Source organism: Anaerobacillus alkaliphilus, assembly GCF_004116265.1.
Lineage (GTDB): Bacteria > Bacillota > Bacilli > Bacillales > Anaerobacillaceae > Anaerobacillus > Anaerobacillus alkaliphilus.
The window spans coordinates 1-115,343 of record NZ_QOUX01000037.1 but is presented as its reverse complement, the minus strand read 5'-3'; the positions used below and the strand labels follow the sequence as shown (position 1 = coordinate 115,343).

General features: G+C 36.7%; 95 protein-coding genes, 16 tRNA genes, 2 rRNA genes and 1 pseudogene (1 of these 114 running past the window's edge). 24 read left to right on the top strand and 90 right to left on the bottom strand.

The window, feature by feature from the left end; genetic code table 11:
* From DS745_RS11550 to DS745_RS11530, 5 genes are all read right to left on the bottom strand, one after another.
* Positions 1–957, bottom strand: the 5' portion of a protein-coding gene (locus DS745_RS11550; RefSeq protein WP_129078391.1) for a HAMP domain-containing sensor histidine kinase. The gene continues 498 nt to the left of window position 1, outside the view; the window shows 957 of its 1,455 coding nt (coding positions 1–957); its start codon is at positions 955–957; its stop codon lies off the left edge, out of view.
* Positions 932–1,633: a response regulator transcription factor gene (locus DS745_RS11545; protein WP_129078390.1), complete on the bottom strand. Its 702-nt coding sequence runs from the start codon at positions 1,631–1,633 to the stop codon at positions 932–934. Before DS745_RS11545 ends, DS745_RS11550 begins: the two co-directional genes overlap by 26 nt.
* 143 nt (positions 1,634–1,776) lie before the next feature.
* Positions 1,777–2,433, bottom strand: coding sequence for a TetR/AcrR family transcriptional regulator (locus DS745_RS11540; protein ID WP_129078440.1), 657 nt, complete (start codon positions 2,431–2,433; stop codon positions 1,777–1,779).
* A gap of 77 nt (positions 2,434–2,510) precedes the next feature.
* Positions 2,511–3,518: an ABC transporter permease gene (locus DS745_RS11535; RefSeq protein WP_129078389.1), complete on the bottom strand. Its 1,008-nt coding sequence runs from the start codon at positions 3,516–3,518 to the stop codon at positions 2,511–2,513.
* Positions 3,515–4,240 carry an ABC transporter ATP-binding protein gene (locus DS745_RS11530; protein ID WP_129078388.1) on the bottom strand — a complete coding sequence of 242 codons (726 nt, stop codon included), beginning with the start codon at positions 4,238–4,240 and terminating at the stop codon, positions 3,515–3,517. The genes DS745_RS11535 and DS745_RS11530 overlap by 4 nt, the downstream gene beginning before the upstream one ends.
* A 231-nt stretch (positions 4,241–4,471) precedes the next feature.
* Here DS745_RS11530 and DS745_RS11525 point away from each other — a divergent pair, with 231 nt between their 5' ends.
* The 4 genes from DS745_RS11525 to DS745_RS11510 are packed head-to-tail and all read left to right on the top strand — an operon-like array spanning position 4,472 to position 7,940.
* Positions 4,472–5,284 carry an electron transfer flavoprotein subunit beta/FixA family protein gene (locus DS745_RS11525; protein WP_129078387.1) on the top strand — a complete coding sequence of 271 codons (813 nt, stop codon included), beginning with the start codon at positions 4,472–4,474 and terminating at the stop codon, positions 5,282–5,284.
* A 49-nt stretch (positions 5,285–5,333) separates the two neighbouring features.
* Positions 5,334–6,356: an electron transfer flavoprotein subunit alpha/FixB family protein gene (locus tag DS745_RS11520; RefSeq protein WP_129078386.1), complete on the top strand. Its 1,023-nt coding sequence runs from the start codon at positions 5,334–5,336 to the stop codon at positions 6,354–6,356.
* Positions 6,349–7,644 carry an FAD-dependent oxidoreductase gene (locus DS745_RS11515; protein ID WP_129078385.1) on the top strand — a complete coding sequence of 432 codons (1,296 nt, stop codon included), beginning with the start codon at positions 6,349–6,351 and terminating at the stop codon, positions 7,642–7,644. Before DS745_RS11520 ends, DS745_RS11515 begins: the two co-directional genes overlap by 8 nt.
* The gene (locus DS745_RS11510) at positions 7,644–7,940 is read left to right on the top strand and encodes a ferredoxin family protein (protein ID WP_129078384.1); all 297 of its coding nucleotides are present in this window, start codon (positions 7,644–7,646) and stop codon (positions 7,938–7,940) included. The genes DS745_RS11515 and DS745_RS11510 overlap by 1 nt, the downstream gene beginning before the upstream one ends.
* Positions 7,941–8,015: 75 nt before the next feature.
* On the opposite strand, the gene DS745_RS11505 is transcribed toward DS745_RS11510, so the two are convergent.
* The 17 genes from DS745_RS11505 to DS745_RS11425 form a co-directional block, all read right to left on the bottom strand.
* Positions 8,016–11,090 carry an efflux RND transporter permease subunit gene (locus DS745_RS11505; RefSeq protein WP_129078383.1) on the bottom strand — a complete coding sequence of 1,025 codons (3,075 nt, stop codon included), beginning with the start codon at positions 11,088–11,090 and terminating at the stop codon, positions 8,016–8,018.
* A 330-nt stretch (positions 11,091–11,420) separates the two neighbouring features.
* The gene (locus tag DS745_RS11500) at positions 11,421–12,698 is read right to left on the bottom strand and encodes a Gfo/Idh/MocA family protein (protein ID WP_129078382.1); all 1,278 of its coding nucleotides are present in this window, start codon (positions 12,696–12,698) and stop codon (positions 11,421–11,423) included.
* A 516-nt stretch (positions 12,699–13,214) separates the two neighbouring features.
* Entirely contained in the window at positions 13,215–13,676 is a 462-nt protein-coding gene (locus DS745_RS11495; protein WP_421721818.1) for a (2Fe-2S)-binding protein, read from the bottom strand.
* Positions 13,676–14,509, bottom strand: coding sequence for an FAD binding domain-containing protein (locus DS745_RS11490; RefSeq protein WP_129078381.1), 834 nt, complete (start codon positions 14,507–14,509; stop codon positions 13,676–13,678). The genes DS745_RS11495 and DS745_RS11490 overlap by 1 nt, the downstream gene beginning before the upstream one ends.
* Positions 14,496–16,829: a xanthine dehydrogenase family protein molybdopterin-binding subunit gene (locus DS745_RS11485; RefSeq protein ID WP_129078380.1), complete on the bottom strand. Its 2,334-nt coding sequence runs from the start codon at positions 16,827–16,829 to the stop codon at positions 14,496–14,498. The genes DS745_RS11490 and DS745_RS11485 overlap by 14 nt, the downstream gene beginning before the upstream one ends.
* A 107-nt stretch (positions 16,830–16,936) precedes the next feature.
* Positions 16,937–18,646: an LTA synthase family protein gene (locus DS745_RS11480; protein ID WP_129078379.1), complete on the bottom strand. Its 1,710-nt coding sequence runs from the start codon at positions 18,644–18,646 to the stop codon at positions 16,937–16,939.
* A 74-nt stretch (positions 18,647–18,720) separates the two neighbouring features.
* A complete protein-coding gene (locus DS745_RS11475) occupies positions 18,721–19,953 on the bottom strand; it encodes an MFS transporter (protein WP_129078378.1) in 1,233 nt (410 codons plus the stop codon).
* Positions 19,950–20,492 carry an NADPH-dependent FMN reductase gene (locus tag DS745_RS11470; RefSeq protein ID WP_129078438.1) on the bottom strand — a complete coding sequence of 181 codons (543 nt, stop codon included), beginning with the start codon at positions 20,490–20,492 and terminating at the stop codon, positions 19,950–19,952. Before DS745_RS11470 ends, DS745_RS11475 begins: the two co-directional genes overlap by 4 nt.
* A gap of 140 nt (positions 20,493–20,632) precedes the next feature.
* Positions 20,633–21,268: a response regulator gene (locus DS745_RS11465; protein ID WP_129078377.1), complete on the bottom strand. Its 636-nt coding sequence runs from the start codon at positions 21,266–21,268 to the stop codon at positions 20,633–20,635.
* Between the two features lie 6 nt (positions 21,269–21,274).
* Positions 21,275–22,399, bottom strand: a complete 1,125-nt coding sequence (locus DS745_RS11460) for a GAF domain-containing sensor histidine kinase (RefSeq protein WP_129078376.1) — start codon at positions 22,397–22,399, stop codon at positions 21,275–21,277.
* A gap of 125 nt (positions 22,400–22,524) precedes the next feature.
* A complete protein-coding gene (locus DS745_RS11455; RefSeq protein WP_129078375.1) occupies positions 22,525–23,175 on the bottom strand; it encodes a CoA transferase subunit B in 651 nt (216 codons plus the stop codon).
* A gap of 14 nt (positions 23,176–23,189) precedes the next feature.
* A complete protein-coding gene (locus DS745_RS11450) occupies positions 23,190–23,879 on the bottom strand; it encodes a CoA transferase subunit A (RefSeq protein WP_129078374.1) in 690 nt (229 codons plus the stop codon).
* A 60-nt stretch (positions 23,880–23,939) separates the two neighbouring features.
* A complete protein-coding gene (locus DS745_RS11445) occupies positions 23,940–25,256 on the bottom strand; it encodes a TRAP transporter large permease (protein ID WP_129078373.1) in 1,317 nt (438 codons plus the stop codon).
* On the bottom strand, positions 25,253–25,771 hold the full coding sequence (locus tag DS745_RS11440; protein WP_129078372.1) for a TRAP transporter small permease subunit: 519 nt from the start codon (positions 25,769–25,771) through the stop codon (positions 25,253–25,255). The genes DS745_RS11445 and DS745_RS11440 overlap by 4 nt, the downstream gene beginning before the upstream one ends.
* A 234-nt stretch (positions 25,772–26,005) precedes the next feature.
* Entirely contained in the window at positions 26,006–27,100 is a 1,095-nt protein-coding gene (gene dctP / locus DS745_RS11435) for a TRAP transporter substrate-binding protein DctP (RefSeq protein WP_129078371.1), read from the bottom strand.
* A 51-nt stretch (positions 27,101–27,151) separates the two neighbouring features.
* The gene (locus tag DS745_RS11430) at positions 27,152–27,931 is read right to left on the bottom strand and encodes a 3-hydroxybutyrate dehydrogenase (RefSeq protein WP_241657796.1); all 780 of its coding nucleotides are present in this window, start codon (positions 27,929–27,931) and stop codon (positions 27,152–27,154) included.
* Positions 27,932–28,259: 328 nt separating this feature from the next.
* Positions 28,260–29,984: a sigma 54-interacting transcriptional regulator gene (locus tag DS745_RS11425; protein ID WP_129078369.1), complete on the bottom strand. Its 1,725-nt coding sequence runs from the start codon at positions 29,982–29,984 to the stop codon at positions 28,260–28,262.
* Positions 29,985–30,137: 153 nt separating this feature from the next.
* Here DS745_RS11425 and DS745_RS11420 point away from each other — a divergent pair, with 153 nt between their 5' ends.
* From DS745_RS11420 to DS745_RS11405, 4 genes are all read left to right on the top strand, one after another.
* The gene (locus DS745_RS11420; RefSeq protein WP_161568240.1) at positions 30,138–31,106 is read left to right on the top strand and encodes a bile acid:sodium symporter family protein; all 969 of its coding nucleotides are present in this window, start codon (positions 30,138–30,140) and stop codon (positions 31,104–31,106) included.
* 12 nt (positions 31,107–31,118) lie between these two features.
* A complete protein-coding gene (locus DS745_RS11415) occupies positions 31,119–32,507 on the top strand; it encodes a sigma-54 interaction domain-containing protein (protein WP_129078367.1) in 1,389 nt (462 codons plus the stop codon).
* A gap of 201 nt (positions 32,508–32,708) precedes the next feature.
* The gene (locus DS745_RS11410) at positions 32,709–33,911 is read left to right on the top strand and encodes an iron-containing alcohol dehydrogenase (protein ID WP_277750918.1); all 1,203 of its coding nucleotides are present in this window, start codon (positions 32,709–32,711) and stop codon (positions 33,909–33,911) included.
* Positions 33,908–35,368 carry a CoA-acylating methylmalonate-semialdehyde dehydrogenase gene (locus tag DS745_RS11405; protein ID WP_129078366.1) on the top strand — a complete coding sequence of 487 codons (1,461 nt, stop codon included), beginning with the start codon at positions 33,908–33,910 and terminating at the stop codon, positions 35,366–35,368. Before DS745_RS11410 ends, DS745_RS11405 begins: the two co-directional genes overlap by 4 nt.
* 62 nt (positions 35,369–35,430) lie before the next feature.
* Here DS745_RS11405 and DS745_RS11400 read toward each other — a convergent pair whose 3' ends face one another.
* Together DS745_RS11400 and DS745_RS11395 are read right to left on the bottom strand one after the other, a co-directional pair.
* The gene (locus DS745_RS11400; RefSeq protein WP_129078365.1) at positions 35,431–37,638 is read right to left on the bottom strand and encodes a sensor histidine kinase; all 2,208 of its coding nucleotides are present in this window, start codon (positions 37,636–37,638) and stop codon (positions 35,431–35,433) included.
* Positions 37,616–38,308, bottom strand: a complete 693-nt coding sequence (locus tag DS745_RS11395; protein ID WP_129078364.1) for a response regulator transcription factor — start codon at positions 38,306–38,308, stop codon at positions 37,616–37,618. Before DS745_RS11395 ends, DS745_RS11400 begins: the two co-directional genes overlap by 23 nt.
* Before the next feature lie 315 nt (positions 38,309–38,623).
* Here DS745_RS11395 and DS745_RS11390 point away from each other — a divergent pair, with 315 nt between their 5' ends.
* Both DS745_RS11390 and DS745_RS11385 read left to right on the top strand, forming a co-directional pair.
* The gene (locus tag DS745_RS11390) at positions 38,624–39,448 is read left to right on the top strand and encodes a sensor histidine kinase (RefSeq protein WP_129078363.1); all 825 of its coding nucleotides are present in this window, start codon (positions 38,624–38,626) and stop codon (positions 39,446–39,448) included.
* Positions 39,449–40,084 (top strand): annotated as a pseudogene (locus DS745_RS11385) (response regulator); the annotation flags it as partial. It lies immediately after the preceding gene.
* A gap of 36 nt (positions 40,085–40,120) precedes the next feature.
* Here DS745_RS11385 and DS745_RS11380 read toward each other — a convergent pair.
* Together DS745_RS11380 and DS745_RS11375 are read right to left on the bottom strand one after the other, a co-directional pair.
* Complete coding sequence (locus tag DS745_RS11380) at positions 40,121–40,753, bottom strand: alpha/beta family hydrolase (protein ID WP_129078361.1); 633 nt, start codon at positions 40,751–40,753, stop codon at positions 40,121–40,123.
* Positions 40,753–41,220 carry an NUDIX domain-containing protein gene (locus tag DS745_RS11375; protein ID WP_129078360.1) on the bottom strand — a complete coding sequence of 156 codons (468 nt, stop codon included), beginning with the start codon at positions 41,218–41,220 and terminating at the stop codon, positions 40,753–40,755. The genes DS745_RS11380 and DS745_RS11375 overlap by 1 nt, the downstream gene beginning before the upstream one ends.
* Positions 41,221–41,361: 141 nt before the next feature.
* Here DS745_RS11375 and DS745_RS11370 point away from each other — a divergent pair, with 141 nt between their 5' ends.
* On the top strand, positions 41,362–41,994 hold the full coding sequence (locus DS745_RS11370; protein ID WP_129078359.1) for an S-layer homology domain-containing protein: 633 nt from the start codon (positions 41,362–41,364) through the stop codon (positions 41,992–41,994).
* A gap of 40 nt (positions 41,995–42,034) precedes the next feature.
* Here DS745_RS11370 and DS745_RS11360 read toward each other — a convergent pair whose 3' ends face one another.
* The 3 genes from DS745_RS11360 to DS745_RS11350 form a co-directional block, all read right to left on the bottom strand.
* Positions 42,035–43,501, bottom strand: a complete 1,467-nt coding sequence (locus tag DS745_RS11360; protein WP_129078358.1) for a phytoene desaturase family protein — start codon at positions 43,499–43,501, stop codon at positions 42,035–42,037.
* Positions 43,502–43,781: 280 nt separating this feature from the next.
* Entirely contained in the window at positions 43,782–45,500 is a 1,719-nt protein-coding gene (locus DS745_RS11355; RefSeq protein WP_129078357.1) for an aromatic amino acid hydroxylase, read from the bottom strand.
* A gap of 103 nt (positions 45,501–45,603) precedes the next feature.
* A complete protein-coding gene (locus DS745_RS11350; protein ID WP_129078356.1) occupies positions 45,604–45,894 on the bottom strand; it encodes a 4a-hydroxytetrahydrobiopterin dehydratase in 291 nt (96 codons plus the stop codon).
* Between the two features lie 439 nt (positions 45,895–46,333).
* Here DS745_RS11350 and DS745_RS11345 point away from each other — a divergent pair, with 439 nt between their 5' ends.
* On the top strand, positions 46,334–47,698 hold the full coding sequence (locus DS745_RS11345; RefSeq protein WP_129078355.1) for a copper resistance CopC/CopD family protein: 1,365 nt from the start codon (positions 46,334–46,336) through the stop codon (positions 47,696–47,698).
* A gap of 78 nt (positions 47,699–47,776) precedes the next feature.
* Here the strand turns inward: DS745_RS11345 and DS745_RS11340 are convergent, their stop codons facing one another.
* Positions 47,777–49,318 (bottom strand): glycine betaine uptake BCCT transporter, encoded by a 1,542-nt coding sequence (locus DS745_RS11340; RefSeq protein WP_129078354.1) that lies wholly within the window; start codon positions 49,316–49,318, stop codon positions 47,777–47,779.
* 288 nt (positions 49,319–49,606) lie between these two features.
* On the opposite strand from DS745_RS11340, the gene yfbR reads away from it, so the two are divergent.
* The 3 genes from yfbR to DS745_RS11325 all read left to right on the top strand — a co-directional run bounded on the left by yfbR (position 49,607) and on the right by DS745_RS11325 (position 52,186).
* Positions 49,607–50,188 (top strand): 5'-deoxynucleotidase, encoded by a 582-nt coding sequence (yfbR, locus tag DS745_RS11335; RefSeq protein WP_129078353.1) that lies wholly within the window; start codon positions 49,607–49,609, stop codon positions 50,186–50,188.
* Positions 50,189–50,306: 118 nt separating this feature from the next.
* Positions 50,307–51,356, top strand: coding sequence for a P-loop NTPase family protein (locus tag DS745_RS11330; protein WP_129078352.1), 1,050 nt, complete (start codon positions 50,307–50,309; stop codon positions 51,354–51,356).
* 23 nt (positions 51,357–51,379) lie between these two features.
* Positions 51,380–52,186, top strand: a complete 807-nt coding sequence (locus DS745_RS11325) for an alpha/beta fold hydrolase (RefSeq protein WP_129078351.1) — start codon at positions 51,380–51,382, stop codon at positions 52,184–52,186.
* 44 nt (positions 52,187–52,230) lie between these two features.
* Here DS745_RS11325 and DS745_RS11320 read toward each other — a convergent pair whose 3' ends face one another.
* From DS745_RS11320 to plsY, 4 genes are all read right to left on the bottom strand, one after another.
* Entirely contained in the window at positions 52,231–53,535 is a 1,305-nt protein-coding gene (locus DS745_RS11320) for a DUF2254 domain-containing protein (RefSeq protein ID WP_129078350.1), read from the bottom strand.
* A 103-nt stretch (positions 53,536–53,638) separates the two neighbouring features.
* Positions 53,639–54,736, bottom strand: a complete 1,098-nt coding sequence (locus DS745_RS11315; protein WP_161568238.1) for a GGDEF domain-containing protein — start codon at positions 54,734–54,736, stop codon at positions 53,639–53,641.
* Positions 54,737–54,918: 182 nt separating this feature from the next.
* Positions 54,919–56,166: a cytochrome P450 gene (locus DS745_RS11310; RefSeq protein ID WP_129078348.1), complete on the bottom strand. Its 1,248-nt coding sequence runs from the start codon at positions 56,164–56,166 to the stop codon at positions 54,919–54,921.
* Between the two features lie 22 nt (positions 56,167–56,188).
* Complete coding sequence (plsY, locus tag DS745_RS11305) at positions 56,189–56,770, bottom strand: glycerol-3-phosphate 1-O-acyltransferase PlsY (protein ID WP_129078347.1); 582 nt, start codon at positions 56,768–56,770, stop codon at positions 56,189–56,191.
* 131 nt (positions 56,771–56,901) lie between these two features.
* Between plsY and DS745_RS11300 the strand changes: the two genes are divergently transcribed.
* On the top strand, positions 56,902–57,741 hold the full coding sequence (locus DS745_RS11300) for a DegV family protein (RefSeq protein ID WP_129078346.1): 840 nt from the start codon (positions 56,902–56,904) through the stop codon (positions 57,739–57,741).
* 41 nt (positions 57,742–57,782) lie between these two features.
* Here DS745_RS11300 and DS745_RS11295 read toward each other — a convergent pair whose 3' ends face one another.
* The 12 genes from DS745_RS11295 to DS745_RS11240 all read right to left on the bottom strand — a co-directional run bounded on the left by DS745_RS11295 (position 57,783) and on the right by DS745_RS11240 (position 70,764).
* Positions 57,783–58,652: a PhnE/PtxC family ABC transporter permease gene (locus DS745_RS11295; RefSeq protein WP_421721817.1), complete on the bottom strand. Its 870-nt coding sequence runs from the start codon at positions 58,650–58,652 to the stop codon at positions 57,783–57,785.
* A complete protein-coding gene (locus tag DS745_RS11290; protein WP_129078345.1) occupies positions 58,652–59,437 on the bottom strand; it encodes a PhnE/PtxC family ABC transporter permease in 786 nt (261 codons plus the stop codon). The genes DS745_RS11295 and DS745_RS11290 overlap by 1 nt, the downstream gene beginning before the upstream one ends.
* Positions 59,427–60,215: a phosphonate ABC transporter ATP-binding protein gene (phnC, locus tag DS745_RS11285; RefSeq protein ID WP_129078344.1), complete on the bottom strand. Its 789-nt coding sequence runs from the start codon at positions 60,213–60,215 to the stop codon at positions 59,427–59,429. Before phnC ends, DS745_RS11290 begins: the two co-directional genes overlap by 11 nt.
* Positions 60,216–60,236: 21 nt before the next feature.
* The gene (locus tag DS745_RS11280) at positions 60,237–61,334 is read right to left on the bottom strand and encodes a phosphate/phosphite/phosphonate ABC transporter substrate-binding protein (RefSeq protein ID WP_129078343.1); all 1,098 of its coding nucleotides are present in this window, start codon (positions 61,332–61,334) and stop codon (positions 60,237–60,239) included.
* 531 nt (positions 61,335–61,865) lie between these two features.
* On the bottom strand, positions 61,866–63,143 hold the full coding sequence (locus tag DS745_RS11275; protein ID WP_129078342.1) for an AAA family ATPase: 1,278 nt from the start codon (positions 63,141–63,143) through the stop codon (positions 61,866–61,868).
* Between the two features lie 116 nt (positions 63,144–63,259).
* Positions 63,260–64,027, bottom strand: a complete 768-nt coding sequence (locus tag DS745_RS11270; protein ID WP_129078341.1) for an ABC transporter permease — start codon at positions 64,025–64,027, stop codon at positions 63,260–63,262.
* On the bottom strand, positions 64,024–64,947 hold the full coding sequence (locus DS745_RS11265) for an ABC transporter ATP-binding protein (RefSeq protein WP_161568237.1): 924 nt from the start codon (positions 64,945–64,947) through the stop codon (positions 64,024–64,026). The genes DS745_RS11270 and DS745_RS11265 overlap by 4 nt, the downstream gene beginning before the upstream one ends.
* A gap of 17 nt (positions 64,948–64,964) precedes the next feature.
* On the bottom strand, positions 64,965–66,947 hold the full coding sequence (locus DS745_RS11260; protein WP_161568236.1) for an FtsX-like permease family protein: 1,983 nt from the start codon (positions 66,945–66,947) through the stop codon (positions 64,965–64,967).
* Positions 66,937–67,704, bottom strand: coding sequence for an ABC transporter ATP-binding protein (locus tag DS745_RS11255; protein ID WP_129078338.1), 768 nt, complete (start codon positions 67,702–67,704; stop codon positions 66,937–66,939). Before DS745_RS11255 ends, DS745_RS11260 begins: the two co-directional genes overlap by 11 nt.
* A gap of 80 nt (positions 67,705–67,784) precedes the next feature.
* Positions 67,785–68,801 carry a sensor histidine kinase gene (locus tag DS745_RS11250; protein ID WP_161568235.1) on the bottom strand — a complete coding sequence of 339 codons (1,017 nt, stop codon included), beginning with the start codon at positions 68,799–68,801 and terminating at the stop codon, positions 67,785–67,787.
* Complete coding sequence (locus DS745_RS11245) at positions 68,794–69,492, bottom strand: response regulator transcription factor (protein ID WP_129078336.1); 699 nt, start codon at positions 69,490–69,492, stop codon at positions 68,794–68,796. Before DS745_RS11245 ends, DS745_RS11250 begins: the two co-directional genes overlap by 8 nt.
* Before the next feature lie 273 nt (positions 69,493–69,765).
* Positions 69,766–70,764, bottom strand: a complete 999-nt coding sequence (locus tag DS745_RS11240) for a copper amine oxidase N-terminal domain-containing protein (protein ID WP_129078335.1) — start codon at positions 70,762–70,764, stop codon at positions 69,766–69,768.
* Positions 70,765–70,906: 142 nt separating this feature from the next.
* On the opposite strand from DS745_RS11240, the gene DS745_RS11235 reads away from it, so the two are divergent.
* Positions 70,907–71,368, top strand: a complete 462-nt coding sequence (locus tag DS745_RS11235; RefSeq protein ID WP_129078334.1) for a staygreen family protein — start codon at positions 70,907–70,909, stop codon at positions 71,366–71,368.
* A 240-nt stretch (positions 71,369–71,608) separates the two neighbouring features.
* Here the strand turns inward: DS745_RS11235 and DS745_RS11230 are convergent, their stop codons facing one another.
* The 6 genes from DS745_RS11230 to DS745_RS11205 all read right to left on the bottom strand — a co-directional run bounded on the left by DS745_RS11230 (position 71,609) and on the right by DS745_RS11205 (position 78,129).
* Entirely contained in the window at positions 71,609–73,132 is a 1,524-nt protein-coding gene (locus DS745_RS11230) for a methyl-accepting chemotaxis protein (protein ID WP_129078333.1), read from the bottom strand.
* A 341-nt stretch (positions 73,133–73,473) separates the two neighbouring features.
* Complete coding sequence (locus tag DS745_RS11225) at positions 73,474–74,289, bottom strand: ABC transporter ATP-binding protein (protein ID WP_129078332.1); 816 nt, start codon at positions 74,287–74,289, stop codon at positions 73,474–73,476.
* Positions 74,289–75,320 (bottom strand): FecCD family ABC transporter permease, encoded by a 1,032-nt coding sequence (locus DS745_RS11220; RefSeq protein WP_129078331.1) that lies wholly within the window; start codon positions 75,318–75,320, stop codon positions 74,289–74,291. The genes DS745_RS11225 and DS745_RS11220 overlap by 1 nt, the downstream gene beginning before the upstream one ends.
* On the bottom strand, positions 75,317–76,351 hold the full coding sequence (locus DS745_RS11215; RefSeq protein WP_196121242.1) for a FecCD family ABC transporter permease: 1,035 nt from the start codon (positions 76,349–76,351) through the stop codon (positions 75,317–75,319). The genes DS745_RS11220 and DS745_RS11215 overlap by 4 nt, the downstream gene beginning before the upstream one ends.
* A 1-nt stretch (position 76,352) precedes the next feature.
* The gene (locus DS745_RS11210) at positions 76,353–77,420 is read right to left on the bottom strand and encodes an iron-siderophore ABC transporter substrate-binding protein (RefSeq protein WP_196121240.1); all 1,068 of its coding nucleotides are present in this window, start codon (positions 77,418–77,420) and stop codon (positions 76,353–76,355) included.
* 112 nt (positions 77,421–77,532) lie between these two features.
* Complete coding sequence (locus tag DS745_RS11205; protein WP_129078329.1) at positions 77,533–78,129, bottom strand: MSMEG_1061 family FMN-dependent PPOX-type flavoprotein; 597 nt, start codon at positions 78,127–78,129, stop codon at positions 77,533–77,535.
* A gap of 67 nt (positions 78,130–78,196) precedes the next feature.
* Between DS745_RS11205 and DS745_RS11200 the strand changes: the two genes are divergently transcribed.
* Complete coding sequence (locus DS745_RS11200) at positions 78,197–79,375, top strand: helix-turn-helix transcriptional regulator (protein WP_206662929.1); 1,179 nt, start codon at positions 78,197–78,199, stop codon at positions 79,373–79,375.
* Between the two features lie 63 nt (positions 79,376–79,438).
* Here DS745_RS11200 and yhbH read toward each other — a convergent pair whose 3' ends face one another.
* The 4 genes from yhbH to DS745_RS11180 all read right to left on the bottom strand — a co-directional run bounded on the left by yhbH (position 79,439) and on the right by DS745_RS11180 (position 84,980).
* Complete coding sequence (gene yhbH, locus DS745_RS11195; protein ID WP_129078328.1) at positions 79,439–80,605, bottom strand: sporulation protein YhbH; 1,167 nt, start codon at positions 80,603–80,605, stop codon at positions 79,439–79,441.
* A gap of 371 nt (positions 80,606–80,976) precedes the next feature.
* Positions 80,977–81,564 (bottom strand): signal peptidase I, encoded by a 588-nt coding sequence (gene lepB, locus DS745_RS11190; RefSeq protein WP_129078327.1) that lies wholly within the window; start codon positions 81,562–81,564, stop codon positions 80,977–80,979.
* Between the two features lie 173 nt (positions 81,565–81,737).
* Complete coding sequence (locus DS745_RS11185; RefSeq protein WP_129078326.1) at positions 81,738–82,973, bottom strand: TolB-like translocation protein; 1,236 nt, start codon at positions 82,971–82,973, stop codon at positions 81,738–81,740.
* A gap of 111 nt (positions 82,974–83,084) precedes the next feature.
* Positions 83,085–84,980 carry a PrkA family serine protein kinase gene (locus tag DS745_RS11180; RefSeq protein WP_129078325.1) on the bottom strand — a complete coding sequence of 632 codons (1,896 nt, stop codon included), beginning with the start codon at positions 84,978–84,980 and terminating at the stop codon, positions 83,085–83,087.
* A 231-nt stretch (positions 84,981–85,211) separates the two neighbouring features.
* On the opposite strand from DS745_RS11180, the gene DS745_RS11175 reads away from it, so the two are divergent.
* Positions 85,212–87,080: a transglycosylase domain-containing protein gene (locus tag DS745_RS11175; protein WP_241657799.1), complete on the top strand. Its 1,869-nt coding sequence runs from the start codon at positions 85,212–85,214 to the stop codon at positions 87,078–87,080.
* A gap of 21 nt (positions 87,081–87,101) precedes the next feature.
* Here DS745_RS11175 and DS745_RS11170 read toward each other — a convergent pair whose 3' ends face one another.
* The 5 genes from DS745_RS11170 to queG form a co-directional block, all read right to left on the bottom strand.
* The gene (locus tag DS745_RS11170) at positions 87,102–87,659 is read right to left on the bottom strand and encodes a DUF5366 family protein (protein ID WP_129078324.1); all 558 of its coding nucleotides are present in this window, start codon (positions 87,657–87,659) and stop codon (positions 87,102–87,104) included.
* A 416-nt stretch (positions 87,660–88,075) separates the two neighbouring features.
* The gene (trmL, locus tag DS745_RS11165; RefSeq protein WP_129078323.1) at positions 88,076–88,549 is read right to left on the bottom strand and encodes a tRNA (uridine(34)/cytosine(34)/5-carboxymethylaminomethyluridine(34)-2'-O)-methyltransferase TrmL; all 474 of its coding nucleotides are present in this window, start codon (positions 88,547–88,549) and stop codon (positions 88,076–88,078) included.
* 83 nt (positions 88,550–88,632) lie between these two features.
* Entirely contained in the window at positions 88,633–89,523 is an 891-nt protein-coding gene (locus tag DS745_RS11160; protein ID WP_241657795.1) for an amidase domain-containing protein, read from the bottom strand.
* Between the two features lie 312 nt (positions 89,524–89,835).
* Positions 89,836–90,366: a methylated-DNA--[protein]-cysteine S-methyltransferase gene (locus DS745_RS11155; protein WP_129078322.1), complete on the bottom strand. Its 531-nt coding sequence runs from the start codon at positions 90,364–90,366 to the stop codon at positions 89,836–89,838.
* Between the two features lie 62 nt (positions 90,367–90,428).
* A complete protein-coding gene (gene queG / locus DS745_RS11150; protein ID WP_129078321.1) occupies positions 90,429–91,571 on the bottom strand; it encodes a tRNA epoxyqueuosine(34) reductase QueG in 1,143 nt (380 codons plus the stop codon).
* A 136-nt stretch (positions 91,572–91,707) separates the two neighbouring features.
* Here queG and DS745_RS11145 point away from each other — a divergent pair, with 136 nt between their 5' ends.
* A complete protein-coding gene (locus DS745_RS11145; RefSeq protein ID WP_129078320.1) occupies positions 91,708–92,361 on the top strand; it encodes a B3/B4 domain-containing protein in 654 nt (217 codons plus the stop codon).
* Positions 92,362–92,410: 49 nt separating this feature from the next.
* On the opposite strand, the gene DS745_RS11140 is transcribed toward DS745_RS11145, so the two are convergent.
* From DS745_RS11140 to DS745_RS11130, 3 genes are all read right to left on the bottom strand, one after another.
* Positions 92,411–93,124, bottom strand: a complete 714-nt coding sequence (locus tag DS745_RS11140; protein ID WP_129078319.1) for a helix-turn-helix domain-containing protein — start codon at positions 93,122–93,124, stop codon at positions 92,411–92,413.
* A gap of 15 nt (positions 93,125–93,139) precedes the next feature.
* Positions 93,140–94,360: a PocR ligand-binding domain-containing protein gene (locus DS745_RS11135; protein ID WP_129078318.1), complete on the bottom strand. Its 1,221-nt coding sequence runs from the start codon at positions 94,358–94,360 to the stop codon at positions 93,140–93,142.
* 152 nt (positions 94,361–94,512) lie between these two features.
* On the bottom strand, positions 94,513–95,394 hold the full coding sequence (locus tag DS745_RS11130) for a hypothetical protein (protein ID WP_129078317.1): 882 nt from the start codon (positions 95,392–95,394) through the stop codon (positions 94,513–94,515).
* 458 nt (positions 95,395–95,852) lie between these two features.
* Between DS745_RS11130 and DS745_RS11125 the strand changes: the two genes are divergently transcribed.
* The 3 genes from DS745_RS11125 to DS745_RS11115 all read left to right on the top strand — a co-directional run bounded on the left by DS745_RS11125 (position 95,853) and on the right by DS745_RS11115 (position 98,238).
* Complete coding sequence (locus DS745_RS11125) at positions 95,853–96,698, top strand: hypothetical protein (RefSeq protein ID WP_129078316.1); 846 nt, start codon at positions 95,853–95,855, stop codon at positions 96,696–96,698.
* A gap of 159 nt (positions 96,699–96,857) precedes the next feature.
* On the top strand, positions 96,858–96,932 hold the full coding sequence (locus DS745_RS11120; RefSeq protein ID WP_129078430.1) for a YjcZ family sporulation protein: 75 nt from the start codon (positions 96,858–96,860) through the stop codon (positions 96,930–96,932).
* A 139-nt stretch (positions 96,933–97,071) separates the two neighbouring features.
* A complete protein-coding gene (locus DS745_RS11115) occupies positions 97,072–98,238 on the top strand; it encodes an MFS transporter (RefSeq protein WP_129078315.1) in 1,167 nt (388 codons plus the stop codon).
* A gap of 146 nt (positions 98,239–98,384) precedes the next feature.
* Here the strand turns inward: DS745_RS11115 and DS745_RS11110 are convergent, their stop codons facing one another.
* From DS745_RS11110 to DS745_RS11100, 3 genes are all read right to left on the bottom strand, one after another.
* A complete protein-coding gene (locus DS745_RS11110) occupies positions 98,385–99,935 on the bottom strand; it encodes a glycoside hydrolase family 43 protein (RefSeq protein WP_129078314.1) in 1,551 nt (516 codons plus the stop codon).
* Between the two features lie 703 nt (positions 99,936–100,638).
* Positions 100,639–101,613, bottom strand: coding sequence for a DUF6602 domain-containing protein (locus DS745_RS11105; protein ID WP_129078313.1), 975 nt, complete (start codon positions 101,611–101,613; stop codon positions 100,639–100,641).
* 20 nt (positions 101,614–101,633) lie between these two features.
* Positions 101,634–104,432, bottom strand: a complete 2,799-nt coding sequence (locus DS745_RS11100; protein WP_129078312.1) for a TrlF family AAA-like ATPase — start codon at positions 104,430–104,432, stop codon at positions 101,634–101,636.
* 134 nt (positions 104,433–104,566) lie between these two features.
* Between DS745_RS11100 and DS745_RS25015 the strand changes: the two genes are divergently transcribed.
* Complete coding sequence (locus DS745_RS25015; RefSeq protein WP_129078311.1) at positions 104,567–104,758, top strand: hypothetical protein; 192 nt, start codon at positions 104,567–104,569, stop codon at positions 104,756–104,758.
* A 36-nt stretch (positions 104,759–104,794) separates the two neighbouring features.
* Here DS745_RS25015 and DS745_RS11090 read toward each other — a convergent pair whose 3' ends face one another.
* The 23 genes from DS745_RS11090 to DS745_RS10980 all read right to left on the bottom strand — a co-directional run.
* Positions 104,795–105,526, bottom strand: coding sequence for a hypothetical protein (locus tag DS745_RS11090; RefSeq protein WP_129078310.1), 732 nt, complete (start codon positions 105,524–105,526; stop codon positions 104,795–104,797).
* Positions 105,527–106,596: 1,070 nt separating this feature from the next.
* Positions 106,597–106,893, bottom strand: coding sequence for a hypothetical protein (locus DS745_RS11085; protein WP_241657794.1), 297 nt, complete (start codon positions 106,891–106,893; stop codon positions 106,597–106,599).
* A gap of 134 nt (positions 106,894–107,027) precedes the next feature.
* On the bottom strand, positions 107,028–109,181 hold the full coding sequence (locus tag DS745_RS11080; protein ID WP_129078309.1) for a DEAD/DEAH box helicase: 2,154 nt from the start codon (positions 109,179–109,181) through the stop codon (positions 107,028–107,030).
* Between the two features lie 3 nt (positions 109,182–109,184).
* Complete coding sequence (locus DS745_RS11075; RefSeq protein ID WP_129078308.1) at positions 109,185–110,501, bottom strand: ATP-binding protein; 1,317 nt, start codon at positions 110,499–110,501, stop codon at positions 109,185–109,187.
* Positions 110,502–110,504: 3 nt separating this feature from the next.
* Positions 110,505–112,424 carry a TerB N-terminal domain-containing protein gene (locus tag DS745_RS11070; protein WP_129078307.1) on the bottom strand — a complete coding sequence of 640 codons (1,920 nt, stop codon included), beginning with the start codon at positions 112,422–112,424 and terminating at the stop codon, positions 110,505–110,507.
* Positions 112,425–113,284: 860 nt separating this feature from the next.
* Positions 113,285–113,367, bottom strand: a tRNA-Leu gene (locus DS745_RS11065).
* Between the two features lie 139 nt (positions 113,368–113,506).
* Positions 113,507–113,595: transfer RNA gene (locus tag DS745_RS11060), tRNA-Leu, on the bottom strand.
* A gap of 27 nt (positions 113,596–113,622) precedes the next feature.
* Positions 113,623–113,697 (bottom strand) — tRNA-Cys (locus tag DS745_RS11055).
* A gap of 12 nt (positions 113,698–113,709) precedes the next feature.
* Positions 113,710–113,784 (bottom strand) — tRNA-Gly (locus DS745_RS11050).
* Positions 113,785–113,793: 9 nt separating this feature from the next.
* Positions 113,794–113,868 (bottom strand) — tRNA-Gln (locus DS745_RS11045).
* A gap of 10 nt (positions 113,869–113,878) precedes the next feature.
* A tRNA-His gene (locus tag DS745_RS11040) sits at positions 113,879–113,954 on the bottom strand.
* A gap of 20 nt (positions 113,955–113,974) precedes the next feature.
* A tRNA-Trp gene (locus tag DS745_RS11035) sits at positions 113,975–114,048 on the bottom strand.
* 10 nt (positions 114,049–114,058) lie between these two features.
* Positions 114,059–114,142 (bottom strand) — tRNA-Tyr (locus DS745_RS11030).
* 105 nt (positions 114,143–114,247) lie between these two features.
* A tRNA-Thr gene (locus DS745_RS11025) sits at positions 114,248–114,323 on the bottom strand.
* A gap of 6 nt (positions 114,324–114,329) precedes the next feature.
* Positions 114,330–114,405, bottom strand: a tRNA-Phe gene (locus DS745_RS11020).
* A gap of 20 nt (positions 114,406–114,425) precedes the next feature.
* Positions 114,426–114,501, bottom strand: a tRNA-Asp gene (locus tag DS745_RS11015).
* Between the two features lie 24 nt (positions 114,502–114,525).
* A tRNA-Met gene (locus DS745_RS11010) sits at positions 114,526–114,602 on the bottom strand.
* 30 nt (positions 114,603–114,632) lie between these two features.
* Positions 114,633–114,708, bottom strand: a tRNA-Val gene (locus tag DS745_RS11005).
* 18 nt (positions 114,709–114,726) lie between these two features.
* Positions 114,727–114,801, bottom strand: a tRNA-Glu gene (locus tag DS745_RS11000).
* A gap of 14 nt (positions 114,802–114,815) precedes the next feature.
* Positions 114,816–114,909, bottom strand: a tRNA-Ser gene (locus DS745_RS10995).
* A 5-nt stretch (positions 114,910–114,914) separates the two neighbouring features.
* Positions 114,915–114,989: transfer RNA gene (locus DS745_RS10990), tRNA-Asn, on the bottom strand.
* Between the two features lie 11 nt (positions 114,990–115,000).
* Positions 115,001–115,116 (bottom strand): 5S ribosomal RNA (gene rrf / locus DS745_RS10985).
* Positions 115,117–115,197: 81 nt separating this feature from the next.
* Positions 115,198–115,343 (bottom strand): 23S ribosomal RNA (locus tag DS745_RS10980); the annotation flags it as partial.

Below are 115,343 nucleotides of genomic sequence, written 5' to 3'. Positions count from 1 at the left end.
ATCCAAAATCTCAAGAACTAACTTTTCCATTTCATTTAGGATTGAATATGATTGCCTTAAGTATTTATCTCGGTCCTTGTAGCTGCCTATTTCATAGATCATTCCCTCTAATTGTCCTGAAACGGCTGTTAACGGCGTCTTTAATTCATGAGAAATTGTCGCAATAAACTCACGGCGTTTTTGTTCTTGCTCTCTCTCTATTTGGATGTCATTCTTTAGTTTATTGTTCGCTTGCTTTAGATCATCCATATTAGTTTGTAAGTTTACTGACAACGTATTTAGACTTTTTGATAGTTCTCCTAATTCGTCATTTGTCGTAATTGGAGATTTAGAAGAAAAGTCTAAATGGGCCATCTTTTTAGCTATGTTATTTAATTTCAACAATGGTTTGGAAATTAAGTTAGAATAGAAGTAAGCACCTATGACAGAAATAATCGCAATAATAATTAACATATAAGGAAAAAACATCAGAATTACCTTTGAAGCCTCATCAATTGGTTGTAGAGGTGCGGCTACAGTTAGTACATATTGTTGGGGGTCTTCTTGTAGGTTAATTGGCTGAGACAGTGTAATCATGTTAGGATTTTGCCACATATCTTCTAATATCCTTCGATCTAGCTGACTTCTTCCTGGAAATTGGACTCTTCCTCGACTTGGATCTTCTCGAATAAAGCGATCCATAGGGAAATAAATCACATAACCAAATTGATTTTGAATAATCAAACGAACGTTATACGTTTCAACAAATTCATTTAAATGATATTCAACTTCTTCAAGGGGACTTTCCTCAATGACTTCAACTAAGCTAGTAACACCCTCAATTAATGTAGATTTTTTATAGCTATAATAAAAATTAGGAAGAAGAAAATAGAGTGTCAGATATATGATTAATGCTGAAACCACTAGCAAGGCACTTGTAATATAGAAAATCTTAAGCGTGATCCCTTTTTTCTTCATGATGATCCCTTTCTAGAGAATAACCTAATCCTTTAACCGTTTTAATGTAAGGTACCCCTAATTTTTTTCGAATGTTTTTGATATGTGCATCAACTATTCGATTATCGCCAAAATAATCATAGCCCCATATTTTTTCTAATAGGACATCCCTAGTGAGTACTCTACCTGTGTTTTCTATAAATAGATGAAGGATTTCAAATTCCTTGACAGTTAAATCTACAAGTTCATCATCGACATATACTTTATAACCTTTCACATCCACTCTTAATCTACCGAATTCTAAGTCACTTGTTGGGGTAGGCTGTGTTGCTGACCTTCTCAATACTGCTTCTACTCGTCTTACGAGAACATTAAAAGAAAATGGTTTTGTAATAAAATCATCAGCTTCTAACTCAAATGCCTTTAGCTGATCTTTCTCCTCACTTAAAGCTGTTAAGATAATTACCGGTAAAGCTGATTTCTGCCTGATCATCTTACATAACGAAAATCCATCCAGGTTAGGCAGCATCACATCTAATAGCACTAAGTCGTATTTTCTTTCGTTCGAAGCTAGTAATCTCCATGCCTCCAAGCCGTCATCTGTAACATCCACTTGATAATTTTGTGCTTGTAAAAATTCTTGAATTAATTCTTGAATATACACATCATCTTCAACAACAAGAATTCTATATGACATATCTACATCTCCATTCTGTCTTAAACAAAATTCAAAATTAGTATACAACAAGTATGTGAATTTAGTATGAATTTAAGAATTGGTCTAGAAGAAACAAAAGAACCTTACTATTTAATTAAAACAGTAAGGTTCCAATACAAAATCTACTTCAACTTTAGCCCGTTCACTAGAAAACTTATTGTAAGCTCCATCTCTTCTTCGTATCGCCAGTTCGCTTCTGGACGAAGTAAAAACATTGAAAGAAGCGTCCCCGCAATTGTATTGATAATCAAACGTATAATCGTCTCAGGAGGCCAATTGACAATTTCTTTAGCTTCTTGAAACTTAATAATCGTTGCTTTAAATTTTTCAAAGATATGTTCCTGAAAAAGTTTAATATAAGGTTCTTTTAATTCGTCATGGAATGAAATTTCTTGAATTAATATTTTCACAACAGAACTATGATTTTTTACAAATTCATAGCGGTTAAACGCTAAATTACGAATAAATTGCTCGAAATTATCATAGTTGACCTCAAAGATCTCCTTTGCAAAATCCTTTGCTACAAACGGCCCCAACAATTTTGTCATAAGAGGGGTGACAATTGAGAGTAGTAACTCTTTTTTTGTTTTGTAATGACGAAAAATAGTTCCCTCTGCTACGCCTGCTTTTTTAGCAATCTCATTTGTGGAAGATGCTGCATATCCTTTTTCAGAAAAAGTTTCGATTGCCGCTTCTAAAATTTTTAATTGTTTTTCACTATATTTTTCATCGTTTGTATTTAATCGCAACAATTCTTTTAACGAATTATTTTGAGTCATCATAATAGCTCCTTTATCGACAGAAGAGTACTATTATTATAAACCTTTACGAATTATCAGACAAACTTGGACTATAGCTAAATTTTACGGTGTTTTTTTAATGCTAGATTATTTAATATCATAAAAAGTATAGAAAAAGAGAGCAAGACTACTATATTCACAAAGATATCCTCAATTCCTTTACCACGAATCATAATATCACGCATAGCCTCTCCACCGTAACTTAGTGGCATAATCACACTTAAAGATTGTATCCACGTAGCTAGACCTTCTATTGAAAATAACCCCGAGAAGAAAACTTGTGGAATGATTACAATCGGAATAAACTGTATCATTTGAAGCTCATTTCTTGCAAAAGCTGATAGTAATGTTCCTAGTGTAAGAGCTGTAATTGATAACACTAGTGTCACTAACATAACAAGCCAAATAGATCCTGCCATTACCATACCTAGTAATTCAATTGAGACATATACAATGATAACTGTTTGAAGAGAGGTAAATAATCCGAACCCTAAAACATATCCTACGACAATCTCCCACCTTTTTAACGGTGTAGATAATAATTTCTCTAAGGTTCCACTGGTTCTTTCCCTAAGAAAAGATACACCAGCGATAATAAAGACAAAGAAAAAAACAAAAAATCCAATTAAAAATGGACCAATATTATCAAACACTGACATATGCTTGTTTCCATAATAATAATTTACCTCAAACTGATCTATACCTAGATTTGGCGAATGAAGTTTCTGAGCGATTTGTATAACGGCTTGATTTATAGTAGGATCGCTTCCTTCCACGATAATCTTTGGTGGAACTTCACCCAAGTTGACATATCCATGAATGTCCTTCCTCACAAGAGCACTGATAGCCTTTTCTTCGTCAGAAAAAAATTTTACATGATCAATCTTAGTAACTAGTATCTCATTTCCATCTACAATTCCAATGTTAGGTTCTATGTTTCCCCCTGAAAATACTAAAGAGGTCAACCATAGGATAAATATAGGCGCAACAATAATCATTGCCAATGTACGTTTATCTCTAAAAAACTGACGTATGATCCTACTAACGATTGCTTGAATTCTCATTGTTTACTCCCCCCTAGCACGAGAAATACCTCTTCAATTGTCTCTGAATTAGTCTCCTTTTTTAGTTCGGAAGTCGTTCCCGTTGCTATGACCGTTCCATCCCGAAGTAATGCCAGACGATCACATCTTTCTGCTTCGTCCATGACATGGGTAGTAACAATAATTGTTGTTCCGCTTTCACTTATTCTTCTAAGCTCCTCCCAGATTGCTTGACGCAACACAGGATCAATTCCAACAGTTGGTTCATCGAGAATTAACACATCTGGGTTGTGTAATAAAGAAACCGCTAACGATAGTCGTCGCTTCATTCCTCCCGAGAATTGGTTCACTGGCTTTGTTATGTCTTTGACTAAATTTACGAGTTTCATAACTTCGAAGATTTTTTCTTTCTTTTTAGTACCCTTTAATCCATAGATGGTTGCAAAAAAATCTAGATTCTCATAGGCTGTAAGTTCACTGTACAGAGCGTCTGATTGAGCCATATAGCCGACTTTCTTTAGGTTTTCGAGATTTGGCATGGCTACATTCAATACTTGAGTTTTTCCACAGCTAGCTGTATCAATACCAGCAATTATTTTCACTAGAGTTGTCTTGCCGGCACCGGATGGTCCAAGTAAACCAAATATTTCACCACTGTAGACTTTCAAATTGATCTTATCCAAAACCTTCTGTTTACCAAAATGTTTTGAAACACCCTCAACAGAAACTGTTAATAAAGACATGTATATATACCTCCATTATTCAAAATGAGTGATTACTCACTTTTATTTTACCTCAAATCAATCACTGAAACAAGTGAGTACTTACTCATTTTACGCATAATTATCTGACAATATAGCCACTCGTTATAAACACTTGTTTAATAGTAATAATATTCGCATTTTTTCACTTGTTCATTTATATACATAGAATAACGACTATCGTTAATTTGTCTTAGCAAAGGAGTGAAACAAATGCTACATATTGTAGCCTGTATTAAACAAGTACCAGATACAAAGATCATTAAGATGAATCCGAAAACGAACACAATGGACCGTGCTAGTGCTCCTGCAATATTAAACCCATACGATGCCCATGCAGTAGAAGAAGCCGTCCGTTTAAAGAAGCGATACGGGGGTTTAGTATCAGTTTTAACGATGGGCCCTCCTCCTGCGGTGAAAGCCATTAAAAAATGCATAGAAATTGGGGCTGATGAAGGCTACATGATTTCTGACAGAGCATTTGCTGGTGCAGATACGTTAGCGACTAGCTATGCATTAACAAAAGCCCTGGAAAAAATCTCAAAAATCCACCCTATTGATCTAATTATTTGTGGAAAGATGACAATAGACGGTGATACTGGTCAAGTCGGTCCAGGGATCGCACGGCGACTAGATATACCTCCATTAACCTCGGTGAAAAAAGTTGTTGAAGTGAATGAAAAAGAAAGGTATATGGTCATTCATCGGAAATTAGAAGATGGCTATGAAGTCATTAAATCACCACTTCCTTGCTTACTTGCTGTTGAAAAAGAGATTAATAAAGTTCCTTATTCACCATTACCAAATATGATGAAGGCTGCACGTTACAAGCCGATTATTTGGGCTGTAGCCGACCTAGAGGATATTGATCGAACCCAACTTGGCTTAAAAGGTTCACCTACAATCGTGTCAAAGGTATGGGCACCTCCTAAACCACAAGGAGGAACGATTTTAGATGGAACAAATGATCAACAAGTACAACAACTTTTAGACATCGTGTTAGAGAAGAAAGAACTATTTCAATAATTGACAAGAAGTAGCCTGGCATTTGAGTGAAAGAAGGGGGAAGAATGTTGTGAATTTTGAAGATTACCGTGGAATATGGGTGTTCATTGAAATAAAAGATGGAAAAGTTGCTCCAGTATCTTTGGAGTTATTAGGCGCCGGAAGAGAACTTGCTGATAAAAGAAAATCACAGTTAGCCGGCTTATTAATTGGTGATGGTGTTGAGGAGTATGTTCAGACTCTTTATGAATACGGAGCAGATACAGTCTACGTATATGATGACCCGTTATTTAATCACTATCGAACAGAATCGTTTATGCGCGCAGTGTTCGATTGTTGTGAGAAACACAAGCCTGAAGTTCTTTTATACGGTGCGACCGCTAATGGAAAAGACTTAGCAAGTGCCGTAGCTACGGACCTACCTACTGGATTAACAGCAGACACGACAATCCTCGATATAGAAGAAGATACTGGCCTCCTACTAGCAAGCCGGCCAGCCTTTGGCGGAAATATTATGGCAACAATTTTATGTAAAAAATATCGACCACAAATGGCCACTGTTCGACCGAAAGTAATGAAAGCCCTTACACCACAAGAAGGCCGTTCTGGTGAACTCGTTAGGGAGACAGTCGACCTCAAAGAAGACGACATACGAACAAAGGTTTTAGAGATTGTTAGAGAAACAACGAAAAAATCTAGCATTGATGAAGCAGATATTATTGTCGCAGGAGGTAAAGGCTTAGGCAGCAAAGCAGGCTTCGAATTAATTCATCAATTTGCTCAAGTAATAGGTGCCGCAGTTGGTGGCAGTCGTGATGTCGTGGAAGCTGGTTGGATCCCTCACCAAAACCAAGTTGGTCAAACAGGACTTACAGTGACACCAAAAATTTATTTTGCAATAGGAATTTCCGGGGCCATTCAGCATATTGTTGGCATGCAAAACTCCGGTTTAATCATAGCAATAAATAAAGATCCAGATGCTCCTATTTTTCAAACCTGTCACTACGGTATCGTCGGTGACGCTCATGAAGTAGTTCCATTATTAATTAAAGCATTTGAAAAAGCTTTGGACAGGAGGGTTAGTCATGTCTGAAAAATTTGATTGCATCGTTGTCGGTGCAGGTCCCGCAGGAATTTCTTGTGCATATGAAATGGCCAAATCTGGATTAAATGTAGTCTTAATTGAACGAGGCGAATACCCAGGGTCAAAAAACGTTATGGGTGGTGTTCTATACCGCAAGATGATGGAGGACATAATCCCGGAGTTTTATAAAGAAGCTCCTTTAGAACGACCTGTTGTTGAGCAACGTTTCATGATGTTGGATAAGCAATCAGCATCCACCTTTAGTTACAAAGGGTTAGAATGGGCAGAAGAACCTTATAACAACTTTACTGTCTTACGCGCAAAATTTGATCAATGGTTTGCGGATCAAGCCGTAAAACAAGGGGCACTCCTCATTAATGAGACGGTTGTATTAGAATGTATTGTTGAAAACGGCAAAGTAATCGGTGTAAAAACAGATCGTGAAGCCGGTGAAATTTTCGCCGATGTCGTTGTCTTAGCAGACGGTGTTAACTCGTTGCTAGCAAAGTCACTTGGATTTCACAAGGAATTTAGACCTGATGAAGTCGCCCTAGCAACGATGGAAATTTTAAAGCTTGATAAGAAGATCATTGAAGATCGTTTTAACTTAGAACCGAACCAAGGTTGTACATTTGAGATCTTCGGTGATGCAACAAAAGGGATCTTGGGTACAGGGTTTCTCTACACAAACAAAGACAGCTTAAGCATTGGCGTTGGTACCCTACTTTCAGGGATGATTAAGAAAAAGATCAAACCCTATGAGCTACTCGAGTACGTGAAAAACCATCCAATCATCAGGCCATATATCCAGGGTAGTGAGCCAATTGAGTATCTGGCTCACCTTATCCCAGAAGGTGGGTATCATTCAATGCCTAAGGTCTGTGATAATGGCGTTCTTGTCATTGGAGATGCTGCACAACTAGTTAACGCCATTCACCGCGAAGGTTCAAATATGGCCATGACTTCAGGAAAATACGCAGCTGAAACTGTTCTCCTTGCGAAAGAAAGGGGTGATTATTCAGTTAGAACTCTAGATACGTATCGAATGAAGTTAATGGGTAGCTTTGTTGGTCAAGATTTGAAAAAGTACAAAGACGCTACTCACCATTTTGATAAATACCCTCAGTATTTTGAGCAATACATTCCAATGCTTAACCGAGCTGCTAGTCAAATGTTTACCGTTGATGGAACATCTAAATGGGATAAACAAAAGAAAATTTGGAACGACCTTGGAAGCAACCGTGAAAAACTGAAAATGGCTAGAGATATATTACGAGCAATGAAGGTGGTGAAATAATGAGCGGAGTAACAAAAGCACAGACAATCGAAGAAAAACAATATCTTGTTCGATTTAATGCTGATACCGAGTCTCATCTTCACGTTTTAGATCATGACACTTGCTTATCAAAATGCCCCGACAAAATTTGTACGATTTTTTGCCCAGCGGAAGTCTATAAATGGGAAGATATTCGTATGCATGTCGGTTACGAAGGCTGTCACGAATGTGGTAGTTGTCGGATTGGTTGTCCACATGAGAATATTAAATGGGTGTATCCAAAAGGCGGTCATGGCATTGTATTTAGACTAGGATAAAAGGAACCCCTCACTATCAAAGCTGATAGTGAGGGTTCGTCTTTAATATCCTCTACATTACGCAAGACAAAACGACTATATTTGTTCTTTTATTGAATTAGTTGATGAAAGTGAACTTTCCTCGGCGCCTGACACCACAGGTTTTCGTTTAAATAAACGGTACATGCCTCTCTTTACATCTTCGAATAATAGGTAAACAGATGGAATGAGAACTAAGGTAATTAAGGTTGCAAATAGTAGACCGGAAATGATTACAATAGCAAGTGGTGACTGATAATTACTTGCAGCCCCTGATGAGATCGCTAGTGGTAGCATACCTCCTACTGTAGTTAAGGTTGTCATAAAGATCGGACGCATGCGATTTTTACCGGCTTCGACAATTGCCTCACCTATACCGTACCCTATTGTTCTAAGCTGCTTCGTACGATCAATTAGTAAAATTGCATTATTTAAGACAATTCCTATTAAAAACACCATTCCCATACCTGACATTATACTTAATTCTGATTGCGTTAGGAGTAAACCTAATAACGCTCCTGTTACTGTCATTGGAATAATGGACATAACAATAAGAGGATGAATAAAGCTATTAAACTGTACTGTCATTACTACGTAAACTAGAAAAATCGCAATACCTAAGATGACTAACATATCTTGCTGTGCTTCCTTTTGCTCAGCTAAGCTACCACTAGTTTTGACCGAATAACCGATTGGTTCTTGATAGTTATTTAACACCTGTTCAATGTCACGATTAATTGAACCTAAGTCACGTCCTTCAATATCTGCCATGACCGTTACGATTCTTTCACCATCTTTTCTAGTAACTTCTGTAGGGACCTCTATTTTATTTAACTCAATAAAAGTTGCTATTGGTTCTGACCCATTGATTGTCGAAATTTCCAAGTTTAATAACTGGTCCTTATTATTGATTGCAACATTTGTAGTTACAAAGATCGGTGAGTTACTATCATTCTTTAACTCTCCTACAGGAATACGAGCCGACCATTCTTGAAACTGCGAAAAAAGTTGTGAAGTGGTAACTCCATGTTCCTCCAACCCTGCTGCCTTAAAAGTAATTTGCTCTTCCATTATAGTATTATTGGCCGTTGAAGTAATACCTACTAACCCTTCTATACCTGATAACTCTTTTATTAAATCCTCAGAAATAGTACTAAGTGTCTCAAAATCCTCCCCTTTAATTTCAAGTGCCACTGGAAAACTTGGACCCGAAAAACCTGCTGCCCCAACACTTACAATTCGATAGTTCGTCTCTAGTTCACGAATTGCTCGGTACATAGCTTCATTAACTTCGCTTTGTTCCATTGTTGCATTTTCTTCTGGGGTCATATTGACTAGCAAATAAAACGCTCCAACATTATCCATAATTAAATTACTTTCAACATCTTCGATAACCGATATGTTTTCATGTATCTTCAATGCAATTTCTTCTCGCTCACTTGGCGTTAAACCTCTCTCAAGCTGAACCATCACTTCTGCATAACGGTTGAGTACGTCCGGCATAACCGTCATCGGTATCTTTGTAATTAATAGTAATGAGCCTATAAAAATTATACAAAACAATGCAATAATTCCGTAGCGATTACGCTTTTTCCTAGTAATCCAAGTAACTAAATTCCCATAAGAAGCGACAATTGCCCCTTCACGATTTCCTTTCTTTATTGCCAGCTTTAGGAAATTCTCACTTAACGTCGGAATTAACGTAAAAGCCACAATAACTGAACTAACTAATGTAATAACGACGATCATGGAAAGAATAATCATAAATTGACCCATCTCTCCACCTAAAAGCCCAATAGGTACAAAAACAACGATAGTTGTTAACATTGAAGCTAGAACTGCTGTAGCAACTTCTTTGACGCCAGTTAATACAGCTTCAAGGTTATTCAAACCGCCTTCTTCTTTCTTACGGTAAATAGACTCCAAGATAACAATAGACGAGTCTACCATCATCCCAATCCCAAGACCTAAACCAATTAACGTTAACATGTTGAAACTGTAGTCGAAGAAGTACATCGTGATAAACGTTAATAAGATTGATAGTGGGATTGATAAGCCAATAATCATTGTCGCTCTGACATTTCGTAGAAATAAAATAAGGATTAGTAAAGCAATTATTCCTCCAATCACCACATTTGTACTAACACCATCAATAGAGTTGGTTACATAATCTGCTTGAGCAACTAGCTCTTCAAACCTAAAACCATTCACTAAACCTTCATTTCTAATTTTCTCAATTTCCTTCCGAACACTAGCTGCCATTTCTACTTGTGTAACATCCTTCACTCTACCTATTTGAACAAAGATAAACTCATTTGTCCCATTATTCCAACCAATAGACGAGGCAATCGTTTTATCTTCGTAGATGTTGGCTAAATCTCTTATTTTGTTAACACCAGTTGGAGTTAGAATATCAATATTTTTAATATCTTCGATGTTTGTCATTGACGTTGTCCATCGAACAATTGGTTTGCCTACTTCTTTTTCTAGTGTTGCTACTGAAGTATCAACATTTAATTGTTGAATACTTTGGATTATTTGCTGAGGTGAAACCCCTACTTGTTCTAACTTAGCAACGTTAAGCTCAACAATAACATTCGTTTTTTCAATTCCTTCTAGGCCAACCTCACGAACCTCCGGTAATGCTTCCAAGCGAGGTTTAAGAACCTTCTGTGCAAAACTGGTCATAGCCTCCATCTCACCATCAGTAATTGTCATATAGAATTCATAGGGTTGATCCGTTGAAAACTGATGAGCTGAAATGTGGTTTACACCTGTCAGTTGATTTTCTAGACCTTTGATAGCCACTTCAATTTCTTTAAAAACTTCATCCCCTGAGCCCTCATCTACTTCTACCATAATCGAGCTAACACCAACTGAAGACGAACTAGAAATAGATTTAATACCCTTAATATTTTGTAACAATTGTTCGATTGGCTTTGTTACCTGTTGCTCCACATCTAATGTAGACATCTGCCCTGCGTTAGCATAGATAGTGGCTCCGTCAAAAGATATGGACGGAAACAACTCCCTGTCTAGCTTCCCAGCAACATACATACCAATCATAAAAATAAACAATACCATAAGGCTCACTAGCTTTTTCCGTTGAATAAGAAAACGTAAAAAATTCATTTTTTTTATTCCTCCTCTTTTCTCAAACAGCTATATTATAACCCGGTGTTAAATTTTGGATAATTAAGTTTTTGTAAAAGTTTCATCTATGACGTTCCTAATTTCTATCCACTGACTATCTTAATCATTATTAATAATTCCCATAATGATCCAGCGACTGATCTCTTACTAAGACCTGAGACTTAGTTGAGAGAAACACAACAAAAAAACTCACTACATTCTGCAAATGTAATGAGTTTTCAACCATTATTCTTTTAGCGCACCACTAGTAAAAACAAATTTTGAAAATCTCCGCGCTTGTTATTAATACTTCCTTAAGGAGATTTAGATTTATCGAGATAGGGAAGTAAGTTTACTAACCCTGTTACCTCCGTTTATCTGTGACAGAAAATCAGTTGCAACGATTGTCTCGCCTCTTAACCTTGATGCTTCGGCAATGTGCGCATATAGGTGGCTAAGAATTGTGTCTTCAGCATTTCTCATTTCTTTAGCTGTTAAACTGGTCCAAAATTGTTCCATTAAACCAAAATCTCCACCCGCATGCATGCCAAAAGTTGAAGGAGTCACTTCATAGATTTCCTCTCCCTTGGCAAAACGCTTTACGACCAATTTGTTTGACTTTAGCTCTCCATATATCTCACCGTGTGTCCCTAATACTTTGACGTGGCGCTCGAGTTTTTCAGTAAAACCACTCATCGTAAGAGTGGCTGTAGCATTATTGGCAAATTCCATCGTAACCACTTGATGGTCAACGACATCGTTGTCACAACGATAAACACAACGTCCGTAAGGTCCTTGTTCAAGTGCTTTACGTCTCCCTTCAAATGAAAGGTCAGTTGATATGGTATTAACTGGCCAGTCCGTGTTCTCCTGTAAATAGATTTTTTTTGCCGAGTATGGGCAATCATCTTCAACAAGACAGTCGATGCAACGTTCAGATGAACCGATAGGAGCATTTTCTTTTGAAAAGTGAAGCAGATCTCCAAAAGAAGAAATTTTTCTACAGGTACTATCAAGTAGATACTGAATAATATCAAAGTCATGGCATGATTTGGCTAAGATCATCGGAGAAGATGCCTTAGAGTTCCGCCAATTTCCTCTGACAAAGCTGTGAGCCTGGTGCCAATATGCAACATTCATATCTATTGAAATATGACGGGGAGTTCCGATTACACCATTAGCTAGTAACTGCTTCAATTTTTGAAAAAAAGGAGTATATCTAAGAACATAGCCAAGTAGAAGCAAGCGATTTTTCTCTTTAGCCTTAAGGACCATTTCATAGCACTCATTGAGATTGGGACTCATTGGTTTTTCAACTAGTACGTGATAACCCTTGTCTAAAGCTTTAATAACCGGCTGATAATGATCGTGATCTTGCGTTGTAACAATAACTGCATCACTTATTTTTTCTTTTTCTAAAAGTGTTTCGTAGCTTTCAAAGACTTTATTTCTATCAATCTTATGTTTCTTTACAAATTCTTCTCTTCGTTCTTGATTCGGTTCTGCAACAGCAACTACCTTAAATTTTTCTGGAAAAAGGGTGGCAAAATCACTATAGATGTTACCTCTATTCCCTGCCCCGATAACAGCCAGAGATATTGTTGTCAAATAATCACCCCTTATTATAACTTTTTTAAATGGCACTAATTACAATTAGTTATTATAACTTAATAGTCTGATTACGGCTAGGAAAAACAACATATTTATAAAAGTTTTACTACTCCGCCAAACCAAAAAAGCACATAGGATGTGCTTTTTTGGTTCACTTATTAGGTTAATTCCGCTTAATGCTCTCATTATTTTGACTGACCTTTACAATTATTAGGAGAATCCGGTTTAATCCTCACGTTATTTCGACTGTTTTTTACAATTACTAGGAGAATCCGGTTTAATCCTCTTGTTATTTTGACTGACTTTTACAATTACTAGGAGAATTCGGTTTAATTCTCACGTTATTTTGACTGACTTTTACAATTACTAGGAGAATCCTGTTTACTCCTCACGTTATTTTGACTAACTTTTACATTTACTAGGAGAATTCAGTTTAATCCTCATGTTACCCCGGCTTACGTTTACAGCTATCAGGCAAACGTCATTCGCTTTCTCCGCTACTTAACTAGAAAATTACCCTTCACTTCGGTTTAAAACTGATTTCACCGCTATCTTAATTTCTTCGTATCCTGTACACCTGCATAAATTTGAATGGAGCCAGTCTTCTACTTTATCATCTGTAGCATTAGGGCGGTGTTGAATTAAGGAATGACAATTCATAACAAAGCCTGGGGTGCAGTACCCACATTGAAAGGCAAAATGTTCAACAAAGGCTTTCTGTATATCCGTGTTACTGAGTCCCTCAATCGTCGTAATATTTTTACCTACTGCTTCAATTGCGAGCATTAAGCAGGATTTCATTGGCAGGTCATCAATGAGGACAGTACAAGCACCACAATCACCATTTAAACAGCCTGGCTTTGAACCAGTTAGACCTAGCTTTTCCCTTACTACATAAAGCAATGTTTCGGCGGGTCGGACAACCGTCGATCGTTCTGCACCATTAATTACTAGGGTAATAGAAACTAGCACCACTACTTCACCTCCAATGCAGTAATTACATCTAGCAGTACATTTTTCATCACAAAAAGTTTGTATTCAGCAGAAGCTTCTGTGTCACTAACAATCGGTTCAGTTAGGGTTGTGATAGCAGTTTCCACTCTTTGCTCAGCAGCAATCGAGTTGTCATTCAGAGCTATTTCTAATTCTTTAGATCTGAAAGGAAACGGGCTTAAACCGCTAAAAGCGACTCTAATCTCTTGACCAACTCTAATGGCTGCTACTGTGACAACAGGATAACCTGTATCCCATTGCTTTCGTCTTTTTATACTTACATAAGGTGTTGACAAATACTTTCTCTCCGTAACTAATTGGACCAAAAACTCACCACGGTTTAAATGTAGTTTCCCATCAAAGGCCTCTTGAATTTGGCAGCACCTTAGTCCGCTACTTCCACAAATGATTACTTCACTCTCCGTTAAAAGAAACGGTAGTACGGCTTCACGGTAGGGGATATTCCCACAAATATTTCCACCAATCGTTACTTTTCTTCTTGTCGTATGATCAGCTACTTCCTTTGACACGTCCGTTAATAATGGAAAGGGATTTTCTTGTTCGATATCTGCTAAGACAGAACCTGCCCCTAAATAAAGAAAATTATTATCGAAATGCCTTACCTGGCATTCCGGGATTCCTTTAATATCAATAACTGCATTTGTGTAAATTTGATTAACTCTACCTAACGTAATAATCTCAGTTCCACCTGAAAAATACATAGGTTGCTTACCTTCTAGATCTAACTGTTGAAATAAATCTACTGCTTCTCTCATCGATGTAGGTCTATAGAACTCAAAATCAAAAGGAATCAAGTTTACTCTCCTCCTTCGTTTGCCAGATTAACTCTGGTGTTAAAGGTAAATGGTTTAACTCAACACCTGCAGCCAATGAGAGACTGTTCGCAAGTGCAGCGGGAATGCCAATTAACCCTTGTTCACCAACACCCCTAGCACCAAAAGGGCCGTCAAGATGAGGGGTCTCAACAAAATCTACGATATATTCTATTGGCTCTTCCCCATAATATAAGGGGCGATTAGTTCTTATACGAGGATTAAGTATTTTCCCGAATTCATCAAAAATAAATCCCTCACGAGCTGCATAGCCTAAACCCATGCTTATAGAACCAGTCACTTGCCCTCGTGCCCCGTGATAGTTTAGAACTTTTCCAGCATCTAAAACGGTAATTGCACGTAGTACTCGATACGTAAAATCACGACAATCAAATTCTAGCTCAATGACTTGGGCTCCTACAGACCATTCTGGTCCAGGTTTTCCTGCGCCTGTCTCTTCGTCTAGATGGGTTAATTGACGCATGACATAGTTTCCTCTAGCAATAATTTGTCCGCCAATGGCATTTCCATTTGGATAGGTATAGCCGTAGACAACATCTTGAAAATCTAGCGAGACAGTTGGATCTGATCTGACAAATACTTTTTTATTAGCCACTTCAAGGTCATCCATTCTAGCACGTAAAACACAGGAGGCTATCTCTTTAATTTGACAGATAGCATCATCAGCTGCTGCAATTGCTGCTCTTCCTGCCATGAGTACTCCGCGACTAGCTACTGTTTTCCAATGCTCCGGTGTCGTTTGGGTATCAACTTCCATCCGCACGTGGATGTCCTCAACGCTCATTTTCATTCGTTCGGCAAGTATTTGAGCTAAGACGGTTTTTGTACCTGTACCAATTTCAATAACTCCAGATAGTAGATTAACCGTACCATCTTCATTAAAAGTCAGGATGACTCCTGAACTAGAGTTTGTTGGGATCGTCGAATTTTTCCATAAGCAGCTAATCGCTTTTGTTCGGACAGTCCTTTCATTAACCTCCAAGCACTGGCCTTGCTCCCAATTACTCAAAACCTTCACTCGATCAATGCATTCACGAAGATTACCGATATTACTGTGGTTTAATAGAGTTTGAGTAGGAGTTCGATCTCCAGGTTTAATCGCATTTTGATATCGAAATTCCAACGGATCCATTCCTATTTTTTTTGCTAATATATCCATAGCCCTTTCGAAAACAAAATGAACTTCCGTATGACTAAAGCCTCGAAACGGTGCTGGATAAGGGTGATTAGTGTAAACTGCGTACGAATCGCACCAGATATTCTCAATATGGTACGGTCCCGTACAATCTACCGAACTGGCTCGACTGAGGTGAATTCCTTTATCAGCATAAGCACCTGTATCTACCAAATACGTCAATTCAGCTACGGTTAACATTCCTGCTGCATTACACCCTATTTTGACTACCGCATCAAGTCCCATTCGCGATGGTGATGTAACCATATCTTCTTCACGAGTATTAACAATTTTCACCGGTCTTCCTCCAACTTCTTTAGAAGCCATGTAAGCTAATATTTCAAGTTGCACGGAAGCTTTTCCGCCAAATCCGCCTCCGACAAGAGGAGTGTGAACAACTATTTTTCCAACATTAATATCAAAATAGGTGCTAAGTAATTTTTTTACCATATGGGGGCCTTGTGAAGATGTTGTTATATGAATTTCTCCACTATCCTTAATCTCTGCAATTGAAGCTCTTGGTTCCATCGCGATATGGTCTGATGTAGGGATAGAAAAAAACTCTTCAACTGAATAAGTACTTTCGCTCCAACCTCTGCCTACATCTCCTTTTCGAATTTTTCGTTGGTTAACAATATTTGTATTGGGAAATGGGTGTACATGTGGTTCCCTTTCGTATTCAAGCATTTTTTCATGGATGAGAGCTGCCCCTTCTTTAACAGCATCACTAGGTGTTTGAACCACCGGTAAAGGCTCGTAGGTAACTTTGACTAAACTAGCTGCCTTACTTGCGATTGCTTCAGTATCCGCTACAACCATTGCGACTACTTCCCCATAATAACGAACCTTCCCAACCGCAATAGGTGGTCGATCTTTAATTTCTTCACCTGTTAATATACCAGGACTTCCGACGATGATTGCTCGCACACCTGGTATTGCCCATGCATCTTCAGTATTGATGGCAGATATTTTGGCATGGCCGTACTTACTAATCACTAATCTCCCATGGAGCATGGAAGGTGAATGAAAATCAGCTGTATATTTCGCTTTTCCAGTCACTTTATCATTTGCTTCTTTACGGATGACACTTTTTCCAATGTTCTTCACTATTTGCCCCTCCGTTCACTGCTTCACTTTCATAAAATTATATTCACGACAGCTGAGAAAAAAGACGAAAAAAAAATACCACACGGTTCAATGTGGTATTTACTATCCTATTCACCGAATAGCTGGTGATATTGAAATAATTCATATGTTTCTCGGTAAGGGTTACTTATCATACTAGCTTCGTTGTTCACTGAAAAAATTGGCTGATCTTCTCTTATAATGTCATTTAAGAACTTCATTAAACTTGTTTGCGGTAACCCATATCGTTCCAAAGTATAAGCCCCTAAAAATGAAGAGTTCATATACAGTCCTTGCTCTTTCGCCTCATGAAAGTTATCCCAAACAACAAAAGGTACAGTATACATCTTTACGTATTCTTCTTTGGACCAATGAGTAAGATTTTGATCATGTATATATTGAGTGTCTGAGTAAACCTCACCTAGCAACGGAAGATGATCACCGAAATACACGATCACTGTCGGTTCATCAACTTCATTAAAATATTCTACTAACATTTTCAAAGAATCGTCTGCATCCTTAACTCCAGTACTATAGGTGTTAACCTTTTGTTTCAGCGGGTCTGAAAGTGGTCCATTAACAGTAATTCGATCTTCATCATAGTGATTTAGGTTAAAGGGACTGTGATTTTGCATCGTAACAGCAAAAATGAACAATGGATTATCGGATTGCTGATGCTCAGCGATAATTCTCTGGGACATTTCATTATCTGCAATAAATCCTCGTCGAAGCTTAGGGTCTTCAAAATCCTTAGAGCTAATAAATTGATCGAAGCCAAACTGTTGATAAACAAAATCTCTTTGATAAAACCAGTCCAGGTAGGTATGGATCGCAATGGTTCGGTACCCTTGATCTTGGAGAATTGATGCAAGAGATGGGTGACTCTTCTTAATAAATTGGGCATAGGCTAACGATCCTTGTGGCAAGAAGTTCATACTGTTACCTGTCAAAACTTCAAATTCAGTATTAGCCGTACTTCCACCTAAGACAGGTACTAATAACTCTCCAGAAGTTTCTGTTTCATATAGTTGTCTGAAAAATGGAAGGGGATCTTCATTAAACATAAGATTTTCTAGCCTTGTCGGATCCCAGAAAGCTTCGTTCATCACAAATATAAGATTAGGTTTTACATCAGTTTTCATCTCTACAGGCTTGTACCTGTCATGTAGTTCATGTAATACCTCTGTAGAATAGTTTTCTGGGGGTTTTGGCTTCATTTCCTTTGCAGCAGAAATAACTCCTATAAGAACTCCATTTTTTTGATAGCTAATACTTTTGTGCCAATGAACGGTGTCACTCCCTTCCCACATAAATAAAAACAGACCAAAAACAATTGGAAACATGACTAATAATACTCGCCTTTTTAAAGCCTCTTTGTGGTTACTAAAGATAAGCGGGACAAAGAGACACAACATTCCCAATAAAACGAGCAGAAGTATTTCCGTACGAGAGGAAAAAATATCAAAATACTCTTTGATATTTGCTGCTTCATTTCCTAAGGTGAAATCCCAAGGATATAACGGCTCACCTTTCATATTCAGCTTTTGCCTACTTACGGTATAAAAAATTAGCCCGAGAATGGAAACTAGCCATAAAGCAATGCGTGTTCGTCCAAAGGTTCCTTTAAATAAGAAATACAATGTAAAAATGGTTGCGAAATTAAAAAGAAACGCGAACGGTTCCCTTAAAATCCAACTAAATACTTCAGTCATGCTAGAACGATGCCAGCCTTCAAAAAGAAGTAACATGACGAGTAAGTATAAAATGATCTTCAGAAATTTAACCGAAAAGTATGTCATTATCTTTCCTTTCTAATTACATTCAAATTTGTCACTACCTATTTAAGCCGTAGCAGATTGCTACGGCTAGGAGTTTAAAGAGCTTTTGCTTGGTACTCATTAATGACCCTTACTCTTACAACTTTATAAGTTAATAAAATCGTAATTAGTGACCCTACTAGCATGACACTCAAAATATGAAAAGATACCATAATATTTGCGTTAGCTATTATTTGGGTAAACGTAGCTAGCAAAACCATTCTAATACTTAAGCCTATGACACGAAACAGACTGTCTACTCGACCCATTTTATCGTTTGGAACGACTTCCATCATCAGTGAATTTCTCGCCACCCTCGTTCCTGCAGCGCCAAAGGCAAAGATAACTGTTAATAGATAAAAAATCAACACATGTTGGAAGAAGATATAGCCTACAACTGCAATCATAAAAACAAACATTAACCAAACAATTGCTCGTTCATTACCAATTCTTGTTAGCAAAATCGGCAAAATGAGTCCTGCAAGAGCTGCTCCAATCCCATATACCATACTCTTCATTCCGTAAACTGACACATCTGCAGCTAGAATTGTGTCAATATAGATCGGAAATACATAATTCGTCACCATGACCACGATAAATGGTATAAATGATGCTAGAAGAAAGAAAAACAATCTTGGCTGCTGTTTCATAAAGCGGTACCCTTCAGTTAATTTGAAAAAAAATGACTCTGTTACTCTTGCAAAGCTTACCTTTTTTTTGTAAGGAATAGTTAAAAATAACCCAATTGCTATCAAATACGTTGCTGCATCAAGCACCAGGATCCACTTAAAATTAATGAGTGGCAACAGGAAAGCGGCAATTCCCCCTGCTAGCACAGCCGCTAACTGACCTTGAACCTCCATAATTCCATTTAGAGCCTTATACTGTGATTTATCAAAAATCTCCTGATTAAAAGCAAAGATCGTTGGATAAAAGAGATTATAGTAAAAGCCACCTGAAATAAGTAGTACACTTAAATGCCATGTCTGATATTCCACCCCCATAAAACCAAGGATGATAAAAAAACTGATCACGCTAAAACCTAGTAATTCCCCAATTATTAATAGTTTTTTCCGTGAAAGTTGATCTATGATCACTCCGACATAAGGGGTGACCACAAACATAAGGATTGTTGAAAGTAACGTCATATAACCTAATAGAATACCTCCACCTTCTTTAGTCAAGAACAACCAAGGAATAGCTATCATGGTTATTCCTGATCCCATTGAAGAAAACGTATTGGCTAAAAGCAACTTATGCAGTCTAGTATCATGTCTCAAACTCTTCATGACACAGCTTCCTCTGCTTTCACGTGTTCCCAAGCTCTTACGTAAAGACTTACTTGTTTCACCAATTCATCGATAGATTGAGCAGCTGGATCTGTTACTTTTTTTCGTTCCATTTGAAAGTGATCTGGATCTAACACAAGCTGCTTAGGTAAGACGTTAGCATAAAGTCCACGCAACACAATTCTCATGTTATTTAAAGCGTTAATTCCACCTTTTCCTCCACCTGCCACCGCTACCAAGCTCACAGGTTTATTGGAAAATTGGTCACTCCCTAAAAAGTCGAGTGCATTTTTCAAAACACCACTCATCCCATTATGATACTCCGGACTAATCACTAGTACACCATTAGCTGCTTTAACTTTCTCCCGCCACAATTGAACGGCATCTAATTCATTTTGTTCGATAGTTCCATCATATAATGGGATCAGACTGTTACTTAAATCAATTAACTCTATACCATATTTATTTGCAATAAAATTTGCAACAATTTTTGAACGTCCGAAACTTCTAGGGCCTCCACTTATAACAAGTAGCTTCATCATAATCTCTCCTTTGGTTTGTTACTTCTAATGTTAGTATAGGAGATTATGAAGTTCCCTAAATCGGAGCTAAGTTTGAACTTACACTCAATAAATAGCCTTACATTTTTCCGTCCAAACTCAGACTTTAGATGTAGAGACTAGAGTCCATTCTTAACTGCGTAAAGGGCTGCTTGAGTCCGGTCATGCAAATCTAATTTTGCTAGTATGTTTGAAACATGGGTTTTGACGGTTTTTTCGGTGATAAACAAGCTAGCCGCTATTTCTTTATTGCTTTTGCCTTTAGCGATTTCGGCTAACACTTCTCTCTCACGCTTCGTTAATTCCGAGAGGGACGTTTCAGTTTCACTTTTTTCACCGCTTAGATAGGACATCATATGAGACGTAACTTTCGCGTTTAGTCTACTTTCTCCCTTTACTACACCATAAATAGAACATACTAACTCATCAGGTTCTACGTCTTTTAACTGATAGCCGTCTGCACCTGCTCTTATCGCTGGTATGACGTGCTCTTGATCTGACATGCTTGTAAGCATCAGTATTTTTATTAGCGGCCATCTCTGTTTAATAATCTTTGTTGCTTCAATACCATCCATTTCTGGCATTATTACATCCATTAAAACTAGATCGGGCTGTAACTCCTCCGCTAGCCTTATAGCCTCTAACCCATTTTTGGCTTCTCCCACGATCGTGATATTCTTCTGTGTTTTTAAAAAGAAGACCAAACCTTTTCGAACAACATTGTGGTCTTCGGCAATTAATACTTTTATAAACATCCATACTCACTCCTTTATCGGAATTTCTATTCGAACAGTTGAACCTTTCCCTACTTCACTTTCTAAGTGAAATGTACCACCTTGCATTTCAGCTCGTTCTTTCATATTCAACAATCCAAGAGATGGTAGAGCCACACCTGGCTCATAATGAAAGCCACACCCTTTATCTTTAATTTTCATAACAACTTGGTCATCTTTCACTTTCAAAGCGATAAAGGAGTCTTTCGTATTTGCATGCTTCCTACAATTATTAAGAGCTTCTTGTCCTATTCTCCAAAGAGTTTCTTCTATTTTAGCAGGTATATCTACATTTCCTTCAACTTCAATTGTGACATTTAAACCTAATACATTACTGTAATTTTTGAGTGCACTCACAATTCCATTTTCCAAGCCTTGAGGTCGTAATTGCCAAATAAGAGCTTTCATTTCATGTAAAGCTTCTTGGGATAATTCCTGTATGTAAGATAGCATTTCTTTTACTTCTTGATCTTTAGACATTTCTCTAGTTCCCCTAGCTGTTAGGATAATAGAAAAGAGAAGTTGGTTTACGGAATCATGCAGATCTCTTGCAAGACGATTTCGTTCTGTAATTAACGCCATGCTTTGTTCGTTCTCGGCTAATTTTATTCGCTTAATCGCAGCTCCAATTTGAAAAGCAACTGACTCTAGTAAAGCTAATTCTTCATCTGTAAAGTGCGTTTTATTGGTTGCAGCTACATTCAGTAAGCCAAATCTTTCATTTCCTACTTTTAACGGGACGGTAGCGTGATGAGTAATCCCATTGGTTTCTCCACAATTGTTTTCAATGGCCTCCTCTATCCTTTGGCACTCAATCATATTCACCGCACCTTCTAAACGCCCGTCCAAATACTTATTTAGACACCAACAGACCCCCTCACACATTGGTCTCTTCGTATCTCTTGCTAGGGCGGGAGGTAGATTTTTATCTGTTGCTAGCTCATATTGACCGTCCTTATCTACTAAAAAAATCCACCCTGTATCCATAGAGATTAGCGGAAGCAACTCACTCATGACCTCTTCAAGCATTGTTTTCATATCGTTGGCTTCATTAAGTTTTTCAGCAATCGTTTTTAATGTTTGAAGCTGTTTAATTTGTTCATTTGTAGGCATAATAATTTTCCCCTCGATAAAAATAAAATCCTTACCGTACAATTTAAAACTGTACAGTAAGGATTCACTTCATTAGCCAATTTATCCTGCTTATTGGCTATCTATAATTTAATTAAAAACTAGAATTATATTTTCTGAAGTTCTTCAGCAATCAGTAATTCTGGTTCTGTACAAGCCTGGATTTCTTCGACTGTAAAACCTTCAGCGACTTCGATTAGCTTTAGACCCTCAGGGGTTACGTCAAGGACAGCTCGATCTGTTATGATACGATTGACCACTTGTTTTCCTGTTAATGGCAGTGTACATTTGTTAAGGATTTTGGATTCACCGTGTTTATTCACATGGTCCATAATAACAACAATTCGTTTCGCACCATGAACCAAATCCATCGCTCCGCCCATTCCCTTTACGAGCTTCCCAGGGATCATCCAGTTTGCTAGATCACCATTCTTAGAAACTTCCATTGCTCCTAAAATCGCTAAATCAATGTGACCTCCACGGATCATTGCAAACGATTCCGCACTATCAAAATAAGAGGCTCCTTTGATTTCTGTTACCGTTTCTTTGCCTGCATTAATCAAATCTGGGTCTACCTTCTCGGCCGTTGGATAAGGCCCTATTCCCAATAAGCCATTTTCTGATTGTAAGATTACAGTTTTATTATCAGAGATATAGTTCGCAACTAATGTTGGCATACCAATTCCTAAATTCACATAAAAGCCGTCTTGAATTTCTTTTTCAGCTCTTTGAGCGATTTGTTCTCTTGTTAATTTCACGTTCCATCCCTCCCTTATGCTTGAACTGTTCGACGTTCAATTCTCTTTTCAAAACTGCCTTTTAAGACTCTTTGAACATAGATACTCGGTGTATGAATTTGGTCAGGAGGTAAGTCACCAACGTTATAAACCTCTTCTACTTCCGCAATGGTTATTTTACCGGCAGCTGCAATCATCGGATTAAAGTTACGTGCCGTTTTATGATAGATAATATTTCCATAATGATCTCCCTGCCAACCCTTAATTAAGCTAAAATCAGCAACTAACGACTCTTCAAGAATATATTCTTTACCATTAAAAGTACGAACTTCCTTTCCTTCTGCAACCGGCGTTCCAACCCCAGCCGCTGTAAAAAATGCTGGAATTCCAGCTCCACCAGCCCTAATTCTTTCTGCCAAAGTTCCTTGAGGAGTGAGCTCTACTTCGACCTCTCCAGCGAGATATTGTCTTTCAAACTCTTTATTTTCACCCACATAGGAGGCGATTATCTTCTTGATTTGACGTTTGTTTAACAAAATTCCTAAGCCCCAATCATCAACACCACAATTGTTCGAGATGATGGTTAAGTCCCTCACATTTTTTTCTGCCAAGGCTAAAATTAAATTTTCAGGAATTCCGCACAAACCGAATCCACCAACCATAACGACCGCACCATCATGGACATCAGCTACAGCCTCTTCGTATGATGTAAACAGCTTATTCATGATTTCATCCCCTTTCAAAATCATAGTCTAGTAAACTCAAAGATAAACTCGTAAAACCCACTACATTAGACTAGGTAACCAAGTGATTAAACCTGGGAAAATTGATAATAAAATAATGATGACAAACTGAATTAAGATAAATGGAATAACTCCCTTATAAATATGACTAGTTTTTACTTCTGGTGGGGCAATTCCCTTTAGGTAGAAGATTGCATAAGCAAATGGTGGTGTTAAAAAGCCTGTCTGCATGACAACAATTACCATCATTGCAAACCAAAGCGGATCATAGCCTAAAGCCATTGCAATCGGAGTAAATAGTGGAACTGCGATCATTATCGTTCCAATCCAGTCGATAAACATTCCCATTAAGAATACGATCAGAAACATAACAATTAATATTCCCCAATCAGGAAACGGTAGACCTGTCACAAAGTCTGTCACAACACGTCCTCCACCAACCCTGATAAAGATCGTTGTAAAGAAGCCAGCAGCAATCAGTACTAGGAAAATCATTGAGCTAATTTTCATCGTACTATAAACAGCTTCCTTTAAGTTTTTCAATGTTAAATTACGATACGCAGCTGCTAAGATCAAGGCTGCGAAAGCACCAATTCCAGCTGCTTCCGTTGGAGCTGCAATTCCTAAGAAGATTGCTCCAAGTACCGATAAAATTAAGAAGGAAACAGGAAGTACTGATGTTGTAAATAAATAGATCTTACGACCAGTTGAAACCTCTTTAACGGCCTCTTTTGGTAAAGCTGGGCCTAGTTCAGGATTAATATAACAACGAATGACCACGTAAATAACATAAGCAGCTGCTAATAAAAGTCCAGGAATGATTGCAGCCATAAATAATTGCCCAACAGAAATACCAGCCGTCGGTCCATATACTAGAATTAATACACTTGGCGGTATCAAAACTCCTAATGTCCCACCAGCACAGATTGAACCTGTAGCCATCGGGATATCGTATTTATATTTCATCATCGCAGGTAATGCTAATAATCCCATTGTTACGACTGATGCACCAATAACCCCTGTTGCTGCTGCAAAAATCGTACATGTGATGATAGTAGCTATTAACAATCCACCTCGTAGGCGTCCCATTAGAATATGCATAGCGTCATAAAGGCGCATTGCAAGACCAGACTTTTCAATAATTGCACCCATGAAGATAAACAGTGGGATCGCAATTAAGACGTAATCAGATAAGGTACTATACATTTTCAACATGAAAAAGTTAATGACATTAGGGCCGACAAAAATCAAACCGAAGAGGGTTGCAACGCCCCCTAAAACAAAAGCAATCGGATAGCCCAAAACGATTAGAGCGATCAAAGTTGCCAACATTAAAAATGTAATCAGTTCAGGACTCATGGACGTTCACCACCTTTAATTAACCAGATCAAATCTCTTGAAAATTCAACTATACCCTGTATAAATAACAAAATTAATCCAGTAAGAATCCATAGTTTATATGGCCAAATAATCGGGAACCAGCTTCCAAACGAACTTTTTTCATTCATATTAATGGAAAATTGTACGTGTGGAATCATTGTTGCAATGATTAAATACCACAACGGGAAAAACAATAACAACGCAAAACCCACATCGCAGGCAGCTTTAACCCTTGGTGAAAAATTCCCATAAAAGATATCAATATTCACATGTCCCTTTATACTCATCGTATAGGCCATTCCAAACATCAGGAAAAGACTTGATAAAAAATAACTAAGGTCATAACTCCAAACCGTAGGGTTATTAAATAGATAACGTGAGGCTACTTCATAAGTCATCGTAAAAATTAAGACAAGAATTAACCAAGCCGTAGTCTTCGCAACAAACTCATGAAATTTATCAACGTAGCTGAACACTCGCAACAAAGGCTTCAATAGATAACCCTCCTTTAATAAAAGTAAGGTGAAAGGCCCTGAGACTCCCAAAAGATGGTGGAGAATGAAGAGTTCACTTTCCTAGACCTCTCAGTCTCCATCAGCATTGAAGGTGTCTCCGGGCTTTCCCAGATAACAGTGATTTTTATAAGTTGCTAGTTTAATGAATTTCACAATTTAGTCAGATATGGCATCATTAAGGTAATTATGAAATTCATTCAGATTATGAAATAATTATTTAGTTGCACCACGAACTGGTACCATGATATCTTCGTATTCAATAAAGTCTGCTCGGTAATTTTTCATAGACTCCCAAATTTCAGCAAACACGCCGCCTTCTTCTTTAGATCTTTGATCAAGAAGGGCCCAAGTATCTGCTTGTAGCTTTAACTGAACAGACTCATCAACGACCACTCGCTCAATTCCTTTTTCACCAAAGAAGTCTAGAGCTTTCATACTTTGGTCAAAGTCATGCGTCCAGCTCCATAATGTTGTAGCTTTTGCTGCAACTTCTGCTAGTTTTTGAAGGTCAGCAGGTAACGCATTCCAAGCATCTTTATTTATTCCAATGTAGAATAATGTACTAGGTTGGTGCATCCCAGGACCTGTGAAGTAGCTAGTAACTTCATAGAAGCCTAAGCCTTTATCGTTGTAAGGAGAACTAAACTCTGCTGCATCGATAACTCCACGCTCAAGTGAAGGATAAATTTCTGCACCTGGAACTGATGTTACGTTAACATTGTTGTCACGTAGGATTTCAGCCCACCAACCTACACCACGGTACTTTAATCCTGCCCAGTCATTTAACGTTGGAAGAGGTTTATTCGACCAAGCCAATGTTTCTGGATGTTGAATTCCTAAAGGAATAATTTTTACATTATAGCCGGCTTCATCATACATTTTTTGCCAAAGCTCAAGTCCGCCACCTTCGTAAATCCACGTCATGTACATAAACGGTTCCATCGTCATTGGTACAGATGAGAAGAACGGTGAACCAGCCATTTTTCCAATCCAATATCCACTAAATGTATGATACGCTTCAACTGTTCCTGCTGTTGTCGCATCTAACACTTCTGCAGCTCCTACTAATGAACCCGCTGGATGAACATCAATCTCAAAACGGCCATTACTAATTTCCTTAACCATCTCTGCCCATTGAACTGGCATATCTTGAATCATAATTGAGTCAGGCCAAGAAGTTGCAAGCTGCCACTTTACTTTCTGTTGCGGAGCCCCTTCAGAGTTCGTTGTTGTGTTTGTCGCTGAACAACCCGTGATCAACGCTAATGCTAATCCTACTGTTGCTGCTAATTTAAAAGCCTTTTTCATTGTTATTTCTCCCCTTTTTAATAAAATTTAAATTTATGAAGACCACAACGTTTACTGTGTGGTATAACCACCATCCATAACGACCGCTTGCCCTGTCACCCCACCTCCTTTATCAGACGCTAAAAAGAGCGCATAATCTGATATTTCATTAGGCTTTAGTAACCGTTTCTGTGGTACTAATGGGTAAATAACTTCTTCGAGGACTTTCTCAATCGGAACATTTCTGGTCTTTGCTAAGTCGGCAAGCTGATTTTTTACTAATGGTGTATCAACATAACCTGGGCAGAGCGCATTGACTGTAATTCCATGTTCTGCTCCTTCTAATGCAGCGACCTTTGTGAGCCCAATGACACCATGCTTTGCACTGTTATAAGCGGCTTTTCCAGCAAAGCCAACAAGACCATTGATTGAGGCCATGTTAATAATTCGGCCAAAGCCTTGTGCTTTCATAATTGGAAATGCATATTTCATCGCTATAAATGGACCAGTCAACATGACTTTTATAAGTAACTCAAAACGGTCCGTCGGAAACTCTTCTAGAGGAGACACATATTGAAGACCTGCATTATTGATGACGATATCTAACCTTCCATACTTTTGAGTCGTAAAATCAATGGCTTTTTTGATATCATCCTCGTAGCAGACATTGCATTTATGACCAGTTGCCTCAAAGCCTTTTTCAATCAAACTCTCTACTTCAGTTTGAATTAGCTCTTCATGTAAATCGGTAATCACGACCTTTGCTCCACTTTTTGCAAAGGATTGGGCAATTTCTAATCCAATCCCACTTGCAGCTCCGGTAATGAATACGACTTTATCTCTTACATCCACCCTATGTACCCCCTTCACTGTGCTGTTCATCTTTATATTTGCAATAACCATGCCAACTTTTTAAAATTTTCAAATAAATTATAAGTATTTAGAAAATTTAAATAAAAAGACAGTCTGCTGTAGGGGTGAAAGGCACTATTTTTTTGTATAAAAAAATAGCATTGTGGGAATTACTAGTTTAATAGAGTGCTTTTATTTTTTCGTTGTCGCATATATGCGACATACAAACATTGTTTTGTTCACAAATTAGTCAAAAATCCGTTAGTTAAAGTAATCGCTTTCATATTGTCGCAAAAACGAAACATGTATCATTTTTGCGACATTGTATTTATTCGTATTCCATTAACTTATATTTTTCAAGCTTGCGATATAGGCTTGCGCGATGAATCCCTAACAGTTCTGCCGCTTTAACTCGGTGCCCCTCAGATGCTTTAATGGCTCGTTTAATAGCGGTTATTTCAGCTTGTTCAATTTCTTTTTCTAGTGAGAAGCCGCGGGAGACCTGTAACTCTTCCGTTAAATGTTGTAAATGAGGCGCAAGATGTTGCATTGATATATATGTACCTGCCTCTGTGAGATGAATAGCACGCTCGATGACATTTTCCATTTCGCGAACATTTCCAGGCCACTGATAACTAGTAAACAAGTCTTCCACCTGGGGATCAAAGCCCTTAACTGTCATTCCAAGTTCATCACAAAGTTTGCCTAATAAGAAATGAGCCGTATTCATAATATCCTGACCACGCTCTCGTAACGGGGGAATATGAATGTGAAAGACATTCAACCGGTAGAACAAGTCCTCACGGAATTCCCCTTTTTTCACCATTTCATCTAATGGGCGGTTCGTAGCGGCTACTACCCTGATATCAACTTGGCTTATTTCATTTCCGCCTAGGCGTTCCACTTCTTTCTCCTGTAAAACGCGAAGAAGCTTCACCTGCATATGTAGTGGCATATCTCCAATTTCATCTAGGAATAATGTTCCACCTTGAGCCTGTTCAATTTTCCCAAGCCTACCACCCTTTTTTGCACCAGTAAAAGCACCTTCCTCATAGCCAAACAACTCCGACTCAAGGATATTTGCTGGGATGGCTCCGCAATTAATCCGAACGAGTGGTCCTTCGGAACGATTACTTGCTTCATGAATGGCGTGAACGAAAAGTTCTTTCCCCGTTCCACTCTCTCCTCTGATCAGCACTGTCGAGCGGCTATTAGCAACTTTTTTCGCTAACCGTTTTGCCTCAACCATCTTCTCGTTATTACCAACAATCTGATCAAATGAATATTTTGCTCCTCTAATACGCTTTAACTCTTTTTTGTAATAGTTATATTTTTTTTCAACGATGTTTAATCGCTCGGTTAATGTCTTTAAATCTTCAACATTGGTAAACATGACTTTCCCAATCGCTCCGACGATTTCTCCGTTTTTTCGAATTGGATGACGCATGACAATAATATTTCTGCCATTCAGTGTCATAAATTCCCCATAATGTGACTGCCCCGTTTTTACGACAATATGCATTTGTGTATTAGGTAAGACTTCTGTGACATGCTTGCCAATCACCTCATCCATTGTAAGCCCCAACAAAGAGCAATAGGGCTGGTTCATCATCGTAATTATCCCTTCTTTATCAACGATAACTATCCCGTCGTAGAGCAGTTCAAGTACTTCCTTGATTGGTTGCGATCCCTTTTCAGCGTGTCCTTGGATTGTGCTATTCAGTTCAGATATATCTTGGAAGATATGAATGGCACCAATAATACGACCTTCATGATTGATTGGCGCTTGATTGACTAGTAAGGTACGCGCCCCCACCTTTCGAATAATATTAGGGCAAGAAATCCCGTGCAGGAATACCATCTCTAACGGTTCGTCAACAATGTCATTGATGTGCTTTCCTATCGTTTCTTCCTCCAAGAGGTTTAATGAGGTCAGACACGATTTGTTGCAATATACGATCGAGCCTTGATTGTTTATAATCACTATGCCATTGTGAACATGCTCTAAAATCTTTTTATAATTTTGGATAATTTCATCTGTAACAGTACTCAAGTTATCAACAACCTTTCCAGAGTAAGTAAACTCTATTATTATATTATTCTATTTTTTTAGAAAACTCACCAGTAAATAGGCCTAGTGTAATTTATTTGTAATTTTCAGAAATTGTTTTACAATGAGGTTATCTCTTATATGGGGGAATTGCCGTTGACAATTTTAAAAATGTTGAACTACTTGATAACGAAATTTATGCCTTTCTGGATTGTTTCTTGTGGAATAGTGGCTTACTTGTTTCCTTCCACCTTTCTTAGTTTAGAAAGGTGGCCTGGGCCAGCATTGGCATTAATTATTTTTTTAATGGGACTTTCCCTACCTACAACTCAATTCATCGCATTTCTAAAAAAACCAAAGCTTGCCTTTCTCGGAATACTATTGAAATGGCTACTGACAGTTAGTATCGCTGTTGTGTTAGCTCTAGTATTTTTCCGCAATTCACCAGAACTAGCTACGGGAATTATTTTAGCTGGTGCCGTACCGGGTGGGACGTCAGCTAATCTTTATACATTTATGGCCAACGGAACAACAGCTTTAAGTATTACGATGTCTGCAATTGACACTGTTATAGGACCTTTTCTAACTCCATTAGTTATCAAGGCCTTTGCCGGTCAACTCATCTATATCGCCTTTTGGCCGTTATTTTTTAAAATGGTTTATATTGTGTTTCTACCAATACTAGCTGGCTTACTCATTCAATGGAAGTGGGGAAAATCGGTTTACTTAGTGAAACCTCTAGTTGCTCCTACTTCAGCGGTCGCTTTATTTATTATCGTCCTAGCCACTGTCTCATCTGCTCAACAGGCAATTTCGTTACATATGTCATTAATGCCGCTATTAGTATTCGTCGTTTTATTACAAGTGATAGGTTCGATGGCTGCAGGATATTATGTTGCTAAATTGTTCCGTTTCCAAGAAGGAGAAGCTCGGGCAATGTTGTTTCAAACAGGGATTTGCAATACAGCCTTAGCCGCACTTCTTGCGATGAACTACATTAGCCCCCTCGCAGCAATACCAGCTGTTATCGCAGTCGTAATAAATCTAACTTTAGGATCCATCATGGCGATAATATTCATGAAACATGATATAAAACAAAAATCGACTGATTTTAATGTGGCTTAGGAGGTTTAGAAAATGAACAACAACTACTCCCTTGATATCTTAAGTACGGTGTTAGACAGTGCCTATGAAGGCATTGTTGTCATTAATCATGAAGGAAAAATCATTCATTTTAACGAAGCTTATTGTCGATTTACTGGGATTAAAATTGAAGATGCACTGGGTCAGCATGTCACGAAGATTATTGAAAACACAAGATTACATCATGTTCTAAAGTCAGGAATTCCAGAGCGAGGCTCTCTTCAAATCATCAATGGACAAGAAATGGTTGTGCACCGAATTCCAATCCGAAAAAATGATCAAGTTGTTGCTGTAATCGGCATGCTGATCTTTGAAGGCGTTTCTGAGCTTTATAAAATACTAGAAAAGCATCAACAAAAAGCGAAAACGAGACTTGCAAATACTGAAACAAAACCACTGATTACTTTAGAACAAATCATTGGCAAAAGTGAAAAAATTGCTGATACAAAGCAACTAGCTAGAAAAGCAGCAAAAACACTGGCAACTGTTCTGATTACTGGAGAAAGCGGCACCGGAAAGGAACTTTTTGCTCAAAGCATTCATCTCTTAAGTCCCTTTTCCACCGGACCTTTTGTAAGTGTAAATTGCGCTGCAATCCCAGATCATTTACTAGAGTCCGAGTTATTCGGATACGCCGACGGAGCCTTTACAGGTGCGCGGAAAGGTGGCAAGCCCGGAAAGTTTGAGCTTGCCAATGAAGGAACGTTATTCTTAGACGAAATTGGGGATATGCCCTTAGCGATGCAATCAAAAATTCTGAGGGTTCTTCAGGAAAAAGAGGGAACTCGTGTCGGTGGTGTCAAGCCTTATCGAACAAATACACGAATTGTAGCTGCAACAAATAAATCACTGGAGCAGATGGTAATGGCAGGTACGTTTCGTGAAGATCTTTATTACCGCTTAAATATAATTCGATTACATATTCCGCCGCTTCGAGAGAGAAAGGAAGATATTCCTCTTTTGCTCGCTCACTATATGGAGGAAGTTTGCCAGAAATACAACATTTCTATAAAACGACTTACTAATACCGCTCTTGTAGAGTTACTATCCTATGAATGGCCAGGCAATATCCGTGAACTCGTGAATATCGTTGAGAGAATGATTAGTTTAGTAGACAAAGAGGATATTTCTGCCTCTGATGTGTCACTACTTTTTAACCAATCAACTATTTCCCAATCATTAAGCATTGAAGCATCGGATTTAGCGAAAGCGCCTTTGACCATTTTCTCTGAACGAAAAAAGGAAATGAAACTCGAAGAACGAGATTTAATTATCAACGTGCTAATTGAAACTAACGGGAACAAAGCAAAAGCCGCTAGAAAGTTGGGGATCCACCGTTCAACCTTATACGATAAATTAAAGCTACACGATATCACCATGTGATGACTAACCAACTGTGTCGGGTAAATCCGACAGATAACCTACACTTTCCGACGCATCTTGTAATAGTGTCGGCCAAAACAGACACTTATTTAAGAGGTGTCTGTTTTTATTAGACATAAGAGTCATGTTTTAGTCCCAATCAAAAATTTTGGCACAAACATTGCAATACTTATTTTTGAAACTAGTTAGGGGGGAATTGTTTTGAAAACATTCGCGACGTTACGGATGCCTGAAATCATTTTATATGGAAGAGGGTCTTTTGAAGTAGTTGGAAAGGAAGCGGCTGCTCTTGGAAAGAAAGCTTTGATTATTAGTGATCGCATCATGAATGACCTAGGCTACGTAAGACAATGTAAGCAGTACTTAGAAGAGAATGATATTAACTATGCCGTTTATTTAGACATCAACAGTGAGCCAACAGATTTTTACGTGGATGAGTCGCTACAAATGTACCTACAGACTGGCTGTGACCTAATCATCTCCCTAGGTGGGGGTAGCTGTATTGATGTAGCAAAAGCTGTGGCGGTTATCGTAACAAATGGCGGATATATAGGTGATTATATGGGTGGAAACAAATTAGCTTCGAGCAAACCTGTTCCACATATTTCAATTCCAACCACCGCAGGTACTGGATCGGAAGTATCAGATGTTACTGTCATCACGAATACGAAAAATGATGTGAAAATGATGATTAAGCAACCTGCCTTTATTCCAACTGTGGCCATTGTTGATCCAATTCTTACCGTCTCTTCCCCTAAGGCAGTGACCGCTGCTACAGGTGTTGATGCACTTAGTCACGCAATTGAAGCATATCTTTCAAAAAAAGCTCATCCAATGACAGATGTATTAGCCTTATCGGCGATGGAATTAATCGTTAAAAACATCAGAAATGCTTACAATCATGGTGAAGATTTAGATGCTCGTGAAGCTATGGCATTAGGAGCAATGCAAGCGGGGATTGCCTTTTCAAATGCTTCAGTTTGCCTAGTCCATGGAATGTCTCGTCCAATCGGAGCCTTATTCCATGTTCCACACGGAGTCTCAAATGCGATGCTGTTACCGGCTGTTTTAGAGTTTAGCCAAGAAGAGTGTGTAGAACGACTAGCAAAATTGGGTGAGATTTTCTCGAGTGAACCATCTTTATCAAACACCGAGCTTGCTTTACTTGCAGTTAAAGAAGTAAAAAAGTTATGTTTAGATTTAGAAATTCCTAATCTACATATATGGGGAATCGACGAAGAAATTTTCAACCAAGTTATTGATAAAATGGCCAGTGATGCTTTGGCGAGTGGTAGTCCTGATAATAATCCGAAGGTGCCAACGAAAGAGGAAATCATTGAACTCTATAAAATTTGTTATAACTATAGCAATGAAACTTCTAATAGAAAAGGGGAAACAGTATGACGACTAAAATAGGGAAACTACTAAAAAATTATATTAACGGTGAGTGGGTTCCATCAAGTTCTACTACGAAAGAGAATGTCTATAATCCTGCAACAGGTGAAGTGCTAGCTGAAGTCCCACTTTCTACAAAAGAAGATGTCGACCTAGCCGTTCAGGCGGCCAACCAAGCTTTTATTACATGGGGGAAAACGCCGGTTCCAAAACGCGCACGGATTTTATTCAATTACCAACAACTGATCATTAAACACGCGGAAGAATTAGCCTCATTAATTACGCAAGAAAACGGTAAAAATTTAGAAGAAGCCCGTGGGGAAGTACAGCGTGGTCTCGAATGTGTTGAGTTTGCAGCAGGTGCCCCAACGTTAATGATGGGGTCAGTTCTACCTGATATCGCTACAGACATTGAATCCGCAATGTATCGATACCCGATTGGGGTAGTTGGTGGAATTACCCCATTCAATTTCCCGATGATGGTGCCATGTTGGATGTTTCCGTTAGCAATAAGCTGTGGTAACACCTTTGTTTTAAAACCATCAGAACGTACACCACTGCTTGCCGAACGTTTGGTTGAGCTTTTCACCGAAGCAGGCCTACCTAATGGTGTCTTAAATATCGTTCATGGAGCCCATGATGTTGTTAATGGCCTTTTAGAACACAAAGATATAAAGGCAATATCGTTTGTTGGCTCACAGCCGGTTGCCGAATATATTTATAAGACGGCAGCAGCAAATGGTAAACGAGTGCAGGCATTAGCCGGCGCGAAAAACCACTCAATCGTATTAGAAGATTGCCATATGGAAAAAGCAATTCAAGGAATTATCGGGGCAGCCTTTGGTAGTGCCGGAGAACGTTGTATGGCTTGCGCAGTTGTGACGGTCGTTGATGAAATCGCTGATGAGTTTGTGGCAAAACTTGTTCAAGCAGCAAATGATATAAAAATCGGAAACGGTATTGATCCTGATGTATTTCTTGGACCAGTTATACGCCAATCTCACCTAGATCGCGTAAAGAATTACATTGAATTAGGAGAAAAAGAACAAGCAAAACTCCTCCGTGATGGCCGAATGGATGTAAAAGAAACGGAGAATGGTTATTTCCTTGGTGCAACGATTTTTGACTATGTAACGAAGGATATGCAAATTTGGAAAGACGAAATCTTCGCTCCTGTTCTAAGTATCGTTCGAGTGAAAGATTTAGAAGAAGCCATTACAATTGCCAATGAATCAGAGTTTGCGAATGGAGCGGTGCTCTATACATCCAGCGGGAAAGCTGTCCGAGAGTTTCGAGAAACCATCGAAGCAGGTATGCTCGGTGTTAACGTGAATATCCCAGCACCAATGGCCTTCTTCCCATTCTCTGGATGGAAAAAATCGTTTTATGGTGACCTCCACGCAAACGGTAAGGACGGAGTTGAATTTTTCACACGTAAGAAAATGATGACAAGTCGATGGTTTTAATCGATAAAACCCAAAGAAAAGCTAGCGGAGATATCCATAGCTTTTCTTTGTTATTGTTCTGCTTACAGGTCAATTCTCCTTAATGATACCGTCACGGTAAATAAATCTCCATCTACCTTAATCGTTAAGTTACCTTCATGTAGATCAACTATTGATTTAGCAATAGCTAATCCAAGTCCTGATCCATCAGTATTTCTCGAGGCATCGCCTCTTTTAAACCGTTCAAACATCTCATCAACATTTCCACCAAGTTCATACTGACTAATATTCTTAAAGTTAATCTCTACTTGGTCATCCTTACACTCAAGTGAGATATAAACTCTCGTGTTTTCTAATGTGTAATTCAAAATGTTTCTAATTAAATTATCGAACACACGCCATACTTTTTGTCCGTCAACATTAGCATAAACGGATTTCTCTGGCATTGAGACTCTAAATTGAAGGTTTGACTCGTTAACCGTCTCGTTATGTTCGGCTAATGCTTGTTGTAATAGTTGTACTAAATCTACTCTAGCTTTTGAAAGCTCAATATTTCCACTTGCCATCTTTGATGCTTCAAATAAGTCATCAATTAATACCTTAAGTCGTTTAGACTTTCGATCAATGATCTCTACATAAGCCTCCCTGTCTGCAGCTACTAGATCTGGCGATTTTAATAATTCAGTATAAGTTATAATCGATGTTAATGGCGTACGTAAATCATGACTTACGTTGGTAATCAGTTCTGTTTTAAGTCGCTCACTTTTTTCTTGTTCTCGTTGAGATAATTTCACTCCGTGTTTTAACATATTTATATGGTTGGCATGCTGAGCCAATGCAGATCTACCTTTAATAGGTAAGTCTTGCTCATAGTTTCCTTTTGCTAGCTCACTGGCATTAGTAAAAATTTGATTAAGATAAGCGATACGTTTTAGCACCAAGATAACAGGAATTGCAATAATTACAGAGAGGGCTAAATAAGGAATAACCAATCGATTAATAGCGGCTACAAACAGCCCCGCCCCAAACAAAAAGAAGGTTACTAGTAAAAACAGAACCTGTATCCCAAATCGCCAGCTACGGAAAACATCCATGACCAGTTGATACGAACGGTTACTAACACTCTTCTCCCAATCTCTTTTTAAGGAAGGCCAGTTTTTCATATACGGCAACAATAACATGACTTGAATTACAGTTAAGATAATTAGAGGGGTAGTAATAACTAAGCTATTAATAATACCTTTAACAATCAAATACGAGTTGCCATACATATAATAACGTCCAGTATCCATGACCGTTGCAAAGCTACTAAAAGCAGTGATGAAAAGCATAATAAACCTTAAATCCACCGGAATTTTTTGATAATGTGTTTCAAATTTTTCATATGGTATTGTTCGTAATACTTTCTTTCTTCTAATCAGAAACACGCTAGCTACTAGTGCTAAAATAGAACATACGACGTAGATAATAAATGTCTTTCTTCGTTCTTTATAATCATAGTAATTGTTTAAGAGAAAACTTGCTTCAGGTGCAGATTTTGAGATAGCTAACTGCCCTTCAAAGCTTCTTGGTTTTAACTCAATATCTGTTACGAAAAGATCATTATCAAATGTATAAATATAATGTTGCCTTGGCATTAGATATCCAATATTGGCTGATGGATATTGTCGAAAAAATACCACATCCTCATTTTTCGTTAAACCTCGTTCAGCTTCGGCAACATTTGTATAGTAGTAACCTGTTTCTGTATCCTTAAAATAATACTGAAAAGCGGCGGTATATCGGCCAAATCTTGCCCTTTGTTCATTTAACTCTTGAAAATAGTTATCCAATGTTCGTTCTTTTTCAGCCAGTATCTTCGCGCGTACATGATCATCACTTATAAAATTGTTGGTGATGTCTGCTATTTTTGTATCACGCTCATCTGTTAGTAGTGCTAAAATTTCCGTATCATTATTACCGATCGCCTGTTGAATTCGAGGTTCGTATTGCTCTCTAATACTCAGGATTTGGTCAGATAAATCACCGTATCGGTAACGATGTTCGTTGATTTCTTCTTGAGTAACTGCAATTTTCGTCTCTAACTCTTCTTTTGTTAAATGGTTAAACTCGAACATATAAAGCAAATCAATGAATTCTACCACTTCATTTTCAAACTCCCAGGATTGAAAATAGCTACTGTCTGAATACATGGAGCCAAAGTTCATTCCTACAATTAATCCATTTAGTCCAAAAGTAAACAGCACCGCAGCAAAAAGAGCAATCATTCTACTTTTCCATTTTGTATCCAATTCCCCACACCACCTTTAAATATCTTGGATTTTTAGAGTCAATTTCAATTTTCTCACGAATTTTTCGAATATGTACCGCAACTGTGTTCTCTGCATTAAATCCAGGTTCTTTCCAGACACGTTCATAGATTTCATTAATAGAGAAAACTCGCCCTGCATTTGTCATCAGTAATTCAATGATTTTAAACTCAATTGGTGTTAGTTTTACTGTTTCTCCGTGGATCTTTACTTCTTTTGCTGCTTGATTTAGCATTAGTCCATGCAAATCAATTAGCTTTTCTCCACCTTCATACGTTCCGAGCTTAACGTAGCGTCGTAGCTGTGATTTTACTCGAGCGATGAGTTCTAATGGATTAAACGGTTTCGTCATGTAATCATCTGCCCCAACCTGAAGACCTAGGATCTTATCCATATCCTCACTTTTTGCACTTAAAATGATAATGGGGATGTTCTTGTTTTCCCTAATCTTAAAAGTGGTCGCAATCCCGTCTAGGCGAGGCATCATTACATCTAATAGAATTAAATGAACGTCGTGTTCGTTTAGCTTCTCAATCGCTTCAATCCCATCCTTCGCTTTAATTACCGTAATTCCCTCATTCTTTAAATAAATTTCAATCCCATCTCTTATTTCCTTTTCATCATCAACAACGAGAACAGAATAATTATCCAATCCACACTCACTCCTTTCTTCTTTTACTATAAATAGAGTTTATCCAATAAATCTTAATAAGCAGGAAGTATAAATCTTAAGATTCTCTTAAGTTTAGTAAACAGAACTATGTAATTCTAGTTTATTTAACCAGTTTATTCAATAGAGTAATTGCCATAGTAGTATGTATGTTCTTCCGGTCGCCTTTTATTGGATTTAAGAATTTCTACATATTTATTGAAGATACTAAAATTAAAGGAATAGCCCTTTCTAGCTATTTATGTACTATAACGATTATGGTTTGATAGGAGTAGCTTTAGTAAAGGAGCACTTTTTATGACCTATAAACAAATAAAATGGCTAATATTACTCATCCCAACCATCACCATTGGTTTATGGGAATATATACGCCATGAATTTTTATTACCTTATATATCGATGGAACTTGGTAACTTATTAGCTCCTGTGATTGTATTTTTGGTGACAATGATATTCGTACTCAAGTTATTTACTATATTTGAACAGATGAAGGAAGATCTTGAGAAGGAAAAGTCTCAAAAATCTATATTAGAGGAAAGAGAGAAATTGTCGCGGGAACTACATGATGGGATTGCCCAGTCTTTATTCCTTGTTTCCGTAAAATTTAATCAACTTGAGCAAAAAGAAAAACAATTAAACGAAAATGATACTTATCAAAAGCTTAAGAAAACCATCCAACACATTCATGAAGATGTCAGACAGGCGATCTTTAATTTACGAAACGCTAAAAACGAAGAGGCTTTTCACTGGACAAATTCCCTTACTTCTCTTATTAAAAATTTCAAAGAAGATACTAGGATACCTGTCGATCTCGATTGGAAGTTACACGAGAATAAATTAAGCACGAAAGAGAAAACAGAACTATATGCTTGTATCAAAGAAGCTCTCATGAATATTAGGAAACATGCAAAGTCTAAACATGTTTGGATACGATCGGAAGACACCTTAAATGGCTGGACCTGTTTCATTGAGGATGATGGGATAGGGTTTGACCCTAACATGTCAGACACGGGCTATGGATTACAGATCATGAAGGACCGAGCAAAAGCGATGAAATGGAACTTCGTAATTGAACGTAAAGAAGAGAAAACACAAGTAATGATTAGAAAGGTGGAGAAGTAGATGCAACCGTTTCGAGTCTTGATCGTAGATGATCATGAACATGCAAGAGAAGCGATCCGAGAAATTGTAGGTTCTTACGACAATTTTGTAATCGTTGGCGAAGCGACAGATGGAGAAGAAGCAATTACTCTCACAGTACAATTAATGCCTGACATAATCTTAATGGATATTAATATGCCTAAGATGGACGGACTTGCCGCTACAAAAATCATCAAAACCAAATACCCATATGTCAAAGTAATCATTATTACTGTCTCAGACGAGGTAACGAACCTATTTGAAGCGATAAAAAAAGGGGCACAAGGATATTTATTAAAAAACATCAATCCATCAGCTTGGTTTGAATATCTCCAAGCAATTGCAGATGACGAAGTTCCAATGTCAGAAGACTTAGCATTTAAATTACTACAAGAGTTTACTTCACAAAAAGAAAAACAAATGGCTAACAATCCCTTATCTAACCGCGAACAAGAAGTACTTGAGTTAGTAGCTAAAGGACAAACCAATAAGCAAATTTCTACAGAGTTATCCATTTCAGAATACACAGTAAAAAATCATTTAAAAAATATTATGCATAAACTTCACTTAGAAAACCGGGTCCAAATTACACGATATGCCTACGAAAAAGGTTGGGTGGAATAATGAAAAAACTCCTTTATTAGAAGGAGTTTTTTAACCGTTAATGAACGTTTCAATATTTCCAATTATTTCTTTTAGACTTTCTACTGACTCTAGTGACTTAAAAGGTTGTATATCTAATGAGTGGTTTGCTTTTGGAACAGTCACAACTATTAAATTTGCTTTATTACGGAGCTGCTCTACTTTTGTGGGAACAAAATGTGGATCCTCTTCACCAATCACAAGAAGTGCAGAGTGATCACTTGCCAACAGTGCTTCATGTATCTCATCAAGTTTTAAGAGTGGCGTTAGTAGGACGTGCTTGGACTTACCATTCATTAATTTCATAATGATAGGTATTGTCCCTAAAGACTTCCCTAAAAAAAATATCTCTTCATACATAAATTGTTTTTCTACATCAGCAATTACTTCTGACACGTCGCTGTAGATTAACTCGGATATATCAGCAAACGGTTGGTTAAACAATTCCTTCTCATAAGAATAATGAACATGAACAACGTCAAACTTCTTTTCTAAAAGTAACATCGTCGAATAATAGAGTAATGGCTTCTCATATGTATAACCAGCCCCAGATAACATATAACAGACTATATGACTATTATTTTCAATGTGAGTATAAGTTAGCTTTTTTTGATCAATAACTATCGTTTTCTCACTGACTCTCATTAGTTCACATCTCCTAGATAAACTGGATGCCTAACACCATTAAAATAATCAAGATAATATTGTCTAAGTGTTTGTGGATAAAACCTGTACTCTAGTAATGAGGACATTGGCAACCACTCAATTCCAATTTGCCCGTCATCTGGATTAGAACCAATTCCAATCTGTTCTCCCCCAGCTATTAAGTGACATACAAACATGTACTCTATTTGGTGAACATTATAATCAAACTCTGCATGCTCATGATTTCTGCCAATGTATTCACGGATGAATAACAGATCACCAATCTCAACCTCTGCTCCTATCTCTTCCCTACATTCTCTTGCTAAGGTTTCATGAAAATTTTCTCCATGCTCCTGACCACCACCAGGGAGTAAATAATAACTTTCACCATTTTCATCTTGTTTAACAATCGTAAGAATTTTTTGATCTTGTACAATAACTGCTTTTACCGAATTTCTTATTGGCACCTGCTTCACTCCAATCTTTTAGCTTACCTATTTGAATTATTATCCAATAGTAGCACAATTTTGAATACGGATAGATAAAAATTTGTAACTTCTAACTATTTTTTACGTCTAACAAGGTAAATAGAATAAAGGAGTGATCGTATGAACAGAAAGTGGATCATCAAACTACTTTTGGCAGTATCGTTAGTGTTTGTGTTTCAACAATCAATTTTTGCATTTTCTGACGTTTCGGGGGACCCAGCTGAGAAAGAAATCCTTAAGCTAAAAGAAAGAGGAATTGCGAAAGGGATGGCAAATGACATCTTTGATCCAAACGGAAAAATTACCTACGCAACTGGTGTAACCTTTATTGTTAGAGCATTAGATTTAAATATTGATCATATGCGCTTTATTAAAGAACCAAAAGCTAGTGATTACTACACCAATGTAAGAGATGACAAGTGGTATGCATCTTCCTTCATCAATGCTCAATTTAACGGCATTGAACTGGCTAATGATATTCTTCCAGAGGAAACTATTACAAAAGAGCAATTTGCTGATATGTTGTTTAAAGCTCTAACAGCTAAATACGACTTAGCCTTTATTACACTGTGGATGGAGATTGACGACGAAGCTGATATTTCTCCTCAGTACATGGAAAGCGTCCAAAAACTACTTATTTCAAATATCGCCGAGCTTGAAGACGGTCAGTTTAACCCTAAGAAAGAAATTAGCCGAAGTGAAGCTGCAGTCATGCTTTATCGGACAGTATTGTTTGTAGATAGTTTAAATTAATTGCAATAAATAACTCCGCTTTTCAAAAAGGCGGAGTTATTTATTGATGTTCTCTTATGATTGCTCTTGCCGCATAATAGCCACTCAAAGCAGACGACAATGTCCCTGGCCCCGGAAATACCTGCTCACCGACAATAAACAGGTTGGGTAACTTTGTGCGAAAGCTTTTTGGCCTCAGTATGGCGTTGGTTACTGTTAAAGGAAAGCCACCAACTTCCCCTTTACCAACAAATTTCTGATAAGTAACTGGTGTCCCAGCCTCCACGTAGAGTAAGTGTCGCTTGATCGGTATTACTCTTTCTATCTCAGATAGTAATTCTTCCATTACATCTTGTTTGATTTTCTTATACTCTTCCTTAGATAATTTTACCCACTTATCAGGGTAGGTGTGAATAGATGCTGTCATCACCAATTCCCCTGAAACTAGTGTACCTTCTTTGTTAAAGGATTTTTGGAACGTCACATACAAGGGACCATGGAGTAATTCCTTTAATAATGAACTTGTAGAGCTTACTACCATTTGATAAGCAAAAGGAAGTGGTTGAGTACATGCTGCTTCATTTACAATGGTATCTATCCGAAGCGCTCCCCATGAAAACTCCTCTTTCTCCATATAACTTGTTCCAGCTCCAAAAGAAACTCCTGTATTATTAATAAGGAACGTAAAAGACTTTTTACATTTTGCACTTTCAACATCCCATAGTTTATTCTCTTTGTTATAAATAACTGCTTTTACTCGAGAACTTGTAATAACTTCTCCACCCAATTCTTCAATCATGCATGCTAGTTTTTTGCTAATCGTACCAATTCCATTTTCTACATAGAAGCTCCCTCTCCGATAAATCGTTAAGGCTAAACTAGAAGGCAGTAGTGCTGCCTCACTAACATCGGTTTGTACAGCGTCTAACAGTTGAGCATCAAGGAATTGGCGAAGTGGAACGTAGTTTTCTAGGTTATATTTCTTCATTAAGTCTTCAACTGTCCAATAAAAATACCGAGTAAGCCGAACGAATGACCTTGGATTTTTCATCAACCACATAGGCAAACCTCCTAGGTCATAAAAACGATGGATAGGGAGAGACACACCTGTCCTAGTAACCTCTAGAACAACTTGACTAATCTCATTTAGTTTTCGCCAAAATTCTAGAACTTCGTGTTTTCGGTCAGAAAATTTACTACGTAGTTCCTGCTCCCATTTATATGAGTCCAAAAAAATTGAAACTTCTCGATCTGGTAAAACGATATCCATTGGATATGATAACTCTAGGACGTCTACTTGAATTCCAAGATTATCTAAATGTTTCCTAAAAAGACCGCCATCTTCCAACCCAAATGCTATCGTTGCACCCGTAGGAAAAATTCGATCTTTCCGAACATACCAGCCTGCTGACCCTCCGACAGTTCTTGCCTTTTCAATTACGGTGACATGAAAGCCAGCTTTCGCTAAATAAGCTCCTGCCATTAATCCACCTATTCCTGCACCCAATACACAAACTGAATTCGTCAAAGTCTCACCTTCTTCCGATAGCTACCTTTTTTTACTATTACACCAAAAATGCTACTTTTATGTACGGCTAGCTTAAAATAAGGCTGTTTTCGCAAAGTTTGTTGCTTTCGTAAAAATCCCAAAAACCGGATTTTTACACAAAACACTAAGAATTCACCACTAATTTAGTAAGCATTGCTCTTTTCTTACTTAATTTATTGGATGATATCTTCATGTTTACGAAAAGAGCTTAAAATAAAGAAAAACCACATGTGAGCATGTGATTTTTCTTATTCCTACTTTAGATGATTTCTAAACCTCTTTTAATTAACGTATGGTACTCCTGATTGAGACCTTGTAGTCTTTCGAGTTCTTTTGTTACTTCCGTTTGTAATTCAGGTAACCAACCGTTACTATTTAGAATTTCAACGATTTCTAATTTTAATAGCCAATCATTTGGATACTCAGCTTTCACTTGCTCCCATACTTCTTGAAGCATTCCTAAAGAGTTTTCTTGTGGCAACTCTCTGATCTCTCTGACCTTCTGATATAAACCATCTAGTACCGAACGCTCTACAGGACTAGCTACCACTGTGGCAACCGTTTCATCAATTGTATAATACGCTTCTCCGTCTGCGGCACCAGCGTAAACAGATGGAATCCTTGCCCCTACAGCCATATCATACAGACCCCACTCAGGCTCAAATAATACTTGACCCTGGTAAGTAACCTGACAGTTTTCAAAGGTAATAACCTGAATTAGATTATCGTGTTTTAAGATCGTTTTGACTTGTCCTTTTACTTCGACACCACTTTCAAAAATTAGAGTGCACTCGTTTCCTACTACAACTCCTAATCTATTTAACTCTTCTTCAGGCAAACTTTCTAATGGTGTAGAAACTCCTTTTACTAGTCCAATAGGAGCTCCAAAGCCATCTTTATGGGTCTCTGTTCCATGTCCAGGAAGTTCACTATCTTTATAAGCTAGAGCAGTAGGCCCAATCATTTTCAAGTATACCGCTTCATCTTGATCATTATAGAGTAGTTCATGAACAACTCCTGTTACTTGGAGCCCTGAGCTATATTCGACGGTTGCAATATTAGCGGATTGCTTCGCTTTCTCTAGACTCTCAGTTCCACCTTTCATGAAACTCATTTCCTTTGCAAAATGCAATACACCTTCAGTCAGTTGCTCGAAATTTTCACAAACAAATAGTTGTGGTTGAGGTTTCGTAATATCAAAGCTAGTGTTAATAATCGTTTCTAAGTCAAACGGTAGTTTCTTCACCTCAGGGTTTAAAGCATTACCCCCTTCTGAAACAGAAGATAGTAATCCTGCACCATATATTTTCGGATTTTCTAGCTCACCAATCAAACCATATTCAACTGTCCACCAGTAAAGTCGAGATATTTTCTCTGCCTCGGACAGACCAGTAATTGTTGCTGCAACTTCGTCGATCTTCTTTTTTGCAGCTTCAATTTCTTCTTCCGTCGACTCCCCTTTTTCCAATAAATTTGAATAGTGACGAACAGCTTCAAAATGATCGTGTTCCTCTTTTGTCGCTATCGCTTTCTTGCCGATGTTCCCAAAAAGCTTTACATATTCAGAGTATTTTTCATCACAAAGAATGGGTGCGTGACCAGCAGCTTCATGGATGATATCTGGAGCTGGTGTATATTGAATATTGTCTAATTTTCGGATTTCAGCTACAACAGGCAATATCCCATTTGCTTGGAATTCAAAAAATGCGACTCCTGGAATAAAACCATCAATGGTTGCAGCACCCCAACCAAACGGTGCTAAACATTCGTTCATCTCTTCTACGTTTGGCAGACGCTCAATAAAGATACCTGAAGACTTAAGGCCATCCGTATAAGCTTCATGTGCCGTATCTTTTAAGGTATGGTGATTTTGACGCATCACATACCTCCAAACCGCATGATTAATTGCTGTATAGTTCTCATATTCTTGACTTACCGTATATTTCCTTAAATGTTTCGGTACTTTGCGTGTTAACATCAAAAATCACTCCTCTATTTATCTCTTAAAACTTTATCACTTTAACGCTTTTATATAATGAAGTAATTGACTCTTTAAAGATTACATAAAATAATTTTTAAAGTCAAATAGAATCATAGAAATGATCAAACTCACTAGCTAACCTAAAATCTAAGTCCGTCAACCCTTTAGCTGCCCAAGATGAAAGCTTTAATCGAACAATTTTATAATCAATTGCAATAAATGGATGATGGTTTTCCTGCTCAGACAGTTGAGCTACTTTCTGAACAAATTCAATGCCAGTTAAGTATTCTTTAAAGGTGTATTTTTTCTCAATCCATTTCTCATCTACTAGTTTCCAGCCATCTCTCTCTAATAGTAGGTTTGTGACCTCTTCATTTGTAAGCCTTTTCATTTTCTCTCATTCCCTCCAAATGTTTTTGTACCATACTCATATTGTTATTTTATACACTGACAGTATGTTCAATAACCATATGAACAGAGCATTCTTTAGATGATTTCAAATCGCGAGCTATTAACGCTTTTACCTTTTAAAGCACCTATGTATTATTCTGGTAGTAGATACTTATAATAAAATTTAATACTATTTATAAAATTCTGTCAATATAACTTATTCTCTATTCTTAAACAAACTTATCTCCACATTATTTTCAACGATAATAAATTGTAACGTTTTCGCCATATTTTGTTGCGGTGTATAGCTCTTTCGAGTGATTGTTAGCCTTTATAATTATTACTATAGTTATGGTAGGAATATTAAATATCCTAAACATGATAATAAGTACATGTAAAAGTTGCTTCACTTAGCGACTGTACTTTAGAGAGGTGAATATTTGTTGAAGAAAATAGTTGTTTTACCACTTTTTTTATTAATACTTTTACTACCTATGTATGTATATGCTCACGCGTATCTTAAAGAGTCATATCCAACAAATGAATCTGTGTTAGATTACTCACCTGAAGAAATTATTGCTCAGTTTTCTGAACCAATTAATTTAAGCTTAAGTAAACTAACGCTTAAGGACGAAGCAGGAAAAACTATTGCTTCAGAACAAGTCAGTGACAACAATCAAGAACTTATATTACGTCCTCCGAATCTAGAGAATGGGGTTTATATCGTCGATTGGCAAATATTAGCCAAAGATACACACGTGACAAGTGGATCGTTTCATTTTACTGTGAATGCTCCCGTACAAGAAATTGAAATTATAGAAACGCCCTCAAGTGAAGAAAATATTGAGCCAGTTCCTAGCGACGACTTAGTTGACGAAAGTGAAGATGAGATCGATGAACAACAATCAGCAGTTCCTTCAGTAAATAATCACAATGACCACGATAAACACAATGAATACCATGCAGGTACTTATGTACGTATCTTGGAATTACTACTTTTAATAAGTATTGCAGGTATGTTCTTTTTTAGGGCTGTCCTACTAAAAAGTCAAAACATGCTGTTTATTGAGAGAGTTTTATTCATTGTAGCAAGTTTAATTTTTATACTTACAGGGTTTACTCAAGTATTGATACGAGCTTTACAACTTAGTAATCAACCAATTGTTGATACATTTTTAGTAATACTAACTACAACAAACATTGGATTTGCGAGCATTGTAAAACCAATTTTATTCTTAGTCTTATTTTTCGCTAGTTTTTATCAAAAAAAAGGCCAAATTATTCTAAACTCACTTATTTTCCTTGGGCTCTTTTTTAGCTTTGCGTGGAGTGGTCATGCTTCTGGAAGTTTCTTGAACATACTTTCACATACCCTCCATTTAGCTGCAGCAAGTATATGGTTCGGAGGTATTATAGGATTTACTATTTACTCTATGCTAGGTAAAAAACAGTTATCTAGACTAAATGATTTTCATAAAAAGCTTTTGAAGTTTTCAAAGATCGCTCTCTGGTCAATTGTAGTTATTATCGCTTCTGGTTTTATTCTAAGTGTTGGTTACTTACATTCTTGGGATCAGCTTCTTACCTCTAATTATGGTATAACGTTACTTTGGAAGCTACTTGCTTTTACTCCGATACTAATCATTGCTGCCTACCATCGTTTCATCTGGTTACCGAAATTAAAACAGGGCGATGTACAAAGTCTTAGCCGCTTATTTTGGAGCTTAAGAATAGAATTAATTCTCATTATCATAGTTGTTATCATTGCTGGATTTCTATCGAGTACCTCACCACCCTTCGCTTAAGCGAAGGGTTTTTGAAGTAGTGTTATAAAAATAAATAAACCACCACTCTTTGTTTAAAGAATGGTGGTTTATTATTTTCTAACTAGCGGGCTTAGATTTTGCCGCTAGCTTTTTCTCTTTATGCATTGTAATATCCGTCTTTTGCTCTTTCAAATCTTTATTAAGTGCTTTTACCAACCCATAACACATGACCAGAACAATAAATGTTAACGGCAAAGCACTAACAATAATCGCAGTTTGTAAACCTGCCAAGCCCCCTGAGGCCATCAAGACGATAGTTGATGCAACAAGGATGATGCCCCACGTGATTTTTACCCGATTACTAGGATTTAAGTTACCGCCCGTTGTTAACATCCCTAATACGAAAGTAGCTGAGTCAGCTGATGTAACAAAGAAGGTTGTAATTAAGGCTACTGTCAAAATCGAAAGTAGAACGCCTAGTGGTAAGTGTTGATAGACATAGAAAAGTGCTGTTTCTAGTCCCTGGCCTGATACATTTAACCCTTGGATTAACTCTAAATACATTCCTGTTCCTCCAAAAACGGTAAACCAAAGACCACAGACTAATGTAGGAACGAGCAAGACGGCTACAGTAAACTCGCGGATTGTTCTTCCCTTGGAAACTCGTGCAATAAACATTCCGACAAATGGTGTCCAAGAAATCCACCATGCCCAATAAAATACTGTCCACCCTTGTGTAAAGGCAGCTTCATTGCCATCAAAAGGTGATAAACGTAAGCCCATTAATGCTACATTTTGAATATAACTTCCTAGACTTGTTGTAAACATGTTAAGAAGAAATAATGTTGGCCCAAGGATTAGCATTGTAACTAATAGTAACGTTGCGATTGACATGTTTACATTACTTAAATACTTAATTCCTTTGGATATTCCTGTGTTTGCTGAGATGATGAAAAGAACTGTAATGATACCCATGATCATCATTTGTACCATAAAGTTATTTGGAATACCGATTAGATATTCTAAGCCAGCATTTATTTGTTGAGATCCTAAGCCCAAAGAGGCAGCAACTCCAAATAATGTGGCAAATACGGCTATAACATCAACTGTTTTACCGATTGGACCTTTCACCTTTTCACCAAGCACCGGATAGAGCGTTGCGCTCATTAAACCTGGGGCACCTTTTCTAAACTTCTGATATGCTAAAGCTAATGCAACCATTGCGTAAATCGCCCACGCATGCAATCCCCAGTGAAGCCAAGTATAACGCATCCCTACAATAGCAGATTGTTCTGTTCCTCCTTCTCCGATTGGTGGCGAAACAAAGTGAGATATCGGCTCAGACACTCCATAAAAGAGTAAACCAATACCCATTCCGGCGGAAAATAACATCGCAAACCATGTGGGACGACTATATTCTGGTTTCGAATCTTCCTTACCTAATTTGATCTTTCCATACTTACTAAATATCATAAAGATAGCAAAGCCCAGAAAAAATGTCGCAACCAATTGATAAAACCAACCAAATGATTCAAGCATAAAGCTTTGGGCTACTACCATTGCTTCACCTAATTGATTTGGAATAAGAATTCCAATACCTACAAACATGATCGCAATTGCGACAGATATTTTAAAAACTGTCCTGTCACTATTATCCATACAATGACACTTCCTTTCATTTTTTCTGTACAGTTAATTCTGTACATATCGTTTGTTATTTTATTAAAACATAAAAAAGAGAGATTGTGAAAAGTGATACAAAGCGATATTGCCCGAAATTTCGTGATACGAAAGACTGAGATTAATTTATCTAGAAATCCTGTATTATTGCTCCCGTATCTGGTCTATTCCTTCCGTTTTCACATCAACATTCTGATTACTTGCTTGTTGAAAGGCTGTGGTATAGTATTTTAGGTGTTTATTTTAATTTTGTAAGGAAGTGAAACCGTGGAAAGTCATTTAATGGCAAACCTCTTTCGGTTAAGATATATCGAAAGATGGAGTCTCATGAGAAATGTTATGAAAGAAAATGTTGCAGAACATACCTTTCATGTATCTCTTATCACTCATTGTCTCTGTTCGATTGCAAACGAGATATTTCATAAGGAAGTAAATACTGAAAAAGCTGTCACACTCTCACTTTTTCATGATGTTACAGAAGTCTATACAGGAGATATCCCTACTCCAGTAAAACATCATAATAAAAATATCCTGAAGAACTTTCGCGATATTGAAGATTTAGCTGCTGAACGGTTAGTTCAACAAGCTCCAGACCCTCTAAAAAACATTTATAGGCAAGTAATTAGTGAGAAGCATGACCATGAGTTAACTAGCTTTATAAAAGCAGCCGACTTGTTAGATGCCTATTTAAAATGTGTATCAGAGTTATCAGCTGGAAACAAAGAGTTTGTTGTTGCAAAAAGCCAAATTGAAGAAAAAATTCTGGAATTACATATGCCAGAAGTAAATTACTTTCTCACCCATTTTGTTCCAAGCTTTGAGAAAACGTTAGATGAAATATCAGAGTAAGTCGAAGGTCCTTCCAACCAAGTTTATGGCTGGAAGGATTTTTTTGCTTTCCGAAGAAAAAAATATTGCTTTATAACGTAATTTTAATTACTATAAAAAGAAAAAGGAGAAATATGGAATGAATGATGACTTAAAGTTAAATGTTCCATTGTTAAAAAGACTTGTTCCTAATCTAACCGTAGCTGCTAAATTAGCTGGTTTACGTCCAGCTACCGTTTCAAACCTTTGTACTGGAAAAATCCCTATCGGCCGGGCGGAGGTAAAAACTTTAGTAGCTTTAGCGACAATAGCAGATTGCACACTTGATGAGCTTATCATTCGTGAAACTGGTACTGAAATGATTGAAACAGGCATTAAAGTAGTAGACCTCTTTGCTCCAATTGTTCGTGGCGGCACTGTTGGCTTAGTTGCTAGACCTGGCATGGGGCAACTCGTATTAATGGGAGAACTATTTTTCCGAATGAAAAAACTAAATTACACAACACTCTTTTTGTTGGGAAATGATGAAACTCAAGGTATAGATGATGTCGTAGAACATTCAGATTTCTGTACATCGAGCTTAGAAGAATTATTAAGTAAATTAAAAGGCTTACAAGCTGAGCAAGAAATAATCCTTGGTTTAGACCGTAAAATGCTGCTTTCTGGAGACTTCTTTGATATCAGTGATCAGTTAAGAAAAGTTACAGCATTACCAATTACCTTTATCTTAGTCGACACACTCGGAAACGCAGTAGATGAAAATTCTCCATATGGTCCACTTGAAACAATATTGCGTTTTGATATGGATTTAGTTTCACGAAGAATGTATCCTGCGATTGATCCAACCCTATCAACCTCAACTATTATTGAAGGAGCACATATTGACTCACCACATTTCACTATTCAACAACGTGCTCGAAAACTATTACGACGTTATCGTGAATTACGATTTATTGTACTTGAATGGGGCATAGAAAAATTAACAGAGTCGGATTTAAATGTCTACCATCGAGGCCAACGACTTGAGGCATTCTTCACACAACCTTTTTATGTGGCTGAATCGATCACGAAAAAGCAAGGAGAGTGGATTAGTATGCAAGAGACTTTTGACTCAATCACCCGGATACTAGACGGCGCATACGATGACGTTTTGGTAGATAACTTAAAATACATCGGTAGTTTACATTGATAATAGAGAGAGGGGTTTATAAAATGACCATTACAAAAGAATTTGCTGAGGTAAATGACGGTAAGCTTTATTATGAATTGTCTGGAGAAGGAGAAGCGATTTTATTCATTCACGGACTTTTTCTAGACTCAAAACTATGGGATAAACAATTTTATGAGTTCTCAAAAACAAACAAAGTCATTCGTTTGGATTTACGAGGGTTTGGTCATACAGAAATAACAGAAAAATCATTTTCAAACTTTGATGATCTGAAAGCTTTGCTTGAGTACTTAAATATAGATAAAGTTCATATTGTTGGCCTATCTCTTGGCTCCCTCATTGCGTTAGAATTTGCATTGGTATATCCAGAATTCGTAGAAAGCCTTGTCCTTTGTTCAATGAAACTTAGTCGTGATGAATCTCCAGCGTTACAAAATGCACGGCGGGATTTTTGGAGTGCTTATCAATCAGGTGATATGTATACTTGTGTTAATTTATCAGAACAATTGTGGTTACAAGGGCAAGGCCCGGCTGGAATAACTAGCGCGGAAAATAGAATTCTTTATCGTGAAATGATTGAGTCTAATCTAAGTAAACCTAAAATTAAGAGCAAACCAATATTCTTAGAAAATATAGAAAAGAAGCTAGATGATATTAAGGTGCGAACACTCATTGTAAGTGGTGAGCTAGATTTTGAAGATTATAGACTTGCAGCCGGTGAATTGTGCGAAAAAATAAAGGGTAGTGAAAAGATTAGTTTTGAAAAATCGGCTCATTTGATGAATTTAAACGAACCCGTGCTGTTTAATAGGACTATTGCAGAATTCATTTCAAAAACCCAAAATTCATAGGTATGGTTTTGAGGCAGAGAGAGTAAGTGGAATTAAACTTTTACTCACCCCTCTCCTGCCTTCCCTCCTAAAACCTTCTCTATCGCTGCCTGCATACTTTTTACTTTTTTCAGATCTAAGTCGTCTAAAAGGCTATAGTCAAATTTTCCAATAATGTATTCTGTAAATTTCTTCATCTCAATCTTAATCTTATGGTCACTATTCCTACCAACATGAAGCAGAGTGTCTAGTATAGCTATCAAGATGGAGATATCCTGCCTACCATAATGACTGATTTGGTAGAAGGTTGTATAAAGTAGTTGTTCGGTACTCTCCTGTTTTTTGATTAGCCGACATTTATCATTCTCATCATAAAAGACAATGTATTCTGCCCTATTCCGAACTGCCTCCGTGAGGGGCGTTCTTAAAAATCGAATGCAATCAATAGCTGTGTTTGGGTCATTAATACCTGGGGATATTGCTCTTAATGCAATTTCAACCATTTTAATTAATCCGAACTCTACATCTTGAACAGCCGTTCTTTCATCCCCTATTGTAATATAATCATCGATAACTAACTCAATGTCATCACTATTATGAAAAATCGTTACTAATTTACTTTCTTTCGTTACATAATGACCGATGTACTGGTTTAGCTCAATTACACAATCCTTTTTGAGAGCCAAATTATACAGGCTAGGATAATCAATTAATTGGATGTAACCAAACTTTTTCCCGGTAACTTCTAGAACCTTTGAATAACCTTTTGGAGAAGTAAATTCCTTATCATATGTACGATTTTTATAGTCTTTAAGGGCATCACTTTCTCTTTGAACAGTCTTTAACGTATCATGAGCAAGCTCATTAATTAAATTGCTTACTTGGATAGACGTTGCTACATTATGAATAAAATAGGCAAAAAACCCTAAACAAATAAACGCTACTAGTACACCTACTGTAGCTGAAATCACGTCATTATCTATGGTCGAGTTTCTCATAAATAATAGAGATAGGATTGAATAAATAAATCCTCCTAAAAAAACTCCTAACACTCTCATTGTTGAAGCCTTTGTAAGGAATCCTTTCAAAATTCTTGGTGAAAACTGTGATGTGTAGGTAGTCAGAACAACCATAATTGTTGAAAAAGTAATGGTTGTCATCGTTACAAGGGCTGCAGAAATTGTACCAAGAATAATGTGTGCCAGATCAACACTAGTTAATAAATAACTTGGAATATGTTTATTAAGATAGTCATTAAATCTAACATCTATATAAATTACGATTATGGCAGCAAAGAGTGAAAACATACAATAAAAAAACGGGCGCACCCAGATCGTATCTTTCATTTGCAAAGCAATCCTTTTTAACAACCAGTTGTCCTCCTAACAAATTTGTCACGTATCTATCCTTACCATTTACTTCCGTTTATAGCCCTCCTAAAAAAGTAAAGACCCCCACTATTACAGTAGGAGTCTATCTTTTCATTACCACTTTATTTTTTCCGCTTCGTTTTGCTTCATATAGTAACTCATCTGTCTGTTCAAAAAAATCGTACTTAGACATCTGACTATGGTAATCACTAAGTCCGACACTAATTGTCACTACTCGCTCTTGAATTTCCTTGTGAGTAATAGAGGATATCGCTCTTCGAATATTCTCTATTATTTGTTCAGTTTCCTGAAGACTTTTCTCAGTAAACAATATCGCAAATTCCTCGCCTCCATATCTTGCAACAATATCATTTTCAGTCGCTAGCTCACGGATTGTAGCAGCAATTCTTTTTAAAACGACATCGCCTGCACTATGGCCATACGTATCATTAATACATTTAAAGTTATCAATATCGATGATGGCTAATTGGAGTGGCACTTCGTAATTTTTACTTTGTTCAACCAGATAATCCATATATTCATGGAAGGTTTTATGATTATACAATTCAGTTAAAGCATCGGTTTTTGAAAGCCGCTCTATGACTGCATTTTTTATAATGAGTTCTTTTTCTTTTTCATTCGATTGATAGAGAAATTCTAATACTTCGTTCCCTCTTTGAAGAATTGCAAGATAGATGATATATCCCGCACATAACGATGTATAATAAGCTAGGTACTCGTATTCTGAGGTTGCCATTCTTAACGGTAGGAAGAAGATATGTACGCACGTCAGTCCAATAAGATTAATAGAAAAGCTGAATAACAATTTACTTTTTTCAAGATAGATTAACGCAACTGCCATAGGTAATAACAGAATTACTTGCAGGCCAGGTATTGCCGGGTTAACAATAATTATTATCAGAGTCAATAGAGTACCCGTAGTAATTAATACCCACGAATGATAGACCTTTTTTACCTTTACTAAATATTCACACAATAACAGAATAACTAAATGCCCTATGATTAAAACAAGAACTTTCTCTTGAATAAAAGTACGGACAGTCTCGGGATAATAATAAAGCGCCATAATAAGTCCAACCAGTTGCCCTAAGATAGCGATGATTGCTAATAACCAATAAAAATACAATATTTTATATGACCATAGCTGGTAATTCATCTCTGCTGTATTTTGTTGCTTCATAGCTCGCCTCCTTGTCCACATCCTCTTTATTATACATATAACAAGACAAAATTTGTTAAACTTTATTTTGAACAATAAGAGGCTGTCCCAAAACAAAGTGTTGACACTGCCAGGCACCGAATACTTTTGAGACAACCTCTTTTTTATTTAATACTATATAACACAATTTTTGTCTTCATCAATTAACGTCGAACTTGCACAGGTAACGATTTAAGTGACCTCATTAATGGCGATGGCTTCCACTGAATATCTTCGCTTACTAGTTCAATATGAGAAAATTTCTCTAGGAAAGATTGAATGGCTGTCGTTCCCTCTTCTCTAGCTAAAGGTGCTCCTAAACAGAAGTGATTTCCTAAACCAAATGCTAGATGAGGATTTTCTTTTCTCGTGATATCAAACATTTCCGGATCTCCAAATTGTGATGGATCTCGATTTGCCGCACTAAGCCAAACGGTAACTGAATCCCCCTTTTTGAATTCCCGCCCCTGAAACACCATATCTTCTGAAACAAATCTACTGGTTGCCTGCACTGGTGGTTCAAAACGGAGAACTTCCTCAATTGCTAAATCTAATAGCTCAGGATTTTCCCTTAGTAATACTTGTTGATTTTTGTGTAAAAGCAGTAATAGCATACTATTTGCAATTAAGTTAACAGTTGTTTCATGGCCTGCAACTAGGAGTAATATGCACATATCAAGTAGTTCATCTTCACTTAGTTTTCCAGCCGTATCCTTGGCTTGAATAAGACCTGATATTAAATCATCTTGGGGAGTTTCCGCTCTTTGTTGGACAATTTGACGAAAGTAATCTCGAAACTCTATTGTAACCCTATTACCGGTTACTAAATCTTCCATAGTAGGTGCTATATCAATCGTCTTAATAAAACCATCTGACCATTCTTTGAATATTGAGTGATCCTCCCGAGGAACTCCGAGTAGGTCGGCAATAACAATAACAGGTAAAGGATACGCATAATCTTTGACAATATCAATTTCCGACTTCCCTTCCATTTCATCTAATAGCCTTGTAGAAATGCGTTGAATAGTAGGTTTGAGTCGTTGAACAATCTTAGGCGTAAAAGCCTGATTTACTAGTCGCCTTAATCTTGTATGATCTGGCGGATCACGAAATAACATTTGGTTTCGTTGTGTTTTAACTAAATCTTCTAAAGGTGGAGGAACTGGAACCTGTTGGTCTTGTGAGATTATTTTCCTTATTTCCTTTACAAAGCGAGCATCTTTTAAAACAGTCAATACATCTGCATATCTTGTTACTGTCCATTGAGTAAATGGGCGACCACCTAATGCCTGAACTGCTTCTGGATGTACAGGTGATATCTCCTGATACTTTTTTAACTCTGCATAACGATTTTTTTGAAATTCTGCACCCATTGTATTTAATGGCCCCAACTCATTGGTATGATTTACCATTCTATTTCCTCCAATATCTGTTTTATAGCCAACTAATTTTAGGCTCAGTTTTCCCTACAATCCTTGCAATATTTTCACGATGACGATACACAATTAATACCAATAGAATAAACGTTGCTATCGCATCTGATTTATCTCCAATCCAAATAACAATTCCATGAAACATGACAGCTGACAGCATGGAGGTTAACGATACAATTTTTGTTAGTTTTAAAAAGACAATAAAGGATATAAACATAATCAAAAAAAGGATGGGACTTGCAACTAATAAAACCCCTCCAGAGGTAGCCATTGCTTTTCCTCCTCTGAAGTTTGCAAAGCAAGGATAACAATGTCCGATTACGGCTGGAATACCTACGAGTAAAGGGTTAACCTCTAGTCCAAGTAAGAAAGGGAGGCTAGCAGCAAGTGTACCTTTTAATACATCTCCGAGTGCAACCAGAATACCTGCTTTCTTCCCTAATATTCGAAACGTATTTGTACCTCCTAAGTTCCCGCTTCCATGTCCTCGAATATCGGTTTTATAGATACCTTTCCCAATTATTAAGGCAAAAGGTATCGATCCTATTAAGTAACTAACTACTAACAATACGAAGAGCTCCATAGCAACCTCCTCTACTAAATTTATAATTTTAAAAATATTTTCAATCTTCTTTTATAAATATATCGAAAAATATTCATTGAAGCTATAATATTGTAATAGATTAATAATAAAAGGTTTTAGGAGGATGACAAATGAAAAAAATTGCTTGGGTAACAGATAGCTCCGCTTATATTCCAGATCATATGCTAGGTAACGAAGATATATATGTTGTTCCGCTCGTATTAATTTTAGATGGAGAAGAGTATCGTGATGGGATAGACCTTACTGAAGAAGAGTTATACTCTAAATTGAAAGCGTTTACCACACCACCTAAAACATCTCAGCCAGCAATTGGAGACTTTGTTACTTTATATAATGAGTTAAAAGAAAGGTATGACGCAGTTATCGGTGTTCACATCTCTCGTGCCTTAAGTGGGACAATCTCAGCTAGTGAACAAGCAGCAGAGGTCGCTGATCTTGATATGAAAATTATAGACTCGAAAATATTATCTTACCCACTCACTGGCTTAATTGAACGAGGAATGGCTCTTAATAGTGAAGGAAGAGAAATAGATGAAATCGCTAAAGAATTACAGGAAATCGCTGATAGTGGAGAGACATATGTGTTAGTAGGAAGTCTTGAACAATTACAGAGAAGTGGACGGTTAAATGGGCTTCAGTATTTACTTGGAAGTCTTCTAAATATACGACCAATTATTAAAATCGAAGATGGAAAACTTGGTATTTTTGAGAAAAAGAGATCCGATGTTAAAGCAGCAAATCGCATTTTCGAATTGCTAGATCAAGCAATGACATTACCCAAAAACGAGGTTTATATTTTACATGCAAATGCCATAGAAAAAGCTAATGATTGGAAAGAGATCATTAGCGAAAAATATCCTAACTTAAACATCGTTATTGGACCTTTATCGTCTGCAGTTACCCTTCACGCAGGAGAAGGAACGATTGCATTATCATGGTTTAATAAATAGGCAAAGGTGGGCTAGGACTACTAGCCCACCTTTTGTTTCTTCTAATGAGTCGTTCTTAATTTTGATTTAATCTTCGTAGCAATTACCTCAAGCATGATCGCAATAAATAAAACAAAATAAGTAATCGTACCAAGTTCCCTTATATCATAATAAAAAGCACTTGCCATAAATAATTCAAAACCGATTCCACCTGCTGCAGCAGCTGCACCCATAGCTATAGCCACACCAAAGTTAATCTCAAAGCGTAAGAAAGTCCAAGAAATGAGATATGACATTGTCGATGGAATTACCGCCTGGAAGACGATCTGCCACCAACTCGCTCCACTAGCTCTTAATGCTTCTATTACTCCTTCATCTAACTCCTCAAAAGATTCGGAATAAGCTTTCACTAAGTAACTAACAGAATGAAAGGTCATACCCACAACAGCTGCCACACTACCTAAACCTGCAGCTATCGCAAAAATAAGTACCCATAAAACTGTCGGTACTGCCCTAACAACGGCTACCACACTTTTAACAGCATTTGCTACGGCTGGTGTTGATAAATTCTGTGCTGCTAGTAACCCTAAAAACAGGGCAATTATCGCTCCGAATAATGTAGTTAAAACCGCAAGACTTAACGTAACAGTCGCTACATATACCCCTTCGGTAAACGTAAAATGGTTAAAATGAGCTTCTGTAAACATGATTTTAAAGTTTGCCAGAGTTGCCAAACCTGCTTCTATAATGTTTATCCCTTTGTAATCATAAAAGTAAAAACCATAAATGGTTATCAGTAACAATGAAAGAAGGGTCGCTCTGATGACTAGTGTCGCCTTAGTGAGTTTCTTTACTTTAATCGGTTTTGATAAATATTGCTCTATTAAAACACTCGAGTTCGGCTGTGTTCTATTTAATCGTTCAAGTCCCACTACAAGATCACCCTTCTAACATAGTTTGAAATATATTCGATTAGGAGAATTGTTAAGACGATGACAATTACTACTAAACTAGCTGCATTGTAGTTCATACTCTTATAATACAAGTCAAAAGCAAATCCGATCCCTGTACCAGTCAGAATTCCAATCAGAGTGGCACTACGAATGTTCGTTTCAGCAACAAACAGAACCCAACTGAGCATCATAGGCAGACTTGCTGGTATCACAGATTGAAAGATTGTTGTTAGATATGGGGCACCTGTCGCCTGCAATGCTTCAACAGAACTGCCGCTCGCTTCATCAATTACTTCAATAAATGCCCTAGTTAAAAACCCAAAGGAAACAAAGAATAAAGCAAAGAAACCCGTTAATGCACTTTGTCCAAAGGTAAATAATAAAATCATTGACCAAACAGCGATATCTATATTACGGAATAATGTTGCAAATCCCCTCGCCATACCACTCAAAAAGCTGTTCACCCTTGTGGTAGCCGATCCCATAATGGCAAAGGCAAGGGCAAAAATAGCTGCTACAGTCGTAGCGCCAATCGATACGAGAATTGTTTCAAACAACTTATTTAAGATATTTGGCAATCTCTCAAGTGATTTTGTAGTAGGAAAGAAATTTGTTACACCCCACTCAAATGCTTTTGGAATTGAGGCAAGCCCTTTAATAAGACTAAATTCAGTCATAATGATTGCACCATAGGTCACAAGTAAAACGACGAAAAGAATGATCGAAGATTTAAGTCTTTTTTTCAGAAAGAATTTATCCTGCATTTCTTCCTCCAAGGTCTATCATCAGATCTCCTGCTTCTGACCCATAAATACTATGAATTTGATTTGTAGTAATATCTTTCGGATACCCGTCATAAACAATCTGGCCTTTACTAACACCAATAATTCGATCTGAATAGTTTAAGGCAACATCTACTTGATGTAAGTTAACGATGACTGTTATTCCCATAGTTTTTGAAACCGTTTGTAAGTAGTCCATAATTATTTTTGAAGCATTAGGATCAAGTGATGCAATCGGTTCATCACACAGTAATATTTTTGGATCTTGAATAAGCGCTCTTGCAATACCTACACGCTGCTTCTGCCCACCACTTAATTGATCACAACGCTTATACACCTGTTCCTCTAGTCCAAGTAATCCTAATAGTTTAATCGCTTGTCTTTTTTCTTCCTCACTATATAACCCTAAAATCCCAGCAATTGTAGATTTATAGCCAAGTCGGCCATGAAGGACGTTTTCAATAACACTTAGACGATTTACTAGATTATAATGCTGAAATATCATCCCAACTTTTGTACGTAATCGTCGCATTTCTCGCTTGTTATATTTTAAAATATCTTCGTTTTCAAAATGAATTTCTCCGTCTGTTGCATCAATCATTCGATTAATACAGCGAAGGAGAGTTGATTTTCCCGCGCCTGATGGGCCAATAATGGAAACAAACTCTCCTTCGTTAACAGAGAAGTTAACATTTGATAACGCTAATGTTTCTTGGCCATATCGCTTTGAGACATTTTTAACATCCAGTAACGTTTTCATCGTTAACTCCTTTATTGTGTATTATTGTAGATCTCTTAATGGATTAAACCATGCGTCTTCTACACGGACAAAGCGTTCGTCAGCTCGTTTGCTAAATAATCCTTTGAATTCAGAGTCTTTTGGGACGAAAACTGATGGGTTATTGGCAACTTCGTCCGAAGTAAAGCCGACAATGATTTTTTCAATCATATCCGCATTTAAGTTGTTTGTATTCACAACAAATGGAGCATTCAGAACTGGCGTTACAGAGATAATTGTAAACTCTTCCCCTGGAAAGCCATTTAATGGCTCATCAGCATCGTCCCTTATTCTATAAACAGCACCTGGTCGGTTTTCTTCTCCATCAACATGTTCAATATAGTTGTTGACGCAAGAGTCACAAAACGCCGCAATATCAGATCTGTTCATAAGAAGATTAACTAGTGAACCTTGGTGTGAGTTTCCATAAGCTACCTCACTAAAGAACATGTTACTTCCACCTTCTAATAGATCTTCAGCGATAAGATCTTTCCATTGTTCCTTTTGGCTAAAGTAACCAACGATACTATTCCCTGGTACAACAAAGCCAGAAGCTGAGCTTGTAGAAACGAAAGACATTTTCTTTCCTTGAATGTTTTCAATTGAAAAATCTGAACCATTCTTATAAGACTCCGCGTTTTCTTTTTTCACACCTAACCATGCGTGATAGAGAGCATCATCTACTGTTCCAGATTGACCACTTGGTACAACCATTGGTAAAACTGCGCTATTCTTTTTATTTGCTTCGATATATCCTATAGGACCCATAAATGCTAGGTCTGCGTTCCCGCTAGCAATTGTTTCAATCGCAATATTATAATCTGTTGTCGTACGATGAACCACTTCTAATCCAGTTGCATTCGTTACAATTTCACCTAAAGCATCACGAGCATCCGCTAAATCAGAACCAGATTCGTTCGGATACCATACGATTGTAATTGGACCCGCTGGTTTCGAAGTTTCTGTCTTGCTTTTGGTTTCAGTTGTACCGCTAGAAGCAGAAGATTCCTTTGAAGTAGATGTAGCATTGGAATTAGAACTGTTGCACCCTACTAGGAACACAAATAATAACGCTAAAGAGATAAATAAATATTTTTTCATGAATAATTTCTCCTCTCAAAATTAACTACCAGTAGATTAGTAAGTAACATTAGTAAAATATAACCTGTATATTTTCCCTCCCAATTCCTCTGTCTTACAAACCTTATTCTATCTACTAATTATTAAGGGAGTTTGGATGTACAATAGAGTTAGAGTAAATATTGTAAAAATTGTTAACTAAAGAAAAGAATAGATCTATGTAAATCGTTAAGTGTTAAAGAAAACAGGGTAAGTGCTAGAAAAAAACTGTAACCAAATTAACAATAGGTATACAAAATTAACCTAAAACCAAAAAAGATGTAGTAAGTTATTCACTCACTACATCTTTTTGTTAGGCTCTTTTCGTAAACATTGTTGCTTTTGCACCCTAAAATAACTAGAAGCATACCCTAGATGAAGTTATGACCACATTGATTAAGTAAGAAAAGAGCAATACCAACTAAATTAGGTGCGATTCCTTAGTATTTTGTGTAAAAATCCGGCTTTTGGGATTTTTACGAAAGCAACAAACTTTGTGAAAACAGCCTTTTGTTAAAAACCAAATCCCATTTTAGCCTGTTCAGTAGTAGCCCAGTTGGCTGTCTGGCTTTTTTTGTTATCTGCTTGCAGGTTTTCACAGATCATATCAACGTTGACCTCATGTTCATAATGCCATTGAAGTGCTACAGATGTGTAAAGCTCATTTAATTGAGCAAACGAAAATCCTTTTGTGTTTTGTACAATTCGTTCCACATCTTCTAGAGACATGAATTGATCAAATTGTTTCATAAGTAAATATTTGTAGCGTAATTCATCTGTTGGTAGCTTTAACTCATAGGCTCTATCGAAGCGACCAGAACGGTTGATGAGTGCTGGATCTATTTTTTCTGGATAGTTTGTTGTACCAATGAGGAAAATTCCTTCTTTTGAAGTAGACCCATCTAATATGTTTAAGAACACTGAACGTACTTCTTCTGGCATCGAATCCATGTCTTCTATGACTAATACCATTGGTGTCATTTTGGCAATGGATGTAAAAACCTCTTTAACCGTATAGCTCGACGTATGCTCAGTAATTTGCCAGTAAACCACCGGAGCTTGAATGCTATTGGCAATCGATTTTACTAACGTTGTTTTACCATTCCCCGGACTCCCGTATAAGAGGATGCCCCTTTTATATGGAATATTGTATTGTCTGAAGAACTTCCCATCTTCAGTAAAGAATTGATCGATTGAACGGTAAATCTCCTTCTTGAGATTTTCTTCTAGAAATACTTGATCCCGGTCGACTAAGGTAGTAATTCTCTCTTTCTTGTTATCCACCCCATCTTCTGTGTCGGTAAAAACAGTCACGTAGTTTTTATGATAATCTTTCTTCCTCTTTAAGACATAAGCAAGGAACTCTAGTATACTCTCATGATCACTAGCTAATACAAAATCATGGTTCATATCGTTATGCATTTGAAAAACCGTAGCTCTTGCCAATGCTACCTTTAATCTTGGATAATAGTAAACAGCATTATTCAAACGCGGTTTTACAATAAACTCTAACTTTTCATTAGTGTGGTTGGAAGAGATCGTATACGTTTCAATTCCATCATATATATATGAAATTAACTGAACCTCTTCTTTATTTTCCTGAAGGTCTTCTTCTAGGACATCCCAAATCTCATTTGATGTTTCTTCATCAGCATACATATGAAAATCTATACCTATTTCATTTTTTAATTTTGCTTTTATTCCTTCTATAACAATGGCATAGTCATAGTAGTTTGGTGTAGTCTGGCGATCAATGTTTTGAAAATGAAAAATAAACTCGTTCTTATGCATGTGCTACTCCTTTACTTATAAATTCACTTATAAGTAGATATTACTAGCTTTTTAAATTCTATAGTATCGTTAACTTTTTCCAATAAAAAACCCTCATGGAGAGAGACCATGGGGGTTTACACTTTCACATCTCTTTTTGAAAACAGCAGAGCTGAAAGAGCAAAAAAGAAAATCATATGAACACCTATGTTAAGTAGTGAAAAGTTCATCGTCATCCCTTCAAATAACGGCCTTCCAACAACATGCTGTGAAAGATTTGTATTAGCAAATACCAAATACTTTCCATGGTGTATATTGTAATGACTCATCACTTCTAACAGTAACGTAACTGACATTAATAAAAAAATTGGTACTGACACTGAGAACACGCTACTCCTTGTTACAACTGACAACATCATCGCGAAAGAAGCAATAATAATAAGCTCGATAAAACCAAAGAAGTAATTCGCAGTTATTTTCCCTAAAAACTCCACATCAAGTTCTAGTATACTTGAATAAAAGAGTATTGAACCAAACATGATCGTTGTCAGCAAATGAACAAAAATTACTAGTAAAACGAATAAAATAACCGCTACATATTTCGCTACTAGTATTTTTAGGCGGTTGGCCGGACGTATTAACAACAGTTTAATTGTTCCTTGGGAATATTCACTTGAGACGATATCACCTGCAATGATAATACAGACAAAGTTTAAGACAAAGATGAGAAATGTACTCACATTTAGATGGTCCCAAAAGGTAAAATTTGTATCTGTAAAGATAAACTTCATGACAATTGCAACCGCAAAGTTCATCAGAATTAATAAAGTTAGTAACACAAGCCCTCTTGGTCGTTTATAAAGCTTTACATTTTCATTGATAACTAGATCAGCAAAATACCTCATTGGTCACCCCTCACTCTCGCGAGAAATGCATCTTCTAGTGTTGTTCGAACCTGTTCAATACCAACGACGTCAAATCCGTTCTCTACCAAAAACTTGTTTACAATAGCTATCTCAAACTCAGCTGCCTGTATCATAAAACCGTTTGGAACAATTTTTTCCACCTGTTGATAAAGATGATGCTTAGAAAGAAGTGTTTCAAGTTTTTCTATATTTAACAGTTTGAAAAAATAAGTACTTTCCTCGACACTTCTTACGTCGTCTAGTTCACTATCACTAACAATTTGGCCATTATTAATAATGAGGACGCTATCGCAGATCATTTCTATCTCAGCGAGTAAATGACTCGAGATAATAATTGATACGCCCTCATTTGATAGCTTTTTGATATGTTTACGAAGGTCTTGAATCCCTGCTGGATCAAGTCCGTTCGTAGGTTCATCTAATAAAAGAATGCTAGGTTGATGTATAAGTGCTTGGGCCAATCCAAGCCTTTGTAACATTCCAAGAGAATAGGTTTCAACCTTATCATGGACATAAGACTGCATACCTAACAACTCAATAACCTCATCTACTCGATGCTCCGAGGCATTTGGAGCCATACGTAAATACTGCCAGAGGTTATCATAACCAGTTAAATATTCATACATCTCAGGGTTTTCAATAATTGCCCCTACCTTTGAGATAGCTTTTTCAAAATCAGTTTGTACGTTAATTCCTTCTATAAGAATACTTCCCTTTGTCGGCTTCAGTAGTCCTACTAACATCTTCAAAATCGTTGTTTTACCAGAACCATTGGGTCCTAGGAGCCCCTTAATCTCACCTTTTTTCAGGTTAAACGATACATCATTTATGACAGTTGTTTTTCCAAACTTCTTTGAGAGATTGGTAACCTCTACTATTACTTCACGATTTAGTGCCATAGCTCCCTCCATTCCGACTATTCAACAGCCCGACGATAGTTACTGCTTAACCATACGTAGTAAACACTTATAAAAAGAAAGTAGACTGTCACTACTAGCAAACCGTTGTAGAAGATTATCGTGTTGGTAATCTCCATTTCCGTTACATTGTAGAGATTAATTGCTACACTTATTACTACACCCAGGAAGCCACCTAAAACAACAGGAAGTGCGATTACCATGAGTAACTTTTGGTTTAGATAGAGTCCTACTTCTTTTGAGGTAATACCAATCGTCCTTAATAATTTCAACTTTTGCCGATCATCGTCTTGGTCTGCAAAGATCTTAAAATGGAGGACAACACAAACTGTTACGAAAAATAAGATACTAATGAATGACATAATAAACAACGCAAAACCAGCAACCTGCTTCGTATGTAGATAGCGATTGTGTTTTGAATGAACAACAAATGGCAGGGTATTTTTGGCTTTAATTGTTTCAAAGGCCTCTAACTCACTAATTTCCTGCAACGCGATTTCCATTTGCTCCCTTAGTCTCTGAACAAAATCACCACTTTCACGCCAGTCCCTAAATGTAAACATGGAAATAAGACCTACGTCGTGATTTTCTGTATGGCTACGTATTTGTTCAAAGTCTATCTTATTTAAAACCAAGAGAACGGGCTGCGAAAATACATAGCGATCGAACAACTTCATTTGAACCATCCCCATATTCCGTAGGGAAAAAAGCTGTTCTTCACTTTTTATAAGAACTGCTTCTCCAAAATAGTCAATGCTTTCTGTACCCGATTGGTTAAAGTCAATGACTAGAGTAGAACCCTGCTGAACTTCGTAGTGGCTTGAGTAGATCCTATTAAACTCTTCTACAGAGGCAACCATAATTCTTTTATTTGTTCGCCAAGGTGTATGTCTCATTTCTGGCGCTTCCAAATAAACCACTTCTAAATTCTGATGTATGATACCTAAATGCGAGTAATCTACTACTAACTCATCAACCTCAAGTTGTTCGGTAAGAGCAATTGCTTGATAATCTTTCATAATGACATCGTATAATTGCTCTTTATCGGCAATTGCATAGCTTTGTTGATAGAGTGTGTAAGTAAGCGTTGAGAAAAACACAATTCCCATGCTCAATAAACAAACGATAAAAATAATTGCTCGATGTTGTGAGTATTTGCTGGAAAACTCAGTTATAGGTAATAGATATTTGTAAAACAATTGATCATGTTTTTTCCATAATTCGTGCAGAAGGCTGCTAAAATGGCTAATTACTAGAAACATCCCTACGACACAGCTTAGGATCGTGATCAGAATGACTTGCCTCATTGAACCCACATTTGAAAAATCACTTGTATAGATGTACATAAGGGAAATCGCTGAAATGATGATAACTATTCCTAAAAACACAATTAGCTTCTTTCCAGTATGCTTCATTTCTCTCATTCGATTAACCTTAATTAAATTCGTAACGCTATATTTTTTCAGCTTAAGCATTGTTAAAAAAATAATGATTACATAGATTGGCACAAAAACTACGAATGTCAGCCAATAGCTAGGTAGCGTTAATTCAAAGTGAAGATCATTAATGCCTAATATCGTTGTCGTGATCATAAATGTTAGCCTTGAAAAAACGCTGCCACTTATAAAGGATGTGAATATAGCTGTAAGGAAGATTAGACTATTTTCAAGGAAAATCATTCGTCTCATATCGCGATATAACAGCCCATATGACAAGAGGATTCCAAACTCCCTTGTTCGACTTTTTAAGAATTGCTGGTAGGAATATGTAATAATGAAAATGGAAAAAGCACTCGCAATAACTCCTGCAATTTGAACGATTTGTCTTGTTCCTCTTGAGGTCTCTTCAGCAAAATCCGGCGCAAACCATATCGCTGTAAAAAGGAAGAAGACAGTCATCGAAAACGTAATGCAGAAAAAATACGCAAGATATTTTCGATAGTTAAACAAAATCGTCTTGAGGATGAACTGATTATATGTCATAGTCATCTTCCTCCAAGAAAGCAAGGTGATCTAGGATTTCCTTTGTAAATTGCTCTTGTGTGCCTTTTTTGTAGAGTTGTGTCCGAATTGAACCATCCTTTAAAAACAAAACTTTCTCACTGTAACTAGCCGCAAAAGGATCGTGTGTTACTAACAAAATAGTAGTACCATAAGTTTCATTGGTTTTCCGTAAACATTCTAAAACAATTTTAGAAGCTTTTGAGTCTAGATTTCCGGTAGGTTCATCGGCAAAAATAACCGAAGTATCATTAATGAGAGCCCGACAAACCGCCGTCCGCTGTTGCTGACCACCTGAAACCTGGTAAGGATATTTGTTCTTAATGATGCTGATCCCTAAAAGCTCCATTAACCCCAAGGCTTTTTTATTCATATGTGCCGTTGTTTCCTTATTCAAAATCATAGGTAGCATAACGTTTTCCTGAATTGTTAAACTATCAAGCAAATTAAATTCTTGGAAAATGTAACCGATGTGCGATCGCCTAAACAATGCTAACTCATCACCTGTCATCGTATGAATGTTTTGACCCTGAATTACTACTTCTCCTGATGTCGGTTGATCAAAGCCGCTTAGAATATTAAGCAAAGAGGATTTCCCGCTCCCCGATGGTCCCATGATTGCTGTAAATTCACCCTGTTTCAACTCAATTGTTAAGTTGTTAATTGCCAGTGTTTCGGCAAAGTCCTTACCACCGCCGTAAACCTTCTTTACATTCGTCGCCTTAATCATACAAATCATCAAGCCCCTTCTTAAGTTCATTCTAGTGTCATTATAGTAAGGCTAGTCCTAGGAAACAATTACGCTAGCTTACACTAAAATTACAGTTTCGTAAGATAAGACACGATGACCTTCGTTCCTTCGCCCACTTTGGAAGATAGCGTAATCTGATGATTGAGGCGATCAGCGATGTTCTGACAAATAAAAAGGCCAATCCCTGTAGCATTTCTCACCTTTCTTCCATTATCGCCAGTAAAGAACGGTTCAAATACCCGTTTTAAATCATATTCTGAGATACCAATCCCTGTATCTTCTATCGTTAGGTAGACACGATTATTCTCTTGGATAATAGAGAGGGTTATCGTTTTTTCCCCTTCTTTTATTGAAGTGTACTTAATGGCATTTGATAAAAGCTGATCTAAAAGCATTCGATTCCACTTTTTATCTGTTAGCACTAGATTTGCTTGTTCTGTTGTAACAAAACGAGGAAACACATGATTGAAAATAAATTGTTCTTTTTTCTGATTAATTATTTCCCTTAACTGCTCGTTGAGGTTGATTTCTTCGATCGAAAAATCATGATGAAAGTAATCTAATCGAAGATAACTTAACACTTGGTCAAGGTTTTCATTAATAGAGCGATTTTCTTTATGTATTTTGTCAATTACTTCAAGGGCCGAATCCATCTTATCTACTTTACTGTTCTGTACAAGTAAATCAATAACGGCAGTTGGTGTTTTTATATTGTGAACAATTTGTGAGATGACTTTATGTTTAGATTTATTCTGAGCTTCAAGGTTATTAATCGTTCTTAAAGATTGGCTTTTGAATTGATTTAGCATAGCTAGAACTACTTTCTGTTCTTCTGAAAGATGGTTTTCTTCTGTATCTCTTGGACTTTCTAGCTCTAATATTTTTCGAAACCGAACATACTGGACCAAACGAAAGATCATGAAAATAATATAAATAAACGTAACTAATAAAAATGGATAAATGAACTCCATTTGTTGATCTGTTTGTAGCCAGACAAAGAGAAGAATAAGTGCAGCACTACTATAAAGAGCTATCGTAAAAGACAAATGGTCTTTGATAAAAGCTATTAAAATAACCTTATTCATTTTCTTTCTCCAACCAATACGGAACAAATTTATAACCGAAGCCTCTCTTTGTTTGAATGACATCCGTCAGCCCTAAATCCTGTAGTTTCGTTTTTATCCTAGAGATATTTACGTTCAATGTATTATTATCTACAAACGCCACATCATCCCAAAGCTCATGTAACAAGTCTTCACGAGACACAATTGTATTCGATTTATCAACTAATATCTTTAAAATTTTAAACTCATTTTTGGTTAATTCAGTTTCATTATGGATGAATGACACAGTAAAGGTACGGTAATCTAATCTGAAATCACCATAAACAGTGCTTGTTTTTTCAGCTATATAGCCGTAAGCTCGTCTTATACTCGCTTTAATTTTTGAATGCAACACCTCAACACTAAACGGTTTTAACACATAATCATCTGCGCCTAGCTCAACTCCCAAGATTTGGTCAGCATCAGTATTGCGTGCAGAAATCATAATGATTGGCACATTACTGTTGTTTCTTAGATTTTTACAAATATGAAAGCCATCCACAAACGGTAAATTTACATCTAGTAAAACGACATCTGGCTTTAGTTCAATGAGTCGCTCTAGTACATTTTTGAAGTCTTCGACGTTCATCACTTCGTACTCATATCTTTCTAACATTTTTGCAATCATAGATCTAAGCTCAGTATCATCTTCCACTAGGGCAATTTTGTACATCCTTATCTCTCCTGTTTTCTTACTTTAGGCTATTATATCAAACTCAATCATAATAAAAACCCTCAGAACCAAGTGGTAATAAGGGTTTTAATGATTACTTATAATGACGATGCTAAGCCTTTCTTAACTGCCAGTACATCGTACATATTTACAGAGAAACAATTAATATTAATCTAAATAAATAAGGTGAAATTCTCCTATATTATTAAGATATGTTGTCATAACAAATAAAAATCTCCTACCATCAATTCAGACGGTAGGAGATTTTTGTTGTTATTCCATTTTCTCTAGGTCATCTATAACGATTTGCCCTTCAAATACATAGGCATTTGTTAACCTCATCACATCTGTAAAAAAGTGAAGAGGAACATATGTGACTCCATTTATTAGTTCGGGTGCAGCTCCTAAGTAGATTGGCGCTGTTCTCATGTAGGTATAATAATCTTTTCCAATTGTAAGGGTAATACCCATGCCTATTCTGACACTTTGTGTTTTACCTTCCCATGTGGCAGGAAATCCTAATGCTTCAGCTATCGCCCGAACAGGTATCATGATAACCCCATCTTCGTTTTGGTAAGGAGAAGGAGCTTCAATTTTTTGATTGTCGACAACGATATCCATGGACGCTACATCTTGATAGAACTCTTGTTTCTTATTTAAGACAATAATTTTCGAAGGTGAAGTTTGTGCAGGAATACTTCTTGTAGTTATGCCATATAGAACAGCTAAGTGTCGATTGCTTACATCCCCTTCAAAATTTTCTCCATTTTGAGAAATAATCTCTGTTTCCTCAGAAACGTTCAGTTTTAGAAAAAAATCTGCACTTACTAAATTTTGATCAAACAGATCTACCTTGATGTTATCACCGAGTTCTCCCACGACAACAACTTCTGTATTATATTGAGGGGGATATATCATTAGCATAGGTGCGTGGGCATCATAGAACCCAGTAATAACTGTACCAACCTCTAGAGGATTTTCACCAAGTAGATACGTGTCTTTACTAATAATTATATTCGCGATTTGTTTTTGATCATTTTTAACTGTCACGATCATTGAGCCCTCTACACCATCCGATTCTCTCATTTCAGTAACACTTCCCGTGAAAGAATGATAATGAGATTGGTTGATTTGATCAATCTCTGCACTAATTGGTATAATTTCATGCCCCCCTTCAACTTGACTAATATCTTTAGAAGCAAAAATGGTGCCCGCTGATAAAGTTAAAACAGAGGTCGATAGTACTAATGCAATCATTTTTTTTGAATTCATATGAAACATTCCCTTCATTTTTATTTCCCTTTAGACGAGGCTCAGGAAGTTGAGGTTTCATTTTAATTTCATCTAGGCATAGATATAGTCAATCAGGTATTCACCTACATAAATTATTGAAAGTAAATCCTTGGAGGCGTTTATGTCTAATTTTGATTTAGAAAAACTATCCGTAACTGTCTATCCCCCAGTTACTTCACTTCAACCGGTCGTCGGCCGAAAATACACCCTTACCCACTCTGATGATACAGGAATGTTGTTTTTAGATATTGGGTCAGACTACAATTACCAGGCGATTAATACAAAAATGAGAGATGAGGTACTGGCTGAATGGCAAGTAAACAAGATGATGGAAATTTCCCTAGTAGGCTTTGCCTATGTCGACAGTGGTGAATACAGTAAGGAAGAGGCTGAATTTAGGTTAACTATCTTTCATAAGGAAATGGAAACGGCATTAAAAGGAATTATTAACGGAGATCATTTCTTCCTTCTAAATTACCCAATGTTACTAGATGCTCCCATCTTTATCTATTTTCAATCTGTTTATCCAGGGTATCACGGAAAAAAGTACTTTGGCACGCCTAGAGATTACTTATTTCAATAGGCTCTTTTCGTAAACATTGTGGCTTTTTTATCCTAAAATAAACGGAAAAATACCCTAGATGAAGATATCAGCCAATAAATTATGTAAGAAAAGAGCATTACTTACTAAATTGGTAGTAAATTCTTAGTAATTTGTGTAAAAATCCGGCTTTTGGGATTTTTACGAAAGCAACAAACTTTGCGAAAACAGCCTTTCAATAAGAGAAAAACCTCTCATGATTATGAGAGGTCTTGTTTGTTATTAAATTTTTATATTCTTCACAAGTCTACTAAGTTTCTCGGAAGTCACATTAAGTTTCTCAGAGCTATAAACGAGTTCATTATTCAAATTATCTTGTTTTTGAGCAATAGCTGCTGCATTACCTAACTTTTCATAGGAGTTATGAGCTGTATTACTTACTGCTTCTACTGAAGTTGTTAAGCTATCAGTTCCTGCTGCCATTTCACCCGAAATGACGGAGATTTCTTTTATCTTCTCCGATGTACTTAAAGCATCATCAATAATTCCTTTAAAGACTCCTCCAACGTCTGTAATTAATGAGAGACCCTCTTTCGTCTCTACTAACGTCTGCTTCATAGAATTACCTGCTAGAGTAGCCTTATGTTGAATTTGGCTAATGAGAGCTCCAATTTCGTCTGCAGAACTATTTGATTTCTCTGCTAACTTTCTAACTTCAGATGCTACTACCGCAAAGCCTCTCCCCTGCTCACCAGCCCTTGCAGCTTCAATAGAGGCATTTAAAGCAAGTAAATTGGTTTGTTCGGAAATGTCCGATATCGTTTTAATGATTTCTCCAATATTTTTAGAACGAGTTTCTAAGTCTTCAATGACTGTTGCTAATTCATTAACTGAATTTGATACATTCTCCATTTGATTAATTGCATTCGATACAGATTGGTTCCCCTTCTGTGCGGCGTTTCCTGTCCCAGAAGAAAACTTCGATACTTGTGAAATATTTAGAGAGATGTTTTGTATAGCTGCCGCAGTCTGTTCAATAGCTGCACTACTAGTTTCTGAACTCTCTAATTGATCCCTGCTATCCTCATGCGCTTTCATTAACACATTATTCACTTCAGAGCTGTACTCTTTTGAACGATTAGCTATCGTATATAATTCCGTTGAAGTACCCACTAGTGTACTGGATGTCTCATTAATTTCTCGAATTAAATTGGTCAACAACTGATTTTTCTCTGCTCTTTCTTGAAAAATTTGTGAGTCATACTTTTGCTTATTCACGATTAACCAAATGATTGCGCTAGAAGTTAGCACTAAGAACAAGGCATGTATAACTAACATTGTAAAAGAATAGTTTTCTACCCCGAATACGATTGGTGTTAAGAACGGGATAAAAAATCCTAAAACATGTTGGATAGCAAATATGACGGTCGCTATAATTAGTAGTTTTATATCTTCAAAATAATATAGTAATGCTACTACTGTAAAAATTGAAAAGTGATATGCTTCCATCCCTTGTCCACCACCTACAATCGAGACACTTGTCAAAACTAGTGTAAGCATAATAAGTAATGATATATTTTTAGAATTTCTTTTGTATCCAATAAAGGCTGTGATAAGGAATATGAATGGCAAAATCAACAGAAAATTTAAGAACATTGTTTGATTATTACTATAGACGATATGACTCATTGAACTATGTCCATGGTCATTGGTTAAGTTAAATAGCCTATGAAAAACATGGGTAATTACAGAGATCAAATAAAAACCAAAACCTATAATCAACATATTTTCGATTTGTTTTTTCATATTGAAACAACTCCTACTTAGAATAATTTGTACAGCGTTTTAGAAGTTGGATCCCCCCATGTATATTATTTTTGTATTTTGAACAAAATTTTTTTTTACTATCAGTTATTACCCAATAATCAATTTTATCAAACTAGTATTTTCGACTAGATTAAACAATTTTTTTGAAACAACAAAAAACCTTACTGCTACAAAAATAAATAGCAGTAAGGTTTTCTTTTCTTAATTAAACCAACGTTCCCTTTTCCACCTTTAAGAAGCTCACCAAAGTCTAGGTATACAAAAGCGATGGGAGCTGACTAAGACCTAGACTTTGAGGAAGACCGTTGTAAAGTCTTGATTTAGGAGTACATTTTCAATTTATTATGATGCCTTCCAATTGGTACGACAGAAGGAGAGTCAGAAACAGGATCTTTGATTACTGTGCAATGAAGACCAAAAATGTCTTCAATCAATTTGCTTGTAATAATCTTTGACGGCTCTCCTTCTGCAACAAGCTTTCCTTTATGAAGAGCAAATATATAGTCTGCATAACGAGCGGATAAGTTGATATCATGAAGAACCATCACAATCGTTTTCCCATGTTTTCGATTAAGGTCAGTCAACAGATCGAGAATTTCGACTTGATAGGTGATATCTAAATAGGTAGTCGGTTCATCCAAAAATAAGATATCTGTTTGCTGTGCCAGTGCCATCGCAATCCATACACGCTGTCTTTGGCCACCTGATAGCTCGTCAATATTGTGATCGGCAAATTCAGTAATATTCATAATTTCCATTGCCTCAGCAACAGCTTCATAATCCTTTTTTGTCCAACCTTTTAGAAACGTTTGGTGAGGATATCTTCCTCTCCCAACTAAATCTGCAACTGTAATTCCCTCAGGTACAATCGGTGATTGAGGTAAAAGTCCTAGCACACGGGCCAACTGTTTCGGTGGAATTTTATTGATTGGTTTTCCATCCAAGGTAACTTGCCCGGAAGTAGGTTTAATAAGTCTGGCCATCGTTTTAAGAAGTGTAGATTTACCACAACCATTGGCTCCAATAATAATACTTATTCTATTACTTGGAATTGAAATGCTAACATCGTGCAGAATTGTTTTATGATCGTATCCAGCAGTAACTTTTTCAGATTGAAAAATATGTGTTGGTTTCATTATAAGTCTCCCCTTCGATTAATTCGAATTAGCAAGTAGATCAAGTATGGCGCACCAAGGATGCCTGTGATGACACCTACAGGGTATCTAGTCACAAATGCGAATTGTCCAATAAGATCTGATGCTAAAACTAAAATGATCCCAACAAGACCTGCAGGAATAATGTTTGAAAAACCTACACCAACTAGTCTTTTGGCAATAGGTCCAGCAAGGAAAGCAACAAATGCGATAGGTCCTGTTGTAGCGGTAGCTAAGGCAATGATAAGGACCGAACTGATAACAAGGACAAGTCTTGTCTTATTAGTATCAACTCCAAGTGATGTTGCTGCTTGTTCGCCTAGTTCTAACATATCTAATCGTTTTCCAAGTATGATGACGACAGGTGCGAAGATAAGAACTGTTATGATCAGCGGATATAGATTTTCCATGTTAGCTCCATTTAGACTACCAGTTAGCCATCTCATCGCAGTAGGAATATCGTGATGCTGACCAATCAGTAACAAATAGGAAATTACAGCGTTTAGCATCGCTTGAATTCCAATTCCTATTAAGATCAGTCTTCCGATAGAAAAAGAAGTTCCTTTTGATAATAGGAAAATAGCTAACACCGTAGTAAGTCCACCAACAACAGAAGCAATAGAAATAACCATATTACTCGCCTGAAGAACAATTATACAAAATACTGCGGCTGCACTTGAACCAGCTGTTATACCGATGACATTTGGGTTTGCTAAAGGGTTTCGTAACATGGTCTGGAATACGTATCCACCGACTCCGAAAGCAAATCCAGCAAAAACACCTACAAGCATTCTCGGTAGACGTATTGTTCCTACTGCAAATGATGCACCTTTAACATCCTCCCCTAGAAGAACTAGGATTACATCCTGTACAGGGTAAATCGTATTTCCTAGCATAAGCATCGTGCAACAAAGTACGAAAGCAATACTTGAAAGCAAGGAAGTCACGAGTATAAAACGACGACGTCTCTTTGTTCTACCTACCATAATAAAATTCATAGATTTATTTATCATAACGCACGCATTTTCGCTTTCATAGTTATTAAGATTAAAATAGGTGCCCCAATAAATGCGGTAACTATACCAACTTCTAGCTCACCAGGACTTCCAATAAGCCTACCGAATATATCAGATATAGTTAAGATAATGGCGCCTGAAAGGGCTGACATCGGGATAACATAACGTAAATCAGGACCAATGACGAGGCGGATTACGTGTGTCGCTATTAAACCAATAAAGCCAATAGGACCTGCTAATGCAGTCGCAGCACCACACAGTAGAACACCACCAAAAGCAGCAATGAGTCTAAGTGTCCCAGTACGGACTCCCAACCCAGTAGCAGCTTCATCCCCTAATGCTAGTGCATTTAATGCCGGAGCCGCAAATAGTGCTATTACTATTCCTACAATAAGAAAAGGAATAAAAGTGGAAATAGTACTCCAATTTCCTGCTCCAACACTACCTACCTGCCAAAATCTAAATTGATCCATCACGTTTGAGCGAGGGATCATAATTGCAATCACAAGAGAAGATAATGCTGCACTTGTAGCGGCACCTGCTAAAACTAGTTTAAGGGGGGTGGCACCGCCACTCCCCATAGAACCAATTCCGAATACAAAAATGGCAGTTATGACCGCTCCTGCTAGTGCAAGCCAAATATATTGATTAGGAGTATTAATATTTAAAAAGGAGATTCCACATACTACAAAAAGAGCTGCCCCTGTGTTTACTCCTAATATACTAGGATCTGCAATAGGATTACGAGTGACTGATTGCATAAGAGACCCAGAAACCCCTAATGCAGCACCACACAGTAAACTAAAAACAGTTCTAGCAATTCTTTGGCGAACAACAATTGCTTCATGGGACTGTACATCAGGGCGGAACAAACCATCCATTAGTTCATTCCATCCAATTGTACGAGCGCCAAAGGCAAGAGAAGCCACTACACTTATACCTAGTAAAATAATAAGGAATAAAAGAACTCTTATGAAATTGTTCGGAATAAGTAACTGCTTATTTTCTGAAACGGATGGATGTATCATTTTATTTTACTTTGCTAACTGCTTCTGAGATTAAACTTAAATACTCATCGATCGAATACTTTATTGAAAGCGGGTTTGGATTTCCAGCAGCCGCAAGTGGTGTGCTATCGCCAATAATTACAACAGAACCGCTTTCAATTGCTGGAACCTTCCCGAGGATTGGATCCGCTTGTAGCGTTTTTAACGTATTCTCATCACCATAAGCTATTAAAACTTCAGCATCTTTAAGAGCATCTGCATTTTCAGCACTTAATTCAATATAAAAGCTATTTGGATCCGTCATTTGACTCTTTAGGCTTTCAGGAAATTCCATTCCTAGTTCACCAAGGAATGCACCGCGTGGATCTCCTGGTGTGTAAATGTAAAATTTAGATAAATCTGCAACCATAAACATACCAAATGCAGCTTTTTTTCCTTTAATTTCAGCATGTTCATTTGCTTTATCTTGGATTAATTTCTCTGTATCAGCAATAAGCTTTTCTCCTTCTGCAGCCATGCCCATTCCCAAAGAGTTGAATGTAATTTGCTCTCTCCATGAAGCAATCCAAGGGCTAGTTTGATAAGCAACAACTGGAGCAATTTTACTTAAAGTGTCATAGTCTTCTTGAGTAATTCCTGAGTATGCCGAAAGAATGACATCTGGGTTAGCATCAGCAATTGCTTCAAAATCTAAACCGTCAGTGTCTTGAAAAATATTAGGTGTTTCTTCACCAAGTTCTTTTAATTTCTCTTTTGTCCAAGGTAACATTCCGCTATCATCTTGAACACCATAATTTGAAGCTGAAAAGCCCACAGGTACAACATTAAGAGCAAGAACTACATCGTGGTTAGCCCATGAAATTGTAACAACGCGTTCAGGTTTCTCTTCAATTACAGTTTCCCCAAATGCATGCTTGATCACAATTGGATATTCAGATGTTGAGGCTTCAGCGTTAGCTGTTTCCGTCTTAGGCGCTTCACTCGATGCTGGTTGATTACTAGCTTGCTGACCCGAGCAACCAACTAGTGCGAATATAAATATAGCGATTAGTAGTGTTGTGATTAATGAAATTTTTCGTTTTGTGTTCATTTGTATTCCCATCCTTGTTATTGTTTTATTTGAAAACGATTATCATTATCAGTAGTATATTTTTAAAAAAATATGTTGTCAATGGAAATTTTTTATTTCAAAGCTTTAAAAACTATTCTTTAACTTCAACCCCATTAAGTTTTAAATGATCAGTGAAAATTTTCATAATTGATGGGACGTTTCCGATATCCTGCCATGAAGTTGGTTTCCAGATATTCGATTCCTTTAATGCTCTTGGACAATGAATAAAACATTCCTCTACATCTATTCCTATTCCCAATAATGGTGCTTTCCCTTTTAAACTCATCTTTTCTAGTACTTCTTTATCGTTAAAAACCGTAGCTCGGCCGTTAATACGTAGTACCTCTTCTAAACCCGGAATCAAAAACACAAGGCCCACGTTAGGATTAGATATTATATTTAAAATTGAATCTAGCCTTTTATTACCAGGACGATCCGGTATGACTAATTGATTTTTATTTAAAATGTTGATTGTGCCCGGCAAATCACCTCGTGGCGAAACATCGCAGTTTCCTTCAGCATTAGCTGTGGAAAGAAACAGTAGTGGTGACATAGATATTAACTTTTTGCAATGCTCATCTAAAAAAGAAATACTCTTCTTAACTACTAATTCATGCGGCTCCCCAATTATTTCTCTTAGTTCCTCCTCTGTTGTAATTGCATTACGAGAAAAGTTTATTTTCTCCATTCAATCAACTCTTTTCTAGGTTTTTAACAATTAAGTTCACCTTGTAGCATACGATGTTTCATCCATTGTGTCTGCTAGTAATACTAACCAGCAAAATCATATAAGAAGTATGCTAGTGCAAAGCTTATTGTATATGATAATCATTCTCAAAAGAATATCTGCATCTAATTTCATTATTTTCGCAACACATTTAATTGTTTTTGAAAAAGTTTTAGTATATATTCTTAAAAAGGAGAATGCAAAGATGATCATAACATCCTACCAACAATCTAAAGCTACGTTTTTAGACAAACTTACGTTCAAAAAAATTAAAGGTGAAAATTTTAACCTATACACGAATAAAACGAGACCTGAGCTCGGGCACCTTATTAACTATTCAAGAGAAAACTATTATGACTTACTTATTGCTGACTATACAATACCAGAGGATTTTTCGCTGAAGTTTGATAATCCGGAGCTATTAATGCGGTTCGGGATAGTGTCTGAAGGTGTCACACACTTTAAGATTGAAAACAATCCTGTTTATTCTTTTACTCCTTCTTCCTTTTTTGTACTTGAAAAAGATCTTAGAGGGACAACTTCGTATAATAAAGGCCAACATTTTCATGGTACTGAAATAACTATATTTGAAAATTATTTTAACGAAATTTTAAAACCCAACTTTCCCAATACCATTGACTTTCAATCATTACTTAAAAACTATACCTATACTTATTTACCCTTGGAAATTATTGAAATCATTGGCCAATTACAAAGTTTACATCATGAAAATTCTTTAACTAACATTTATTTAGAAAGTAAGATTTTAGAGTGTATCGCTATTTTAATAAATGAAGTAACAAGGTCTAAGGAAAATGCATTTACAAATCAAATTGACTATGGAAATATTCATATTGGTACTAACAGGATAATAAAACTAACCTTTTCTGACATCCAAGCGATTAAAAGAGCTCATGATATCCTGCAAAAAGATTATTATAATCCCCCTACGATAAAGGCCTTAAGTAAAACGGTATACTTAAATGAGCAAAAGTTAAAGGCAGGTTTCTTAAAGATATATCACACATCTATCGGAGAATATATAAATAGCCTAAGAATGTCGGTTGCCGCCAATCTTTTATCTACCACCGATTTTAGTATTGAAGAAATTGCCCAAAAAGTCGGCTATAATTACTCCGCAAACTTTTCTAAAATGTTTAAAAAGACATATGGAAAAACACCTTTAAATTTTAGAAAGACCAAATAAAAGTCGTATACAAAAAAAATCCTTACTCCCAGCAATCAACTGTTAGTAAGGATTTATCTTTTTTTAAACCAACGTTCCCTCTTCCTTCTTAAAGAAGCTCTTCAATGCTCGGTACACATCGCCTTTTTCTTTTAAAATATAATGGCGGAAGCGTTCGTCAGAGATATTTTTGTAGGCATTCATAAGTGTACTATGACGGTTGTATTGGTTCACCTCTCCATACCCAAACATACTGGATACTTCCATTAGCTCGTTTACGAGCTTTAGGCAACGCGCATTGTCAGAGGTTAAGTTATCTCCATCAGAGAAATGGAATGGATAAATATTATAACGAGTAGGATTATATTTACCATCAATTAGTTCTAATGCTTTTCGGTAGGCGCTTGAGCATATCGTTCCACCGCTTTCTCCTTTTGAGAAGAAGTCTTCTTCGGTTACTACTTTAGCTTCTGTATGGTGTGCAATGAATTCAATGTCAACCGTCTCATATCTTGTTCTTAGAAAGCGGGTCATCCAGAAGAAAAATGAGCGTGCCATATATTTCTCCCATTTGCCCATGGAACCGGACGTATCCATCATCGCTAATACGACTGCTTTTGATTCAGGTTTGACGATTTCGTTCCATGTTTTAAATCGCAAGTCGTCATTATGGATAGGAGCTATTCTAGGCTTTCCATCCATCGCATTTCGTTTAAGGGCTGTTAAGATTGTACGCTTTTTGTCGACGTTCCCCATTAAACCTTTTTTACGAATATCATTAAATTCAATATCTTCAACGATGATATTATCTTGTTCTTTTTGTTTTAAATTTGGTAGCTCTAATTCTTTGAAAAGTAAGTTTTCAAGCTCTAAAATTGATACCTGAGCTTCATAATAATCTTCACCAGCTTGATCTCCTGCGCCTTGGCCTTTACCAGGACCTTGCTGTTCAGCATTACCATCTCTTGCTACAACATCTCCTACTTCACTTTCTCCAGTTCCTTGGCCAACGTGTTTATTCTTATCATAATTATATTTAATTTTGTATTCATCTAGAGATCTAATTGGGATTTTAATGACGTCTCGACCGTTGGACATGATAATATTTTCTTCACTCACTAGGTCAGGCAAATTGCTTTTAATCGCATCCTGAACTTTTTCTTGGTGTCTCTGCTGATCCTGATAGCCCTTACGGTGGAGGGTCCAATTCTCTTGAGAGACAACATAATTTTTGTCATTACTGCCTTTCATCCGTAATCCCCTCCTCAATATTGTTTTATTATTTTTTTGATAAAACAACAACACGATGGTACTCACATTTCTTGTCAAAAAATATTTTCTTTTTTTTAATCACTTTTTTTCAATTACTCGCATATAAATAATTCGACGAATGTGTGACGTATGATTATCTATCACGACTTCAAAGGAAAATATATTATTTACTCTATCCTATGCAGAGACTAACTAGAGTTGACAAAAAATTCTAATATTTATTCAATCGTGTGTTTGGACATGCAACATATTATGAGAAAATCAAAGATTTTTAAAAACAAGAAAATTAGGACAAGTTTGGTTACATACCAAATATAAAACATAAAAAAGTAGACCGCACATTGTGCGGTCTACTTCAATAACCGTAAGTCTTTAATTGGCCAGTATGCAATATCTGCTTTTCCAACTATTTTATCAAAGGGGATAAAACCAATATGACGGCTGTCAATACTATTCGGACGATTGTCTCCTAATACAAATATATGATTATCAGGTACTGTTTGCTCACCAGTCAACCATTCTAAAGTAAAGTCATCGGTATATGGTCTGGTCCGAAAATTTGTTTTAATCTCACTTAAATAAGTCTCTTCGATCATTTCACCATTTACATATAGAGTGTCATCCCTAAATTCAATTGTATCACCTGGGAGACCAATAATTCTCTTAATGTAATCAGTGGTTTCCGTGGCATGAAAGACAATCATGTCAAATCTCTTAGGTGAACCTACATCATAACCAATCTTATTAATAATCACTCTTTCTCTGTCTTGAATCGTAGGCATCATCGATGACCCATAAACAATGTAGTTAGTAAACAAGAAAGCTCTAATTGCTACAACGATTACTAACACAACTGCGAGGGTCTTCACCCAACTTACTATTTCTCTTTTAATCCTTTTCTTTCTTTCTTCATTTTCAAGTTCTTGATTTAGCTCCATCTAGGTCCACCCCCCACTTTGTAATAATTCTAATTAAAATTTATCACCATTTGGATGTTAAAAACAAATCATATGCTCATTTTTTCCAGTTAATATTATTTTAAACTATCTTCAATGGAAAGATGACTAAATTTTCTAAAAATATTTATATGTTTTACACAATTCAAACAAATTTACTGATAAAAGCTAATTACCTTACTCCAGCCAAAAGAATCCTCGTATAAGTTGCCATCTCCCACTCTCTCAACGTATAGTTCTTGGTTCGTTCCATCTATATCACTCAAATAAATGTTTCCGAAATATGTTTCATCGGACTGTACCCAAGCTAACTTACCTAGGTCAGTTAAATAAAGTGGCATGTAGTCGCCTTTTTGTTTCCCAGGAGAAGTCAACTCAACCTGCTGATGGGTAAGAAGATTTACATGATATAAACTTGGCTTCGGTCTTTCTGTAGGATCATTGGACCATTCAGACTCCTTTGCACGGGAAACGACAATTTGAACTCCGTCAATCCAAGTGAACCCTTTTTCTACAAATCCTTCTGGTGTTAAAGATATTCCTTGGTGAACCGGAAATTCATTCATCATTAAGTGCTTATTCTTTACCGCAAACCTTCCTTCCCCCTCAATAAAGGCAAGACGATTTGATCGCGGTGACCACTTAAACCAATCATCAAAATATAACATCTTCCCTAATTGCTGAAATGCTTTTCCATCTGCTGCAATGACACAAAGAGTATTCATATCCATCGACAGAGATGCTGTCGGCATTCCAATAAACGAAATCCAACTACCATCGTTTGACCACTTAAAAGGGCTTGTCGTTACCGCGAAAAATTCATCAGACTCATTAGGTAGTGTATAAAAATGTTTAATTCGTTTTGGATCTAGCTTCGCATCCACAGGAACAGTAAACAATTCAACACCTGTCCAGCCAGTTGGTAATAAGTTGGCTACCGAAGATATGAGAAAACCTCGCCCGTGAGGTTGCCATGAAAAATTCCCGACACCTTTTGCAACATTTTCAATTTTTGTTTCATCCTTTTTATTCACGTCTGAAACACTTAAGACTCCATTTGTAAGAAATGCAAGCTTATGTTCTTTGGGAGACCATTGAAACGCTTGAGTATTATCTATAATTTGAAACATTTCTTCATTTTCAAGTTGGTAGACCCAGAGCTCGTCCTCTTCCTTCCCTTTTGAAAATGCAAGCCAGCCACCATCATAAGACCATTTGAGATTACGGATAAACTCACCGTTCGTGATCTGTTTTTCATGTTGTCCAACTTTCAACCATAGATCATTCTCACGTACAAACGCTACATTTATAGATGAAGTAGCTTCGACAATTGGATGTATCGGGATTGTTAATAAAATCGATAATAAAAATATGAAAACAAGCTTTTTCATACCGCTACCTTCCTTCATTCAAAGTTACAACCTTTTATACTTTCCCATCTGAAGGTAAAACCATACAAAAAACGGCTATTTCCCCTAGTGAGGAAAAGCCGTTTTTTTTATTTATCGATTTAGTAAACTTCCTACATAGCGCAGTAATTCATTTGCTGAAACAGAGTTATAGCCATGCTCATCAATCAATCTCGCAATTACTTCGTTAACCTTTTTCAATTGATTTTCATCTGGAGTGGTAGATGACGTTGTAATTTTAACAATATCTTTAAGGTCAGCAAATAGTTTTTTCTGAATTGCTTCACGTAATCTCTCGTGAGAGTTATAATCAAAGCGTTTTCCTTTACGAGCATAAGCAGAAATACGGATAAGAATTTCTTCACGGAAAGCTTTCTTCGCATTTTCTGAAATTCCAATCTGCTCCTCGATCGAACGCATTAACTTTTCGTCTGGATTTAACTCTTCACCAGTTAGTGGATCGCGAAGTTTATTTTTATTGCAGTATGCTTCAACATTATCTAAATAGTTATCCATAAGTGTCTTCGCAGACTCTTCGTACGAATAAACAAAGGCTTTTTGAACTTCTTTCTTGGCAATTTCATCGTATTCCTTACGTGCAACTGAAATGAAATTGATATAGCGTTCACGATCCTCTTTAGATATCGAAGCATGTTGATCTAAACCTTCTTTTATCGAACGTAATACGTCAAGAGCATTGATTGATGTCAGTTCTTTACGAATTATTGCCGAGGAAATACGATTTATGACATAACGTGGGTCGATTCCTGTCATGCCTTCATCCTGATATTCCTTCTTCATTTCTTCAACATCTTGAGAATTGAACCCTTCGACAGTTTCTCCATCATACAACTTCATCTTCTTCAAAATATCGACGCCTTGTTTCTTAGAGTCTTTTAATCTAGTTAGGATTGTAAAAATAGCTGCAACCCTTAATGCATGTGGTGCTATATGAACATCGGCAATATCACTATCTTTAATCATCTTGCGGTATATTTTTTCTTCCTCAGAGACTCTAAGATTGTAAGGAATTGGCATAACAATCATTCTCGAATGTAGCGCCTCGTTTTTCTTGTTAGAAATAAATGACTTATATTCTGCTTCATTTGTATGAGCAACAATCATTTCATCTGCTGAGATAAGTGCAAACCTACCAGCCTTAAAGTTCCCTTCTTGGGTTAACGATAGTAAATGCCATAAAAACTTCTCATCACATTTTAACATTTCTTGGAATTCCATTAGTCCACGGTTCGCCTTATTTAATTCACCATCGAAGCGGTAAGCTCTTGGATCCGACTCTGAACCAAACTCTGCAATCGTCGAAAAGTCAATGCTTCCTGTTAGATCGGCAATATCCTGGGATTTAGGGTCAGATGGACTAAATGTTCCAATCCCTACCCTTTTATCTTCAGACAACAGAATTCGTTCAACCACAACATCTTCAATACATCCATCGTATTCCTTCTCTAAGCGCATCACATTTAAAGGTGATAAGTTTCCTTCAATTTTTATACCATACTCTTGATAAAATTCGTCCCGTAAATGGAGAGGGATTAAATGAAGAGGATCCTCATGCATTGGGCAACCTTTAATAGCGTATATCGCACCACTATCTGTTCTTGAATACTTTTCCAACCCACGTTTTAACATTGATACAATTGTTGACTTACCCCCACTTACAGGTCCCATGAGCAATAAGATACGTTTCCTTACATCTAATCTCTTGGCTGCTGAATGAAAGTACTCTTCAACTAACTTTTCAACCGATTCTTCAAGACCGTATATTTGGTCACTAAAAAACTTATACTGCCTTTTACCGTCAATTTCTTCAACACCAGCATCTTTAATCATGTTATAAACACGTGAATGTGCAGTCTGAGCAACCTCTGGTCTCGCCTTAAGAATTTCTAAATATTCACCGAAAGTACCTTCCCACAATAAACGTTTCTCTTCTTCTCGAAACTCTTTCAGTCTATTTAAGATACTCATCATATCCCTCCCAATTCTAGATGCCTTAAATGTAAGTTCTTGATACATACTATGCCGAAGTTGACTTGTTCATGCGTTTGACAGTAGTTTCCTCTGAAAAAAATGACCCATTACACGTACTAGGTGCTACAATTAAAGAGATTTCATAATTAAATAACAATAAATAAATACTCGTACTAGCAGGTTGTCTTGTGCGACTGCCCAGTAGTGAGATTATTATATGATGAAAGAGTGAGATTGTTGCGGAAGAGCACTGGTTTTTTTCTCATAATTATGTTCATAACTTTGTTTTCATTCACCCTAATTGGTCTAATAAATGAATTCAATGCATTTCAAAGTATAACCTCGATTGTAAAAGAAAGTGTTTACGAGGAAGATTTCGTATTTCATTCAAATAGCTATATATATGATGAGGACGGAGAGATTATCTCCGATGTTTATAGTAATGAAAATCGAATTTATGTACCTTACAATGACATTCCCCAAATGTTTCTTTATGCTATGATTGCTACGGAAGATCGTAATTTCTTTTCACATAAGGGATTTGATATGGCTGGTATAACAAGAGCTCTCTTTATTAATGCCGAAAAACAAGGAATTGAACAAGGTGGAAGTACGATTACACAGCAGTTAGTGAAAAATATCTATCTTAGCAATGAACGTTCGTACAATCGTAAACTAACGGAAGTACTCTACGCTTACCATCTAGAAAATCTATTCTCTAAAGAGGATATTCTGGAATTTTACGCAAACACAATTTATTTTCAAAATGGTGTATATGGAATAGAGGCTGCTAGTCGCTTCTACTTCTCAAAATCAGCGAAACAATTATCCGTTTCTGAACTTGCTTTCTTAGCAGCAATTCCAAACAATCCGACACTTTATAATCCAATGATTAGTCCAGAGAATACCCATCGTCGAAAAGAATGGATTCTAACAAAAATGTTTGAGATGAACTATCTCACTGAAGAACAATTTAAAACCGCCAAGTCTGAGAAGATTGCTCTAACGCCTACGAAAAAGGTTGATCGTTTTCCGGATTATATTACTTACATCCATTTTGAGCTTGAACAGTTAGTCGGAGAACAAGATGGATTTAATACGGAAATTGCATTAGCTACTACCACTGAAGAAAAAAGTGTTCTATTAGAAAAAAGGCGTCTTCGTGTAGATCAGTTATTAAAAAGCGGTATCCACATCTATACGGGATTTCAATCCGAAAAACAAAATCAGGTCATTCAGACCATTAAGAAACATCTGCCGGAAAATGATATTCAAGGTGTTGCGGTTATGATTAATCATTATACTCACGAGATTGTTGCAATTACCGGAGGCAAAGACTTTAATAAGTTTGATTTCCACCGAGGTTTTCAAGCATACCGTCAGCCAGGGTCATCCATTAAACCTTTACTTGTCTTTGCTCCCTATTTCGCAGAAACTAACTCACCGATTAACAAATCAATTAGTGCTGCACCATTCTGTAAAGATAGCTATTGTCCACAGAACTATGGTGGCTCCGTTTATGGAAATGTTCGAATCGATGTAGCCCTAAAGCATTCTTATAATACTGCAGCCGTTAGAATGTTGGATGAAATAACTGTAGAAAAAGGGTTCTCGTATTTAGAGAAGTTTAATTTTGCTAAGACTGTTGACGAGGACTATCGTTTACCTGCTGCTCTAGGTGGCCTTACGTTTGGGGTAAGTCCATTAGAGCTTACAAAAGCTTACACCACTTTTGCTAATGATGGAATATTTCAAGACGCACGAGGAATTCAAAAAGTTGTTGATCAAAACGGAAAACTATTATATCAATGGGAAGATAAACCGAAACAAGTGTGGAGCAGTGAGGTAAACGAAAAGATGCTAAATCTGCTAACGAAAGTTGTTACTGAAGGTACAGGAAGAAAAGCAAATTTTACTAGTTCCTATATTGGAGGTAAAACAGGTACAACCAATGAGTTTTTTGACCTTTGGTTCGTTGGCTTGACTGAAAATTACACGACCGGAGTATGGGTTGGACAAGACCAACCGCAAAGTTTAGCTTCAATCAACTCCCGAAGCCCTCATTTACTTATTTGGCGAGACATAATGAAAGAGTAAGTAGTTCTCTTTCTACTTACTCTAAACAGGTAAACTAGCAACAAAACTATTGTATAGCTTAATCGTTGCATAAAAAACAGTCAGTGTGAAAGAAAACCAAAAAAAGACATGAAAGAAAATTAAACCAACAAGTCCAATAGACGATAATGAAGAACTTACCTTATACACGAAATAGATGAAGTAACTAAATGTTACAGCTACTAATATCAACAAAATCACGATAATCTTTTGAAAAAATAAGAGCGATAGTAGACTACCAATTAAATAAAGCCAAGAGCCGGAGCGTATTTTTGTTAGTTCTGTCCCTTCTTGGTCTCTCGAAAAAAACAATAGCGAAAGTTCAACAATCGTATCTGCAATGAGTTTTAATGCAGCAAATACCATAAAGAAGAGTAATAAAAGTAAAAATAATAACGTTAACTTAATGCCGCTATCAGAAAACACCTCGGTCATCCCGTCGTAAACTCCGAAATCATGTAGCTTTTGTATAATAATTCCTTCAGAGTAAAGGGAAAAGGTTATACTAAAAATTAGGATCGAGATAAGGGGAAAATGACTTGTTAAATAAGTGTTCTTCAAGGAGACCCTTCCTTCTTTAAAAATGGTTTCTTCCATCATACTATATATTTAGACCCGAGTTTAGAGTACAAAATGAGAGACTTTTGGAAATACTAGGATAAAAGCGAGTAACTCTTTAGTCGCAAGTTAAACAACATCTTTAAAGAAATAAAAACTTATCACAATATACAATCACAGTAAAAATAGTTAAACATTTTTCATTCACATTGTTTGCTTTATCACTTATAATGAAAGAATAATACTAGGACAATATTTTTCTAAGGGGGCTTCCATTATGACAACATTTTTAATTTTCGGTGTTTGTGTGGCATTCCTAGCTGCTATTTTCACTGCAGGATATAACGAAAAACCAAAACGTCACTAATAGTACATACAAAGGAGCTGACAAGTCAGCTCCTTTGTTATTTTCAAAAGCATTATGTTAATGATGGAAAGTTCTGTTGGCGTAATGCCTCATAGACTAGTATAGCTGCTGTGTTACTTAAATTCAGAGACCTAATCTTATCTGTTTGTGGTATTCGTAAACAGCGTTCGATATTCTCTGCTAGTAACTCTTTTGGTAAGCCAGTTGTTTCTCTTCCAAAAACAAAAAAGTGATCTTCTTCTACATTGCTATAGTCAAAATCAGCATAGTTTTTCTTTCCTACTGTTTCAATAAAATAAAAATTGCCGTTAGAGTACTTTTCAAATAATTCTTGAATTGAATCGTAGTAACTAATTTTAACACTTGGCCAATAATCACAGCCTGCTCGTTTTAGCATCTTATCGTCAGTAGAAAAACCTAATGGACGTATTAAGTGTAGCGAAGTATTTGTGCCAGCACAAGTACGTGCAATATTTCCCGTATTAGCAGGAATTTCTGGCTGATATAAAACAATATGTAACCCCATTTTTTCACCTCTATTTTTATCGTCTTTTCGACTAACCTATATTATAGCATTACCAAATAGAGTGAAAAAAGGGGCTGCTCTAATTATCCATCAATTATATGAAAAAACTTGTACTTAATTTTTGACGTATACGCAGTTGAGTCTTTGTAATCCCAATATCTCATTCGACTATTGGTCGTTTGCGCATTGACTAATGGCATATTACTTCCATCCTTTGCAACGACAATTGTGGTATGTTGCCATCTACCATCACCATTGAAATCATAGCAAATGACATCACCCTTCATTAATTCCTCTGGCCTAGTAACTTCTTTAGCTCTTAGTCCTGAGTTTGCTCCACTTAAATACCATCGTAATGAATGAGCTACAGACCAACTAAGGCTCCAATTCTTATTTCGATACCACCAGCCTTTGTTTTTGTTTGGATAACCTGTCATTGGTGCCCCACCAGCATGTAAGCATTGAGAGATAAAGTTAGTACAATTGTTCTCAAACTTTTTAAATTGAGGATTATAGTCATTCCACCATCGCTCAGCATAACGGACGGCCTCAAGTCTTGAGTATTGAAACCTTGCTGTCTCTATATCCATACTCTCTCTTTCCAAACTAGTAGATTCCTCTAAGAGCATCTCTCTTTCAGAGTTGGTACTATAGTCATCAATTAACTCTTCTCCTGAAAAAATAGCACGTCTCTCCTCAATCTGTTCTTCGATGTGAAACTTATTATTTTGCTTAATTAAATACTGAAAATGAACAGCGTAATCTACCAGTCGTTGATCCTCTAATTTCTGTACGCTCAATACTGTTCCATCGACAACTGATTTTACAATTTTACCTTCTCGTTCATTTAAACTTCGGAGCTTCCTACTTTTACAATCTTGTTCATTATCTCGAATGTAACAAAAACGATCATCCGAGATATACGAGTTGTTCATCAAGTTGATATGATTTCCCAAAGAATTTAGCCACCCCAACCTATACTCCTCCTCCATTGTATTACGTCCTAAATTAAATGTATGAGGATTATGTGGGTTACATGATGAGTACAATCTTTACCAAAGGCTCTTTTCGTAAACATTGTGGCTTTTCTATCCTAAAATTATTGGAAAAATACCTTAGATGAAGATATCAGCCAATAAATTATGTAAGAAAAGAGCATTACTTACTAAATTAGTGGTGAATTCTTAGTAATTTGTGTAAAAATCCGGCTTTTGGGATTTTTACGAAAGCAACCAACTTTGCAAAAAAAGCCTTACCAAAAGAAAAAACTACGCACTGCGTAGTTTTTAAGATATTTTTTTAATTGCACCCTCAATTTCTAACAATATCTCTTTCTTATCTACTCCACCACCATAACCAACGAGAGCACCATTGCTTCCAATCACCCGGTGACATGGAATGATAATCGGAATTGGGTTTTTATTATTGGCACCCCCAATTGCTCGAACAGCTTTTGGAGCACCAATTTCCTGAGCGATTTGCTTATAACTCTTAGTTTCACCATACTCAATTTTTTTTAGCGCTTCCCAAACTAAACATTGAAACTTTGTTCCGATAAGATCTATTGGAAGATCGAATTTAAGGCGTTTTCCAGTGAAATACTCGTTTAATTGAGTAACAACTGGTTCAGTATCTTCTGGACTAATAGACAGGTTTGCTCGAATATAGTTCTTTTTCATCCACACTTTTATCGTTGCTAACGTTTGATCTATGGATCCGAATTCAATTAAACAAACTCCTAAATCGCTACATACGACGGTTAACGGACCAAGTGGGCTATCCATTTCGTTATAGTAAATGGCTGATCTTTTTTCCATACTATCCCCTCTTTCAATCCTCTTGTCTTAATAGTACTTGACTCTATTATTGTTGACCACAGCTAAATTTTCTGATTTTTGAGCAAATTCAGCCCTTTTTCAATCTCAGCTACCACATCTGCGTCTTTTTCTCTCTCTTTCGCCGCATTTAGGATGATCTTGGACTGATCTGTGCCTATTTTCCCAATTGCCCATGCTGCTGTACCTCTAATGACTGGCCTTGTATCTTCCTTTAATAGTTTTTCAAGGTCACCTATAGCTGTCTGATCTTTATAATGTGCAATTCCAATTATTGCATTCCTTTGAAGAGGTTTTTTTCCTCGCCAAGCCCCAGACAGAGAACCGAATTTTTCTTTAAAGTCTCGATTACTTATGAATAAAAGTTCCTTTAGTAACGGTTTCACAACCTCAGGATCTGGTTCCATTTCTTCATGCAAGTGAAAATCCTTTCCTTTGTTTTCAGGACAAACCTGTTGGCAAGTGTCACATCCATATATTCGATTACCTAGCTTCTCTCTATATTCATCTGCTAAAAAAGTTTTTGTTTGTGTTAGAAATGCGATACATTTATTTGAGTCTAATTGACCACCTTGAACAATTGCCCCCGTTGGACAAGCATCAATACATTTTGTACAACTACCACATTGATCAGCAATTGGCGTATCAGGCGGAAGTGGGATTGTAGTGATCATCTCCCCTAAATATACGTAAGAGCCAAATTCCTTTGTAATAATGGAACAGTTCTTCCCGCTCCACCCAATTCCGGCTCGCTCTGCGACTGCTCGATCACTTAGTTCTCCTGTATCAACCATTGAGACAACCTTTGCAGTTGGAACCTTTTCTAGAATAAAACTTTGGAGTAGAACTAACTTTTGTTTTAGTATCGTATGATAATCTTCCCCCCAAGATGCCCGGCAAAATAGACCTCGCCGTTCATCTCTTTTACTTAATGGCGCATTTTTCATTTTTGAGGGATATGCTAAAGCAATTGCAATAATTGATTTAGCTTCTGGTAGAACTAAGTCTGGATAAACTCTTTTATCAATATTCTTTTCCTCAAAACCTGACTGGTATCCTAAGTTTTGTTGCGTAATAAGTCTTTCTTTTAACTCGACAAAGGGATCAGCAGAAGCAAAGCCAATTTTATCTATTCCGATACTGCTACTATATGCAATGATTTCTTCTTTTAATTGGGCAAGTGTCACTGAAGTCCCTCCTTTATTTTATTATCAGGTATTTTATGGTAAAATATCGGTGTCAGGCACCACTTATGGACATTCTGGGCAATTTGTCCTTACCCAGTGGATGTTCTAGAAAATATAAAATGTGTAGGTGACTATTTTGATTATAACAATTCATGAAGAATTGAAAACTTTAGCGCCTAATTTTAAAGTCGGCGTAATTTCTTATTCTAATATAAATGTACATCATTCTTCAAGTGAAATACAGTTGGATGTAAAGGCAATATGTGACAGGCAACAATTGTACCAAAATGTTACTGACATTGTTGGCATCAAAGAGGGGCGTCAGTTATTTAAGATGATTGGCACTGATCCATCAAAATACCGTCCTTCCTCAGAAGCACTTCTGCGTAGAGTTTTAAAAGGAGACCCTGTACCTAGCATTCATTCTGCCGCTGATGTGAACAATTTATTTTCTATAAAATACGCTATCCCAATTGGGATCTATGATTTTGATAAACTTTCACTTCCAATTGAAATTCGTGTAGGAGATGAAAACGATTTATATGAAGCCATAAATAATCGAGAAACAAATATGAAGAGTAAACTTTTATCAGCTGATAAAATAGGACCTTTCGGTAGTCCAATTGTTGACTCGAAACGGACTATGGTAACACCAGAAACAAAGAACGCTCTGCAAATTATCTATTTTCATCCTGAACTTCCGCAGGAAAGCCTCAATTCAATTACAGAAGAAATCAAAGACTACTTTCTTCTGCACCATGGTGGAACGGGTACATCGACGATTATCTGATAATCAGCTACAGAAAAGAAGTAGTGCATCCACTACTTCTTTTCTATGACTAACGATAAAATTGATTGCGATACTGACTAGGAGTCATATTTTCAACCCGTTTAAAAACCTTCGTAAAATAACTAGGTTCTGCATACCCTATCGCAAATGCGATGTTAATAATAGGAACATCAAAATTCTTCAAGAGTTCTTTTGCCTTCTCCATTTTCCGATCCGTTACATATTTAACAAAGTTAACCCCTAGCTCTTTCTTAAACATCTTACTTAAATAGTAAGAACTAAGGTTCATTTTTTCTGCTACATAGGTTAACGTTAAGTCTCGGTTCAAATTCCCCTCAATAAATTGAACGATTTCGCTTATCTTCAACGTGACTTTACGTGCGGGGAGTTGTGGCGTCTCAGAAAGTCCCTTACTGATTAAGTCAATTAATATTCGAGGTCTTGATGGTTTCTTTATATATTGCTTAACCCCTAGCTTGTTGAATGATTTTTTTAGTTGTGGATCTTCTTCCATTGTAAATACCATTAGTTTCTGAAGGGGATTATGTCTTCTCATCTCAACAGCTGATGTTAGACCGTTCATACCAGTTAAACGATGATCCATAATTACTAAATCAATGTTGTCTTTTTCTACGTACTCACATGCCTCTTGACCATTATCAGTTTCAAGAACAACGACTTGCCTTCGATATCTTTCTTGAAGAAGCGCTTTAATACACTTTCTCTGAATTGGTTCTAAGTCAGCAATAACTACCTTTAACATTGACTTCACCCTTTCTTAATCACCATCAAAAACAGGTATCCTAACAGTCACATCTGTGCCAAGCTTTTCTTCACTATCTATAGTTATCTGCGCGCGAATACCGTATCTATCTATTAATCTCTGCTTCAATACCTTCAAATTCATTTCCTTAACTATCTCTCTACCACTCAGCTCTAAAATACCTTCAATCTGATGTTCATGCATCCCAACTCCATTATCTTTCACTCTAATTTCTATTGTTTTATTGATTAATTTGATAGATACTAGGACGTTTACTTTGCCTGACTTCATTTCAACACCATGTACGATTGCATTCTCAACAATAGGCTGAATGATCATGGATGGGATAATCAAATTTTTAGCACTTTCATCAACTACCAATTCATAAGAGAAGCGCTCACCTAACCGAATTTGTTGTAAAAATAAATAATTATGTAAATACTCAAATTCTTCTATTATTGATACATCTTTACCAATATTCGAAACAAAATATTTTACAAGGTCTAAGAGTGTGAATGTTGCCTCTTCTGTCTTCGGAGCCTTTTCAAGGTAGGATAAGCTACCAACAGTATTTAGTGTTTGAATTAAAAATTGTCGATTTACTTGTGACTGTAGTGTCTTTCGTTCAGATGTCCTTAAGGCCATTTCTAGATTGGCCTTCGTTATTTTAGACTGAACTAGCTGAAGCGATTGCTCATGTAATTCCTTTTGCATAACATTGACGTAACCTTTTTGAGCGATCTTATTTGCGATCGTAAACATAAGATGTGCTGCAGCTTTAATCTTTTTCATTGGTACAATCGGAATTTGGGTGTAGGCTTCAATCAACTCATCGTCTTCTTCAATATCAAGCGTTTCATCAATAATATATTCTAGATTAGATGTTTGATCCGCACTTACTACCTGGCCACCCATAATGGAACCTAAATACTGGCCATTAACGATGATAGGTGCTGCAAAATCAACGAAGCCAGAATGACACATATAGATATATGGTTCTCCGGTACGGGCCGCTTCTAAACCTGCTCTTGAATCACATTTTCCGCATAAATCTTTTGTATCCTTACGATACCTGATAATTGAACAGTATTTCGAACAACCACTATGCCTCGTAAAAGGTTTTCCACGATAATCAACGGTAATTGCAGCAAATCCTGTAGCTTCTGAAAAGTCATCTTGAATTTTTTGCAAGGTCTCTACTTCAACGACATTTGTAAGCTCTAATAATTTTCTCATAGGGCAAATCCTTTCTAAAAAAGGAGTTATTATTTTTAACACTACAACGTTTAGATAGGGAAGTAAACCTACCTTTCCCCCGAAATTCCGACTATTTTATGATAATAATGAACAAAAAAAAGAAGAGGCAACGATTCTTTGCCTCAACCCTATTATTTCAATGTGATAGACGGTAAATCTAACACTTTAAAGGTTCCATCAATTGCCTTCACATGAAATGCCAAAGGACCTTCATCTCCAAATGAAACATAAGGCTTTCCATCGTCAGTTACAAGACTGACGAGGAACTGATACCAATCATGTTCATCTATATATTTTATCTCATGTACTTCAGAAATGTACGTTACTTCTCCACCAAGCTCTTCAATAAATCCACGCAAAATTCCGGGGCTGTCTTCTAAAGAAACCTCTCGATATTGCTTTACTTTCTCGTAGATCCACTCGTATTCGCCACCATAGAACTGCGCTGCTAACTCATAATTTTCAGTTTGAAACCCACGAAAAAATAAATCTAGTGCTACCATTGGACTACCACTAATTTTAGCATCTCTTAATTGAAATGTGCTCATTGCTGTGCGAGCTTCAACAACCATTTGACTATACTCTTTAATCTCATTCTCGTTCGAGTATGGAACGTCAAGTGGAAGCACAAAATAATAGACAGAACCATTACTCGTTGCAAGATATCTTAGTTGGCCATATTCATCTTGCTCCCATTCCGTTTCATCTACTACATAAATGGTGACTAGTTCTGCTCGTCCGTCTACTTGTGACTTGTAAAAGAACTTCGTTGCTTCTTCACTTTCTTCAACCTCATACTTACCATCCCAGGTATTTGGAAATGAAACCGTAAATCCGTATATTTCATTTTCATACAATGTTGTGGCTTCGAGGCGATCTTCTAAATATGCAACCTCACTCTTAACGACCGTTTCATTATTTTCTTTCGTTACTTCACCTGAGGTTTTTTCACTATTAGCACATCCAAATAGTGGAAGTAATACGAATAGAAATAAAAATAGTAATCTTCTCATACCAATTTCTCCTTTTTCTCATTATTTACAAACCATAAGTCGCCAAATAATGGAAAAAGGTTTCATTATTTTTTTATATTAATTTATTATTGAAAAAGCTATAACCGACACTACGACTATTACAAATAGTCCAACTAAAACATTAACACTCTTCTTGGATTTATTCCAAAAAAACAAGATTGAAAAGTAAAAGGGAAAAACGATAATTCCAATCACCCCAGCATAGAGAACGAGAAAAATTTCCATTTCCACAAATGTTAAAAAACCGTAAACACAATAACCTATCCATACTATGAAAAGAAAAACGCCAAAATAGTAAAATTCTTTCATAAACATTCACCTCTAAGTATTGGACGTTTAATTGAAGAAGAGGTTTCATTCAAAATAAAGTATGAAATAGTTGTGCCAATGGGAAACTTAAGTTACTAAACTTTATCTATTCTACTAGGAGTCATGAAATGAGTAATTTATGGTGGTTTATCATCTTAGCTATATTAGGGTTGTTATTGTTCCTTTTTACTATCTATAAAACAAAAGAACCACGTAGAAAAATGTTGATGATTTTCTTAGTGGTTGCGGGACTTTCCTATCTACTTGAGTATGTTATTCTGGCCTTATTTCATTCTTATAACTATTATCCGGGAGTAATTAATGATCTGTGGTACGATACACTCCTTGGAGCTATTATCTCTCAAGGAATTACGATACCTACAGTTGCCATGTGTATTGTAGCTTTTCACCTGAATTTTTATTGGATCATTGGTTTTTCGGTAATGTTTATGGCAATTGAAGAATTCTTTCTATATGTCGGGGCATATGAACAGAACTGGTGGCAAACTCCTTACACAGGGATACTACTTATTATTGGTTTCCTAATCGGAAAATGGTGGAGTAAACAACTAGATAACCCACCTAAATGGCTTCAGTGGATGAACATATATTTAACAATTAACATCATTAATCATACAATCATTTATTTAGTTATTGTATTGAATGGTAGCCACCAATTTACCGTCAATTGGTTCACAGATAAGATACAAAGTCATGTTGCTTTTGATGCCCTATATTGGTTTATAAGTGCAATAATTAGTACGTTTATTATCGGCTATTTCTATCGACCATTGCTAATTTTCGTTCTTTATGTTGTACAGTGGTTGTCATTTTTTCATTTAGAACAAATCGGTGTTCTAACACTTAATAACTATTGGACTCCACCTATCTTTGCATTACTTCCCGTTCTTTTTTTAATTATTTCAGCGGAGCTGGTGAAAAGGTTAAGACCATACTCTAAGATACTAAATTGAAAGAATATTGATTCAAGTAAGAAAAGCTAAATAAAAATTTTCACATCTTTGAAACGAAACGGCAATTTCATTAATTAGCCCAAAAATGGGTAGTCGCCCACTCAATTTTCGCTTCCCTACATAAGGTATTATTGTAACACAAAAGGGAGGTGTTATAGAATGCATAACAGCTTTACTTTAATCGTCGTGCTGTTCATTCTTTTAGTGATCGTTGGATCAGCATATATTGCCTAAATCAATGTAGTAATGACCACTCATTTTGAGTGGTCTTTTTTAACTCACTGAGGGATTTACCTTGTCTCTAATGTGCTATTCCATATTCTCTTATGGTATAATTTCTTTGATTTATCTTTATCAAGAAGGTGGAATTATATTGAAACAAACAAAAGCATTACCCGTACTTTTTGCCGTAATGTTCCTTGTGATGGTTGGCTTCGGAATTATTATTCCAGTCCTTCCATTTTATGCAGAAGAACTTGGGGCTTCGCCTACCCAGCTTGGACTACTTATGGCTACCTATTCCCTAATGCAGTTTATCTTTGCTCCTATGTGGGGCAGACTTTCTGACCGAATTGGTCGAAAGCCAGTAATCATGATTGGTATTTTAGGTCTCTCTATCTCTTTCTTTATGCTGGCAGTTTCTACTCAGCTATGGATGTTGTTTGCTGCGAGAATTGTTGGTGGGATATTGTCATCTGCTAACATGCCAACCGTAATGGCTTATGTTGCAGATATTACATCAGAAGAAGATCGTGGAAAGGGAATGGGAATTATCGGAGCTGCTACTGGCCTTGGTTTTATCTTTGGACCTGCAATCGGTGGTGTTTTTACAAACATTAATATACATACTCCGTTTTATATTTCCGGTGTTTTGTCGCTACTCACTTTATTTTTTGTTTTCTTTGTCTTAAAGGAATCATTAGAGCCTTCACAGAGTAAGGACGCGAAAAAAGAGAAAGCACCATGGACAACAGCTATTCGTGGGCCATTGTCTATGCTATATTTTTTACAATTGTTTGTTTCTCTTTCGTTATCCGGCTTAGAGGCAACCTTTGCCTATTATGCAGCCAAAAGGGCAGGCCTAGATTCAGTCACTCTTGGATATATCTTTATGATCATGGGACTAGCTAGCGCAGTTGTACAAGGGTTAATGGGGAAATTGACTAAGAGATTTGGAGAAGCTCGGATCATTCAAGCTGGTATACTTATATCCGCTACTGGCTTCGGACTGATCCTACTAATTCAGGACTTCACTACCGCAGCTATTTTCCTAGCTATTTTTGGGATAGGTAATGGTGTTATCCGACCTAGTGTTTCCTCTTTATTAACAAAGAAATCTAAAGCAGGATACGGAATGGCTACTGGATATTTATCCTCATTTGACTCTTTAGGAAGAATATTTGGACCAGTACTTGGTGGCTTACTATATTCGATTGCAGTTGGTTTACCGTATATTTCGGGTATCTTATTATCATTGTTTGCCTTTATCATCTTTAGAGTCTATATAACAAGATCCAGAAGCGAATTGTCTTCCAATTAAATTTCAAACGTTACAAAAGCGCTATGATACATTTGTCATAGCGCTTTTGTGTTAAGCAATAACTTCAATTATTTATGGATCAGGAAAACTAGACCGTCTCGTGTGAATGCTTTACCATAACTGCGGTCAGGCACTCTAAACGAAAGTTAATCTAATCCTAAGTATTCAAACCAGTCAAAGTCTGCTGTAGTTGTACTACTTTTACCATTAGCACTCGCGTATAAGCCAAGCTCTGTGCCAACAAATCCACCAGCAACATCTGTGCTTAATATTCTTCCGTCTACATTTCCGATAAAAAGTTGGTAGTCTTTAGAAGTTACCCCATAGTAGAAGCTATAATCTTGGCCATATGCTTCCACTTTTAAATATAGTGCAGAGGCATTTACAGATACCTCCTTTAGAACCTCTTCTTTTCCATCTTCATATTTAACCAGGCGAATGACGTTACTATCTCCGTTATTTGTATATATAAACTGAAAATTATATTGATCATTTTGTAATAGAACAATACCAGCAGCCTCACCAACATTCGTTGGGATAAATTCCATATATGTAGAAGCCGCAAAATTAATATGCTGTTGCCTTCTCCCTACAAAACTTGGTACAGCAAGATCTGTGATGGCTTCTGGGCGAAGTTTTAATCGTAAATACCCCGGACGTTCTGATAAGCTAAAAAACTCTTCCCTAGGAGTGCGTAGAAAGTTCCAACTGAAATCTAGTTTATCCTCATCAAAATGCTCACACGCTGGCCTAATAGAAGACTTTGTTTCAGGTAACTGAGGAATCGGGTACGACATATCTAATTTCCCTGTTCCTGGACTCATGATTGGCCAACCATCTTCCCATTTTACCGGAAGCAGGAACGTCTCTCTACCGAGATTACGATAATAGCCACCATAAATACGCGAGGCTAGCCCAATTGCCCACCATTCACCATTTTGTGTTTCCACTAAATCAAAATGACCAACATTTACAATTGGATAATCTTTGCCTAAATGTCGATGAGTCATAATTGGGTTACCTGGATTCCCAACGTAAGGACCAGTGATCGCTTCACTACGGGCAATGGAAACAGCATGGTGATGACCTGTCCCGGCCTCAGAAATCATAAGATAATAATAGCCATCTATCTTGTAGATATGTGGACCTTCAGGCCAGATCACATCCCTTAATGCACCTCGCCACAATCCTATTGCTTCTCCCACCAATGTCATAGTTTCCAGATCAAACTCTTGCAGCCAAACTTCCCAGTTACCGCTATATTTTTCCCCTTCTGGTGCAGGACGTGTCCCGTGGTAATAAGCTTTTCCATCATCATCAAAAAATAAAGATGGATCAATTCCCGGTGCATCCAAATAATACGGATCAGACCAAGGCCCCGCAGGATTCGTTGCGGTAACAACAAAATTTCCTCCCTCACCTACATTCGTCGTTATCATATAATAAACTCCATTGTGAAAACGAATGGTAGGTGCAAAAATACCTCTTGATACGCCTTGCCCATCTAAAGGAAGTTGTGAAGGTCTATCTAAAACGTGGCCAATCTGTTGCCAATTCACCAAATCACGGCTGTGAAAAATAGGTACACCTGGAAAATAAGCAAAAGAAGAAGTCACTAAGTAATAGTCTTCAGCTACTCTACAAATAGATGGATCTGGATAAAACCCAGGTAAAATCGGATTTTGAAATGTTTTCATTGCTTTCACCTCTAAGTAAGATTTTTCGGTTAAATAGCTATTTTTATTAAAATCTGGGTTACTATTGGGGGCTCATCGCTAAATTAAGAATTTTCTGTACCTTGCTAAAAGTATCACTACTCTTTCTATAGGTTAGATATAAGTAAAGTAAAGTAACCGCGTCCAGACATAATTTATTTTACCATTTGAGCTCACTACCAATCAGTCTAGTATAGAAAATTAAAGCTATCAATAGCGTAAACTATAGGATTTCTCGTATGTATACGATCAACCTAGGTACTGTATTTTTCTCAAAATTTAAAGCAATGGTAATTTGAGAAATACCTTGTATAACATTTTGGTTAAACAAATTCATATCTTAACTTTTTCAATCCATTTTTCTAATATAAAAAACTCAGAAACGTTGGTTTAACAACTTTTCTGAGTTCTAACCTTTATAAGTTAATCAAATTATGTAGATGGTACCGGTGGTCGGGGTCGAAACGACACTCCAGAGGAACACGATTTTGAGTCGCATTTTTAGGAGTTAGGGAAAGAAAGCCAATAGGAACAAGGGGAAGAGTCGATTTTTTCACTCTTTCTCTTTTACCCCCGCACACGATTCGATACCTCTGCGTGCTTAATAAGTATATTCGCTATTTTTTCTCATTTTCCTTCTTATTAGATCCTTGCTTTTAATCCTGCTTATTTTAGCCATGTATATCTAACTTTTTGTGACTTTATTTTTCATTTGGGATAATTGTTTCCTACTAAATTTTATTTCCTGCATTAACCACCCCTTACTTGGTTTTTCAACTCCTTTGGCTTTTATTAAAGGTCTTATTAATTGCAGTGTTGAGTCTTCGCCAAATATTTTAGGGGATATTTTATATTTATACGCTAATCTTGTCCATAAAATTTCTAACAATAATAATAGTGGTGCTTCATTATAAGAGCCATAAAAATGCCAATAATTATCGGAATCAATTTTTCCATTAAAGGGGATACCATTCATCTTTATTAAAGAAAATTCCCCACATAAGATTAAATTGGGCATACTCGCAACACTGTGGTTTTTCACCATTATGTTTTGGCTCAAATGATCCATTATTGATTTTCTAAGATTTGCTTCAGATTTAAAACCACTATAGCCAAAGATAATTCTTGGCGGTAAAAGTACCTCTTTTATCAAAGTATGGTAAACGAGTTGCTTATGAAAAGGGAACTTCGATACATCATTAAAATACGGGATTTCTTCGTTAAATAGGTTCTCATATGAATCCTTCAATAAGTCGAATTCCCAATTTTCTTTAGGCTCGGATATCTTATAAACAGATTGTAAGTTTTCAAACCCTTCCTTCAAGTCTTTACCATGCAGATTTTTTTTTACTTGTACTACAGCTATAACTTTCTCTAATTTCCAAAAGTAGTCTTCTGTAAAGGCGATTTTTTCTCCTTCTCCTTCTACTATCATACAGTCTATTTCTTCACTTTTGTTACCATCTGTATTTTCTATAAAGCCCCGCACTACTTTTAAGTTAAACTCTTTAAAAATTGCCTCATTGAGAATACTTTTTGTGAGTCCCTCAAACATATCTCCTATAACTCTTGGGTGCTTTACTTTTTTCAGCATTGGCTCAATATCGCTTATGCCTTTTTCTTTTAATTGGTTTAATAAGTCTAAATAAGTTTCAATCATTTTTCTTTCTCCCATTGTCCTTATTTCAAAGAATATCTTACTTCCCTCTTCTGGAAAGCAATATTCCCTCCCTCTAAAATGTCACATACTTTGCTACGAATATCATTATCCTCCAGTGAGCCTGCATGATATACGATTTTGGGGTTATCTCCATTACCATTGTTATCCTCGAACGATGCTACAATTACTTGTTCACTATCCGTATTAACAACCAGGTTAGGATTATGAGTTGCAATAATTATTTGGCGTTTTTTCTTTATCTCTCTAAAATCATTCACCAAATCGTTAAATACTGATTTATTATCTAAGTTATCTTCTGGTTGGTCGATCAATAATGGTTTTGAACTACTATCTAATTTAAGGAAAACCTTCATTAATACTAAGCCTTTTTGTCCAGGTGATAAAGTTTCTAATGCTTTCCCTTTAAACTCAATAAAATAATTTACATCGTAATAATCATCAAAAATCCAATTATAAAAGTCTTCAATATTAAAACTTTTTTTCAACAGGTTTTCTTTGTTTTTCTTTTCTCCAAACACATTATTTACAAAATTCTCATTATCAACACTATCTATAAATTCAATTATTGGTTGCAAATCTTCTTCTTTTAAAACATCATCAATCTGGATTACCTTGTTAATAACTATCTCTTGTAACCTTTCATTAATCCCTTCTTTTGAGTTTCCTGACCCATGGTTGATTATTGCATCTTCCTTCTCTAAGAACTTCTTTGAATCAAATTCTATCTTCACTTTAAATCCAATATTTTGATCCGATTCTAATTCTGTCTTCAAATCCTTATATTTTTCTTTTTGTTCTATTTTTATTTTTATGAGGTTTAAATAATCACTTCTTCTTTTCTTTTGTAGTTCTATTATTTGTTCTTTATCTCTATCTAATATTTTCTTTTGTTGGTCAAGTTGTTCTAACTCTTCTTCTAACTGGCTCTTTTTTTCAATCCAGGCTCTTGTATTCTTCTGTTCTGATTGTGAGTTCTGATTTATCTCTTCAAGAGGCACTATTTTAACCTTTAATTCTTCTAATTTTTCATAGTGCTTTTGATTATCATCTTGTAGTTTTTTTACGATTCCATCAACTTTCTCTTGTCCTTCAATATTTATTACTATTCCGACCTTATCCAATAACGAGACTTCTACATTACTTAACTGGTTTACCTTTATATGTAATTTACTTTTGAATTGTTCATCTATAGAATGAACTTCCTCAACAATCCATGCTTTGAAATCAGTTAATTGGCTTATTGATTGGTTATTTTTCTTAATTAGTGCGTTTATATCTTGCTCTGTTGTTATTAGTTCTTTATATTCCTTTTCTTGTTCCTCTGTAAAGTTTGTCTTAATTTTAGGTTCGTTTTTCATATGAAGATCTATTTCATATTGTTTACCTTGATACGCTTCTTCAAGGGATTTTAGTGTTTTTACTTTTTCCTCTAATTTGCGGATTGCTTTATTTACTTCATTTATTTTATTTATCTCTTTAGCAATCTTTTCCTCAAAATTATTCAATTCAGGTGATTTTGTATGAATAATACTTTTAATAAAGGATTGAAATTTATCTCTTTGATCAACATAGCTCTCTAATTCTTTCAATGAAAGATACCTTACTTTAGCATGACTATTTGTTTCAGTGTTTGCAATTGCCCCATCTAAACAATATACAGTTTGGTCTTCACTCCCTAAATAACGCATATGAACTTTAGTATCTTTAATTTCTTGCCTTGCTCTATTATAAAAAGAATAGTAATTTTTCACGTCTGGTTCATAAATACCTTCATCGTTAGCAATAGCCAATAAATCGAGTAGTGCAGTTTTTCCTGATCCCTTTTCCCCGATGATGGTTATTAACCCTGAATTTAAAGGAATTTCTTGATTACCAAACCAACTATTTGAGTCCACAATTTTTATGCTATCTAAAACAACCGATTTTTGTTCATCGAAAAATGGATTATTTTGCTGTATCTTTATCCTTTCTTTTGGTTCATATGTTATTTGTTTTAACCCTTCAAAAGTTTTATCTGCTTTAATCCAAGTAAAACACTTATAATTTTCAACCTCTAATTCTGAATATTTATGTATATCCTGAGAATGAATTAGTACACTTCCTCCAAACTCAGATAATATACTTTCTTTCTTTGTAACATTGTCATCAGGTGAAGCAGTAAACAAAGCATCCGCCTTATTGAGTAGATATTCTTTATAAGGTTTTAATTGCCCGCCCTTTTCAAGATTATTCCATTCTTTATAACCCAGAAAAACTATTACTCTATCCTTCCAAGTATCACTTTCAATCAAATTAAATATTTGATCTGCAGAAGGTACATAATTATCAAATCCATTTCTAAGATTTCCTGCTATCTCAATAAATGACTGTTTGCTTAAAGGTTTAGTTGGATGAAAAGGAGTAACATTTATTTGTTGAATAAATTCTGTTTTTATCTTTTCTACTTCTTTCTTCCAATTATTGTCATCTATCTTAAAAAGAACGTGTAGATTGACTTTTTGTAATTTCGACTCAGAAGCAGTTGAAAACTTATCGATACGAAACTCGATTATTGGAAATATTTTTTTTATGTTCAGTAATCTACTTTTCTCTTTTTTGTATTGAATTACCTTTTCAAATCCTTCAATGAAGTAATAGTCATTAATCCCAATAACATCAACATCTTCAGGTAAATTTTCTAAATGGGATATGTACTTCTCCCAATTTTCTTCACTATCTCCTCCAAATTCATTACATATTGATAAAGGTGTATGAATATGTAAATCCCATCTACTCCAGGTTGATCCTTTTGATAGCATAATTTTTCCTCCTAATAACAAGTTTTTACATTTTTCTACTATTTATTTTACATCAGTTTACAATTTTAGATAACCTAAATATTCCAATAGAATAATAGAATACAATAAATGTGTTTTATACGGAGGGGATAGTTATGAATTTAGATTGGGAATGTCCTAAGTGTAGTGAAAAACATATAAGTAAAATTAATGATATTGAGGTCGGTGACACTTTAACTTTAAGATGTTGTGATTGCAATTCTTATGTAAAGTTCGAGGTGATACAGAAGAAATTAATCTTAGTAAATAGAGAAAATGAAAGATTAAAAAACGCTGTTGCATGGTAATATAGTAAGTCATTTAGAATTTATAAATGATTTTATTTATTGAAATTCCAAATGTTTTCTCAAAAAATTCTCTAAACGCTTCCAATCCTGTGTGATTGCATCCTGCATTTCATTATCTAAATAATCATTAATCAATTCATTAAAGTATTGGTCAACTTGTTCTGTAGAAATAAAATCATTTGGATGCCAACTTTTATCCTGAAGTAAATGAAAATATGGTACTATTTCACCCGAATGACATTTCTTTTCTACGCACTCATTTATAATGTCTCTACTTTTTATCCCACCATTCTTTTGAGATAAAATAATAGTTCCGTAGGGGACATTATCAATGGCACTTAATTTTGATGACTCTTTTTTTCCATTTATAACTTCTTTATAATACATCTCATTCTTGAATGAACTAATTTTAGATAAGACCTCAGCCCTCTTTTCCCTCCAGTTAATTTGCTCATATCCAAGGTCTATCTTTAACTCTAAGATCATTATAATTGTCTTATCCCTAATGATAAGAATATCAGGTGTAATACGGTTGTTTTTTCCTGGAAACGATATGGGATAATCTACTAAAATAGAATAATCTGGTGCTAACACTTTATATAAGATCCTCCCTATCTCGTCTTCAAAAAAATGTGCCACAGATGTTATAGTTCCTCGGACAAGTCTGACACGTTCTCCTCTGATAAGGTACTTTTCTTCTTTCCTCTCTAAATACTTGTAAAAAACGTTATGTAAAGTTCTAATCAACTCTTCTTGAAATATTCCCATATATACACCCCTTTTCTTTAGGAATTCCTCTTTATTACATGCCACCGCTGTTAGGTAATTATTAATCTTAAATAATTGGTGAAAAGGTTTCTTTTCCCCAATTATTTATGCAAATCCTACTATATAAGAAAAAAACCTAACATTTTTACCTTTAAGTCCTCTTGTAATATTAATGATACTTTTTAAGAAATTAACACGATTTTGAGGCTATAGGAAAAGAAATTTCAATCGAATAAGGAAGTGACTTGAATTTTTATCTCTTCTATATTATTCCCTCTCCTATTAGATATTTAGGATACTAATAATTTTCGCTATCTTTTCACAATTTCATTTTTCTTGCACTAAACCTGCATATTCTATATATATTCATTCGATAACTCTTCGTATTTATCTCTGCCTGTTTCTAAATCTTTTGCAAATCTTTCATCATTAAAAAATTTTAATAAAGCATATAGACTATTTAACTGATAGTATATTGCAGTAAATAGAGTCTTGGTGTAAAAAATGGATACTGATTTGGAGAATGGCTCTCTGAGGCTTATTTTCGAAGGTTAGGTTTCTATGTAATTAATGATGAATATGACTTATTCTCAAAGACTTCCAAATACAAACGCTATAACGATATTATCTCGGAAGTCATTGGCAAGGATAGAATGAAGGAAATTCAAAGATTAATGAAAGAGTGGTACGCAAACGGTTTTAGAACCGAGAATCTCAATTTATTTGTGTTTAATACAAATAGTTCCTTCTTTGCTGAGAGGAAAAAAGGGAATGACTTTTTAAGAGAAGAGCAAATCCGTTTCATGTACTTAGCAAAACACCTATTACATGGAAAGTAAATTAGTATATTTAAGTGATACAGCACAGGTTTTATCAAGTGAAGTTTTAAGATTTGAAGTTACTATCCCTGATAATGTGTAACCATAAGGGGGTGAAGCTCTATTTTGCCTCCCCCCTCAAAATTTATTTGTCTACTGATAACCAAAGAAAGTGTCAGTTTCATTATCCTCTGTATCTCTTAATAAAGCATAATTTTCCTCTGAGTCAGAATATAAAGGGGTGTCCACTTTTTATTCTAGATTCAAAAGGATCTTTAATAAATGACTTGTTTTTAATTGAAGTTCCCCGAAAAAAATTAATTTATCTATCTCTCCATTTAAATACTTTTGAATATCTTTTTTCACTTCTTCTTGAATGTAGCTTATTATATCTGTTAAAAAATCTTTATCTATAATATTATATGGATCTTTAGTAGTAACAGCCATCTTAGGTACAATATATTCACTGAATAGGTTCATTGCATGTGCATTTAATACGCTATCGATGGTATTGGATTCTATATATAATTCCGCTTTAAACTCCTCCATATTTGCTAGATCATTATTTTCATGAACATGACATAATTCATGATGTATCGTATTCAAAGATAAACTAGGAGATTTATTTTTCCTAACTTTTAAATTCTATACAAAGAAGAACGCCAAATTAGCAGTTCTGAAAATTACCTTCTTACTTTGCAATCTATGAAGATAAATTCGAATTCATTTAAGTACTGAATAGCACCTTCGATATCCATTTCGTGTGCAGCATGCATACTCCAAAATAGTTTATCCGGTAAATACGGAGAAAATTTGGAATTATATAATTCTGGTTCCGCAATGTGAGGAAGTAATCTTGTTTCATCCCAATCTTCCTTTTTGATAAAATTAAGGACATCTATAGAAAGAGGTCCCTCAATCCTCATTCGATTTAATCCGTCCTCTATCTTAGCAGCGAAGCCTATTGCTCGGAACATCCATCCAAGTGTTTGAGCAATTACAGTACCTGTAAAGGACTCCAATAAGTAGCTTCCATCTTCCTCTTTTATGACTCTATTCCCAAGGTGTATCTGATTGTCATGATAGAATTTCCTTTCATCATTAAGAGTATCCAATGCTTCTTGGTTAGTATAATGAAACTGGTGGTCATCACATAAAATTCCCATGATTTTTTCACCGATTTTCTTATGAAGTTTCAAACCGCTGCTCGAATACCTAGGTGGTTTACCATTCACTGCTTTTGATACATAAATCTTATTCTTTTCCATATCTATTTGTTTAATTGTCCATAGTTTCCCGGCAAGAATAATGTTATCCCCTTCAGAACCTAAAAATGTACTCTTATCCAATGTGCCAATCTTCCTTACACCTTCTAATACCATGTACTCTTCCGGTGTGATAAAGACGGCGTAAAAATCACGGCTTCTTAAAATACGTTCTCCGGCTAAACCTACGATAAGCTCATTAGGTCCTTTCACCATTTCCAAAATGTCTTGTTCTAGCATGTGGTTAATAAGCAACTGAACGTCTATGGTGCTAAACTGATAAAAAATGTGATTTCGTTCAATCCTCTCTAACAATTGACTCGTCGTTATTCCATTTGTTTCGGTGCATATGGAGATAACCTGGTGAAACAAAATGTCATAGGGCTGAGCATAACCAGTAGCTGGTTCAATCCACTTGTCTAAAGCAAGTTCCATAACAGCGAGCGATTGCAATAAACTATCCCGCTTGGTTGTGTACATTTGTAGCATCTGCTTAGCATCTCGTTTACGTCCAGACCTTCCTAGTCGCTGCTTCAATGAAGATACAGTAAACGTACTATTTAATTGAATGACGATATCTACATCTCCAATGTCTAAACCTAACTCCAATGTACTTGTAGCTACTACCGTTTTAGGCATTTTGGATTCCATCATTGTTTTTTCTACATATTCTCGTTCCTTTTTATCAATGGACGAGTGGTGAGCATAATAGGTCTCCCCTACTTTCTCCCGTTCCGCTAGACGATTTAAGAATACTGTTAGTTCCTCTACAGAGCCACGGTCGTTACAGAAAATAATGGCTTTTTGATTTCGTGTTAAGTCTCTTATATCTTCAAATAAAGACACCTCTAGTTTGTTCCCTGCTTCTTCGTCCTCTTTTTCCGGGAAGTGCATCAGATAATACAATAGATGCTTCTCGCTGCCCTTCTCATCTACAATTTCAACTTCTTCCGGTGATGTGTAGTTCACCCAGGTTTTCACGAATTCAAAATTATCAATGGTTGCGGATAGTCCGATAATCCGAGGTCTGTTCTGGGCTAGTGTTTCTATTCTCGATAGTAGAGAACGAAGATGAACACCGCGGTCATTATTTAAAAAGGAGTGAATTTCATCAATCACTACAAAATCAAGGCTTTTAAATAGATTTTTAATTTGTTCGGTCCTGTTAATAAACAAACTTTCAATCGACTCAGGGGTTATTTGTAAAATCCCGGCTGGTTCTCTTAAGAATTTCTTTTTGACGCTTTGACTGACATCTCCATGCCATTTATGGATAGGAATATGAGTATGTTCACAGAGCTTTTCTATTCGCTCAAATTGATTATTAATTAATGCTTTTAATGGCGAGATGTATAATACCTTTAATTCGGAAACTGCTGCCTTTTCTACTAGGGATAATATAGGCAAAAAGGCTGCCTCTGTTTTACCAGAAGCAGTCCCTGATGATACGATAACATCTCTAGAACTATTGATGATAACCGGTATGGTGCTATCTTGGATAGGAGTGAAACGGTCCCATTTCATATCCCATATTTTCTTTTGAATGTTTTTGCTTAACAGATTAAATGTCATTCCTTATTCTCCTTCTGTAGTAGCAAACCTAGAGTGAACGGTGTTTCGCGGCTCTGGTGGTCCTTCCTCTTCTCCAAAGATATCACTGCGATTGAAATTTGGATTTTGATGTAGAATGTTCAGTGCACCTAAAAAAGAACGAATGACATCCCCTACTGTTAAATTCTCATCCGCTCCCGGTCTGGAATACTCTTGAATGATAAAACGCTTAATCTCTTCATCTGTTACAGTCGATTGAGATCCATGATGCGTCGCATGAATGTCTCGTAATTTCTGTAATAGAACATACGTTTCGTCATGCTTCAATGGGGTTAATTTGATGACTGGTTGAGATAAATCCCGGAACTCGTTTGTTTCAAAACGATTAGATTCCAATCGTCTTTTCAGTGCTCCGTAACTAAATAGTCCCCGTCTTTCATCTTCTAAAAACTCTGGTGTACCACCTAGTGTGAAGTATAAACCTTCCACATTCCCTTGAAGGGTATCATTATATATCTTTAAGATGGTTTCGTAGTTCTTATCTCTAGTTTGAGGGTGAGTTATCTTATACAGATTAATTGCTTCATCCAGATTAACCACTAACCCGGAATACCCGATTTGCTTCACAAATTGAGAGACAACTTTCAGGTAGTTGTAGTAGTTGTTGTCATCGATAATATCTCGAACCCCTAAATCTGTTCTTGCTTCTGTTTTCGTCTTATATTCCCCTCTAAGCCACTTTATCGCTTTGCGCTGCAATTCATTGTTGTCTTCTACAAATCCCTTGAAATACTGGATTAGAATGCGTGAGAAGTCATATCCTCCAATTAGGTCATCCATCTTAGAAACTGTATTGGTTATCTCATGTTCTACATCCCGAATAAAGTCTGGATTATCAAATGCTACCGAGCCATAATTTTTATCTACAACTACCTTTGATTGGACGTCACTAATCCATTTATCCAGGATAGTGGGTAGAGCCCCACCATCCGGTACCGTAGCAATTGCCATGTTCTTCATTAGTTCTGTATAGATTGCGACAGCTTTTCCTTCGCTGCCGTATAATCGCCGTTCTGGTGTAAAGTCAGCTTTCGCTACAACAAACTTCTCCTGAAAGGCAATTTGTTGAATTAGGGCTTGTATGAAACTCTTCCCGCTCCCAAAAGGTCCAATGAACAATTTGATAACCGAGGAACCGCCCTTTATATTTTGCAAGTCTGCCAGAATTTGTTTGGCTTCGTCTGTTCGACCTACCATGATGTATTGTAATCCTCTGCTTGGCACAACTCCCCCGGATAGAGAGTTTAATATTGCGGATGAATCTCGTTTCTTAATATTCAATTATTACGCCCCTTTCAGCATGAGAGCAATATCCGTGAACTCGTCGTAAAGAATAATGTTGTCGCCTTCTAACTCCATGATATTATCCCCCAAATGTTCATTTGCTTTTTCGTTTAACTCACTTAGGAACAAGCCTAACATTTTCCCATTCCTCTTCGCAAAAGCGGTTGCTTCGTCTTGAGAATATTCTCCGTTGTTAAATGAGCTTAAGAATTCTTTTTCTGCATCTGATAATGAACTAATAAACTCCTCTTCATCCCCTTCAGTAGTATCAAAGATAGAATTTAATCCCGTATCCACCTCAACCGTCCTGTCTGTTTCAGAAACCTCAGGAGTAATGTCTGTTGTAGTTGCATCTGGTGTCACCAGTACCGAAGTATCTTTAAACTCCGGTTGTGTTTCTTCGTTTTGGCTACCCTCAAACACTCCTTGTAAATGTTGATTTTCTTGATTTAAACGTTGAATATTCTCATCATTAAATTCAATGGTTGGTTTTGTAGCAGTGACAGCTGCCACTTCCGTTGTTTCCTCTTCTATCGGTCGTTGAGGAATAGTACTACCTGTAGCTTGAGTATCTTTCTCCTTGACCGTCTTGAATCGTTCGTTGGCTTTTTTTGCACCTTCTTTGTAACTATCTAATAAGTTATTCTTAAAATTATCTGGTAGCACTTCTTCTTCCACCTTTATCTCCCTTTTTTCACCGTTTAAAATACGAGTGACATTCTCGGATAATCGGAAAAGAGCTGTAATTTCATCATAAAGCGTATCTGTAGGTTGAACTTCTGTGTGGTAAACATGGATAGGTTCATTTTCCCTTCCAATGACCGCTCCTGAATACAGGTGAGCCACATTGCGAACTCGTTTATTCGTAAACCAAATATTTTCTACTTTTTCGTTTTGTTCGTTGTGATGGGCTTCTAATAACAAAAGACCGTCTTTGAACACTTTATAAATTTTATTCTTGTTATCCAGAAAGAATTTGGTTTCCCGGTAATTACGGATAAAATTTCTCCAGTGTGTAATGGATATTTTATTTAATGGTTTGTGTTCCCATGTAATCGCTTTAAATACTGGAGGAACATAATCACGGAACTTCCATTCGCTTGCTAACTCCTCTTCCTTGAGTTCGTTTAACATATCTTGAATCCACCGAGGCAAGTAATTAGAAAGTTTTGGGTGCATGTCTACATAGTTCTCATATAAGCGTACTAACATACTGACATTAAACGATGCCTTAGGGTTAAAAGAGTAGTTTAGTAACTCATACACAAATACGAAAATATAACTAAGGTCTACTTCTAAATAATTTCCTTCAAGGACTTCTTCTCTCCAATGGAAGTACCATTTTAATTGTTTGTCGTTCATAGAGTCAAACGTTGTCCAGTATGCCTGTAATGGTATTTCTTTTGTCGGTCCTTGTGTCCGGTTTTTATAGTTGTGTGATTTCTTGATGAAGTCTGAGTGCGAATGTGAGTAAGAATATTCAGTTCGAATACCTCCACTATCCTTTGTAGACTTCTTAGGGTTTAATGCTTCCTCTACACTTTTAAGAATAGAAGCGGGTGTTTCTATGTGTGCATACTTCGGCAAGATGATATCTTCTTCGTTGTAAAATGTTTTGTTAAATATCGAAGTGGTCTTTTTAGGTTTTGTTTTATTGTCCTGGGATTTCGGCTCAACAGAGATTTTAGCTAGAGATGGCTTTTTCTCTAGCTGTTTCTTGTCATTTACTGAATCTAATTGATTGTGCCACTTTTTTATAAACAACATATCAATCCACCCTAAGAATATTGGAATGTAGGTCCAGCAGAAAATTAGATAGATGAGTCCTCTGATATACTTTTTGTAGTAAAAAAGATGTGCACCGATACCTCCAAGAAAAAACGCTAGGAGATACCCCACTGTTTTAGACTTTTGATTCATTCTTTTTCCTCACCTTCGAATTGTGTGTTTTATATTTAATCCCATATATATACAATCTTACCTTACTAATAAGCACAAATAAATATCTTATAAGTAAAATGGCACAATTAATGGACATTATTTACAATAAGGCTATCATACATTTTTAATTATTAGCACATCAGCTATTATTATTAAATAATTCAATCTAAATGAAAATTTCAATAAATAATAAGAAAATATCACAAAAAAAGGAGTATTGTAAGGAATTCTAAATTAGTTGCATCTGACTTAACAGTTCTCTTCCGTTTCTTATCTCCATCTGTTGTTAACGCAATATAAACCGGTCAGCTTACCAAAAATAATAGACTAAAAAAAGACACAAAAAAAATAAATCGCTAAATTACCTTGGGCACTCTTCCGAAATAGGAAATCTTCTTTTCCATGCTCCCAAGTAGTATGACTTTTTCTAGCTTTGTTTAATGTTACATTTTTCTCATAAAGTAAATCAGCAATACTTGTCCTTTTTTTCTTCATTTTTTTTCTGACATAATTAAAAAATCCTCCGTTTCTTTTTCAACGAAGGACAAGATGTTTTTCGAAGTGGTCGTGTCAGCCTAACGAAATACCATTTAGGAGGACATGACCAATCAAATCTGACACCGATTTTTTATCACTCAGCCAAATAAAAAAATCGCCTATATCAGCGATTTCCTTTGCCCTAATGGGCTTTTAAAGTACCGGTGGTCGGGGCTAACAAAAAAATTGCCGGACTACCAATGCCAGTTGTCCTCTTCAATCTTGTCCACCAGCAAATAAACTTTAGCAATCAAAGAAAAATAAAAAACTCCACAGTCTTTACTGTGAAGTTCACTTTTAGATACCGAGCACAGGACTTGAACCTGCACGCCCGTGAAGGCAATGGATTTTGAGTCCATCGTGTCTGCCATTCCACCAGCTCGGCATATGAAATAAAAAATACACAGTGAAACTGTGTTTAGGGCTGTTAAAGTGATTTATTACCAATCACTTAGTCACTGCTCCTGCGCTGCTAACGCTGCTCGTCGCAAAACTTACGAAGAAGCATATTCAAGATGTTGTTTTGGTACCGAGGGCCGGACTTGAACCGGCACGATAGTCACCTACCGCAGGATTTTAAGTCCTGTGTGTCTGCCAATTCCACCACCCCGGCAAAACTATAAAGACTTACATGAGAACTTGGAGGCGGCACCCGGATTCGAACCGGGGGATAAGGGTTTTGCAGACCCGTGCCTTACCACTTGGCTATGCCGCCTCAATATAAAGTTGGAGCGGAAGACGAGGCTCGAACTCGCGACCCCCACCTTGGCAAGGTGGTGTTCTACCACTGAACTACTTCCGCATATGAAAATGGCTGGGCTATCTGGATTCGAACCAGAGAATGACGGAGTCAAAGTCCGTTGCCTTACCGCTTGGCTATAGCCCATTAATTAGAATGGGGCGATCGAAGGGAATCGAACCCTCGAATGCCGGAGCCACAATCCGGTGCGTTCACCACTTCGCCACGACCGCCACAATAATTAAGTTACAATTGGCAGGGGCAGTAGGAATCGAACCCACGCTGGAGGTTTTGGAGACCTCAGTTCTACCGTTAAACTATGCCCCTAAGTTTCAAATGGTGGAGGGGGACGGATTCGAACCGCCGAACCCTAAGGAGCGGATTTACAGTCCGCCGCGTTTAGCCACTTCGCTACCCCTCCATATTAGATACAACTAATAATACATACTATTCTTAGTTTCGTCAATATGTGAAAACAAAAACGTTTTCATTATACTACTAACCAAAGGTATCGAAGTAAGAACGCTGGTGCCGGCCAGAGGACTTGAACCCCCAACCTACTGATTACAAGTCAGTTGCTCTACCAATTGAGCTAGGCCGGCAAAAAATGGTGGCTCGGGACGGAATCGAACCGCCGACACGAGGATTTTCAGTCCTCTGCTCTACCGACTGAGCTACCGAGCCAAAATAATAAAATAAAAAAATGGCGGACCCGACCGGGATCGAACCGGCGATCTCCTGCGTGACAGGCAGGCATGTTAACCGCTACACCACGGGTCCATAGTTTGTAAAGACTAAATAAATTGGTTGCGGGAGGAGGATTTGAACCTCCGACCTTCGGGTTATGAGCCCGACGAGCTGCCAGACTGCTCCATCCCGCGATAATAATAAAGTGATAATAAAATAATATATGGTGGAGGATGACGGGTTCGAACCGCCGACCCCCTGCTTGTAAGGCAGGTGCTCTCCCAGCTGAGCTAATCCTCCAGGTATTATACTTTTATTTGGTGACCCGTACGGGATTCGAACCCGTGTTACCGCCGTGAAAGGGCGGTGTCTTAACCGCTTGACCAACGGGCCATAAAAACGAGCTATGGCGGAGAGCGAGGGATTTGAACCCTCGAGACGGTTTTACGCCGCCTACACGATTTCCAATCGTGCTCCTTCGGCCAGCTCGGACAGCTCTCCATAAATGGCTCCACAGGTAGGACTCGAACCTACGACCGATCGGTTAACAGCCGATTGCTCTACCACTGAGCTACTGTGGAATAATAAAATAGTTTAGCAACGTCCTACTCTCACAGGGGGAAACCCCCAACTACCATCGGCGCTGAAGAGCTTAACGATCGTGTTCGGCATGGGAACGAGTGTGACCTCTTCGCTATCGCCACTAAACTATTTTGGGTTGAAGGATCATTCCTTCAAAACTAGATAACACACATTTAAGACTTGAGTAAGAAAATCAATTCTTATTTTTAGGATAAGTCCTCGACCGATTAGTATCTCTCAGCTCCACACGTCACCGTGCTTCCACCCGAGACCTATCAACCTCATCATCTTTAAGGGGTCTTACTGGATTAACTCCAAGGGAAATCTCATCTTGAGGGGGGCTTCATGCTTAG

Bases quoted from the DNA above. Each gene is read 5' to 3' on its own strand.
- DS745_RS11545 (WP_129078390.1), bottom strand. From the start codon at position 1,633: ATGTCATATAGAATTCTTGTTGTTGAAGATGATGTGTATATTCAAGAA.
- DS745_RS11540 (WP_129078440.1), bottom strand. From the start codon at position 2,433: ATGACTCAAAATAATTCGTTAAAAGAATTGTTGCGATTAAATACAAAC.
- DS745_RS11535 (WP_129078389.1), bottom strand. From the start codon at position 3,518: ATGAGAATTCAAGCAATCGTTAGTAGGATCATACGTCAGTTTTTTAGA.
- DS745_RS11530 (WP_129078388.1), bottom strand. From the start codon at position 4,240: ATGTCTTTATTAACAGTTTCTGTTGAGGGTGTTTCAAAACATTTTGGT.
- DS745_RS11525 (WP_129078387.1), top strand. From the start codon at position 4,472: ATGCTACATATTGTAGCCTGTATTAAACAAGTACCAGATACAAAGATC.
- DS745_RS11515 (WP_129078385.1), top strand. From the start codon at position 6,349: ATGTCTGAAAAATTTGATTGCATCGTTGTCGGTGCAGGTCCCGCAGGA.
- DS745_RS11510 (WP_129078384.1), top strand. From the start codon at position 7,644: ATGAGCGGAGTAACAAAAGCACAGACAATCGAAGAAAAACAATATCTT.
- DS745_RS11505 (WP_129078383.1), bottom strand. From the start codon at position 11,090: ATGAATTTTTTACGTTTTCTTATTCAACGGAAAAAGCTAGTGAGCCTT.
- DS745_RS11480 (WP_129078379.1), bottom strand. From the start codon at position 18,646: ATGACATACTTTTCGGTTAAATTTCTGAAGATCATTTTATACTTACTC.
- DS745_RS11475 (WP_129078378.1), bottom strand. From the start codon at position 19,953: ATGAAGAGTTTGAGACATGATACTAGACTGCATAAGTTGCTTTTAGCC.
- DS745_RS11470 (WP_129078438.1), bottom strand. From the start codon at position 20,492: ATGAAGCTACTTGTTATAAGTGGAGGCCCTAGAAGTTTCGGACGTTCA.
- DS745_RS11465 (WP_129078377.1), bottom strand. From the start codon at position 21,268: ATGTTTATAAAAGTATTAATTGCCGAAGACCACAATGTTGTTCGAAAA.
- DS745_RS11460 (WP_129078376.1), bottom strand. From the start codon at position 22,399: ATGCCTACAAATGAACAAATTAAACAGCTTCAAACATTAAAAACGATT.
- DS745_RS11450 (WP_129078374.1), bottom strand. From the start codon at position 23,879: ATGAATAAGCTGTTTACATCATACGAAGAGGCTGTAGCTGATGTCCAT.
- DS745_RS11445 (WP_129078373.1), bottom strand. From the start codon at position 25,256: ATGAGTCCTGAACTGATTACATTTTTAATGTTGGCAACTTTGATCGCT.
- dctP (WP_129078371.1), bottom strand. From the start codon at position 27,100: ATGAAAAAGGCTTTTAAATTAGCAGCAACAGTAGGATTAGCATTAGCG.
- DS745_RS11415 (WP_129078367.1), top strand. From the start codon at position 31,119: ATGAACAACAACTACTCCCTTGATATCTTAAGTACGGTGTTAGACAGT.
- DS745_RS11405 (WP_129078366.1), top strand. From the start codon at position 33,908: ATGACGACTAAAATAGGGAAACTACTAAAAAATTATATTAACGGTGAG.
- DS745_RS11390 (WP_129078363.1), top strand. From the start codon at position 38,624: ATGACCTATAAACAAATAAAATGGCTAATATTACTCATCCCAACCATC.
- DS745_RS11380 (WP_129078361.1), bottom strand. From the start codon at position 40,753: ATGAGAGTCAGTGAGAAAACGATAGTTATTGATCAAAAAAAGCTAACT.
- DS745_RS11370 (WP_129078359.1), top strand. From the start codon at position 41,362: ATGAACAGAAAGTGGATCATCAAACTACTTTTGGCAGTATCGTTAGTG.
- DS745_RS11355 (WP_129078357.1), bottom strand. From the start codon at position 45,500: ATGTTAACACGCAAAGTACCGAAACATTTAAGGAAATATACGGTAAGT.
- DS745_RS11350 (WP_129078356.1), bottom strand. From the start codon at position 45,894: ATGAAAAGGCTTACAAATGAAGAGGTCACAAACCTACTATTAGAGAGA.
- DS745_RS11340 (WP_129078354.1), bottom strand. From the start codon at position 49,318: ATGGATAATAGTGACAGGACAGTTTTTAAAATATCTGTCGCAATTGCG.
- DS745_RS11330 (WP_129078352.1), top strand. From the start codon at position 50,307: ATGAATGATGACTTAAAGTTAAATGTTCCATTGTTAAAAAGACTTGTT.
- DS745_RS11325 (WP_129078351.1), top strand. From the start codon at position 51,380: ATGACCATTACAAAAGAATTTGCTGAGGTAAATGACGGTAAGCTTTAT.
- DS745_RS11315 (WP_161568238.1), bottom strand. From the start codon at position 54,736: ATGAAGCAACAAAATACAGCAGAGATGAATTACCAGCTATGGTCATAT.
- DS745_RS11310 (WP_129078348.1), bottom strand. From the start codon at position 56,166: ATGGTAAATCATACCAATGAGTTGGGGCCATTAAATACAATGGGTGCA.
- plsY (WP_129078347.1), bottom strand. From the start codon at position 56,770: ATGGAGCTCTTCGTATTGTTAGTAGTTAGTTACTTAATAGGATCGATA.
- DS745_RS11300 (WP_129078346.1), top strand. From the start codon at position 56,902: ATGAAAAAAATTGCTTGGGTAACAGATAGCTCCGCTTATATTCCAGAT.
- DS745_RS11290 (WP_129078345.1), bottom strand. From the start codon at position 59,437: ATGCAGGATAAATTCTTTCTGAAAAAAAGACTTAAATCTTCGATCATT.
- phnC (WP_129078344.1), bottom strand. From the start codon at position 60,215: ATGAAAACGTTACTGGATGTTAAAAATGTCTCAAAGCGATATGGCCAA.
- DS745_RS11280 (WP_129078343.1), bottom strand. From the start codon at position 61,334: ATGAAAAAATATTTATTTATCTCTTTAGCGTTATTATTTGTGTTCCTA.
- DS745_RS11275 (WP_129078342.1), bottom strand. From the start codon at position 63,143: ATGCATAAGAACGAGTTTATTTTTCATTTTCAAAACATTGATCGCCAG.
- DS745_RS11270 (WP_129078341.1), bottom strand. From the start codon at position 64,027: ATGAGGTATTTTGCTGATCTAGTTATCAATGAAAATGTAAAGCTTTAT.
- DS745_RS11265 (WP_161568237.1), bottom strand. From the start codon at position 64,947: ATGGCACTAAATCGTGAAGTAATAGTAGAGGTTACCAATCTCTCAAAG.
- DS745_RS11260 (WP_161568236.1), bottom strand. From the start codon at position 66,947: ATGACATATAATCAGTTCATCCTCAAGACGATTTTGTTTAACTATCGA.
- DS745_RS11255 (WP_129078338.1), bottom strand. From the start codon at position 67,704: ATGATTTGTATGATTAAGGCGACGAATGTAAAGAAGGTTTACGGCGGT.
- DS745_RS11250 (WP_161568235.1), bottom strand. From the start codon at position 68,801: ATGAATAAGGTTATTTTAATAGCTTTTATCAAAGACCATTTGTCTTTT.
- DS745_RS11245 (WP_129078336.1), bottom strand. From the start codon at position 69,492: ATGTACAAAATTGCCCTAGTGGAAGATGATACTGAGCTTAGATCTATG.
- DS745_RS11240 (WP_129078335.1), bottom strand. From the start codon at position 70,764: ATGAATTCAAAAAAAATGATTGCATTAGTACTATCGACCTCTGTTTTA.
- DS745_RS11235 (WP_129078334.1), top strand. From the start codon at position 70,907: ATGTCTAATTTTGATTTAGAAAAACTATCCGTAACTGTCTATCCCCCA.
- DS745_RS11230 (WP_129078333.1), bottom strand. From the start codon at position 73,132: ATGAAAAAACAAATCGAAAATATGTTGATTATAGGTTTTGGTTTTTAT.
- DS745_RS11225 (WP_129078332.1), bottom strand. From the start codon at position 74,289: ATGAAACCAACACATATTTTTCAATCTGAAAAAGTTACTGCTGGATAC.
- DS745_RS11220 (WP_129078331.1), bottom strand. From the start codon at position 75,320: ATGATAAATAAATCTATGAATTTTATTATGGTAGGTAGAACAAAGAGA.
- DS745_RS11215 (WP_196121242.1), bottom strand. From the start codon at position 76,351: ATGATACATCCATCCGTTTCAGAAAATAAGCAGTTACTTATTCCGAAC.
- DS745_RS11210 (WP_196121240.1), bottom strand. From the start codon at position 77,420: ATGAACACAAAACGAAAAATTTCATTAATCACAACACTACTAATCGCT.
- DS745_RS11205 (WP_129078329.1), bottom strand. From the start codon at position 78,129: ATGGAGAAAATAAACTTTTCTCGTAATGCAATTACAACAGAGGAGGAA.
- yhbH (WP_129078328.1), bottom strand. From the start codon at position 80,605: ATGAAAGGCAGTAATGACAAAAATTATGTTGTCTCTCAAGAGAATTGG.
- lepB (WP_129078327.1), bottom strand. From the start codon at position 81,564: ATGGAGCTAAATCAAGAACTTGAAAATGAAGAAAGAAAGAAAAGGATT.
- DS745_RS11185 (WP_129078326.1), bottom strand. From the start codon at position 82,973: ATGAAAAAGCTTGTTTTCATATTTTTATTATCGATTTTATTAACAATC.
- DS745_RS11180 (WP_129078325.1), bottom strand. From the start codon at position 84,980: ATGAGTATCTTAAATAGACTGAAAGAGTTTCGAGAAGAAGAGAAACGT.
- trmL (WP_129078323.1), bottom strand. From the start codon at position 88,549: ATGGGGTTACATATTGTTTTATATCAGCCAGAAATTCCTGCTAATACG.
- DS745_RS11155 (WP_129078322.1), bottom strand. From the start codon at position 90,366: ATGGAAAAAAGATCAGCCATTTACTATAACGAAATGGATAGCCCACTT.
- DS745_RS11140 (WP_129078319.1), bottom strand. From the start codon at position 93,124: ATGTTAAAGGTAGTTATTGCTGACTTAGAACCAATTCAGAGAAAGTGT.
- DS745_RS11135 (WP_129078318.1), bottom strand. From the start codon at position 94,360: ATGAGAAAATTATTAGAGCTTACAAATGTCGTTGAAGTAGAGACCTTG.
- DS745_RS11130 (WP_129078317.1), bottom strand. From the start codon at position 95,394: ATGAGAAGATTACTATTTTTATTTCTATTCGTATTACTTCCACTATTT.
- DS745_RS11125 (WP_129078316.1), top strand. From the start codon at position 95,853: ATGAGTAATTTATGGTGGTTTATCATCTTAGCTATATTAGGGTTGTTA.
- DS745_RS11110 (WP_129078314.1), bottom strand. From the start codon at position 99,935: ATGAAAACATTTCAAAATCCGATTTTACCTGGGTTTTATCCAGATCCA.
- DS745_RS11105 (WP_129078313.1), bottom strand. From the start codon at position 101,613: ATGATTGAAACTTATTTAGACTTATTAAACCAATTAAAAGAAAAAGGC.
- DS745_RS11100 (WP_129078312.1), bottom strand. From the start codon at position 104,432: ATGCTATCAAAAGGATCAACCTGGAGTAGATGGGATTTACATATTCAT.
- DS745_RS25015 (WP_129078311.1), top strand. From the start codon at position 104,567: ATGAATTTAGATTGGGAATGTCCTAAGTGTAGTGAAAAACATATAAGT.
- DS745_RS11090 (WP_129078310.1), bottom strand. From the start codon at position 105,526: ATGGGAATATTTCAAGAAGAGTTGATTAGAACTTTACATAACGTTTTT.
- DS745_RS11085 (WP_241657794.1), bottom strand. From the start codon at position 106,893: ATGGAGGAGTTTAAAGCGGAATTATATATAGAATCCAATACCATCGAT.
- DS745_RS11080 (WP_129078309.1), bottom strand. From the start codon at position 109,181: ATGACATTTAATCTGTTAAGCAAAAACATTCAAAAGAAAATATGGGAT.
- DS745_RS11070 (WP_129078307.1), bottom strand. From the start codon at position 112,424: ATGAATCAAAAGTCTAAAACAGTGGGGTATCTCCTAGCGTTTTTTCTT.